At 63.6% G+C, this 114,155-nt stretch carries 100 protein-coding genes and 2 pseudogenes (2 of these 102 only partly in view); 55 read left to right on the plus strand and 47 right to left on the minus strand.

The window, feature by feature from the left end:
- Positions 1–42: the 3' portion of a sensor histidine kinase KdpD gene (locus AD664_RS11240; RefSeq protein WP_053146582.1), read on the plus strand. 2,610 nt of this gene lie to the left of the window's left edge; only the last 42 of its 2,652 coding nucleotides appear in the window; its start codon lies beyond the left edge, outside the window; its stop codon occupies positions 40–42.
- Between the two features lie 54 nt (positions 43–96).
- On the plus strand, positions 97–795 hold the full coding sequence (locus AD664_RS11245) for a response regulator (protein WP_047737555.1): 699 nt from the start codon (positions 97–99) through the stop codon (positions 793–795).
- A 43-nt stretch (positions 796–838) separates the two neighbouring features.
- Here AD664_RS11245 and AD664_RS11250 read toward each other — a convergent pair whose 3' ends face one another.
- Complete coding sequence (locus tag AD664_RS11250) at positions 839–1,876, minus strand: patatin-like phospholipase family protein (protein ID WP_053146584.1); 1,038 nt, start codon at positions 1,874–1,876, stop codon at positions 839–841.
- A gap of 206 nt (positions 1,877–2,082) precedes the next feature.
- Here AD664_RS11250 and AD664_RS11255 point away from each other — a divergent pair, with 206 nt between their 5' ends.
- The 3 genes from AD664_RS11255 to AD664_RS11265 all read left to right on the plus strand — a co-directional run bounded on the left by AD664_RS11255 (position 2,083) and on the right by AD664_RS11265 (position 4,178).
- Entirely contained in the window at positions 2,083–2,373 is a 291-nt protein-coding gene (locus tag AD664_RS11255) for a hypothetical protein (protein ID WP_042728340.1), read from the plus strand.
- A 126-nt stretch (positions 2,374–2,499) separates the two neighbouring features.
- Entirely contained in the window at positions 2,500–3,261 is a 762-nt protein-coding gene (locus AD664_RS11260) for a CHAD domain-containing protein (protein WP_053146586.1), read from the plus strand.
- Positions 3,262–3,380: 119 nt separating this feature from the next.
- Positions 3,381–4,178, plus strand: a complete 798-nt coding sequence (locus tag AD664_RS11265) for an acyl-CoA thioesterase II (RefSeq protein ID WP_042728335.1) — start codon at positions 3,381–3,383, stop codon at positions 4,176–4,178.
- Between the two features lie 18 nt (positions 4,179–4,196).
- Here AD664_RS11265 and AD664_RS11270 read toward each other — a convergent pair.
- The 3 genes and pseudogenes from AD664_RS11270 to AD664_RS11280 form a co-directional block, all read right to left on the minus strand.
- A pseudogene (locus AD664_RS11270) lies at positions 4,197–4,409 on the minus strand (terminase); the annotation flags it as partial.
- 284 nt (positions 4,410–4,693) lie between these two features.
- Positions 4,694–6,175: a methyl-accepting chemotaxis protein gene (locus tag AD664_RS11275; protein ID WP_053146588.1), complete on the minus strand. Its 1,482-nt coding sequence runs from the start codon at positions 6,173–6,175 to the stop codon at positions 4,694–4,696.
- A 207-nt stretch (positions 6,176–6,382) separates the two neighbouring features.
- On the minus strand, positions 6,383–7,192 hold the full coding sequence (locus AD664_RS11280; protein WP_053146590.1) for a TatD family hydrolase: 810 nt from the start codon (positions 7,190–7,192) through the stop codon (positions 6,383–6,385).
- Positions 7,193–7,423: 231 nt separating this feature from the next.
- Between AD664_RS11280 and AD664_RS11285 the strand changes: the two genes are divergently transcribed.
- The 3 genes from AD664_RS11285 to AD664_RS11295 all read left to right on the plus strand — a co-directional run bounded on the left by AD664_RS11285 (position 7,424) and on the right by AD664_RS11295 (position 9,992).
- Positions 7,424–8,845, plus strand: a complete 1,422-nt coding sequence (locus tag AD664_RS11285) for a transglycosylase SLT domain-containing protein (RefSeq protein WP_053146592.1) — start codon at positions 7,424–7,426, stop codon at positions 8,843–8,845.
- A gap of 99 nt (positions 8,846–8,944) precedes the next feature.
- Complete coding sequence (locus AD664_RS11290; protein WP_042728331.1) at positions 8,945–9,379, plus strand: DoxX family protein; 435 nt, start codon at positions 8,945–8,947, stop codon at positions 9,377–9,379.
- A 304-nt stretch (positions 9,380–9,683) separates the two neighbouring features.
- A complete protein-coding gene (locus tag AD664_RS11295) occupies positions 9,684–9,992 on the plus strand; it encodes a hypothetical protein (protein ID WP_024618163.1) in 309 nt (102 codons plus the stop codon).
- 12 nt (positions 9,993–10,004) lie between these two features.
- Here AD664_RS11295 and greB read toward each other — a convergent pair whose 3' ends face one another.
- From greB to AD664_RS11310, 3 genes are read right to left on the minus strand one after another with little or no spacing between them, the layout of a single operon-like run.
- Complete coding sequence (gene greB / locus AD664_RS11300; RefSeq protein ID WP_053146594.1) at positions 10,005–10,502, minus strand: transcription elongation factor GreB; 498 nt, start codon at positions 10,500–10,502, stop codon at positions 10,005–10,007.
- A 34-nt stretch (positions 10,503–10,536) separates the two neighbouring features.
- Complete coding sequence (locus AD664_RS11305; protein WP_053146596.1) at positions 10,537–13,041, minus strand: ABC transporter permease; 2,505 nt, start codon at positions 13,039–13,041, stop codon at positions 10,537–10,539.
- Entirely contained in the window at positions 13,041–13,724 is a 684-nt protein-coding gene (locus AD664_RS11310) for an ABC transporter ATP-binding protein (protein WP_042728328.1), read from the minus strand. The genes AD664_RS11305 and AD664_RS11310 overlap by 1 nt, the downstream gene beginning before the upstream one ends.
- A 10-nt stretch (positions 13,725–13,734) precedes the next feature.
- Between AD664_RS11310 and AD664_RS11315 the strand changes: the two genes are divergently transcribed.
- From AD664_RS11315 to AD664_RS11325, 3 genes are all read left to right on the plus strand, one after another.
- Positions 13,735–14,340, plus strand: a complete 606-nt coding sequence (locus AD664_RS11315) for an arylesterase (protein ID WP_042728327.1) — start codon at positions 13,735–13,737, stop codon at positions 14,338–14,340.
- 56 nt (positions 14,341–14,396) lie between these two features.
- Positions 14,397–14,690: a hypothetical protein gene (locus AD664_RS11320; protein ID WP_042728326.1), complete on the plus strand. Its 294-nt coding sequence runs from the start codon at positions 14,397–14,399 to the stop codon at positions 14,688–14,690.
- Between the two features lie 134 nt (positions 14,691–14,824).
- Positions 14,825–15,796, plus strand: coding sequence for a L,D-transpeptidase family protein (locus AD664_RS11325; protein ID WP_042728325.1), 972 nt, complete (start codon positions 14,825–14,827; stop codon positions 15,794–15,796).
- Positions 15,797–15,923: 127 nt separating this feature from the next.
- Here the strand turns inward: AD664_RS11325 and oprI are convergent, their stop codons facing one another.
- Positions 15,924–16,175 carry an outer membrane lipoprotei OprI gene (oprI, locus tag AD664_RS11330; RefSeq protein WP_025113130.1) on the minus strand — a complete coding sequence of 84 codons (252 nt, stop codon included), beginning with the start codon at positions 16,173–16,175 and terminating at the stop codon, positions 15,924–15,926.
- Between the two features lie 635 nt (positions 16,176–16,810).
- Between oprI and AD664_RS11335 the strand changes: the two genes are divergently transcribed.
- The gene (locus AD664_RS11335) at positions 16,811–17,092 is read left to right on the plus strand and encodes a GNAT family N-acetyltransferase (RefSeq protein ID WP_042728324.1); all 282 of its coding nucleotides are present in this window, start codon (positions 16,811–16,813) and stop codon (positions 17,090–17,092) included.
- Between the two features lie 88 nt (positions 17,093–17,180).
- Here the strand turns inward: AD664_RS11335 and AD664_RS11340 are convergent, their stop codons facing one another.
- Positions 17,181–18,257, minus strand: a complete 1,077-nt coding sequence (locus AD664_RS11340; protein ID WP_047737531.1) for a 3-deoxy-7-phosphoheptulonate synthase — start codon at positions 18,255–18,257, stop codon at positions 17,181–17,183.
- Positions 18,258–18,480: 223 nt separating this feature from the next.
- Here AD664_RS11340 and AD664_RS11345 point away from each other — a divergent pair, with 223 nt between their 5' ends.
- From AD664_RS11345 to cysB, 4 genes are all read left to right on the plus strand, one after another.
- Positions 18,481–19,434 carry a putative 2-dehydropantoate 2-reductase gene (locus tag AD664_RS11345; RefSeq protein WP_053146598.1) on the plus strand — a complete coding sequence of 318 codons (954 nt, stop codon included), beginning with the start codon at positions 18,481–18,483 and terminating at the stop codon, positions 19,432–19,434.
- An 18-nt stretch (positions 19,435–19,452) separates the two neighbouring features.
- Positions 19,453–20,358, plus strand: a complete 906-nt coding sequence (locus tag AD664_RS11350; RefSeq protein WP_053147059.1) for a 5'-nucleotidase — start codon at positions 19,453–19,455, stop codon at positions 20,356–20,358.
- Between the two features lie 96 nt (positions 20,359–20,454).
- Positions 20,455–20,955: a universal stress protein gene (locus AD664_RS11355; protein ID WP_042728320.1), complete on the plus strand. Its 501-nt coding sequence runs from the start codon at positions 20,455–20,457 to the stop codon at positions 20,953–20,955.
- Between the two features lie 110 nt (positions 20,956–21,065).
- Positions 21,066–22,040 carry an HTH-type transcriptional regulator CysB gene (gene cysB / locus AD664_RS11360; RefSeq protein ID WP_003183769.1) on the plus strand — a complete coding sequence of 325 codons (975 nt, stop codon included), beginning with the start codon at positions 21,066–21,068 and terminating at the stop codon, positions 22,038–22,040.
- A gap of 9 nt (positions 22,041–22,049) precedes the next feature.
- Here cysB and AD664_RS11365 read toward each other — a convergent pair whose 3' ends face one another.
- Both AD664_RS11365 and AD664_RS11370 read right to left on the minus strand, forming a co-directional pair.
- Positions 22,050–22,532: a GreA/GreB family elongation factor gene (locus tag AD664_RS11365; RefSeq protein ID WP_053146601.1), complete on the minus strand. Its 483-nt coding sequence runs from the start codon at positions 22,530–22,532 to the stop codon at positions 22,050–22,052.
- A 2-nt stretch (positions 22,533–22,534) separates the two neighbouring features.
- Positions 22,535–22,921 carry a hypothetical protein gene (locus AD664_RS11370; protein WP_042728318.1) on the minus strand — a complete coding sequence of 129 codons (387 nt, stop codon included), beginning with the start codon at positions 22,919–22,921 and terminating at the stop codon, positions 22,535–22,537.
- A gap of 121 nt (positions 22,922–23,042) precedes the next feature.
- Between AD664_RS11370 and earP the strand changes: the two genes are divergently transcribed.
- Both earP and AD664_RS11380 read left to right on the plus strand, forming a co-directional pair.
- Positions 23,043–24,176 carry an elongation factor P maturation arginine rhamnosyltransferase EarP gene (gene earP / locus AD664_RS11375; RefSeq protein WP_053146603.1) on the plus strand — a complete coding sequence of 378 codons (1,134 nt, stop codon included), beginning with the start codon at positions 23,043–23,045 and terminating at the stop codon, positions 24,174–24,176.
- A 48-nt stretch (positions 24,177–24,224) separates the two neighbouring features.
- A complete protein-coding gene (locus AD664_RS11380; protein WP_003226785.1) occupies positions 24,225–24,794 on the plus strand; it encodes an elongation factor P in 570 nt (189 codons plus the stop codon).
- Positions 24,795–24,915: 121 nt separating this feature from the next.
- On the opposite strand, the gene AD664_RS11385 is transcribed toward AD664_RS11380, so the two are convergent.
- The 3 genes from AD664_RS11385 to AD664_RS11395 all read right to left on the minus strand — a co-directional run bounded on the left by AD664_RS11385 (position 24,916) and on the right by AD664_RS11395 (position 27,192).
- The gene (locus AD664_RS11385) at positions 24,916–25,929 is read right to left on the minus strand and encodes an alpha/beta hydrolase (protein WP_042728316.1); all 1,014 of its coding nucleotides are present in this window, start codon (positions 25,927–25,929) and stop codon (positions 24,916–24,918) included.
- Positions 25,930–25,965: 36 nt separating this feature from the next.
- Positions 25,966–26,385 (minus strand): organic hydroperoxide resistance protein, encoded by a 420-nt coding sequence (locus AD664_RS11390; protein ID WP_053146608.1) that lies wholly within the window; start codon positions 26,383–26,385, stop codon positions 25,966–25,968.
- A gap of 345 nt (positions 26,386–26,730) precedes the next feature.
- Positions 26,731–27,192, minus strand: a complete 462-nt coding sequence (locus AD664_RS11395; RefSeq protein ID WP_042728314.1) for a MarR family winged helix-turn-helix transcriptional regulator — start codon at positions 27,190–27,192, stop codon at positions 26,731–26,733.
- A gap of 145 nt (positions 27,193–27,337) precedes the next feature.
- Between AD664_RS11395 and AD664_RS11400 the strand changes: the two genes are divergently transcribed.
- A complete protein-coding gene (locus AD664_RS11400; RefSeq protein WP_042728313.1) occupies positions 27,338–28,087 on the plus strand; it encodes a sulfite exporter TauE/SafE family protein in 750 nt (249 codons plus the stop codon).
- On the opposite strand, the gene AD664_RS11405 is transcribed toward AD664_RS11400, so the two are convergent.
- Entirely contained in the window at positions 28,077–28,931 is an 855-nt protein-coding gene (locus AD664_RS11405) for a LysR substrate-binding domain-containing protein (protein WP_172679721.1), read from the minus strand. The two genes, AD664_RS11400 and AD664_RS11405, sit on opposite strands and share 11 nt — an antisense overlap.
- Positions 28,932–29,028: 97 nt before the next feature.
- Between AD664_RS11405 and AD664_RS11410 the strand changes: the two genes are divergently transcribed.
- Both AD664_RS11410 and AD664_RS11415 read left to right on the plus strand, forming a co-directional pair.
- The gene (locus AD664_RS11410; RefSeq protein ID WP_042728311.1) at positions 29,029–29,247 is read left to right on the plus strand and encodes a DUF1127 domain-containing protein; all 219 of its coding nucleotides are present in this window, start codon (positions 29,029–29,031) and stop codon (positions 29,245–29,247) included.
- A 64-nt stretch (positions 29,248–29,311) separates the two neighbouring features.
- Positions 29,312–30,589 (plus strand): winged helix-turn-helix domain-containing protein, encoded by a 1,278-nt coding sequence (locus AD664_RS11415; protein WP_053146610.1) that lies wholly within the window; start codon positions 29,312–29,314, stop codon positions 30,587–30,589.
- 84 nt (positions 30,590–30,673) lie between these two features.
- Here the strand turns inward: AD664_RS11415 and AD664_RS11420 are convergent, their stop codons facing one another.
- Positions 30,674–32,020, minus strand: coding sequence for a class II 3-deoxy-7-phosphoheptulonate synthase (locus AD664_RS11420; RefSeq protein WP_053146611.1), 1,347 nt, complete (start codon positions 32,018–32,020; stop codon positions 30,674–30,676).
- 128 nt (positions 32,021–32,148) lie between these two features.
- Here AD664_RS11420 and AD664_RS11425 point away from each other — a divergent pair, with 128 nt between their 5' ends.
- Both AD664_RS11425 and AD664_RS11430 read left to right on the plus strand, forming a co-directional pair.
- Positions 32,149–32,904, plus strand: a complete 756-nt coding sequence (locus tag AD664_RS11425) for a spermidine synthase (RefSeq protein ID WP_053146612.1) — start codon at positions 32,149–32,151, stop codon at positions 32,902–32,904.
- Positions 32,905–33,197: 293 nt separating this feature from the next.
- Positions 33,198–34,905, plus strand: a pseudogene (locus tag AD664_RS11430) (DEAD/DEAH box helicase).
- A gap of 181 nt (positions 34,906–35,086) precedes the next feature.
- Here the strand turns inward: AD664_RS11430 and AD664_RS11435 are convergent.
- A complete protein-coding gene (locus AD664_RS11435; protein WP_053146618.1) occupies positions 35,087–35,854 on the minus strand; it encodes a class III extradiol ring-cleavage dioxygenase in 768 nt (255 codons plus the stop codon).
- 98 nt (positions 35,855–35,952) lie between these two features.
- On the opposite strand from AD664_RS11435, the gene AD664_RS11440 reads away from it, so the two are divergent.
- Positions 35,953–36,606 (plus strand): thiopurine S-methyltransferase, encoded by a 654-nt coding sequence (locus AD664_RS11440; RefSeq protein ID WP_053146620.1) that lies wholly within the window; start codon positions 35,953–35,955, stop codon positions 36,604–36,606.
- A 98-nt stretch (positions 36,607–36,704) separates the two neighbouring features.
- Here AD664_RS11440 and htpX read toward each other — a convergent pair whose 3' ends face one another.
- Positions 36,705–37,592 (minus strand): protease HtpX, encoded by an 888-nt coding sequence (htpX, locus tag AD664_RS11445; RefSeq protein WP_042730445.1) that lies wholly within the window; start codon positions 37,590–37,592, stop codon positions 36,705–36,707.
- A gap of 301 nt (positions 37,593–37,893) precedes the next feature.
- On the minus strand, positions 37,894–39,105 hold the full coding sequence (locus tag AD664_RS11450; RefSeq protein ID WP_047737504.1) for a pyridoxal phosphate-dependent aminotransferase: 1,212 nt from the start codon (positions 39,103–39,105) through the stop codon (positions 37,894–37,896).
- 220 nt (positions 39,106–39,325) lie between these two features.
- On the opposite strand from AD664_RS11450, the gene msrB reads away from it, so the two are divergent.
- The 3 genes from msrB to AD664_RS11465 all read left to right on the plus strand — a co-directional run bounded on the left by msrB (position 39,326) and on the right by AD664_RS11465 (position 40,907).
- Entirely contained in the window at positions 39,326–39,718 is a 393-nt protein-coding gene (msrB, locus tag AD664_RS11455; protein ID WP_053146622.1) for a peptide-methionine (R)-S-oxide reductase MsrB, read from the plus strand.
- A gap of 245 nt (positions 39,719–39,963) precedes the next feature.
- Complete coding sequence (locus tag AD664_RS11460; protein ID WP_042730442.1) at positions 39,964–40,449, plus strand: glutathione peroxidase; 486 nt, start codon at positions 39,964–39,966, stop codon at positions 40,447–40,449.
- The gene (locus AD664_RS11465) at positions 40,446–40,907 is read left to right on the plus strand and encodes a MarR family winged helix-turn-helix transcriptional regulator (protein ID WP_042730441.1); all 462 of its coding nucleotides are present in this window, start codon (positions 40,446–40,448) and stop codon (positions 40,905–40,907) included. The genes AD664_RS11460 and AD664_RS11465 overlap by 4 nt, the downstream gene beginning before the upstream one ends.
- Here the strand turns inward: AD664_RS11465 and AD664_RS11470 are convergent.
- On the minus strand, positions 40,891–43,212 hold the full coding sequence (locus AD664_RS11470; protein WP_053146624.1) for a response regulator: 2,322 nt from the start codon (positions 43,210–43,212) through the stop codon (positions 40,891–40,893). The two genes, AD664_RS11465 and AD664_RS11470, sit on opposite strands and share 17 nt — an antisense overlap.
- A gap of 163 nt (positions 43,213–43,375) precedes the next feature.
- Here AD664_RS11470 and AD664_RS11475 point away from each other — a divergent pair, with 163 nt between their 5' ends.
- Together AD664_RS11475 and AD664_RS11480 are read left to right on the plus strand one after the other, a co-directional pair.
- On the plus strand, positions 43,376–44,266 hold the full coding sequence (locus AD664_RS11475; protein ID WP_042730439.1) for an ATP-binding protein: 891 nt from the start codon (positions 43,376–43,378) through the stop codon (positions 44,264–44,266).
- On the plus strand, positions 44,263–44,745 hold the full coding sequence (locus AD664_RS11480; protein ID WP_053146626.1) for a GAF domain-containing protein: 483 nt from the start codon (positions 44,263–44,265) through the stop codon (positions 44,743–44,745). The genes AD664_RS11475 and AD664_RS11480 overlap by 4 nt, the downstream gene beginning before the upstream one ends.
- Before the next feature lie 109 nt (positions 44,746–44,854).
- Here AD664_RS11480 and AD664_RS11485 read toward each other — a convergent pair whose 3' ends face one another.
- The 7 genes from AD664_RS11485 to AD664_RS11515 form a co-directional block, all read right to left on the minus strand.
- Positions 44,855–47,806, minus strand: a complete 2,952-nt coding sequence (locus AD664_RS11485; RefSeq protein ID WP_053146628.1) for an HD domain-containing phosphohydrolase — start codon at positions 47,804–47,806, stop codon at positions 44,855–44,857.
- A 115-nt stretch (positions 47,807–47,921) separates the two neighbouring features.
- Entirely contained in the window at positions 47,922–51,539 is a 3,618-nt protein-coding gene (locus AD664_RS11490; protein WP_053146630.1) for a transporter substrate-binding domain-containing protein, read from the minus strand.
- Between the two features lie 10 nt (positions 51,540–51,549).
- Entirely contained in the window at positions 51,550–52,176 is a 627-nt protein-coding gene (locus AD664_RS11495; RefSeq protein ID WP_042730435.1) for a response regulator transcription factor, read from the minus strand.
- Positions 52,177–52,600: 424 nt separating this feature from the next.
- Positions 52,601–53,929, minus strand: coding sequence for a deoxyguanosinetriphosphate triphosphohydrolase (locus AD664_RS11500; protein ID WP_047737490.1), 1,329 nt, complete (start codon positions 53,927–53,929; stop codon positions 52,601–52,603).
- A 101-nt stretch (positions 53,930–54,030) separates the two neighbouring features.
- Entirely contained in the window at positions 54,031–54,366 is a 336-nt protein-coding gene (locus tag AD664_RS11505) for a hypothetical protein (protein ID WP_042731699.1), read from the minus strand.
- A complete protein-coding gene (locus AD664_RS11510) occupies positions 54,363–54,755 on the minus strand; it encodes a phage holin family protein (RefSeq protein WP_157061562.1) in 393 nt (130 codons plus the stop codon). Before AD664_RS11510 ends, AD664_RS11505 begins: the two co-directional genes overlap by 4 nt.
- A complete protein-coding gene (locus AD664_RS11515; RefSeq protein ID WP_042731698.1) occupies positions 54,755–55,069 on the minus strand; it encodes a YqjD family protein in 315 nt (104 codons plus the stop codon). The genes AD664_RS11510 and AD664_RS11515 overlap by 1 nt, the downstream gene beginning before the upstream one ends.
- Positions 55,070–55,408: 339 nt before the next feature.
- Between AD664_RS11515 and AD664_RS11520 the strand changes: the two genes are divergently transcribed.
- Positions 55,409–56,617: an ammonium transporter gene (locus AD664_RS11520; protein ID WP_053146632.1), complete on the plus strand. Its 1,209-nt coding sequence runs from the start codon at positions 55,409–55,411 to the stop codon at positions 56,615–56,617.
- An 8-nt stretch (positions 56,618–56,625) separates the two neighbouring features.
- On the opposite strand, the gene AD664_RS11525 is transcribed toward AD664_RS11520, so the two are convergent.
- On the minus strand, positions 56,626–58,338 hold the full coding sequence (locus AD664_RS11525; RefSeq protein ID WP_053146634.1) for a monovalent cation:proton antiporter-2 (CPA2) family protein: 1,713 nt from the start codon (positions 58,336–58,338) through the stop codon (positions 56,626–56,628).
- A 189-nt stretch (positions 58,339–58,527) separates the two neighbouring features.
- Here AD664_RS11525 and AD664_RS11530 point away from each other — a divergent pair, with 189 nt between their 5' ends.
- The 3 genes from AD664_RS11530 (at position 58,528) to AD664_RS11540 (ending at position 60,138) form a co-directional block, all read left to right on the plus strand.
- Entirely contained in the window at positions 58,528–58,806 is a 279-nt protein-coding gene (locus AD664_RS11530) for a glutaredoxin family protein (protein ID WP_053146636.1), read from the plus strand.
- A gap of 51 nt (positions 58,807–58,857) precedes the next feature.
- Positions 58,858–59,178 (plus strand): hypothetical protein, encoded by a 321-nt coding sequence (locus AD664_RS11535; RefSeq protein WP_042731694.1) that lies wholly within the window; start codon positions 58,858–58,860, stop codon positions 59,176–59,178.
- A gap of 72 nt (positions 59,179–59,250) precedes the next feature.
- A complete protein-coding gene (locus AD664_RS11540; protein ID WP_053146638.1) occupies positions 59,251–60,138 on the plus strand; it encodes a pseudouridine synthase in 888 nt (295 codons plus the stop codon).
- 185 nt (positions 60,139–60,323) lie between these two features.
- On the opposite strand, the gene AD664_RS11545 is transcribed toward AD664_RS11540, so the two are convergent.
- On the minus strand, positions 60,324–60,545 hold the full coding sequence (locus tag AD664_RS11545) for a YgdI/YgdR family lipoprotein (RefSeq protein ID WP_003183689.1): 222 nt from the start codon (positions 60,543–60,545) through the stop codon (positions 60,324–60,326).
- A gap of 75 nt (positions 60,546–60,620) precedes the next feature.
- Positions 60,621–61,220, minus strand: coding sequence for a molybdenum cofactor guanylyltransferase MobA (mobA, locus tag AD664_RS11550; protein ID WP_053146639.1), 600 nt, complete (start codon positions 61,218–61,220; stop codon positions 60,621–60,623).
- A gap of 78 nt (positions 61,221–61,298) precedes the next feature.
- Between mobA and moaB the strand changes: the two genes are divergently transcribed.
- The gene (moaB, locus tag AD664_RS11555; protein ID WP_042731691.1) at positions 61,299–61,838 is read left to right on the plus strand and encodes a molybdenum cofactor biosynthesis protein B; all 540 of its coding nucleotides are present in this window, start codon (positions 61,299–61,301) and stop codon (positions 61,836–61,838) included.
- Entirely contained in the window at positions 61,822–63,048 is a 1,227-nt protein-coding gene (gene glp, locus AD664_RS11560) for a gephyrin-like molybdotransferase Glp (protein ID WP_053146640.1), read from the plus strand. Before moaB ends, glp begins: the two co-directional genes overlap by 17 nt.
- Positions 63,049–63,105: 57 nt before the next feature.
- Here the strand turns inward: glp and AD664_RS27865 are convergent, their stop codons facing one another.
- Positions 63,106–63,414: a hypothetical protein gene (locus tag AD664_RS27865; protein ID WP_256207096.1), complete on the minus strand. Its 309-nt coding sequence runs from the start codon at positions 63,412–63,414 to the stop codon at positions 63,106–63,108.
- Between the two features lie 349 nt (positions 63,415–63,763).
- Between AD664_RS27865 and yegS the strand changes: the two genes are divergently transcribed.
- Positions 63,764–64,681 carry a lipid kinase YegS gene (gene yegS, locus AD664_RS11570; protein WP_053146643.1) on the plus strand — a complete coding sequence of 306 codons (918 nt, stop codon included), beginning with the start codon at positions 63,764–63,766 and terminating at the stop codon, positions 64,679–64,681.
- On the opposite strand, the gene AD664_RS11575 is transcribed toward yegS, so the two are convergent.
- The 3 genes from AD664_RS11575 to AD664_RS11585 all read right to left on the minus strand — a co-directional run bounded on the left by AD664_RS11575 (position 64,665) and on the right by AD664_RS11585 (position 66,881).
- The gene (locus tag AD664_RS11575; protein WP_053146645.1) at positions 64,665–65,324 is read right to left on the minus strand and encodes a response regulator transcription factor; all 660 of its coding nucleotides are present in this window, start codon (positions 65,322–65,324) and stop codon (positions 64,665–64,667) included. The genes yegS and AD664_RS11575 overlap by 17 nt on opposite strands.
- The gene (locus AD664_RS11580) at positions 65,321–66,214 is read right to left on the minus strand and encodes a sensor histidine kinase (RefSeq protein WP_053146647.1); all 894 of its coding nucleotides are present in this window, start codon (positions 66,212–66,214) and stop codon (positions 65,321–65,323) included. Before AD664_RS11580 ends, AD664_RS11575 begins: the two co-directional genes overlap by 4 nt.
- Positions 66,215–66,410: 196 nt before the next feature.
- Positions 66,411–66,881 carry a hypothetical protein gene (locus tag AD664_RS11585; protein ID WP_042730757.1) on the minus strand — a complete coding sequence of 157 codons (471 nt, stop codon included), beginning with the start codon at positions 66,879–66,881 and terminating at the stop codon, positions 66,411–66,413.
- Positions 66,882–67,360: 479 nt separating this feature from the next.
- Between AD664_RS11585 and AD664_RS11590 the strand changes: the two genes are divergently transcribed.
- Positions 67,361–68,284 (plus strand): chemotaxis protein CheV, encoded by a 924-nt coding sequence (locus AD664_RS11590; protein ID WP_042730758.1) that lies wholly within the window; start codon positions 67,361–67,363, stop codon positions 68,282–68,284.
- A gap of 72 nt (positions 68,285–68,356) precedes the next feature.
- A complete protein-coding gene (locus AD664_RS11595) occupies positions 68,357–69,166 on the plus strand; it encodes an MOSC domain-containing protein (RefSeq protein ID WP_053146650.1) in 810 nt (269 codons plus the stop codon).
- Between the two features lie 82 nt (positions 69,167–69,248).
- On the opposite strand, the gene AD664_RS11600 is transcribed toward AD664_RS11595, so the two are convergent.
- The 6 genes from AD664_RS11600 to AD664_RS11625 form a co-directional block, all read right to left on the minus strand.
- Positions 69,249–69,533 carry a pyrimidine/purine nucleoside phosphorylase gene (locus tag AD664_RS11600; protein ID WP_042730760.1) on the minus strand — a complete coding sequence of 95 codons (285 nt, stop codon included), beginning with the start codon at positions 69,531–69,533 and terminating at the stop codon, positions 69,249–69,251.
- Between the two features lie 93 nt (positions 69,534–69,626).
- Positions 69,627–70,169, minus strand: a complete 543-nt coding sequence (locus AD664_RS11605; RefSeq protein WP_053146652.1) for an exonuclease domain-containing protein — start codon at positions 70,167–70,169, stop codon at positions 69,627–69,629.
- 62 nt (positions 70,170–70,231) lie between these two features.
- On the minus strand, positions 70,232–72,205 hold the full coding sequence (locus tag AD664_RS11610) for an acetyl/propionyl/methylcrotonyl-CoA carboxylase subunit alpha (RefSeq protein WP_053146654.1): 1,974 nt from the start codon (positions 72,203–72,205) through the stop codon (positions 70,232–70,234).
- A 40-nt stretch (positions 72,206–72,245) separates the two neighbouring features.
- Positions 72,246–73,403 (minus strand): citronellyl-CoA dehydrogenase, encoded by a 1,158-nt coding sequence (gene atuD / locus AD664_RS11615; protein ID WP_053146657.1) that lies wholly within the window; start codon positions 73,401–73,403, stop codon positions 72,246–72,248.
- Between the two features lie 36 nt (positions 73,404–73,439).
- Positions 73,440–75,056: an acyl-CoA carboxylase subunit beta gene (locus AD664_RS11620; protein ID WP_053146659.1), complete on the minus strand. Its 1,617-nt coding sequence runs from the start codon at positions 75,054–75,056 to the stop codon at positions 73,440–73,442.
- 29 nt (positions 75,057–75,085) lie between these two features.
- Positions 75,086–76,876 carry an acyclic terpene utilization AtuA family protein gene (locus tag AD664_RS11625; protein WP_053146662.1) on the minus strand — a complete coding sequence of 597 codons (1,791 nt, stop codon included), beginning with the start codon at positions 76,874–76,876 and terminating at the stop codon, positions 75,086–75,088.
- A 177-nt stretch (positions 76,877–77,053) separates the two neighbouring features.
- Here AD664_RS11625 and AD664_RS11630 point away from each other — a divergent pair, with 177 nt between their 5' ends.
- The 3 genes from AD664_RS11630 to AD664_RS11640 all read left to right on the plus strand — a co-directional run bounded on the left by AD664_RS11630 (position 77,054) and on the right by AD664_RS11640 (position 79,655).
- Positions 77,054–77,680, plus strand: coding sequence for a TetR/AcrR family transcriptional regulator (locus AD664_RS11630; protein ID WP_053146664.1), 627 nt, complete (start codon positions 77,054–77,056; stop codon positions 77,678–77,680).
- A 114-nt stretch (positions 77,681–77,794) separates the two neighbouring features.
- Positions 77,795–78,571, plus strand: coding sequence for an ABC transporter substrate-binding protein (locus AD664_RS11635; RefSeq protein WP_053147063.1), 777 nt, complete (start codon positions 77,795–77,797; stop codon positions 78,569–78,571).
- 70 nt (positions 78,572–78,641) lie between these two features.
- On the plus strand, positions 78,642–79,655 hold the full coding sequence (locus AD664_RS11640) for a GNAT family N-acetyltransferase (RefSeq protein WP_053146666.1): 1,014 nt from the start codon (positions 78,642–78,644) through the stop codon (positions 79,653–79,655).
- 70 nt (positions 79,656–79,725) lie between these two features.
- Here the strand turns inward: AD664_RS11640 and AD664_RS11645 are convergent, their stop codons facing one another.
- Complete coding sequence (locus AD664_RS11645; protein ID WP_042730202.1) at positions 79,726–80,274, minus strand: RNA polymerase factor sigma-70; 549 nt, start codon at positions 80,272–80,274, stop codon at positions 79,726–79,728.
- A 293-nt stretch (positions 80,275–80,567) separates the two neighbouring features.
- Here AD664_RS11645 and AD664_RS11650 point away from each other — a divergent pair, with 293 nt between their 5' ends.
- Both AD664_RS11650 and AD664_RS11655 read left to right on the plus strand, forming a co-directional pair.
- Positions 80,568–93,554: a non-ribosomal peptide synthetase gene (locus tag AD664_RS11650; RefSeq protein ID WP_053146667.1), complete on the plus strand. Its 12,987-nt coding sequence runs from the start codon at positions 80,568–80,570 to the stop codon at positions 93,552–93,554.
- Between the two features lie 193 nt (positions 93,555–93,747).
- The gene (locus AD664_RS11655) at positions 93,748–94,554 is read left to right on the plus strand and encodes an alpha/beta fold hydrolase (protein ID WP_053146669.1); all 807 of its coding nucleotides are present in this window, start codon (positions 93,748–93,750) and stop codon (positions 94,552–94,554) included.
- A gap of 431 nt (positions 94,555–94,985) precedes the next feature.
- Here AD664_RS11655 and dsbG read toward each other — a convergent pair whose 3' ends face one another.
- From dsbG to dsbD, 3 genes are read right to left on the minus strand one after another with little or no spacing between them, the layout of a single operon-like run.
- Positions 94,986–95,753, minus strand: a complete 768-nt coding sequence (dsbG, locus tag AD664_RS11660) for a thiol:disulfide interchange protein DsbG (protein ID WP_053146671.1) — start codon at positions 95,751–95,753, stop codon at positions 94,986–94,988.
- Positions 95,729–96,598 (minus strand): TlpA disulfide reductase family protein, encoded by an 870-nt coding sequence (locus AD664_RS11665; RefSeq protein WP_053146672.1) that lies wholly within the window; start codon positions 96,596–96,598, stop codon positions 95,729–95,731. Before AD664_RS11665 ends, dsbG begins: the two co-directional genes overlap by 25 nt.
- Positions 96,598–98,328: a protein-disulfide reductase DsbD gene (dsbD, locus tag AD664_RS11670; RefSeq protein ID WP_053146674.1), complete on the minus strand. Its 1,731-nt coding sequence runs from the start codon at positions 98,326–98,328 to the stop codon at positions 96,598–96,600. The genes AD664_RS11665 and dsbD overlap by 1 nt, the downstream gene beginning before the upstream one ends.
- 178 nt (positions 98,329–98,506) lie before the next feature.
- Between dsbD and AD664_RS11675 the strand changes: the two genes are divergently transcribed.
- The 4 genes from AD664_RS11675 (at position 98,507) to AD664_RS11690 (ending at position 102,345) form a co-directional block, all read left to right on the plus strand.
- Complete coding sequence (locus tag AD664_RS11675) at positions 98,507–99,187, plus strand: response regulator (RefSeq protein WP_042731910.1); 681 nt, start codon at positions 98,507–98,509, stop codon at positions 99,185–99,187.
- Positions 99,184–100,515, plus strand: a complete 1,332-nt coding sequence (locus AD664_RS11680; protein ID WP_053146676.1) for a sensor histidine kinase — start codon at positions 99,184–99,186, stop codon at positions 100,513–100,515. The genes AD664_RS11675 and AD664_RS11680 overlap by 4 nt, the downstream gene beginning before the upstream one ends.
- 105 nt (positions 100,516–100,620) lie before the next feature.
- Positions 100,621–102,033 (plus strand): aspartate aminotransferase family protein, encoded by a 1,413-nt coding sequence (locus AD664_RS11685; RefSeq protein WP_053146678.1) that lies wholly within the window; start codon positions 100,621–100,623, stop codon positions 102,031–102,033.
- Positions 102,034–102,117: 84 nt separating this feature from the next.
- On the plus strand, positions 102,118–102,345 hold the full coding sequence (locus AD664_RS11690) for an MbtH family protein (protein WP_053146680.1): 228 nt from the start codon (positions 102,118–102,120) through the stop codon (positions 102,343–102,345).
- Positions 102,346–102,532: 187 nt separating this feature from the next.
- On the opposite strand, the gene AD664_RS11695 is transcribed toward AD664_RS11690, so the two are convergent.
- Positions 102,533–103,351 (minus strand): pyruvate, water dikinase regulatory protein, encoded by an 819-nt coding sequence (locus tag AD664_RS11695; protein ID WP_042732259.1) that lies wholly within the window; start codon positions 103,349–103,351, stop codon positions 102,533–102,535.
- A 179-nt stretch (positions 103,352–103,530) separates the two neighbouring features.
- Here AD664_RS11695 and ppsA point away from each other — a divergent pair, with 179 nt between their 5' ends.
- From ppsA to AD664_RS11735, 8 genes are all read left to right on the plus strand, one after another.
- Positions 103,531–105,906 (plus strand): phosphoenolpyruvate synthase, encoded by a 2,376-nt coding sequence (gene ppsA / locus AD664_RS11700; RefSeq protein WP_042732261.1) that lies wholly within the window; start codon positions 103,531–103,533, stop codon positions 105,904–105,906.
- Between the two features lie 157 nt (positions 105,907–106,063).
- Entirely contained in the window at positions 106,064–107,053 is a 990-nt protein-coding gene (locus AD664_RS11705) for an alpha/beta fold hydrolase (protein ID WP_042732262.1), read from the plus strand.
- A 126-nt stretch (positions 107,054–107,179) separates the two neighbouring features.
- The gene (gene rraA, locus AD664_RS11710; RefSeq protein ID WP_042732263.1) at positions 107,180–107,671 is read left to right on the plus strand and encodes a ribonuclease E activity regulator RraA; all 492 of its coding nucleotides are present in this window, start codon (positions 107,180–107,182) and stop codon (positions 107,669–107,671) included.
- Between the two features lie 25 nt (positions 107,672–107,696).
- A complete protein-coding gene (locus AD664_RS11715) occupies positions 107,697–108,692 on the plus strand; it encodes a zinc transporter ZntB (RefSeq protein WP_047737449.1) in 996 nt (331 codons plus the stop codon).
- Between the two features lie 63 nt (positions 108,693–108,755).
- Positions 108,756–109,001: a hypothetical protein gene (locus AD664_RS11720; RefSeq protein WP_047737446.1), complete on the plus strand. Its 246-nt coding sequence runs from the start codon at positions 108,756–108,758 to the stop codon at positions 108,999–109,001.
- 2 nt (positions 109,002–109,003) lie between these two features.
- Positions 109,004–109,828: a mechanosensitive ion channel domain-containing protein gene (locus AD664_RS11725; RefSeq protein WP_003183617.1), complete on the plus strand. Its 825-nt coding sequence runs from the start codon at positions 109,004–109,006 to the stop codon at positions 109,826–109,828.
- A 91-nt stretch (positions 109,829–109,919) separates the two neighbouring features.
- The gene (sigX, locus tag AD664_RS11730) at positions 109,920–110,510 is read left to right on the plus strand and encodes an RNA polymerase sigma factor SigX (protein WP_042729583.1); all 591 of its coding nucleotides are present in this window, start codon (positions 109,920–109,922) and stop codon (positions 110,508–110,510) included.
- Positions 110,511–110,617: 107 nt separating this feature from the next.
- Positions 110,618–111,652, plus strand: coding sequence for an OmpA family protein (locus tag AD664_RS11735; protein ID WP_042729584.1), 1,035 nt, complete (start codon positions 110,618–110,620; stop codon positions 111,650–111,652).
- 440 nt (positions 111,653–112,092) lie between these two features.
- Here the strand turns inward: AD664_RS11735 and cobA are convergent, their stop codons facing one another.
- Complete coding sequence (gene cobA, locus AD664_RS11740; protein WP_053146682.1) at positions 112,093–112,848, minus strand: uroporphyrinogen-III C-methyltransferase; 756 nt, start codon at positions 112,846–112,848, stop codon at positions 112,093–112,095.
- A 10-nt stretch (positions 112,849–112,858) separates the two neighbouring features.
- Positions 112,859–114,155 carry the 3' portion of a nitrate reductase gene (locus AD664_RS11745; protein ID WP_053146684.1) on the minus strand. It continues 1,430 nt past the right edge of the window, so 1,297 of the gene's 2,727 nt are visible here — the last part of the coding sequence; its start codon lies off the right edge, out of view; it ends in the stop codon at positions 112,859–112,861.

Genomic DNA, 114,155 nt, shown 5'->3' on the forward strand with positions numbered 1-114,155 from the left:
CTGCCGTTGCAGACGCAACCGGGCCTGGACGATGAAGCCTGAGCGGGCCTGCGATATGCTTGCCGCTTGCTACCCACCCAGCGTTGAACGAGCCCCATGAACCAGACCGCGACCCTCTTGGTCATCGATGACGAACCGCAGATCCGCAAGTTCTTGCGTATCAGCCTGGCCTCCCAAGGCTACAAGGTGCTGGAGGCCGGCACCGGTGCGCAAGGGCTTGCCCAGGCGGCGCTGAACAAGCCCGATTTGCTGGTGCTCGACCTGGGGTTGCCGGACATGGACGGCCAGCAGGTGCTGCGCGAGTTGCGCCAATGGTCGACAGTGCCGGTAATGGTGCTCTCGGTGCGGGCCAGCGAAGCGCAGAAGGTCGAAGCGCTGGACAACGGCGCCAATGATTACGTGACCAAGCCGTTCGGGATCCAGGAATTCCTCGCCCGCATTCGCGCCCTGTTGCGCCAGGCCCCGGCTGGTGCGCCTGAGGAAGCGGCGCTGCGATTCGGCCCGCTGACGGTGGACCTGGCCTATCGGCGGGTGTTACTGGATGGCGCCGAGGTGGCCCTGACTCGCAAGGAATATGCGGTGCTGGCGCAGTTGGCGCGGCACCCGGGGCGGGTCATCACCCAGCAGCAACTGCTCAAGGACATCTGGGGGCCGACCCATGTCGAAGACAGCCATTACCTGCGGATCGTGGTCGGTCACCTGCGCCAGAAACTGGCCGACGACCCGACCCGGCCTCGTTTCATCGCGACCGAGGCGGGAGTGGGGTATCGGTTGTTGGGCGAGGGTGGGCCTTAACCCATCGGGCTTCAGTCAAACGCCGTTGTGGCGATGATCATGTCTATTTCTGCTCATTCTCATACCGATCCAGCGTGTCGCTGGCAATCTCCCGTCCCAGCGCGATCAGTTCCGGGGCCTTGTAGAACTCGAAGAAACGGCACACCCGCTTCGGCACGTTGATCAGTACATCCGGCGGATAACCGGCAATCTTGTACTGGGCCAATGACGTCTGCATCACCTCGAAACTCTGGTTGATCAAGTCCAGCAACGAGGCCGGGCCGACGTTGTCGATGATGAACGAACCCGTGGCGGATTTCGGCGCGCCTTCGGCCTCGGGTGCCGCGGCCGGTTGCTGGCCTTCGGGTTCAGCCGATTCCAGCCAGGGATTGATCTCGGCCGCCTCGGCCTTCAGCGCCTCCTGTTCCAGCAGCAACAGTTGCTCGGCCTGTTTGCGGCGAAACGGCAGGCGCGAACCCAGCGAGCTGACGAGGGTGTCGAAGCGTCGCCGGAACGCGGCGGGGCGCTGGATGACCGGGAGCTTGTACTGCTTCTGGTTGGTGGCGTTGAGGTTGACCGCGATGATCAGGTCGCAATGGCTCGACACCACCGGCACGATCGGCAGCGGGTTGAGCAGGCCGCCGTCCACCAGCATGCGGTTGCCTTGCATCACCGGGGTGAACAGGCTGGGGATGGCCGCCGAGGCGCGCATGGCCTGATGCAGGCAGCCTTCCTGGAACCAGATTTCCTGCTGGTTGGTCAGGTCGGTGGCAACGGCGGTGTAGGGAATGCGCAGGTTTTCGATGTTGAGTTCGCCGACGATCTTGCGGATCTGGCCGAAGACTTTCTCGCCGCGAATCGCCCCCAGGCGAAAGCTCACGTCCACCAGCCGCAAGACATCCAGGTAGTCGAGGCTTTCAATCCAGTGGCGGTAGTCCTTGAGCTTGCCGGCGGCATAGATCCCGCCGACCACCGCGCCCATCGAACAACCGGCGATACAGGCAATGTCGTAGCCACGTCGTTCGATTTCTTCGATCACCCCGATATGGGCATAGCCCCGGGCGCCGCCCGATCCCAGTACCAATGCGACACGTTTTGTCATGACCCGGCCTCTTGTCGAACAGGCTTCAACAATGCACTGATCAGCGGCTTGGCTCAATCGTTGTGGCGCAGGCGTCGTTTTTTGACACGCCGCCGTGGCATTTGCGTATGCTCGCCCACGCTGGAATATACGCGGCTGGCGTTGGCACTTTTTGCTGGCGAAACCGTCTTACCTGCACGACTGTTTACCTGACTCGAGGTGTAATGATGAAAGCCCGGATCTGCCTTCCCCTGGTAGCTTCCCTGATGGTTCTGGCCCTGACCGGTTGCGCGGCCAAGACCGCCTACCGTGACAGCTGCGGTACCCAGCTCGATGCCGCCTGGCATGAACTGGACCTGGCCAAGGCCGAAGGCTTTGCCGGCACCGTCAGCTACTCCAAGGCCCTGTCGCTGTTGACCGGCGCCAAGACCCAGCAGCAATTCGAAGCGTTCGAAGGTTGCTCCAAAAAAGCCGAGAAGGCGCGCTTCTACATTCGTGAGTCTCGCGCTGGCCGTTGAGCCCCGCGAATCCATTACAGGACGTTAAAAGCAGCGACAAGCCGTTGGTTGCAGGCTACAAGTGAAGGGCGCACCGTGTTCTTCACTTGTAGCCCGCAGCGCTAAGCTGCTTACGGAGTAGTGTCCATGATCGATCGGCTGGTGGCCCGGATACTGGGCCTGGAAGTCCGCCTGCTGGCCTGTCAGGCCCGCCTCAATGCCCATACCGACAGCGAAGCGCTGCATGACCTGCGGACCACCGTCCGCCGCCTGCGCAGCCTGCTTCGTCCACTGCGTGGCTTGCCTGGGGTCGAACAACTGGAAACCGCCGCTTCGGCGGTCGGCACCCTGACCACGCCGTTGCGCGACCGGGAAGTCCTGGCGGCCTACCTCGAACAACATGGCCAGGTCGAGGCGGCGCGACGCCGCCGGGCGCTGATGGCCGACGCCTACCCCAGCGTGGCTGGCAGCCCGGAGCTGGGCCAGTTGCTGATGATCCTCGATGCCTTTCCTCGCTTCATTCGCGCTGCCCAGCGCGAGGGGCTGCTCAAGGGCTTGCGCAAGCGCATCGAAAAGCGCCTGGACAAACAATGGAAAAAACTCGGTGAAGCCTTGCGCGACCCTGCCCATGACCGTCACCGGTTGCGCCTGCTGATCAAGCGCGTGCGCTACGCCCTCGAAGCCTACCCTGAACTCGACCGCCTGCCCGAGGCGGCCATGCCACGGCTCAAGTCCGCCCAGGGCGCGCTGGGTGACTGGCACGACTGCTGGCAATGGCTGGCCAGGGCCGAGGAAGAGGCCGACCTGCGAGCCTGCGTGCCCACCTGGCAACGCACGATGGAAAAGGCCGAGGCCAAGTCCGACAAGGTCCTCGATAAGCTCATTGCGAGCTGCTTCGAAAAATCCTGAGTTTCCTTCTGTGGGAGCGACGGCTTATCTGCCAGTCTCTTTGGCCGGAATGAGCGCTGTGCCGCTTGCCGGGGCTGGTTAAGATCCCTTCCTCTTCTTCCCATGCTTTCGAGGTCGTCATGCGCTTTTCCGATTTGATCGATGCGGTGCGCCGTCAACCAGAGGCCGTCACGATCGCGCCTGAATGGGGCCAGGGGCGCGCCACGTTTGGCGGGTTGGTGGCGGCGTTGCAGTATGAGGCGATGCGTGCCCGGGTGCCGGCGGATCGCCCGGTGCGTTCACTGGCGATCACGTTTGTCGGCCCGGTCGAGCCGGATGTGCCGGTCAGCTTTGAAGTCGATGTACTGCGCGAAGGCAAGGCGGTTAGCCAGGTGCTGGGGCGCGCCGTGCAGAACGGCCAGGTGGTGACGGTGGTGCAGGGCAGTTTTGGTGCCTCGCGTTCTTCCGTGGTGGCGGTTCAGGCCGACCCGGCGCCGGAGTTCAAGAGCGTGGAACAGTGCCAGGAACTGCCTTACGTCAAGGGCGCTACCCCTGAATTCATGCGTCACCTGGCCATGTGCTGGAGCGTCGGTGGCTTGCCGTTCACGGGCAACACATCCCGCAGCATGGGTGGTTGGGTGCGTCTGCGCGGTGACGTGAAAGAAGAACCGTTGAACGAGAGCCACATCCTGGCGCTGGTGGATGCCTGGCCACCGGCATTGCTGCCTCATCTCAAGCAGATGGCCCCGGGCAGCACGCTGACCTGGACCATCGAGTTTGTCCAGCCGTTGCTGGAGTTGACGACCCTGGACTGGTGCAAGTACCTGGCCGAGATCGACCATGCCCAGGATGGCTACGGCCATGTCGCCGCCAAATTCTGGAGCGCCGATGGCCGCTTGATCGCCCTGAGCCGGCAGACGGTGACGATTTTCGCTTGAGGCGATCGATCACGGATGGTGGCGCTGCAACCCCAGTGCGGCGACCACGCCGATGGTGCCGATGGCGATGTCCGCCGCGCTGGCACTGAAGACCCCGGACACGAGCAGTAGGAACGCGATGATGAACAGCGGCACCGCCATCAGCTGCAGCACCTGGTGGGTCGGTTGGCGGTCAGGGGCGGGCCAGGTGCGCCATTGCCAGGCGGGTAAGTGCGGGTGACGTTTGCCCATGATGCATGTCCTTGAGTTCACGAAATCGAGTAACCCAAGAATAGGCCCGGCCGGGTGAAGCGGCGAATCGCGCTTGGCTATCGATGTGATAGGCGCTATCGCTTGTGTGGGCAGCGCTCTGGTTTAAAGGCCAGAACGGTTCCTGTGGCGAGGGAGCTCGCTCCCGCGGGTCCGCGAAGCGGGCCCAACGTGAGGGCCGGATTGTCTGGCCGGCAGTGCAGGGGGCGCTGCGCACCCCAGCGGGAGCAAGCTCCCTCGCCACAGAAGCTCGAACGGGCTGTGGCCTAAAGCTTCAACTGCCCGATCGCCTTGTTCAACTCGCCCGCCAGGGTCGCCAGCTCATGGCTGGTGGTGGCCGAGTCGACGGTCTGGCGCACGGTGTTTTCGGTAACGTCACGAATGCTCACCACCGCCCGGTTCATGTCCTCGGCAACCTGGCTCTGTTGTTCGGCCGCGACGGCGATCTGGGTGTTGCTCTCGCGCATCTGGGCCACGGCGGCGGTGATCTGCGCCAACGCATCGCCCGCCTCGCGGGCCTGTTGCACGCAGTCGTCGGCCTTGTACGAGCTCTCCTGCATGAAGTCCACGGCGTCTCGTGTGCCGGCCTGCAGGGCCACGATCATGGTGGTGATTTCGTCCGTGGAAATCTGCACCCGCTTGGCCAGGTTACGGACCTCGTCGGCGACCACGGCAAAGCCCCGTCCCATTTCTCCGGCCCGTGCCGCCTCGATGGCAGCGTTCAACGCCAGCAGGTTGGTCTGTTCGGCAATGCTGTGGATCACACTGACCACGCCGCTGATCTTCTGGCTGTCTTCGGCCAGGCGCTGGATCATCTCGGCGGTCTGTTGCACCCCCGAGGACAGCCCGGTGATCGACTGCTGCACGCGGCTCACCACGTCATGACCGTTGCCGGCCAGGGTGTCGGCGGTCTTCGACAGGTCACGGGTGGCGCTGGCGTGCTGGGCGATGTGGTAGACCGTGGCAGACATCTCGTTGATCGCCGTGGCGGCCTGGTCGGTCTCGCTCTGCTGGCCGAGCATGCCGTGGCGCACGTCGGTCATGCTCGACGCCAGGCGTGCCGCGCCGGTGTCCAACTGCCGAGCCGTGCTGGCGACGGTGTCCACGACCCGTTGATAACCGGCCTGCATGGCATTGAACGCGGCCGCCATCTGGCCCACTTCATCCTTGCAGGCCAAGGGGACGCGGGCGGACAGGTCACCGGTTTTTTCCACGTGCAGCATGACGTCCTTCAGCGTGTTGAGCTGGCTGAGCAGGAAGCGGATCAACAGTTGCGAGGCCCCCAGCATTGCCAGCATCAGCACGAATACCGCCACGGCGTATTGGCTGAAGCGTTCGCCAAACACCTGGCCCAGGCTGACGCCATGGGCCAGGACGGCCAGTTGTTGGCCGTCGCCGCGCCGGATCACTTCGGCGCCCAGCAGCGGGTCATCGCCCAACAGCGGGCTGGCATCCAGTTCGACCCAGCCGTTGGCTTGCGTCAGCGCCGGCAGCGGCTGTTCATGGAACACCGGCACCTGGTCGCGCTGGAGCGCCAGGACGGTGTCGAGCTTGGGCAGCGCCTGTCCGGCCGGCCAGTCGCCCAACAGGTACGCCTGGGCCTGGGCATTGGCCTGGGCCGCATGATTGCGCGCCTGCTGTTCAAGGTGCACTGCGTAGAGCACCAGCAGCAGGGTGGTGACAAAGGCGACCGCGTTGACCGCCCAGAATTTGTACTTCAGTGAGATATTGCTAAGCCAGGCACCCATGGAAGGTCTTCTCTGATAGCGGAAACAGTTTTGGCAAGGTGCCATTATTGTGCCGCTCCCCCAGGGCTGGGAGGTTGATGTGGGTCAACAGACACCCCGAAACCCTCTGTGGGAGCGGGCTTGCTCGCGAAGACTGTGGGTCATTCACAGCAGGATGAACGGGTCTAGTGCATTCGCGAGCAAGCCCGCTCCCACACAGAGGTGTGTTTAAACCGATAGGACGGGCAATCCAAAAAACGCCCGTGCGCACGCAGTGGTATGGGCCGCCAGGTCTTCCGGGGTTTCGCCGCGATGCAACCCTACTTCGCGCAACACTTCGGTCAGATAGGCCGGTTCGTTCCGGCCGTTTTTCGGCTTGGGCCGCAGCGTGCGCGGCAACAGGTATGGCGCGTCGCTTTCGAGCATCAGGCGGCCGCGAGGGATGTCGCGCACCAACGGATGCAGGTGCGTGCCCCGGCGTTCATCACAGATCCAGCCGGTGATACCGATGTGCAGGTCTAGGTCGAGGTAGTTGAACAGGGCCTTTTTTTCACCGGTGAAGCAGTGCACGACGGCGGCCGGCAACCGGTCGCGAAAATCCCGCAGGATGTCCAGCAGCCGCTGGTTGGCGTCACGCTCGTGGAGAAACACCGGCAATTGCAGTTGGACCGCCAGGGCCAGGTGCTCTTGCAGCACCTTCTCCTGCTGCGGCCTGGGGGAAAAGTCGCGGTTGAAATCCAGCCCGCATTCACCCACCGCCCGCACGCGGTCGTGGCTCAATAGGTCCTTGAGGTGCCTGGCGCTGTCGGCGGTCCAGTCGCTGGCGCTGTGGGGGTGAATGCCGGCAGTGGCGAACAGGCGCTCGCCGGGCTCATCCAGGCGCCCGCACAGTGCCAGGGCCTGTTCGCTGCCCTCGATGCTGGTGCCGGTCAAAACCAGTTGACAGACCCCCGATTCATAGGCGCGGTCGAGCACTGCCTGATGTTTATCGGCAAAACTGGGGTTGGTCAGGTTGACGCCGATATCGATGAGTTGCATGGTGCTACCTCGGCCCAAAGGCCGGAAAGCATATCAGAGCTGTAGATTTATAAGAAAAGCCAAGAACTACAACGAGTTGTGGCTGTCTGTTGAGGCCGCGAGACAGGTCGGGTTGGTATAAACGCTATCACTGTGCCAGTCTTTCGCACTTTTCAGCGCCCCAAGCGCTCTGTTTCTGTCGTCCCCGGCCTCGTTTTCGAGGCGGCCGGCAGTGTTCCTTCCGGAGAGTGGATGACACGTCCCCAGGCGTTGCTACTGCTGTGTTGCTCGCTGCTCTTGCCGATCCCGGCGGACGCGCGGCTGCCTGGGCCGGTGCAGGTCGTGGCGCCGGGCACCGTGCGCGACCTGGCGCAAATCCGCAGCAGCCGGGTGCTGAAGGTGCTGGTCAACCAGAGTCGCAACAGCTCCGGCGAAGTCCAGGGCCAGCCCATCGGTGTCGAATACCACCGGTTACGCGCCTTTGAGCAGTACCTCAACGGTCACGCCCGGGACGGCCAGGAAATCACCCTCAAGATCATCCCCAAGGCCAAGGACCAGTTGCTCGGTGCGTTGCAGCGTGGCGAGGGCGATCTCGTGGCCCCCGGCGAACTGCTCGAGCCCTTGGCCAGCCACGCGGTCAGCGCCAGCGATCCGATCCGCAGCGACGTGCCGTTGCTGCTGGTGGGCATCAAGGGCGAGAAGCGCTACAACCGCGTGGAACAACTTTCCGGCAAGACCCTGGCCCTGCCCAACGGCAGTGCGGCGGGGGATGCGGTAAGCCAGATCAACCAGAAACTGGCCCTGCTCAAGTTGCCGCCGGTGAAGATCGAATGGGTCGACCCGACCCTGGCGGTGGAAGATGTGCTGGAGATGGTCCAGGGCGGGATTTTCCACCTGACCATCGTCGAGCAACCCATTGCCGAACGCTGGGGCAAGATTCTTCCCAAGTTGCGCTTCGACCGCCAGGTGCTGATCGGCGAGCCCGGCGATGAATACTGGTTCGTGCGTCGTGATGCCGCCATGCTCCGGGCTAGCATCGACCGGTTCCTGGCGACCTACAAAGTGCCGGACAACCAGGACGCAGCGTTCCTGCGCATCTACCGGCGGCTGTACCAGGTTCACTATCCGCTGGCCCGCGCCGATCGCCAGCGCCTGGAGAAGCTGCGTCCGGTGTTGCAAAAACATGCCGAGGCCCAGGGCATGGACTGGCTCAACCTGGCGGCCCTGGCCTTCAAGGAGTCAGCCCTGCAACCCAGCGCTCGCGGTAGCGGTGGCCCCACCGGGCTGATGCAGATCACCCCGTCGGCAGCCCAACGGGTGGGGGTGGACAACATCCAGAACCTCGACGCCAACGTGCAGGCGGGCGCCAAGTACCTGGCCATGATTCGCCGCAAGTTTTTCGCCAGCCCCAAGCTCAATGAGCGCGAGCGCATGGCATTCGTCCTGGCCGCCTACAACATGGGGCCAGAGCGCGTCCAGGGCATGCGCGCCGAAGCCCGGCGACGGGGGTTGAATCCCAATCAATGGTTCTTCCAGGTCGAGCGCATTGCCATGGAGCAGGTGGGAATGGGCGCCGTCAGCTACGTTAATAGCGTGAACAAATACTATTTGGCTTTTGATCGGGAGCGAGAGTCTCTAGAACCGACCGGGCAGAAGGTCGCTTCACGGAAATGATCAGTTAAATTGATTGGTGTGTCGCAATTTTTGCGCTTTTAGCACAAGTTTTTTTGATTAATATGGCGTCCAACCACCACACATCTAGGGATGAACCCCATGAGCTCGCTGATCAACAAAGTAATGTCCACCCGTGCCGGCTACGGTCTGACTGTCCTGCGCATTGCCGTCGGCATCATCTTCGCCGCGCACGGTTCGCAGAAGCTCTTCGGCCTGTTTGGCGGCTACGGCCTGGCGGGCACGGCGCAATGGATGGAAAGCATTGGCCTGACCCCCGGCTACCTGATGGCGACGTTGGCGGGCGGTACCGAATTTTTCGCCGGGCTGGCACTGATCATCGGCCTGTTGACTCGTCCGGCGGCACTGGGCCTGGCCTTCCTGTCGCTGGTAGCGATTTTCTCGGTGCACATTGGTAACGGTTTGTTCATGGCCAACAACGGCTATGAATTTGCCCTGGCGTTGTTGGCGGGCAGTGTTGCCATCCTGGTCGAGGGCGCCGGCAAACTGTCGGTGGATCGAGCCATCGCCGGCTGATGCTCAACTGAAAACAAAAGGCGCTTTCCTTGTTCGAGGAAAGCGCCTTTTTCTTTGCGGCTGACAGCCGCCATGGTCGTGCCGCTCCCACAGGGGGTGACCCTGTCGCCGTTCTTGACACCGCCCGGTCAGCTTCTCTAGGATGCCGCTCATGCGCCGATTTAAACAGCTACTTGCGGGGCGCCAGGTGACTCATCCAGTTGCCGACAGAAGCCGGGTTACGCGGCTTTGAAGTACCGCTAAAGCGCTGGTTCGGTGTTGCCTCTCACCTGCCATGCAGACTTTTGAGGCAGAGACACGACACATGAATGCACCCAGCCCCCTTGTACGTCTTGCGCCCATCACGGCGAACCTAGTGCAACGCAACCCGAAAATCCTCCTGGGTGGCACCCACCAGCCCACGTTGCTGCGCTACCTTGACGGCTGGCCGCGACGTAACCACGGGCCGGCCGCTTTCCTGATCCAGTTTGTCGAAGACGGTGAATCACTGGCGCGTTTCGCCAATGACAGTTTCGACCTGGCCGTTATCCAATCACCCAGCGCGGCGGACGCCCCCGAGATGATCCGGCAACTGACCCGCGTCGCGCGGCAGGGGCTGATCACCCGCCGTTGAGGTGTCCGGCCCTTACGGATAGGTGATGTCGACGATATAGACCATTTTTTCGCCGGTCGGTGTCTGGACCTTGACTTCAGCATCCAGGGCCTTGCCAATCAAGGCCCTGGCCAGTGGCGAATCGATGCTGATCAGGTTCTGTTTCAGATCCAGTTCGTCCGGGCCGACGATGCGATAGCGCGACGCCTTGCCGTCCTCGTCTTCGACGGTAACCCAGGCGCCGAAATACACCTTGTTGGGATCGCTGGGCCTTTCACTGACCACTTTCAGCGCTTCAAGGCGCTTGGTGAGAAAGCGCACGCGACTGTCGATTTCCCGCAGCATTTTCTTGCCGTAGGTGTACTCGGCATTTTCCGAGCGATCACCCTGGGCCGCCGCCTCGCTGACCGCCTGGGTCACCTGGGGGCGGCGCACATGCCACAGCTCATGGAACTCCGCACGCATCCGCGCTTCCCCCTCGGGGGTGATCAGCGCGGTGCCGGCGGTGCGGGGTGGGCGATAACGGCTCATGGCAACTTCTTGTAATGGCGAAGCCGGAAGTCTATCAACCCTCGCGCAGCACTGTCAGCGGGCTGGCATTGAGCGCTCGTCGGGTGCCGAACACCCCGGCGCCGCCGATCAACAAGGCACCCACCAACGGCAATAACAGCAGCCACGGATGCGGATGCCATGGCAGGTCGAACGCGTAGCGGTAGAGCACCAGGCTCACCAGCTCCGAGCCCAGGGCTGCGAGCAAGCCGCTGACCGCACCCAGCAGGCCGAATTCGATGCGTCGGGCCTTGACCAGCAATGGCCGTTCGGCCCCCAGGGCCCGCAACAGCGCACCCTGGCGAATCCGTTCATCGAGGGTCGCCTGCAGGCCGGAGAACAGCACGGCCATGCCTGCTGCCAGGACGAACAGCAGCACATATTCCACGGCCAGGGTGACCTGGGCCAGGATGCTGCGCAGTTGTTCGAGCAACGCCTCGACTTGCAGGATCGTCACCGCCGGGAAGGCCCGGGACAGGTCGACGATCTGCTGGTCGTGGCCCGCCGCCAGATAAAAGCTGGTGAGGTAGGTGGCCGGCAGGTCCTTCAGCGTACCGGGCTGGAAGATCATGAAGAAGTTGGGCTGGAAGTTGTCCCAGTTGATTTCCCGCAGGCTGGTGACCTTCGCTTCGCGGTTGACGCCGCCCACACTGAAGACCAGGCGATCACCGAGCTTGATCTTGAGGTTGTCGGCGACTTTGCCTTCCACCGAAACACCCGGGATATCGTCTGGCGGCTGTTGCGGCCACCAGGTGCCGGCCGTGACGACGTTGCCCGCCGGCAGGTCCGCGGCCCAGGTCAGGCTCAGGTCGCGCTGCAGGGCCCGGTCACCGGCGGAGTCCTTGGTGACGAACTCGCTGGCCGGCTCGCCATTGATGCTGATCAGGCGCCCCGGCACCACGGGGTAGAGTGGCGCCGATTGTGCCGACAGGGCCATCAGCTTGTCGGTGAAGGCCTGCTTGTCGTCGGGCAGGATGTTCAGGGCGAAATAATTGGGCGCGTTCTTCGGTAACTGGTTTTGCCAGGTGTCCAACAGCTCGCCGCGCAACAGCGCAATCAGCGCCATGGACAACAGAATCAAGCCGAATGCCAGGGCCTGGCCGGCCGCCGCCAGGGGATGGCGCAGCAGTTGGCCGAGGCCGAGCCGCCAGGGCAGGGCGGCGCGGGCCAGCAGGCGGCGCAGGCTCTGGAGCAGCAATAGCAACAGCCCACCGAGTACCAGCGCCGCGACGACACCGCCACCGAGCAGGGCGAACGTGAGGACCAGGTCCAGGCTCAGGCGCCACATGATCAGGCCCAGGGCGCCCAATGCGGCGCCATAGACCACCCAGGTGCTGGACGGGATCGGCAGCATGTCCCGGCGCAGCACGCGCAGCGGCGGCACCCGGCCCAGCGCGGCCAACGGTGGCAGGGCAAACCCCGCCAGGGCCACCAGGCCGGTGCCGATCCCGGCGATTGCCGGCAGCACGCCCCCTGGCGGAACCGCCGTGGGCAAGAGGTCATGCAGCAGCGCGAACAGGCCCAATTGGGCGATCCAGCCAAGTAGGGCGCCGCTGATGCTGGCCAAGAGGCCGAGCACGGCCAGTTGCAGGCTGAACAGCACCATGGTTTCCCGGCGTGACAAACCCAGGCAGCGAAGCAGGGCGCTGGCATCGAAACGGCGGGTGGCAAAACGGTTGGCCGACAGCGCGACCGCGACGCCGGATAACAGCACCGCCACCAGGCTGGCCATGTTCAGGTAGCGCTCGGCCTTGCCCAGGGCTCCACCGATCTGCCGGTTGCCGTCGCGGGCATCCTGCAGGCGCTGGTTGGGCTCAAGGCCTGGCTTGACCAGGTCGCGATAGGTTTGCAGCGCCGGCGCCGGGCCGCGCCACAGGTCGCGATAGCTGACGCGGCTGCCGGGCTGCACCACGCCGGTGGCGTCCAGGTCCTTGAGGTTGATCATGACCCGCGGCGTGAGGCTGTAGAAATTCCCGGCGCGATCGGGTTCATAGGTCAGGACCCGGCTCAGGCGCAGGGTCTTGTTGCCGATGTCGATGCTGTCGCCGATCTTCAGGTCCAGGGCCGTCAGCAGCCGGGACTCGACCCAGGCTTCGCCCGGGTTCGGACGCCCGCCGGTTTCTTCCGGCGCGAACGGTGCGGCGGCGCTTTTCAGCTCGCCGCGCAATGGGTAGAGGTCATCGGCAGCCTTGACGCTGGACAACTGGATGCCATTGTCGGTGGCGACGACGCTGGAAAACTCCACCACCCGGGCGTGTTCCAGGCCCAGTTCGGTGCCGCTGCGGATCTGTTCCGCGCGGGCCGGCGAGCTGCCTTCGAGCAGCAGGTCGGCGCCGAGGAATTCGGTGGCACGCAACATCATCGCGCCGTTGAGGCGGGCACCGAAGTAGCCGATGGCGGTACTCGCCGCCACCGCCACCAGCAGGGCGAAGAACAACACCCGCAACTCGCCGGCGCGGGCGTCGCGCAGCAATTGACGAACAGCAAGACTGAACAGGCGCAACAGCGGCAAGCGTGCCATCAAGGCTCCAGGGGCGCGACCATCTGGCCGGCTTCAAGTCGGATCAGGCGCCGGCAGCGATGGGCCAGGCGTTCATCGTGGGTGACCAGCACCAGGGTCGTGCCGCGTTCCTTGTTCAGTTCGAACAGCAGGTCGCTGATGCGCTCGCCGGTGTGGCTGTCGAGGTTGCCGGTGGGTTCGTCGGCAAACAGCACATCGGGCTCGGCGGCAAAGGCGCGGGCAATCGCCACACGTTGCTGCTCGCCGCCGGAGAGCTGGCGGGGCGAGTGGGTCAGGCGCTGGCCCAGGCCGACCCTTTGCAGCAGTTCGGCTGCGCGTTCGCGGGCGTCCTTGCGCCCGTCCAGCTCCAGCGGCAGCATGACGTTTTCGAGGGCGTTGAGGCTGTCGAGCAACTGGAACGACTGGAAGACGAAGCCCACGTGCTCGGCGCGGATCCGCGCCCTCTGGTCTTCATCAAGGGCACTCAGGGCCTGGCCGGCGAGCGTGACCTCGCCGCTGCTGGGCAGGTCGAGGCCGGCCAGCAGGCCCAGCAGGGTGGATTTGCCGGAGCCGGACGCGCCGACGATCGCCAGGCTGTCGCCTTTGTTCAGTTCCAGGCTGAGTTCGTGCAGGATGGTCAGTTCACCTTCCGCGCTGGAGACCACTTTGCTAAGGTCCGTCGCGGTGAGAATGCTTGAGCCCATGGAGAATCCGATGCGTGTGTGGTTTTTGAGTGCCGGCCTGGCCTTGATGTGCATGGTCCAGAACGCAGCGGCGGGTACAGTCCTGATCGTTGGCGATAGTATCAGCGCGGCTTTCGGCCTGGATACCCGGCAGGGCTGGGTGTCGTTGCTCGAACAACGGCTCAAGGCCGAGGGTTTTGACGACAAAGTGGTCAATGCGTCGATCAGTGGCGACACCAGCGCGGGAGGCCAGGCGCGGCTGCCGGCGCTGCTTGCAGCCCATAAACCGGACCTGGTGGTCCTGGAGCTGGGGGGCAACGATGGCTTGCGCGGACAACCGCCAACACAATTGCAACAAAACCTTGCGGCGATGATCGACAGCGCCCGTGCCAGCGGTGCCAAGGTCCTGCTGCTGGGCATGCAACTGCCGCCCAACTATGGGCGGCGGTACACCGATGCGTTTGCCCAGGTCTACAGCACCCTGGCCGAGGAGAAGAAAGTGCCCCTCGTGCCGTTTTTCCTCAAGGACGTCGGCGGTGTTCCGGGGATGATGCAGGGCGACGGATTGCACCCGTCCGTCGCCGCCCAGGGCAAGTTGCTGGAAAATGTCTGGCCGACGCTGAAACCGCTGCTTTGACGCTTTTCTAGAGGCGGGCTTTCGGCTAATGTGGCGCCCCCGATTTGGAGCCCCCGATGCCGCGTCCCGCCTGGTCCTTGTTTGCCTACCAACTGATCGAGCCTGACGAGCAGCTGGACCTGTTCGCCTGCCAGGAAGTGCGGGTGCATCTGGTGACTCGGCAGTTGGAACTTGGCGGCTCCGCCGACCGTACGCTCTGCGGCAGTCTGTTGCCGGCCCAGCCGCGCTGGTCGAGTGTCGATCGGCGGATCTTCCAGGACCATCGCCTGTGTTCCTTGTGCCGGGCGATCCTCGAATCCCAGAAGCGCGGCACCTCGCCGATCTGGCCGGAGCTGCGGTTCGAGCTGTAATGCCTGTGGGAGTCTGTGCAGCCCTCGATCTGCTGCACATCGGACGCCTTGATGCCGCCCTCCCCGAAGTAACAGGCTGCGGTGTACAATCGGCGCTTTCATACCCTCTGTTCGATCTGCGAAGGATTTCCCGGATGTTGCCGCGCTTGCCTGCCGTCGCCCGCTGCCTGTCTCTAGCCGCCCTGTGTATGGCCGGCCCCGTTGCAGCACTGGAGCTGCCTTTGCCACCGCCGGGTGAAGACATCATCGGCCAGGTGCAAGTCATCAAGGCCAAGTACGAAGACACCTTCGCCGACCTGGGCACCACCTATGACCTGGGCTACACCGAGATGGTCGCGGCCAACCCGGGCGTCGACCCCTGGTTGCCGGGCGCGGGCACCGAGATCGTGCTGCCGACCCGCTTCATCCTGCCGCCGGGGCCGCGCGAGGGGATCGTGATCAACCTGGCCGAGTACCGCCTCTACTACTTCCCCAAGGGCCGGAACGTGGTCTACACCTTCCCGCTGGGGATCGGCCGTGAAGGCTGGGGCTCGCCGATCGCCCACACCAGCATCATTGCCAAGACGCCTAACCCGACATGGACCCCGCCAGCCTCGATCAAGGCCGAGCACGCCGCCGATGGCGACCCGCTGCCGAATGTGGTGCCGGCCGGCCCGGATAACCCGCTGGGGCCTTTCAAGTTCACCCTGGGCACCCCGGGCTACCTGATCCATGGTTCGAACAAGAAATTCGGCATCGGCATGCGTACCAGCCACGGTTGCTTCCGGATGTTCAACAACAACGTCCTGGAAATGGCCGGCATGGTGCCGGTGGGCACGTCGGTGCGGATCATCAACGACCCCTACAAACTGGGCTTGAGCGGCGGCAAGGTCTACCTCGAAGCCCACACGCCGCTGGATGACAACGGCAACCCGTCGGTGGTGGACAAGCACACGGCGGTGATCAACGCGATGCTCAAGCGCGAAGACATCACCAGCAACCTGCGCATGAACTGGGATGTGGTGCGGGACGTGGTGGCGGCCGAAGATGGCCTGCCGGTGGAGATCGCCGTGCCGAGCACGTCGGCCCCGATGGTCTCGAGTGCACCGATCGACCTGCAGCAGTAATAACGCTCCAAGGCAACCCGCCGACGTCTCGCGAGGTCGGCGGGTTTTTTATTGCCCGGAAAAAACACCGGGCAATAAAAAAGCCGACCCATGAATGGGTCGGCTCGATAACAATCCCGAAGGACTATTACTTGCGGCTAGCTTTGTCCAGCATGCGCAGAGCACGCTCGTTAGCTTCGTCAGCAGTCTGTTGTGCTTTTTGAGCAGCAGCCAGAGCTTCATCAGCTTTACGGTAAGCTTCGTCTGCACGAGCTTGGGCGCGAGCGGCTGCGTCTTCGGTAGCAGTCAGACGTGCTTCGGTTTCTTTCGATGCGCTGCTGCAACCGGTAGCCAGAACTGCGGCCAGGGCCAAAGCAGAGAATTTCAGAACGTTGTTCATCGTGTTCCCCTTCAAGGACTTTCTATTAGTGACTGTCTCCCCAGACTGAGGAGTTAGCCGGCGTACATACTACCCATTACTTGTAGTAAGTAAACTGACGTAACGCAAGAAGCAAAAAAATTGTAGGCGGTGATTCTTTTTCGAGCAACTTTTCTATGCGCTGTTGAACAAGCACCAGCGCCAAGCCCCAGACTGGAGTGCCTAGATGAAGAAAAGTTCCGCGCCGGGATCAACTCCCCAAAGGCCCGCTAACGTCGTTGTTGATTGATTCGCCTAGACTTTTGTACATTTTTTGCGCAATGTCCCAGGCATCTTTATTGGGTCTTGGCGGTGACTTTAACTACCGGCGCTCGTCTCAAGACTCAACAACTGGCGATGTTCAGCTATTGCACCGCGACACCGACTTCAGCACGGCGATGGCGCCCGGTCGATAAAACCGACGAGGTTACCCCTTCGATGACAGGTGTGTCTTGAGCATTTGCGTCATTGGTGCCTACTATTCACGACGTGCTCGGGTTTGAGCGGATCGGTTTTGGCGCTCGGTGACCAGGAAGGCACGGGGTGGCGTAGATGTTCCTTCGCCGGAAAAACATCGGTAAGGTAGGGGTCAGCATTCAGACCCGCGAGGAGTAGTGATGAGCGAGGCGTTGTCCATCCACCATGACCAGGCTGGTCATCAATTCGAGACCACCGTGGACGGTCATCGTGCCTATCTGACCTATATGGACCTGGGCAAGCAGACCCTGGACATCTATCGCACCTTCGTGCCCAACGCCCTGCGCGGCCGGGGCATTGCGGCGGCGTTGACCGAAAAGGCGCTGCAGTACGCCGAAGAGATGGGCTACACGGTGATCCCGTCCTGCTCCTACGTGGAGCGCTACATGGAGCGTCACCAGCGGCACGCGGCGAAGCTTTGACCGAAGACGGATTCCCCAATGAAAAATGCCGGGCTGAAAAGCCCGGCATTTTTTTTGCCTCGATCTTCCTGGCAGGGAAGACGCTCGATCAGCCGCGCTGACGCTTGGGCAGCACGTCCTTGAGTTTGGCGTGCATGCTGCGCAGGGTGTTCTCGGTCGCGCTCCAGTCGATGCAGGCATCGGTGATGGAGACGCCGTACTGCAAGTCGGCGAGGTCTTTCGGGATCGCCTGGCAACCCCAGTTCAGATGGCTTTCGACCATCAGGCCGATGATCGACTGGTTGCCTTCCAGGATCTGGTTGGCCACGTTCTCCATCACCAGCGGTTGCAAGGCCGGGTCTTTGTTGGAGTTGGCGTGGCTGCAGTCGACCATGATGTTCGGCTTGATCTTCGCCTTGTTCAGCGCCTGTTCACACAGCGCGACACTGACCGAGTCGTAGTTCGGCTTGCCGTTGCCACCGCGCAGCACGACGTGACCGTAGGCGTTGCCCTTGGTGGTGACGATCGATACGCCGCCTTCCTGGTTGATGCCCAGGAAGCGGTGAGGGCTGGAAACCGATTGCAAGGCGTTGATGGCCACGGTCAGGCCACCGTCGGTGCCGTTCTTGAAGCCCACCGCCGAGGACAGGCCGGAGGCCATCTCGCGGTGAGTCTGGGATTCGGTGGTGCGCGCACCGATGGCCGACCAGCTGATCAGGTCCTGCAGGTATTGCGGCGAGATCGGGTCCAGCGCTTCGGTGGCGGTGGGCAGGCCCATTTCAGCCAGGTCCAGCAACAATTGACGACCGATGTGCAGGCCGTCCTGGATCTTGAACGAGTCGTCCAGGTACGGGTCGTTGATCAGGCCTTTCCAGCCGACGGTGGTACGCGGCTTCTCGAAATACACCCGCATCACCAGGTACAGGGTATCGGACACTTCCGCCGCCAGGACCTTCAGGCGCTCGGCGTATTCGTGGGCGGCCTTGATGTCATGGATCGAGCAGGGCCCGATGACCACGAACAGGCGATGGTCGCTGCCGTCGAGGATATTACGGATGACTTCCCGGCCCTTGGTCACGGTGCGCAGGGCAGCGTCGCTCAGGGGGATATCGCGCTTGAGCTGGTCAGGCGTGATGAGGGTTTCGTTGGAGGCGACGTTAAGGTCATTGATCGGTAAATCAGCCATCGTGTTACTCGTCAGGTCACGGGTGCCGGCCGCCAGCGATCCCCGCGCGGCGGTGCACAGCGGATTTAAGCGCGTCGGGGAGCCGAACCTTATCGCGTTACGAGGGGGCTCGACAATGGGCAGGGGCCGGTTTGAAGGGGATTTATCCCCGGTGGGATAAGTCCCCGAGTCCCGGGGGGCTGTGCAATGATGTGCAGGGCCGTTTACCAGAGGAGTCGCAAAGATGCAGGCAGGGGTTAAACCGCGGATCGGCATGATCGGCACCGGGGCGATTGGCGGGTTCTATGGCGTGATGCTGGCGCGTGCCGGTTTCGACGTGCACTTCTTGCTGCGCAGTGAGTTCAATGCGGTGGCCGAAGGTGGGTTGCGGGTCGACAGTGCGGTTCATGGCGCATTGGCCCTCAACCCGGTCCAGGCCTACCGCTCGGCGGCCGAGATGCCGCCCTGCGACTGGCTGCTGGTGGGTGCCAAGACCACCAGCAACGCCGAGTTGGCCCCGGTCATCCGCCAGGCGGCTGCGCCCGGGGCAAAGGTCCTGCTATTGCAGAACGGCCTGGATGTCGAGGAGGCGCTGCGCCCCTTGCTGCCCGACTCGCTGCACCTGTTGGGCGGGCTCTGCCTGATCTGTGTTCATCGGGCCGGTCCCGGTGTCATCACTCACCAGGCGCTGGGCGCGGTCAACATCGGTTACCACAGCGGCCCGTGCGGCGATCAGGCTGAACGCATGCTGATTGTCGAAGAGGCCGCGACGCTGTTTCGCCATGCCGGCATCGATGCCCAGGCCATGGCCGACCTGCAACAGGCCCGTTGGCAGAAATTGGTGTGGAACGTGCCCTACAACGGTCTTTCGGTGTTGCTGGGGGCCAGCACCACGCCGTTGATGGCCGATGCCGCCAGTCGCGAGCTGATCCAGGCATTGATGCGCGAAGTGGTGCAGGGGGCCCAGGCCTGCGGCCATCACATCGCACCGGGCTACGCCGACTACCTGTTCACGATGACCGAGAAGATGCCCGACTACTGGCCGAGCATGCACCACGATCATCTGCACAAACGCGCGCTGGAATTGGAGGCGATCTACGCCCGGCCGTTGGCGGCGGCGAAAGCGGCGGGGTGTGCGCTGCCGAAAATCGAAGCCTTGTACCAGGCGTTGGCGTTCATGGATCGGCATAACCGCTGATCGCGGATGGGGGGCGACATGGCAAACAACATTGACGACAAGCTGGTGCTGGCGATTTCATCGCGGGCGTTGTTCGACCTCAGCGAAAGCCACAAAGTGTACCTGTCCAGTGGCGTCGAGGCCTACCGGCAATACCAGATCGAGCACGAAGACGAAGTCCTGGCGCGGGGAGACGCGTTCGCCCTGGTGGAGAAACTGCTGAGCCTCAATGCGCACCTGGGGCGTGCCCGGGTCGAAGTGGTGCTGGTCTCGCGCAACAGTGCCGACACCGGCCTTCGGGTGTTCAACTCGATTGGTCATTATGGCCTGGCGATCTCGCGTGCTGCGTTCGTTGGTGGCCGCAGTCCTTATCCCTACCTGAAGGCGTTCGGTTGCGATCTGTTCTTGTCCACCCATGCCGAAGACGTGCGCAGTGCCCTTGACGCCGGGTTCGCCGCGGCGACCATTCTCTCCGGCGGTGCCAGCCGCGCCGCCAGCGAGGAATTGCGCATCGCGTTCGACGGCGACGCGGTGCTGTTCTCCGATGAGTCGGAGCGCGTCTATCAGACCGGTGGCCTCGAAGCGTTCCAGGCCAGCGAACGGCAGGCGGCCCGCGAGCCATTGCGAGGCGGACCGTTCAAGGGCTTCCTGGCCGCGCTCAATGCCCTGCAACGCGAGTTTCCCGAGGACGCTTGCCCGATTCGCACGGCGCTGGTGACGGCCCGTTCGGCACCGGCTCACGAGCGGGTCATCCGTACCTTGCGTGAGTGGGATATTCGCCTGGACGAGTCGCTGTTCCTTGGCGGCCTGACCAAGTCGGCATTCCTCGAAGCCTTCGCCGCCGACGTGTTTTTCGACGACCAGACAGGCCACTGCGAACTCGCCCGCGAGGTGGTCGCCACGGGGCACGTTCCCCATGGCATCAGTAACGAGGTGAAGCCCTGACGACCGGTTGCCCAGGACGCCAAGCCGCACGTCGTGCTGGCGAAGGCGCTGCTAAGCTCAATCCATCTCCGCCATTCTGGCACGCGAGGAGGTCACATGATCCGTTCGATGCTGTACGCCACAGACCTGGGGCTCTACGCCCCTTATGTGATGCAGCATGCCTTGGCGTTGGCACGGACGTTTAAAGCCGAGTTGTATGTGGTGCATGCGGTAGAGCCGATGGGGTTGTTCGCCGAATCGGTGTTGCAAAGCTATCTCGACGAGCAGGCGCTGAACGAATTTCATCGCCAAGGTCTGAATACGGTGATGGCCAACATTGAGCAACGGGTGCTCGACAGTTTTCGCGAGGAGTTGGGCGAAGGGCAGCAGGACTTGCAACTGATCAAGTCGGTCAGGGTTTTCCAGGGTGATCCTTCCCAGGTCATCCTCGAGCAGGCTGCGAAGCTCTCGGTCGATTTGCTGATCGTCGGCAGTCATTGCCAGGGGGCCAATGGAGAAAGCCCCCTGGGCAGGACTGCCGCCCGGGTATTGCAGTTGTCCCGGGTGCCGGTCTACCTCGTGCCGCTGGTGCAGCGTCGACGCCAGGGAGAGGCTTGAGGCTAAATGATGGCTTTTTATAAAAAGTTCTAGATTTATTGCCAAAACCTTTCATATAGTTATATACCGTCGCTGATGCCCGTGGCGTCCAACTGCTTTGAGGGATACATATGAAGCTTCAACAACTGCGCTACATCTGGGAAGTGGCGCACCACGACCTCAACGTTTCCGCTACTGCCCAGAGCCTGTACACGTCACAACCCGGCATCAGCAAGCAGATCCGCCTGTTGGAAGACGAACTGGGCGTCGAAGTCTTCGCCCGCAGCGGCAAGCACCTGACCCGCGTAACCCCGGCGGGTGAGCGCATCATCACCACGGCCGGCGAGATCCTGCGCAAGGTCGAAAGCATCAAGCAGATCGCCCAGGAGTTCTCCAACGAGAAAAAGGGCACCCTGTCGATCGCCACCACCCACACCCAGGCCCGTTATGCACTGCCGCCGGTGATCAGCAATTTCATCAAGCAATACCCGGACGTGGCGCTGCACATGCACCAGGGCTCGCCGATGCAGATCGCCGAAATGGCCGCCGACGGCACCGTGGATTTCGCCATCGCCACCGAGGCCCTGGAGCTGTTCGGCGACCTGGTGATGATGCCGTGCTACCGCTGGAACCGCTGTGTGGTCGTGCCCCAGGGCCATCCCCTGACCAAGTTGCCGAAGCTGACCCTCGAAGCCCTGGCCGAGTACCCGATCGTGACCTACGTCTTCGGTTTCACCGGTCGTTCGAAGCTCGACGAAGCCTTCAGCCATCGCGGCCTGACCCCCAAGGTGGTGTTCACCGCCGCCGACGCCGACGTGATCAAGACCTACGTGCGCCTCGGCCTGGGCGTGGGCATCGTGGCCAAGATGGCGGTCGACACCAAGCTCGACAATGACCTGGTGGTGCTGGATGCCAGCGAGTTGTTCGAGTCCAGCGTGACCAAGATCGGTTTCCGTCGCGGTACTTTCCTGCGTGGCTTCATGTGCGATTTCATCGAGAAGTTCGCACCGCACCTGACCCGTGAAGTCATGGCCAAGGCCATCCAGTGCCACAACAAGCAGGAACTCGAAGAGCTGTTCGACGGTGTCGAACTGCCCGTGCATTAAGCCAGGTTTCTAGATCGCCTCGGTGACAGCGAACTGTTGCCGGGCGCCCGCCACGACAATCTCCACTTCATCCCCTTCGAACTTGCCCAGTAGGCCCCGGCCCAGCGGCGAGCGAGGGGTGATGACCGTGATCGGCTGGCCCACCAGCGAGACTTTCAACCCTGCCGCATCCGGCCCCAGGAACAGCCACTGCTGGCGGCCGTCTTCATCCTCCAGCCCGATCAACGTACCGACCTCGATCCCGCGCTGCTCGCTGTAGGGCCTGGGCGAAAGGTTCTGGCAAAGGGTGAGGGCCTGGCGGATTTCCTCCACGCGCCTGGCCTGGCCGGCGGCGAGGTAGGCGGCCTCAAGGCCGAGGGTGTCGTATTTGTTCTCGGCGATGTTTTCTTCGTGGGTCGCGGTTTCATACGCGGTCAGGGCCGCGCGTTCGGCGATGTCGAGATCGATCCTGAGCTTGTCCAGGATCAGTTGGTGGACGGTCTGTTTGTTCATGCTCACTCGCAGAATTGCAGCACGTTGGCGCGGCTTTTTTCGCTGGGCGCGTTCTGGTCCTGTTGCAACCAGAACTGGCACTTGGGGTTGGACAGGTTGCGGGGGTTGTTGCGGACCTGGTCCAGCGCTTGCCGCTGCTCGTTGCGTTGCAGGTTCTGCTGGTATTGCTCGAACATTGGCGTGGGCGGTGGCGGGGCCGGTTGCGCCGCCGGTGGTTGCGCCAGTTGATGCACGGCAGCGGCGACCGGCGCCAGGGTTTCACCCAGGAACAATCGCGACATGAGCCAGCCCGTCAGGACAATGGCAAGGAACCCCAGCCACAGGCCAAGGGCAATACTGACGGTCAGTTTCAAGGCTGAAAGACGTGGGGCGGGCGGGTAATCAGACATGGCTGCTTCCTGGCAGGGGCATGGGCAGGCAATGATTGTCGCATGAAGATTAATCGCCGTCGGCTCTTCTGCATGCCTGGTTTATTCGGGACAATCAGGCCTTTGCCACAGAGAGTCGGGAATGACCGTGCGCTGGGATATTTTTTGCACCGTCGTCGATAACTTTGGCGACATTGGCGTCACGTGGCGCCTGGCTCGGCAACTGGTGGCCGAGCATCGATGCGTGGTGCGGCTGTGGGTCGACGACCTGCGGGCGTTCGAGCGGCTGTGCCCGGAGGTCGACACCACATTGTCCGAGCAATGGCAGCAGGGTGTGGAGGTGCGCCACTGGCCGCAGCAATGGCCGACCACCGAAGCCGCCGACGTGGTGATTGCCGCGTTCGCCTGCCAACTGCCAAGTGCCTACATGGACGCGATGGCCGAGCGCCCGACACCGCCGTTGTGGATGAACCTCGACTACCTGAGTGCCGAAGACTGGGTAATCGGTTGCCACGGCTTGCCGTCAGTCAAGTACCACCACGTGCAGAAGTATTTCTTTTTCCCGGGCTTTGCACAGGGCACCGGAGGCTTGTTGCGCGAAGCGGGCCTGCTGGAGCGCCGTCGGCAATTTCAGCAGGATGCCCAGGCGCAGACGCTTTTCCTACAGGGGCTGGGCGTCGAGCGGTCGCCCGATGCGTGCCTGATCTCGCTGTTCGCCTATGAAAACACCGGGCTCGCCAGTTGGTTCGACGCCATGGCCGCCGGTACCCAGGCGTTTCACGTGCTGGTGCCCGAAGGGCGGGTGCTGGGGGATGTCCAGCGCTGGCTCGGGGTCGATGGCCTGGCCGTGGGTGCGGTGCATCGACGCGGCGCCCTGACGGTGCAGGTGCTGCCGTTCATCCGCCAGGACGAATACGATCAACTGTTGTGGTGCTGCGATTTCAATGCCGTGCGTGGCGAAGACTCCTTCGTCCGTGCCCAATGGGCTGGCCGGCCACTGCTCTGGCATATCTACCAGCAGGAAGAAGACGTCCACCTGGAAAAGCTCGAGGCGTTCCTCAGGCTGTACACCCAGGGTCTTTCGGAGGCGGCGCAAAAAGCGATCAGCGGTCTTTGGCGGGCCTGGAATGCCGGCCAGGACATGGCCGAACACTGGCGATCGACCCGCCAACAGCAGCAGGAACTGGCCGAACATGCCCAGGCGTGGTGTCTGGAACAGGCCTCGCGACCCGATCTTGCCGCGGCGCTGGTGAAGTTTTATGGAAATTGGATATGATACGCGGCCTAGATTTTTGTAAATCCCATCCAAATTCGGATATTCGCAATGAAAACTGGTAAAGAACTCAAACCCGGTACCGTGATTCGTATCGACAACGATCCTTGGCTGGTTCAGAAAGCTGAATTCACCAAGTCGGGTCGTAACAGCGCGATCATGAAGACCAAGCTGAAGAACCTGCTGACCGGTTACAAGACCGAAACCGTTTACGGTGCGGACGACAAACTGGACGACGTGATCCTCGACCGCAAGGAAGCGACCCTGTCCTTCATCAGCGGCGACACCTACACGTTCATGGACACCACTGACTACACCATGTACGAGCTGAACGCCGAAGACATCGAAAGCGTTCTGCCATTCGTGGAAGAAGGCATGACCGACGTCTGCGAAGCCGTGTTCTTCGAAGAGCGCCTGGTGTCTGTAGAGCTGCCGACCACCATCGTGCGTCAGGTTGACTACACCGAAGGTTCCGCTCGCGGCGACACTTCCGGCAAGGTCATGAAGCCTGCCAAACTGAAGAACGGTACCGAACTGTCGGTGGCCGACTTCATCGAAATCGGTGACATGATCGAGATCGATACCCGCGAAGGCGGTTCCTACAAAGGCCGCGCCAAATAAGCGAAGCCTTTGCATGAAAAAAGCCCGACCATCGAGTCGGGCTTTTTTATTTCAGGACTACGCAGCAAATCGCCCGTGGCGAGGGAGCAAGCTCCCTCGCCACAAGAGTTTCGGCGTGCAGTCACTTCAAATGCTGTTTCAACTCTTGCGACACTTGCAACATCGCCGAGCGCACCGCTGGCACTTGGCTGACCACGTTGAGCAAACCGTAGTCGTGGATCATGCCGTTGTAGCGCACGGCCGTGACCGGCACTCCGGCGGCGTCCAGTTTGCGCGCATAGGCTTCACCTTCATCACGCAAGACATCGGCCTCGGCGGTCTGGACCAGCGCTGGCGGCAGGCCCTTGAGCTGCGCGGTACTGGCCCGCAACGGCGAGGCATAGATCTCGCTGCGTTGCCCAGCGTCGGTGGTGTAGTTATCCCAGAACCATTTCATCATGTTCTTGCTGAGGAAATGCCCTTCGGCGAACTGGTTGTAGGACGCGGTCTCGAAGCTGGCATCGGTCACTGGCCACAGCAGCGCCTGGAAGCGGATCGCCGGGGTGCCCTTGTCCTTGGCCATCAGGGCCACGACGGCCGCCATGTTGCCACCCACGCTGTTGCCGACCACCGCCAGGCGCTTGCCGTCGACATTGATCTGCTTGCCGTGTTCGGCCACCCATTTCGTCGCGGCGTAGGCCTGGTTGATCGCCACCGGGTAATGCGCCTCGGGTGAAGGCGTGTAGTTGACGAACACCGCGACAGCACCCGAACCCGCCACCAGGTCTCGAACCAGCCGCTCGTGGGTCGGGAAATCGCCCAGTACCCAGCCGCCGCCGTGGAAGAACATGAACACGGGCAACTCACCCTTGACCCCGGCCGGACGAACGATGGTCAGGCTGATCGACTGGCCATCGGCCTGGATGGTTTTCTCACTGACATCAGCCTTGGGCAAGGTCAGCTTGACCCCGGCCTGGGCGCCTACCAGCACGGCGCGAGCGTCCTTGGGCGACAGTTGTTCCAGTGGCTTGCCGGTGCCGGCGTTCAGCGCATCGAGAAATGCCTGGGTGTTGTGTTCCACGATGCCGTTGGCGAAAGCGCTGCTGACGCTGAGGGCGAGGAGGGTACCGGTCAAGGCTTTGCTGAGCGTGTTCATGTGAGAGTCCTTAGGTTCGAATTCGGGAGTGGTGGGTTAAACCGTGACGTGCAGGCGCACATCGACATTGCCGCGGGTGGCGTTGGAGTACGGGCAGACCTGGTGGGCCGCGTCGACCAGCGCATGGGCATCGGCTTGATCAAGGCCCGGCAGGCTGATGTGCAGGTCGATGTCGAGGCCGAAACCGCCGGGGATCTGGCCGATGCCGACATGGGCGGTGATCGAGGCGTCGTCCGGGATCTTGCGCTTGCCCTGGCTGGCGACGAATTTCAGCGCGCCGATGAAGCAGGCCGAGTAGCCGGCGGCGAACAGTTGCTCAGGGTTGGTTGCCGCACCGCCGGCACCGCCGAGTTCCTTGGGGGTGGCGAGCTTGACGTCGAGGATGTTGTCGCTGGAGATCGCGCGGCCGTCACGGCCGCCGGTGGAGGTTGCGATGGCGGTATAGAGCGTTTGCATGGTGAAATCCTCATTTTCTGGTTGATGACTTGCGCTAAATGTTTGTGCGCTAAGTAGGTGTGAAGAGAATGTATAGCGCTAATGTTTTGTGCGCAAGATAAATTTTCGAAAAAGTTTTGGTGAACGGCCTTTCATCAGGCTGAAACTATTGAGTTAGAGCTGTTGAAGGGGGTGAAATTTTTTTGGTGGGGGAGGGTTTTGGTGGCGGGGCTGGCGCTTTCGCGAGCAGGGGGCGGCTGGACGTACGCCTATCCAAGATCCAGGGTGGGAGCGAGCCTGCTCGCGAAACGGTGCGTCAACTATTGAAGTGCTGAATTGGCTCGCTCCACCGGGACGTTCTGATGGCTATAGGGTGTCTTGCAGGTGGCTGCGCAATGCCTGGAGCTCGAGTTGCAGTTTTTTCAACTGCTCCATGGTCTGGCCGCTGGCGGCGAGGATGCATTGGGGGATGCCGAGGGCTTTTTCGCGCAGGGCACGGCCTTGCTCGGTGAGTTCGACGATCACCACCCGCTCATCTTCGCGGCTGCGGGTGCGGCTCAACAGGCCTTCGGCTTCCAGGCGCTTGAGCAGTGGGGTAAGGGAGCCGGGATCGGTGAGCAGGCGGGTGCTGATTTCACCGACAGTCAGGCCATCTTTTTCCCACAGCACCATCATTGCCAGGTATTGCGGATACGTCAGGCCCAGTGCCTGGAGCAGCGGTTTGTAGACCTTGGTCATCATCAAGGAGGTGGAATGCAGGGCGAAGCAGACCTGGTTGTCGAGCAACAGGGCTTCGCAAGCTTCGGGGGTGTCGCGCTGGGTGGTCATGGCAGAACCTTCAAACAGAGATGAGCTGAATCTAGCGGGCGAATCTTTAATGCGCCAGATAATTCTGACGATCTGATCAGATGTTGCGTTCCCTCGCTGGCGGCGACTGCGTAGGATAAGCGCCTTGGTGAAAGGGGAGTCGTCTGTGATCGAGTTTGTGGTGTTTCTGTTGTTCGGTGCCGCGCTGGGCACTTTGGGGGGATTGTTTGGCATCGGTGGCGGGCTGATTGCAATTCCGGTGCTGGGCGTATGGTTCGGGCTTGACCAGCAACTGGCCCAAGGCACGGCGTTGGTCATGGTGGTACCCAATGTCATGCTCGCGCTGTGGCGTTATCACCAGCGCAATCGTATCGAACTGCGCCATGTCCTGCCGTTGGCGTCCATGGGCTTCTGTTTTGCCTGGCTCGGATCGATCTGGGCCGTCGGTATCGATGCCCAGAGCATGCGGATCGGTTTCGTGGCGTTCCTGGTGGCGCTGACGCTCTACAACCTTGCCCGCATGTTCACCGCGACGGCACCGCCTTCGGCCCAGATGCGTCATGGCTGGCCATGGCTCGGTGTATTGGGGGCGGCGTCCGGTGCCATGGGCGGGTTGTTCGGTGTGGGCGGGGCGGTCGTTGCAACGCCGATCCTGACCAGCCTGTTCGGCACCACCCAGGTCGTTGCCCAAGGATTGTCCCTGGCACTGGCCTTGCCCAGCACCGGCGTGACCCTCGCCACGTATGCCTTCCATCACGAGGTGGACTGGAGCATAGGCCTGCCGCTGGCCGTCGGTGGCCTGTTGAGCATCAGTTGGGGCGTGAAGGTGGCCCATGCCTTGCCGGAGCGGCTGCTGCGCGGGCTGTTCTGCGGTTTCCTGGTGCTATGCGCGGTGCTGCTCGCCCTTAAAGTTTGAAGCCTTCGACAATGTGTTCGGCCAGGCACTCGGTGATCGGCGACGGATTGTGCAGGTTGCGGATCAGCATGATGCTGGCCTCGGGCAATTCCGGCAGGTCTTCGGCCTCGCCCAGCACGCGCATGTCCGGGGTCAGCAGGCTTTCCAACTGGGCGGTGATGGCCAGGCCCGCGCCCACCACTGCCATGAGCGCCGACAGGCTCGAACTGTTGTACGCCACGCGATACTCGCGGCCCATGGCATCCAGTGCGTTGCAGGCCCATTGCCGGCAGAAGCAATCGCTGTTGAACATCGCCAGTGGCAACGGCGTTTGTTCGTGAACGTTGAAGCATGCGGCTTCGGCCCAGACAAAACGTTCCTTGCGCAGCAGCTGGCCGATTTCGTCCCCCGGTTTGCGGGTGACGATGGACAGGTCCAGGTCCTGGCGAAGCAACAATTGCTTGGACGACTCGCAGTGCACCTCGATCTCTATCAGGGGATAGAACTGGGCAAAGCGCTGCAGGATCCCCGGTAGGAACCGCATCACGTAGTCGTCCGGCGTGCCAATGCGCACCGTGCCGACCATGTGCGGTTCACGCAGGGTATTGAACACCTCGCTATGCAGCTTGAGGATCCGCCGGGCGTAGCCGAGCAGCACCTGGCCTTCGGCGGTGAGCTTGACCTGGCGCCCGTCACGCTCGAACAGCCGCCGCTGCAGCACATCCTCTTCCAATCGCTTCATCTGCATGCTGACGGCCGATTGGGTGCGATTGACCAATTCGCCGGCGCGGGTGAAACCGCCCTGGTCGGCGATGGCGACGAAGGTGCGCAGCACTTCCGTATCGATGCTCGGGTAACTCGACAATTGATCAATCTCCGAGATGTATTGCATAAAAAACATTCGTTGGATTGATCTTAGCGTTGGCGCGAGACTTGAGCCATCCCCAACGGAGGACATCACGATGAAAGGTCAAAAAGGATATCTACTGGTAGACAAACTCTCCCATGGCTTCTCGCTCAGCGCGCTGATGCACAAGTTTAGCCGCTGGTACGAATTGCACCACGAACGTGAACTGCTGGCCGGCATGAGCGACGAGGCACTCAAGGACATTGGCGTCAGCCGTGCCGACGTGGAACGGGAAGTGGTCCGGCCATTCTGGGATGACCCGATGCACAAATGAGCCATCCTTCCCTACACAAACCCCTTATTGGTGAGGTAGGTTGCGAGCAGACAAGGAGATCTCCATGCCCGCGACGCTGTCCTTTACCCTCAAACAGGCCCGGCGTCTGGCGTTGGCCGCCCAAGGATTCGATGGGCGGTCGCCGCCAGCTTCGGTGCAACCCTCGCGCCTCAATCGCCTGATCGAACGCCTCGGCGTCCTGCAGATCGACTCGGTCAATGCGCTGGTGCGCTCGCACTACCTCCCGCTGTTTTCCCGTCTCGGTACCTACAACCCCGATTTACTCGACCAGGCGGCCTGGAGCCAGGGCCGACGCCGGACGCTGTTCGAGTATTGGGGGCATGAAGCGTCGTTGTTGCCGATGGCGTTGTATCCGCTGATGCGTTGGCGCATGCAGCGTGCCGCCCGTGGCGAGGGGATCTACCAGCAGTTGGCGCGTTTCGGGCAGGAGCGCCAGGATGTGATCCGTCGGGTGCTGGCGTCGGTTCAGGCGCAGGGCGCCGTGGGCGCGGGCAGCTTGTCCACGCGCCAGGAAAAGGCCGGGCCCTGGTGGGACTGGAGCGAGGAGAAGCATGCCCTGGAATGGTTGTTCGCCGCAGGCGAAGTGACGGTGGCGGGGCGGCGAGGCTTCGAGCGGCTCTACGATTTGCCGGAACGGGTGTTGCCCGCCGAAATTCTGCAACAGGCGCCGCCGGACGAGGCCCAGGCCCAACGGGTGCTGCTGATGCACGCCGCCGAAGCCTTGGGCGTGGGCACCGAGAAGGACCTGCGTGACTATTTTCGCCTCGATCCGGCTGACAGTCGCGCACGTCTGGTTGAGCTGGAGGAGGCCGGTGAATTGCTGCGCTGCGAGGTCCAGGGCTGGAAGCAACCGGCCTGGTGCCGTCCCGCAGTGAAAATCCCACGCAAAGTGGCAGCCAGCGCCTTGCTGTCGCCGTTCGATTCGCTGGTCTGGGAACGCAGCCGCACCGAGCGGCTGTTCGACTTCCGCTATCGCCTGGAGATTTACACGCCAGTCCACAAACGAGTGTATGGCTACTACGTCCTGCCATTCCTGCACAACGAGCGCATCGCCGCTCGGGTCGATTTGCGGGCGGAACGGGCCCAGGGGCGGCTGGCGGTGCATGCCGTGTATGAACAGGAGCAGGGGCTGGACGAAGAGGGTGTACACGCGCTGGCGCTGAATCTGCGGCGCATGGCTGATTGGTTGGGCTTGGAGCGGGTGCAGCTTAATTGCCGGCGCGAGGGTGGGGTTCGGCTGGCAGGGACGTTGGCTGGTATCGGCAGTGACTCAACGGGCCTCTTCGCGAGCAAGCCCGCTCCCACAGTTGATCTTCAGTGACACACAACTTGTGATCGACTCGATCCCTGTGGGAGCGGGCTTGCTCGCGAAGGCATTTATTCAGGCGCTACAAAAGCACCTGACTCACCGCTTGACCTGCTTCAACGTCTCGGCAATCAGGAACGCCAGCTCCAACGACTGATCGGCATTCATCCGTGGGTCGCAATGGGTGTGGTAGCGGTCCGACAGCCCATCTTCGGTGATCGGTCGTGCGCCGCCGATGCATTCGGTGACGTTCTGCCCGGTCATCTCGATGTGGATGCCGCCGGCATAGGTGCCTTCGGCCTCGTGGGCCTGGAAGAACTGTTTCACTTCGCCAAGGATCTGCGCGAAGTCCCGGGTCTTGTAGCCGCTGCTGGCCTTGATGGTGTTGCCGTGCATGGGGTCGGAGCTCCACAGCACTTGCCTGCCTTCGCGCTGCACGGCACGCAACAGCGGCGGCAGGTGATCGCCGACCTTGTTGGCGCCCATCCGGGCGATCAGGTTCAGGCGGCCCGGGTCGTTGTCCGGGTTGAGCACGTCGATCAGGCGGATCAGGTCGTCAGGGTCCATGCTCGGCCCCACCTTGACCCCGATCGGGTTGTTCACCCCGCGCAGGAATTCGACGTGGGCGCCGTCCAACTGGCGGGTCCGGTCGCCGATCCAGAGCATGTGCGCCGAGCAGTCGTAGTAGTCGTTGGTCAGGCTGTCGCGCCGCACGAAGGCTTCTTCGTAATTGAGCAGCAGTGCCTCGTGGGCGGTAAAGAAGCTGGTTTCGCGCAGTTGCGGCGAGCTGTCCATGCCGCAGGCGCGCATGAAGGCCAGGGTCTCGTCGATGCGGTCGGCCAGGTGGCTGTACTTTTCCGCCAGGGCCGAATTGGCGATGAAATCCAGGTTCCACTTGTGCACCTGGTGCAGGTCGGCGAAACCGCCCTGGGCGAAGGCGCGGAGCAGGTTCAGGGTGGCCGTGGACTGGTGGTAGGACTGCAGCAGTCGCTCCGGGTCCGGTACGCGGCTTTTTTCGTCGAAGCCGATGCCGTTGACGATGTCGCCCCGGTACGCTGGCAGCGTGACACCGTCGATGGTTTCATCGTTGGCCGAACGCGGCTTGGCGAACTGTCCGGCCATGCGTCCGACCTTGACCACCGGGCAGCCGGCGGCAAAGGTCATGACGATCGCCATTTGCAGCAGGACCTTGAAGGTGTCGCGGATCTTTGCCGCCGAGAACTCGGCAAAGCTCTCGGCGCAATCGCCACCTTGCAGCAAAAACGCCCGGCCCTGGGTCACCTCGGCGAACTGACGGCGCAACTCCCGCGCTTCACCGGCAAACACCAGCGGCGGATAACTGGCCAGGGTCTGCTCCACCCGCGACAGGTGCGCGGCGTCGGGGTAACGGGGTTGTTGCTGGATCGGCAGGGCGCGCCAGCTGTCAGGGCTCCAGGGTTGGCTCATCATGATCTCTAAGGTGGTTTACGCTCGGACGGCCATGTTAGCAGCAAATTAGTGCGTGACCTGTTTGCGTGGCTTCGCGGACAATCACAGCTTTGCCATCGCCCGTGCGGCAGCCATCAGGAGATGAAATGACAGAGGAACGCGTCGAGCATCTGCTCGCCGAGGTGCACGACGAGTTCGGCATGATCCGGGTCTTCGAAGTGGCCGATTACCGGTTTCTGGAGTTCGGCGATGCCATCGAGCAAAGCTGCGTGTTCACGGCCGACCCCAGTTGGCTCGAATACGATTACACCCGCGCCATGCTGATCGGGGCGTTGTGCCATGAGCAACCGGACAGTGCCTTGTTCCTCGGGCTGGGGGCCGGGACGCTGACCCAGGCCTGCCTCAAGTTCCTGCCGCTGGAGGACGTCGAGGCCATCGAGCTGCGTCCCGACGTGCCCCGCCTGGCGATTGAATACCTGGGCCTGGATGACGATCCGCGCCTGTACATCCGCATCGGCGACGCCTTGGAGTTGTTGGAGACCGCCGAGCCGGCGGACCTGATTTTCGTCGACCTTTATACCGACGTCGGCCCTGGCGTCGGGCACCTGGCCTGGGGCTTCCTGGAAAACTGCCAGAAACGCCTCAACCCGGGCGGCTGGCTGGTGATCAACCAATGGGCCACCGACGATGGCAAGCCCTTGGGCGCGGCGTTGTTGCGCGGCTTGTACCACCGGCACTACTGGGAACTGCCGGTGAAGGAGGGCAACGTGATCCTGATCGTCCCGGCGGACCTGGACCAGGCACTGGACATGCAAGGCCTGGTGGCCCGCGCCGAAGGGCTGGCGCCGCGCCTGGGCTATTCGTTGCTGCCGCTTATCAAGGCGATTCGGCCGGCGACTTGAAACGCGGCGGCTCCTGTGGCGAGGGGATGAATCTCCTTGCCACATTACTGAGATGAAGCGTTTCAGCTGGATTAAAAAAAGCTCCCTTTTCGGGCGAATTCCGGTATAGTGCGCGCCGGCCTTTAGCCGGGCCGCGTCAAGGTAGCGCAATTTCGAAGGCAACTTCGGTTGCATGTCCGCACAACGGACATACCCACGACGTTCTTTTTCATTCATTCGTTTTCGCAAATCCCCGCCGACAAAGCTGCCAGGGCGACTCTTGAGTCTCAACACGGCATGCGCAGCTTTGGAGCATGGGTCTTTGCGGATGCACTTAGAGGCAGACCCATGACCCAGGAAATCGGCGGCTTCGCCGCTCTTGAACTTCATCCCAATATTGTCGCTGCAGTAGTCGCTACCGGCTATGAAGAGCCTTCGGCCATTCAGCAGCAGTCGATCCCGATCATCCTCGCCGGTCACGATATGATTGGCCAGGCGCAAACCGGCACGGGTAAGACCGCCGCGTTCGCCCTGCCGATCCTGCACCGCATTGATCCGTCCAAGCGCGAGCCGCAAGCTCTGATCCTGGCCCCAACCCGTGAGTTGGCGCTGCAAGTTGCAACCGCTTTCGAAACCTACGCCAAGCAAATGCCAGGCGTGACTGTTGTGGCTGTCTACGGCGGCGCGCCGATGGGCCCACAACTGAAAGCAATCCGTAATGGCGCACAAATCGTTGTTGCCACCCCTGGCCGTCTGTGCGACCACCTGCGTCGTGACGAGAAAGTCCTCGCCACCGTGAACCACCTGGTTCTCGACGAAGCGGACGAAATGCTCAAGCTGGGCTTCATGGACGACCTGGAAGTCATCTTCAAGGCCATGCCGGAAACCCGTCAGACCGTCCTGTTCTCGGCCACCTTGCCGCAGTCGATCCGTGCGATCGCCGAGCGTCACTTGAAAGACCCGAAGCACGTCAAGATCCAGAGCAAGACCCAGACCGTCACCGCGATCGAGCAGGCTCACCTGCTGGTTCACGCTGACCAGAAGACCTCTGCCGTGCTGAGCCTGCTGGAAGTCGAGGATTTCGACGCCCTGATCATGTTCGTGCGCACCAAGCAAGCGACCCTGGACCTGGCCAGCGCCCTGGAAGCCAAAGGCTACAAGGCTGCCGCGTTGAACGGTGACATTGCCCAGAACCAGCGTGAGCGCGTCATCGACTCCCTCAAGGATGGCCGCCTGGACATCGTCGTGGCGACCGACGTGGCTGCCCGTGGCCTGGACGTTCCGCGCATCACCCACGTGTTCAACGTGGACATGCCGTACGATCCGGAATCCTACGTCCACCGTATCGGCCGTACCGGCCGTGCCGGTCGCGAAGGTCGTGCACTGCTGCTGGTCACCCCGCGTGAGCGCCGCATGCTGCAAGTGATCGAGCGTGTGACCGGCCAGAAAGTGGCCGAGGTTCGCCTGCCGGACGCCCAGGCTGTGCTCGATGCGCGCATCAAGAAGCTGACCAACAGTCTGTCGCCGCTGGTGGCCGAAGCCGAATCGACCCACGGTGATCTGCTCGATCGCCTGACTGCCGACATCGGTTGCACCCCACGTGCCCTGGCTGCTGCCCTGCTGCGCAAGGCCACCAATGGTCAGGCGCTGAACCTGGCGGCCATCGAGAAGGAACGTCCACTGGTGCCGAACAGCGCACCGCGTGGCGACCGTCCTGAGCGCAGTGGCGATCGTCCGGATCGTGGTGACCGTGAGCGTCGTGCACCGATCCCGCTGGCCGAAGGCCGCGCTCGTTGCCGTACCGCCCTGGGCGCCCGTGACGGCATCGCGGCCAAGAACCTGCTGGGTGCCATCCTCAACGAAGGTGGCCTGGCGCGTGAGGCCATCGGTCGCATCCAGGTGCGTGACAGCTTCAGCCTGGTTGAACTGCCGGAAGATGGCCTGGAAAAACTGCTGACCAAGCTCAAGGACACCCGCGTGGCCGGCAAGCAACTCAAGCTGCGTCGCTATCGCGAAGATTGATCGGCCCCAGGGCTGATTGAGCGAAAAAAATCCCCGACTGGTTCGGGGATTTTTTTTGCCTGTTGCCGGGGTAGCGGCGTTCAAGGGCGTTGAGGCCTTCGCGAGCCGGCTCGCCTCCACCGCTGACACATACCCCTGTGGGAGCGAGCTTGCTCGCGAAGGGGGCGACTTGGTCTACCGGTCAGTCAAACCTGTAGATATCCATCCCCAGCGTCCCCATCTCGAACCCTTGGTGGGCAACGCTGAACACGCCTCCCGCCCCTCGGGCGAAATACAGCGGCAACAGGTGTTCATCGCTGGGGTGACTGCGCACGGCATGAGGTGCCTGGCGACGGTAGTCATGCAGCGCGGGCTCGTCGTCGGCTGCCAGTTTCTCGACCATCCAGTCGCGAAAGGCCTGGGCCCAGGGTTCGACGCTTTCAGGGCCAGCGTTCCAGTCCAGGTCGCGCAGGTTATGGGTGATGCTGCCGGAACCGATCAGCAGCACGCCTTGCTGGCGCAGGCTTGCCAACGCCTGGCCGACCCGGGTCTGCAACGCGGGGCCCTGGCGGCTGGGCAGAGACACTTGTACCACCGGGATGTCGGCCTCGGGGTACATCAAGGACAGCGGCACCCAGACGCCATGGTCGGAGGGCCGCTGGGTGTCGAGGCGTGCCGGCAGGTGCGCGGCGTTGAGCAGCTCTGCGACCTGGGCCGCCAACGCCGGGTCGCCTGCTGCCGGGTATTGCACCTGGTACAACGCTGGAGGAAAGCCGCCGAAGTCATGCCAGGTGCGAGGCTGCGGGTTCGCATTGACCAACAGTTCCTCGCTCTCCCAATGGGCGGACACCAGGACGATGGCCTTGGGCCTGGGCAATTGCGCGGCCAGGCGAGCCAATGCCGGGCCGCTGTCGCCGGGCTCCAGCGCGAGCATCGGTGAGCCATGGGAGATAAACAGGCTGGGCAGCATGAGCGAACTCCTGAGCGTTAAGATGCCGTCATCTTCCGTCAGGACTATGATCGGAATCTAAGTTTTAGCCCGTTTTGATCGAATTTCTGGAGGGAAACATGGAGCCCGAGTTTTGGCACAAGCGTTGGTCATCGAACCAGATCGGCTTTCACTCGCCGCAGGTGAACCCCTATCTGCAACGTTTCTGGCCGCAACTGGGGGTGGCTCAGGGCAGTCGGGTGCTGGTGCCGTTGTGCGGTAAGACCCTGGATCTGATCTGGCTCGCCCAGCAAGGGTATTCGGTGCTGGGGGTGGAGTTGTCGGAAAAGGCCGCGACTGATTTTTTCCTTGAGCATCAGCTTGAGCCGAGCGTGAGCGAGGAGGGCGCATTCAAGGTCTTTCGTGCCGCCGATATCGAGATTCGCTGCGGTGATTTCTTCGCCCTGGAGCCAGGCGATGTGGCTGACTGTTCGGCGTTGTACGATCGCGCGGCGTTGATCGCCTTGCCTGTGCCGATGCGAGAACAGTATGCGGCTCACCTGCAGAGCATGTTGCCCCGCAGCGTTGGCCTGTTGATTACCCTCGATTACAACCAGGATGAAATGCCTGGCCCACCGTTCTCAGTGGACGATGACGAGGTGCAGCGGTTGCTGGGAGGCGCCTGGCAGTTGGAGGTCTTGCAGGTGGAGGATGTGCTGGGGGAGAGTTGGAAGTTTTTGCAGGCGGGTGTAACGAGGCTGGACGAGCGGGTGTATCGGATTTCCAGTCGTTGAAGCGCGGGTGAGCGCCCCAAAAGGACGCTCCGCATTCAGCCTTGGGACACATAGAGTCCCAGGCTGCGTTCCCACGCAGCGCGTGGGAACGATCATGCTCAGCCGCGACGGCGCAGGGCTTCGATCCGCTCTTCCAGAGGCGGGTGGCTCATGAACATGCGCGCCAGGCCCTGCTTGATGCCACCGTTGATGCCAAAGGCGTTCAGGGTGTCGGGCATGTGTACCGGCAAGCCTTGTTCGGCTCGCAGGCGTTGCAGGGCGCCGATCATGGCACCGGTGCCGGCCAGGCGTGCACCGGCGTCGTCGGCGCGGAACTCGCGCTTGCGCGAGAACCACATGACAATGGCGCTGGCGAGGATACCCAGGACCAGCTCGGCAAAGATGGTCGCGATGTAGTAGGCCATGCCCTGGCCTTCTTCGTTCTTGAAGATCACCTTGTCGACGAAATTACCGATGATCCGGGCAAAGAACATCACGAAGGTGTTCACCACGCCCTGGATCAACGCCAGGGTCACCATGTCGCCGTTGGCGACGTGGCCGATCTCGTGGGCCAGCACGGCCCTGACTTCGTCGGGTGTAAACCGCTCGAGCAAACCCTGGCTGACGGCGACCAGGGCGTCGTTCTTGTTCCAGCCAGTGGCGAAGGCGTTGGCCTCGTAGGCGGGGAAGATCCCGACCTCGGGCATCTTGATACCGGCTTCGCGGGACAGCTGCTCGACGGTCTGCAGCAGCCATTGTTCATGGCGAGTGCGCGGCTGAGTGATGATCTGGGTGCCCGTGCTCATCTTCGCCATCCACTTGGAGATGAACAGCGAGAACAGGGAACCGGCGAAACCGAACACCGCACAGAAGATCAGCAGCTGATTGAGGTTGAGGTCAACCCCATTGGCCGCCATGAACCCGTTGAAGCCGAAAAGGCTCAGGGTGATGCTGGCAATCAGCACGACCGCCAGGTTAGTGGCCAAGAACAGCAGGATGCGCATCATGGTGGTGGAATTCTCCTCATGCTTAAGATGTAGCGTCATGCGGGGTATATAAGGTGCTGCCGCAGGCGATTCAACTGAGCGACTATTTCAAACTGTGTCCTACAGGCGTCCTAAATGATTGAAAGACTTTTCTGAAAGTGACGAGGGAAAAAAAATGGGGCGCCAGCCCCCGTGAACGTTGAACGGGAGTGCGCGCCGGCCATCCAGCCTTGAGTGTAGAAGGCCAGCCGGCGTCATCGGAACGGATATGTTGCTGAATCAGACAGCGTGCGAGGCAAGGAGGCCTCGCACGCTGTCTGGCTTATTGACGGTAGGACTTGAGGAAGTTGCCGATCCGGCCGATGGCCTGGTCGAGGTCATCGACCCGCGGCAGGGTCACGACACGGAAGTGATCCGGCCACGGCCAGTTGAAGGCCGTGCCCTGGACCACCAGCAGCTTTTCCGACAGCAGCAGGTCGAGGACGAACTTTTCGTCGTTGTGGATCGGGCAGACTTTCGGGTCGATCCGTGGGAAGGCATACAGCGCGCCCATCGGCTTGACGCAACTGACGCCGGGAATGTCGTTGAGCAGCTCCCAGGTACGATTGCGCTGTTCCAGCAAGCGGCCCGGGGGCAATACCAGGTCGTTGATGCTCTGGTAGCCCCCCAGTGCCGTCTGGATTGCGTGCTGGCTCGGCACGTTGGCGCACAGGCGCATGTTGGCCAGCATGTCGATGCCTTCGATGTAGCTCTGGGCGTGATGCTTGGGCCCGGAGATGGCGATCCAGCCGGAACGGAAGCCGGCGACCCGGTACGACTTGGACAGGCCGTTGAAGGTCAGGCACAGCAGGTCCGGTGCCAGGGACGCGGTGCAAACGTGCACGGCATCGTCGTAGAGGATCTTGTCGTAGATTTCATCGGAGAACACCACCAGGTTGTGCTGGCGGGCCAGCTCCAGCATGCCCAGCAGCACTTCCCTGGAATACACGGCGCCGGTCGGGTTGTTCGGGTTGATGATCACCAGGGCCTTGGTGTTCGGTGTGATCTTGGCCTTGATGTCCGAAAGGTCGGGGAACCAGTTGGCCTGCTCGTCGCAGAGGTAATGCACCGGGTTGCCTCCGGAGAGGCTCACGGCGGCGGTCCACAGCGGGTAGTCCGGCGCCGGCACCAGCACTTCGTCGCCGTTGTTGAGCAGCGCCTGCATCGACATGACGATCAGCTCGGAGACGCCGTTGCCCAGGTAGATGTCTTCGATGCCGACACCTTCGACCTGCTTCTGCTGGTAGTACTGCATCACGGCCTTGCGGGCGCTGAACAGGCCTTTGGAATCGCTGTAGCCCTGGGCGGTCGGCAGGTTGCGGATGACGTCCTGAAGGATTTCATCGGGCGCTTCGAAACCAAAGGGCGCCGGGTTGCCGATGTTCAGCTTGAGGATGCGATGGCCTTCCTCTTCCAGGCGCTTGGCGTGCTTGAGCACCGGGCCGCGAATGTCGTAGCAGACGTTGGCGAGCTTGTTCGATTTGCTGACCTGCATGGCGATGTGTTCCTGAAAATGAACGATCCAGGCGGTGAGTGAACTACCGTACTGGGGATCCTGCGCCTGTGCCCAGGCCTGACGCGGTATGGGCGTCACAATCCGTTTGAATGCGCATGGCGTGACTGCCAGACTGGCGTCTGACGAGGCGCAATCATACGTGCCGCCCGATCCGCGGAAAAGCGTCGGATCGGGCTTTTTCAATTGCCGAGGTAGGACGATGGAAAAGTTGGAGAAAACCCTTGAAGAATGGCGTGCCATGCTCGACCCGGAGCAGTACAACGTCTGCCGCCTGAAAGGCACCGAGCGGCCGTTCTCCGGTCGATACAACACCACCAAGACCGACGGCGTGTACCACTGCATCTGCTGCAACGAACCGTTGTTCGATTCGCAGACCAAGTTCGATTCCGGCTGTGGCTGGCCGAGCTTCTATGCGCCGATAGAGGGGAGCGCGGTGGTGGAAGTGCGGGATATCAGCCACGGCATGATCCGCACCGAGGTCGTCTGTGCCAAATGCGACGCACACCTGGGCCATGTCTTTCCCGACGGGCCGCCGCCCACGGGCCTGCGCTATTGCATCAACTCGGTGTGCCTGGATCTCGTTCCCCGTTAGGCGACGCCTCGGATAGGCCCTGGCGCGGCTGTCACCCGTGGTGAGGGAGCTTGCTCCCGCTGGGTGGCGCAGCCACCCCAATTGCCGACGCTCGGTTCAGCAGGATTCGTACCCGCCGGGCTGTTGCGACGGCTGCGCCGCCGAGCGGGAGCAAGCTCCCTCGCCACAGAGATTATGTTTTAAATTGCACACAATTGAATTGCTCGCTATCTTGCACGCCAGTCCCATTCCTTTGGAGCCTTGCCATGAGCGACAACCTGCTGAGCATCCCGTGCACCACCCTCCAGGGTGAGCAAAAGACCCTGGCCGACTTCGCCGGCAAGGCCGTGCTGGTCGTCAACACCGCCAGCCAGTGCGGATTCACCCCACAGTACAAAGGGCTCGAGGCCCTGTGGCAGACCTACAAGGACCAGGGTCTGGTGGTGCTGGGCTTTCCCTGCAACCAGTTCGGCAAGCAGGAACCGGGTAACGAGGCGGCGATCAGCGAGTTTTGCGAGCTGAACTTCGGGGTGAGTTTCCCGCTGTTCAAGAAAATCGAGGTCAACGGGGCCAACGCCCATCCGTTGTTTGTCCAGCTCAAGCAACGGGCCCCCGGCGTACTGGGGTCCAAGGGCATCAAGTGGAATTTCACCAAGTTCCTGATCGGCAAGGATGGCCAGGTGGTGAAGCGCTTCGCCCCGACCACCAAGCCACAGGACCTGACTGGCGAGATCGAAGCACTGCTCAAATGAACCCGTTGCCAGCCGATGCGCTGAAGCTCGACAGCCAGTTGTGCTTCAAGCTGTACGCCGCTTCGCGGGCGGTGATCCGTGGCTATAAGCCGATGCTCGATCAGCTCGGCCTGACGTACCCGCAATACCTGGTGATGCTGGTGCTGTGGGAATGGCAGGAAACGGCGCCGGAACAACCCACCGTCAAGGCCCTGGGCGAGCGCTTGTCGCTGGATTCCGGTACGTTGACGCCGCTGCTCAAGCGCCTGGAGCAACTGGCGCTGGTCCAGCGCCAGCGTTCGCCCCGGGACGAGCGTGAGGTGCACCTGAGCCTGACGCAGTCGGGGCGGGCCTTGCGTGAGCAGGTCGGGCCGCTCAAGGCCCGCCTGTTATGCGACAGCGGGATTGACCTGGACCGCCTCGGGGAACTGCGCGACGGTCTCGATCATTTATTGGGGCAGATCAGAGCGCTGACGTAGTGGGCACCCAATGGTCCAGGATCGCCGCCAGTTCTTCGCGGCGGAACGGCTTGGACAGGTAGTCGTTCATGCCCGCCGCGCGGCAGCGCTCGCGTTCCTCGGGCATGGCGTTGGCCGTCAGCGCGACAATCGGCAACTGTGACCAGCGACCGCTGCGCCGGATCTGCCGGCTGGCCTCGTAGCCATCCATCACCGGCATGTTGCAGTCCATCAGCACCAGGTCGAACACATGCTGTTCGAGCTGGTCCAGGGCTTCGACACCGTGGGCGGCAATGGTGACTTCGCAGCCCAGTTTGCCCAGCATGCCCTTGGCCACCAACTGGTTGACCGGATTGTCCTCCACCAGCAACACCCGGCCACGCCTGGAGGGCGCCGCGGTTTCGATCTGGGCATCGTTGATAGTGGTTTCTTCGCTTTGCAGGGCCCGGCGCAGAATCTGGTACAGCGCATGACGCGCCAACGGCCGGGCCTGTTGCAACAGCGGGGCGAGGGCCGCGGCCTGTTCGCTGGGCATGAAGCTGCCGTAGGCGGTCACCAGCAGGATCGGGGCGTCGAAGGTCGGCCGCAGGTTGAACAGGCATTCCGGGCAGTCGGTGATCAGCACGTCGGGCTCGAGCCCCAGCAGCCCGTCATCCACGGAGCGCCGTAGATAGTCCAGGCCCCAGCCGGGCAACAGCATGCCCAGCAACTCGGCCAGCCCGCTGTTGCTGTCGGTGATGGCAACGACCTTGCCGCGCAGCGGTTCGGCCGACGGCGCCGGGGTGTGGCAGGGCAGGGGCAGGTCGGCGCAGAACTGGCTGCCGAAGCCGGCCTCGGAGCTGATTGTCAACCGGCCCTGCATGGCTTCGCAGAGGTTGTAGGTCAGTGCCAGGCCCAGCCCGGTGCCACCGAACTGGCGGGTGGTCCCGGCGCCGGCCTGGGTGAACGGCTGCAGGATCCTGGCTTGAGCTTCCTGGGGGATGCCGATGCCGGTGTCGCAGACTTCGATCCGCACGCCACCTTCGTGTTGGCTCAAGCGCACATCGACCCGGCCGAAGCGGGTAAATTTCAGCGCGTTGGACAGCAGGTTGCTGACGATCTGGCGTACCCGCGTCGGGTCGCCCAGGACCAGGGCTGGAAACTGCGGGTCGATCAGGCAGGCCAGCTCGACGCTGGGGGCGGCATTCTGCGACAGCAGGTTGGCGGTGTCTTCGACCAGCGAGCCAAGGTCGAACGGGATGCGCTCGAGTTCCAACTGACCGGCGTCGAATTTCGACAGGTCGAGGATGTCGTTGAGCAGTTCCACCAGGACCTTGCCCGAGTCGTGGGCAATCGACAGCTGTTGCTGTTGTTCGGCCGTCAGCGGGCCGTCGAGAGACAGGGCGATCATCCCCAGCAGGCCGTTGAGCGGCGTGCGAATCTCGTGGCTCATGTTGGCGAGGAAGGCAGAGCGGGCCTCGGCCATGTCCAGCGCGGTACGCCGGGCCACTTCCAGCTCTTCGTTGGACTGGCTGAGGCGGGCGTTGATGGCCTTGAGTTCGGCAGTGCGCGCCGAGACGATGTTTTCCAGTTGCGCCAGGTATTCGGTGAGACGGTTTTCGGCGGTACGCCGCTGCTGGATTTCGGTGGAGATGTTTTCGAACTGTTGGTTGGCCACCGACACCAGCACGCCGATTTCGTCGTATTGGTGGCCGGCGGGGCATTCCAGGCGGCTCTGTTCGCTGCTGCCCGGGTCGCGACTGCTCAGCTCGCGGATGACCCGTACCAGGGGCTTGGTCAGCATCACGTAGAACAGCGCCAGCAGCAGGCCGGTCAGGATCAGGCTGCGGGCAAACCCGTTGAGCAGGGTGACTTCGGCCCGGCGCAGGAAGCGGCTGCCGAATGAGTAGGTGTCGACATCCAGGCGCAGCACGCCGAGGGACTCGCCAGGCAGATGGTCCAGGTAGAGGCGGTCCTCGAACTGGCGCTGGGCGCCAAACAGGAAGTCGCTGATGAAGCGATAGCTGCTTTGCAGTTCGGGCCGCTTGACGCTGGCCAGCACCGTCTTGTTGTTGTCCACCAGTTCGGCGCCGATGATGGCCGGTGAACGCAACAGGCCCTGGGACAGCTCCTGGGCCAGCTCCGCGTCGATGTTGTAGGCGATGCGCGAGGCCGGGTTGTGGCTGATTTCCAAAAGCGACAGGATTTCACGGTTGATCGAGGCGTCTTCGCTGGCATAATCGATGCCGATCTGCATCAGGCTCAACAAGGTGCCCAGCACGAAGCCCACCAGGACGGTCAGGCGGGCCTGTTTGTAGGACAGCCGCTGGGTGAATCTGATGTCCATTGAGTGATGAACCACTTACGTTTCCCTTCGCCGCTCAAGCATAGCTGATCATCGCTGAATTCCGGCGTGGCCGGCTTGTGTTATTTGGGGTAGACCCGCCATTGGGTAAGGCGTTTCGTCGCTGCAGCGCCATCATTACCGTGAACCAGTCCGAGGAAAAGACGTGGACTCTCGATTGAATGCTTTTCTTGAACGCGCCGATGCGGTGCTGGCCCGGATCGAGCCGTTGTTGCCTGCGCCGCGCCCTGCCATCGATTGGACCCAGACCCTGGCCGCCCGCTGGCAACGGGATGGGCGCAGCGGTTTCCTGCTGCCGCTTCAGGTCAGCCTCGACATGCGCCTGTCGGACTTGATCGGCGTGGATCGCCAGGTCGAGCAACTGGGGCGCAACACCCGCCAGTTCATCGACGGCATGCCCGCCAACCACGCGCTGCTCTGGGGCTCGCGGGGCACCGGCAAATCGTCGCTGGTGCGTGCGCTGTTGGCCGAACATGCCCAGCACGGCTTGCGGTTGATCGAGATCGAGCGTGACCACCTGGCCGACCTGCCACGGGTGGTCGAGCAGGTGGCGAAACTGCCGCAGCGTTTCGTGCTGTTCTGCGATGACCTGTCGTTCGAGTCCGGCGAAGGCGATTACCGCGTGCTCAAAAGCGTCCTGGACGGCTCCCTCGAACAGGCACCGGATAACGTGCTGTTGTACGCCACCTCCAACCGCCGTCACCTGGTGCCGGAAAAGGAGAGCGACAACGAGAACTGGAAGCGAGTCGATGGCGAGTTGCACCCCAGCGAAGCCGTCGAGGACAAGATCGCGTTGTCCGACCGCTTCGGCCTGTGGTTGTCGTTCTATCCGTTTACCCAGGAGCACTTTCTCGACGTGGTGGAACACTGGATCGGTGAGCTGGCGGCCAAGGCCGGGTTGACCTGGCAGCGCGACGAGGCGCTGGACGTGCAGGCGGTGCGCTGGGCCACCGGCCGCGGCAACCGCAACGGACGTTGCGCCTACCAGTTCGCCCGTTATTGGGTAGGCCTCAAACTCTTGGAGCACAAGGCATGATTGATTTGAAAAGCACCGGCCAGGGCCTCGACGGCTATGGGCTGTTATCGGCACAGCTGCAATCCCTGTTGGCCGATGAGCGTGATTTCATCGCCAACGCGGCGCAGTTTTCGGCGTTCCTGTTCAGCCAGCTGGAGGACCTGAACTGGGCCGGTTTCTACCTCAATCGCAACGACGAGTTGATCCTGGGACCGTTCCAGGGCCAGATCGCCTGCGTGCGGATTCCCTTCGGTCGGGGCGTGTGCGGTGCGGCGGCGGCGACCCGACAGACCCAGCGGGTTGAAGATGTCCACCAGTTCCCCGGGCACATCGCCTGCGACAGCGCGTCGAACAGCGAGCTGGTGGTGCCGCTGGTCAAGGACGGCCGCCTGATTGGCGTGCTCGACCTGGACAGCCCGAAACTGGCGCGTTTTACCGAGCACGATCAGGCCGGCATCGAAGCGTTGGCGGCGATTTTCCTGCGCCTGACCGAGTGCTGAACGAGGCCAGCCGGCTGGAGCAAGGCTGGCCCGCCATCGCGCGGGCGCTGTCGGGTGCATGACCTTGCGGTGGGCCGGCAGGTTTGCTCCGCACGGGGTGCGGTGCGATTCAACATGGTCGCAATCCCGCTCGGGCCAGCAGGGCGTCGCGGTCGATCTCATCGATCTGCTGCGGGTCGAGAAACTGCTCGGCGTAGCGGGCGTAGATCTGTTCTTCGATGAACAAGCCGAACAACTGCGGATCGATATGGGCGTCGCGGCACATGGTGGCCATGATGCCCAGGGCTTCGCTCAGTTTCTTGGCCTTCTTGTAGGGCCGGTCGGCTGCCGTCAGCGCTTCGAAAATATCGGCGATTGCCATCATGCGGGCCGGCAGGCTCATTTCCTCGCGCTTGAGTCCCTTGGGGTAACCGCTGCCGTCCATCTTCTCGTGATGGCCGCCGGCGATTTCCGCCACGTTGTCCAGGTGGCTGGGGAAGGGCAGTTGGCTGAGCATCAGGATCGTCTGCACCATGTGGTGGTTGATGACGTAGCGTTCCTCACGGGTCAGCGTGCCGCGGGTGATGCTCAGGTTGTAGAGTTCGCCGCGGTTGTACTTCCAGCGCGGCACGTCGAGCTTGAAACCCCACGGGTTGTCCGCCGGGATCAGTTCGGCTTCGTGACGCTCGAACAGGTGCTCGGGCTTGTCCGCCAACAACGCTTCGGTGACGGGCAACGTCGGCCGGGGCGTGCGCGCCTGGCGGCGGTTTTCTTCCCAGGACACCCCCAGGCGGTCATCGAGCGTGCGCTGCCATGGGCGTTGGGCGATGTCTTGCAGGCGCTGCAGGTCGGCGTCGGCCATGGCTTCGGAGCCCAGGTTGCAGCGGGCGACGAAGGCAAAGTCGTCATCGAGGCTGGCCAGTGTCGCATCGCGCTGCTGCGCCAGTGAGGCCGGGTCGCCACCCGCCGCCATCGCCTGCCAGTAGTCGACCCAGGCGTCTCGCTTGAGCACTTCGAAGCGCGTGCGAATCTCGTGGATCCGGTCGTTCAGGGTTTCCAGCTTGGTGGCCTTGTCGACGACGTACTCGGGGGTGGTGACCTTGCCGCAATCGTGCAGCCAGGCGGCGATGTGCAGCGCTTCCCATTCATCTTCCGTCGGCTGGTACGCCTCGAACGCCGACGCCTGGCTCGCCGCCGCGGCCTCGGCGATCATCAGGGTCAGCACCGGCACCCGCTGGCAATGGCCACCCGTGTAGGGGCTCTTGGCGTCGATCGCGCCGGCCAGCAACTGGATGAACGAATCCAGCAATTGCTTCTGCCGGGCTTGCAGGCGCTGGCCTTCGATGCTGACGGTGGCGGCCCCGGACACTGCCTGGAGAAACGCGATGCGATCCGGCTGCAGCTTTTCCAGGTCGCCTTCGGTGCCGCTGTCGTTGATCAGCAACACCAGGACGCCGACGGTTTCCTGGTGGCGATTGCGCAAGCGGATGCCGATCAGGTGGGCCCGGGGAGCGTCCATCGCCCGTAGCACGCCTTGCAGATCGGCTGCCTGTTCGAAGCCCAGGGAGGTCACCAGATTGTCCGAGACGGCCAGTTGCTGGAGCCATTGCGGGCTGCGCTCGGCCTGCAACTCGTAACTGTTTAGCTTGAACGCTGCCAGGTCCCGGGGGACACCTTCGATCACCAGCCCATACGGCTTGACCCGATTGTCATCGTTTTCGCGCAGGTAGATCAGCCCGGCCTGGGCCTGGCCGATGGCCACGGTCTCGAACAACACCCGCTCCAGCAGCGGCGCGAAGCGGGTCTCGGCGCGCAGGCTGGCGGTGATCTTGAAGAAGCTGGCCAGGGTCTCCTTCATGCGCGCCATCGACACGCTCAACTGGTCGACTTCCAGCACCGGCGAGCGCCGCGAGACCGGGTAGTTGAAGTCGAAGCTGCGAATGGCATCGGCCTCTTGCACCAACGCACGCAGCGGCTTGACCAGGATCCTCGACGTCAGCCAGCCCAGCGGCAGGCACAACAGCAGGGTGGCCAGGGTGATCAGCGCGCCTTGCCAACGTATGCGATAGGCCTCGTCGAGCAGTTCGTCCTCGGGCACCAGCAGCGCCAGTTCCAGGCCTTGCGGTCCGCCTTCCTGCATGTGGCTGTGCGATACGATCCAGCGCCGTCCGGCGGCCTCCAGGCGCGATGTGCCCGTGCTGTCGTCGAGGGTGGCGGCGATGGCCGGGTTGAGGTCGCGGGCCTTGATCAGGCGCGCGGATTGAGCGTCCGCCACCAGTCGGCTGCTGTCGGGATAGGCCACCGCGTTACCCTTGGGGTCGAGCAGGACGATCTCGGTGCCGGCGGTGACCTTGTGCTTGGCCAGGGTCTGGGACAGGGCCGCGAGCGTCAGGTCGGCGCCGATCACTGCCTGCTCGCCACTGCGCCGGGCCAGGGTGGTGCCGATGGTGTGGGTGGAGAAAAACAGATAGGGCTCGGTGGTGATCTGCTCGGCGGTGCCTACGGCGCTGCGAAACCAGCTTCGATTGCGCGGATCGAACGTCTCTTCAGCGATGTCCCGGTGATCGATGAGCGTCAGGTGTTCGTCGTAGAACAGCGACTGGGCGCGAACCGAACCGTCGGACGTCGCTCGCTCCACGGTCCAGACCTGGTAGGCCGCGTTGGCCGGGGCGCCCACCGCGGTTTTCAGGGCCGCGCTGCGCAACGGCCGGACCATCAGGAAATCACCCAGGGCATCACCCAGGTACAACGACGCCAGGTTCGGGTTGTCCCGCAGCGCCTGGCTGAAGGGCCCGAGCAAGGCCAGGCGTTGCTCCATCCGGGGTGAGCGCGTGGCCGGGTAATCGGCCAGCAGGCCCAGCAGGTGGCGGATCGGTTCGTAGGTGTCGTACAGATCCAGGCGCACGTCCTGCTCGATCCGGTTGAACAGTTTTTCACTGCTGGAGAGGATGATTTGCGTGGTCTGCCGATAGTTGAAAATGCCCAGCACCACGCCGGTCAGCAGCAGAAGCAGGGTGAACATCACGCTGATATGGACGTGCAGGGGGAACCGGCGTTTTTCCGTACGCGGTGCGTTGGGCATTGCAGTCACTCCAAGTGTAAGGGGCGTTCTCAAAGGGTGTTTCCGCGTGGAGGGGACGCTGATCGAGAACACCCCTGGTACGCACTGCTCAGGCAACAGCATAGTAAATGCTGGGTTATCGTGCCTTGGCGAGTGCTGTTTGGAGGGCTACCCCGACGTCGATCATGGCCTGGTCGAGGGCTTCGACGCATTCGCGAATCCGCTGCGGTGCCGAGGCGGGCTGACAGGCCTGTTCCAGTGCCTCGCAACGCTGGATCAACGACGTCGCCTGCATGATCCGGGCGACCCCCTTGATCTTGTGTGCCGTCTCGCTCAAGGCCTGGCGCTCGCCGCCCCGGGCCACGTCGAGCAGTTCCTGGCGATCCAGGCGATTGCTGTTGAGCATCTCGCTCAGCAGGCGGTGAGTGGACGAGGGATCGCCGCCGGTCAGCGCTTGCAGGCCTTGCAGGCTGAAAACCCGGGCCTGCCGGCTGGGTTTGACGGCCTTGATCCACTGGCTCAGGGCGCTCAGGCTGATGGGCTTGAACAGACAGTCGTCCATTCCCGCGTCCTGGCACCGTTGTTTTTCCTCCGGCTGTGCGTTGGCGGTGAACCCCAGGATGGTGCAGGGAGGGCGTTGCTGCTCGGACTCCTCGCGGCGAATCGAACGCGCCAGTTCATAGCCGCTCATGATGGGCATGTTGCAGTCGGCGATGACCAGGTCGAAATGCCCTTGCTGCCAGACCTCGAACCCATGGGCGCCATCATGGGCAACCTGATAGGGGTAGCCGAGGTACTCCAGTTGCTGTGACATCAGCAGGCGGTTGGCCGGGTGATCGTCCACCACCAGGACGTTCAGCACACCTGCCGCCGTTTCGATGACCGGCTCGGCGGCCACACCGGCTGGCGCCGCTGGCAAGACGTTCAGCCGCAGCCGGACCTGGACCTGAGTGCCAAGGCCGGGCTGGCTGTTCATGTGCAGGTTGCCACCCATCATCTGGCACAGGTTGCGACTGATCACCAGCCCCAGTCCGGCGCCCTTGCGCGCCATCCGGCCACTGTTGTCGACCTGGGCAAAGGGTTCGAAGAGGCGCTTGAGGTCCGCCGGGCCGATGCCGATGCCGCTGTCGTTGACCTCCAGGTGCAAGTGCAGGACGTCGTCCCGGTCGGTGGGTGACAACCGGACCTTGACCAGCACCCGACCCTGTTCAGTGAACTTGAGGGCGTTGCTGATCAGGTTCGAGAGCACCTGTTTGAAGCGCAACGGGTCGATCGACACGTCCGGGTTGCCTTCGGCGGCGTCGAACTGCAGCGACAACGCCAGGTTTTTCTGCCTCGCCACGCCTTCGAATACCCGGATCACCGATTGCAGCATGGCCCGCAGGTTGACGCGCTCGGGCGCCAGGCTCAGGTGGCCCGATTCGATCCGGGCGATGTCCAGGATGTCGCCGATCAGCTCCAGCATGCCGGCGGCCGATTCGTACGCCACGGCGATGGTCGAACGGTCCACATGGCCCTTGTCGGTCTGTTTCAGGGCCAGTTCGAGCATGCCGATCACCGCGTTCATGGGCGTGCGGATCTCATGGCTCATGGTCGCCAGGAAGGTGCTCTTGGCGCGGTTCGCGTCTTCGGCCTGCTTCTTGGACGCGCGCAGCTCTTCGAAAAGCTGGCGTCGCTCACTGATGTCGATCCACCCGCCGATGATGCCCTGCACCTGCGCGGCCGAGTTCCGGTAGGGGAGGATCCAGTGATAGATGGTCAGTTCCCTGTCTCCGATGTGCAGGGGACGATCGACGATCAGCGGGGTGCCTTCGGCCATCACCCGTTGATAGTCGGCCTGGTACTCCTGCGCCTCGAAGGCGTTGCTCATGGCCCCCGGCATCACGTTCTTGCCGATGACGTCTTCGCGCCTGGCGTCGAACGTTTGCAGGTAACTGTCGTTGCAGCTTTGCAGGCAGCCGTTGCGGTCCCTCACGTAGATCGGGTGCGGCGTGCCGTTGAGCAGTGCGTGCATGAATTCCAACTGGTCGTTGAGGGCGAGCTCGGCCCGTTGGCGCTGCCGGATCTGGCGCTGCATGTAGGCGTTCCAGGCCAGTGACAGCAGCAACAGCAGGCCGACGCCTGCGACGATCTGGAAGAACAGGCGGTTATAGGTGCGCCAGGTATGTTGCGACGCCGAGACGTAGCCGCGCCAACGGTTGTTGATCACCCCCAGTTGATCGGGGTCGATGCTGGTCAGGGCCTTGTCGAGGATGGAATTGAGTTCGGTGGCATTTTTGGCGCTGGCGAGGGCGAACAGGGCCGGCTGGGTGCCGACGGTGCTGTTGATCTGCAATGTGTCGCGCCAGGAGTGGGACGAGATGAAGTAGTTAGCCATGACCAACGAGCTGACCCCGCCGTCGACCTGGCCCTGGGCGAGCATCTCCATGGCCCCCAGGGTGCCGTCTGCCTCGACGATCCTGATGTCCGCAAAGTGCTGGCGCAGCCATTCGATCAGTGGGTTGCCCTTGGCGATGGCCAGGCTCCGACTGCCGAACTGATCGAGCGTGGCCGGGGTGCCGGACTGTTTACGGGTCAGAAGGACGAACGAACTGTCGAGGTAGGGCCGGCTGAATTTCAATTTCTGCTGCCGTTCGCGGCTGGGCAGGAATGCGGCGATCAGGTCGGCCTGGTCTTCCTGGATCGCGGCGATCATCTCGCTGTCGCTCTGGCGACGCTGGATATCCAGGCGCAGGCCGGTGCGCAGGCGGATCAACTCCAGCAGGTCGGCGCTGATCCCACGCAAGGCGCCGTCCGAATCGAAGAAGGTGAAGGGCGCGGAATGTTCATTCACCACCACCCGCACCACCGGATGCGCCGCCAGCCAGCGTTGTTCGCGGTCGGTCAGTTGGATCCGGTGATCGGCGAGGTACATGTCGCTGCCGGCACTCCAGCGCTTGGCGATGCTGGTGTGTTCGGCGAGGGGAATCTGGTTCAGCGTGGCATTGATGATCTCCAACAGGCGAGTGTCGCTGCGGCGCACCGCGAACCCGAAGCCAAAGGCTTCATGCTTGCCGAAGCTGGCCATGCGGATGTTGCTCAGGTAGCCCTTGCTGATCATGTAATGGGTGGACAGGGTGTCGCCGAGGAAGACGTCGGCCTGGCCAAAGGCAACGGCGTTGATCGCGTTCTGATAGGAGGGGTAGGTGGTCAGTTGGGCCTTGGGGTACAGGTGCTCGATTTCCTCCAGGGGCAGGTAGTGATAGACCATGCTCAGGCGCAGGCCTTCGAGACCTTCGGCCAGGGAACGGCTTTCATTGGCGCGAGTGACGAGCACCGGCTGATCCACGGCATAAGGCGTCGACAGCAGGATGTCGGGCTGGCGGGCTTCAAAGCCATTGGCGGTGCCCAGCAGGTCGATCTGCCCCGCCTTGAGTGCTGCCAGGGCGGCGTCACGGGATTCGAAACGCAGGACCTTCATGGGCAGGCCGGTTGCCTGGGCGAGGAGGCCGGCATAGTCGGCGGTCATGCCTTCGTAGTCGTGCCCGCTGGTGGAAAGGTCGAAAGGGGGATAGTCGGGTGCGGACGTGCCCAGGACCCATTCACGCCGACCCTGGAGCCAGGCCTTCTGGGCGTCGTCGAGCTGGATCGACGCAGCCGCCGTCGAGCGGCCCAGCAGCGTCAGGTGCTCGGGCATGGCCGGCGCCGCCGCGAGGACGCTTGCATATAACCCTGCGCTCACTAGCAGCAGGCATTCCTTTATGCGTCTGAGCATCCTGTTCTTCTCACACAAGTGCGTTGCGTTTCGCCATTTCGATCAGTTCTACGAGGGACTTGACCTTGAGTTTCTGCATCAGTCTTTTTTTGTAGGTGCTGACGGTTTTATTGCTCAGAAACATGCCCTTGGCGATTTCCTTGTTAGTGCGGCCCTGGGCAAAAAGTTGCAGGACCATCAACTCCCTGTCGTTGACGCTCTTGAAAAGATCCAGCTCTATACTGCGCGGATCATCCGGGCGTATCGGGTTCAATGCCTGGCTCGGAAAGTAGTTGTAGCCAGACAGCACGGCCTTGATGGCACTGACCAGTTCGCTGAGGTCTTCCTGCTTGCACACATAGCCGGAAGCGCCCGATTGCATGCAGCGGATGCCGAACAGGGTCGGCGACTGGGCCGTGAGCACCAGTGTCTTGAGGGGCGTGGTCATGGCGTTGAAGCGCGAGAGGATTTCCAGCCCGTCGAGTTTGGGAATGCTGATGTCCAGGATCACCAGGTCCGGCATGCATTCGCGCACCATTTGCATCGCATCGACGCCGTTGTCAGTTTCCCCCACGACCTTATAGCCCTCATGCTCCAGGAGCATGCGAACGGCGAGGCGGATGACCGGATGATCGTCGACAATGAAAACGGAGTTCATGAATAAAATACCCTGCGAGCTTAATAAAGCGCGCACCTTAGCCCAGTTACAGCCAGGGTCGTACGAAGAGACGGGCACCCAACTTCAATTTCAGAAGTTTCCTACAAAAAAAGAGGCAAGATATTACGATGTAATCGGTTTTTTAGTAGGCGGATGAAACAGGGCGAAGAATTAAAGGATTTTTTGTGAAGAGGTGCTTCTTTTCGCGGGATGTTTAACAAGTGGCGTGCAGGGTTTATTGAATGGTGCTGAGGGGTTTTCCGTGTTTTCTCCTGTGAAACTTGCATGAATCCGTTGTGAGGGCGGGCTTGCTCGCGAAGGCGCAGGTCATTCGATACCGTCGCAATTCGACCTACCGCTTTCGCGAGCAAGCCCGCTCCCACAGGGTTGTGCCAGGCCCATCAAACCGTTGTTCCCACACCTTTTATTGACGCGTGCGGCCTGTCATCTCCTGGGCCATGTCGCTGGCGTAGCTGTCCGTCATCCCGGCGATGAAGTCGATCATGCGCAGGAATGCCGCGTGCAGTGGGCCATTCGGGTCGGGGGCGTTGTTGCCCAGCAGGTCGAGGATGCGGCGGTTCTTGAAGGAAGGCGTGCGGCCGCCATGCTGTTCGAGTGCGGCGCCGCAGAACCCGTTGAGCAGGATCTCCAACGTGGTGTACGCGCCGATCTCATGCAGGGTCTTGCGCTTGTCCTGGAAAATTTTCTTGCGGGCCATGTCCTTGGCATTCAGCACGCAGCGCTTGGCCGGGCCGTGCATGTGCTCCACCAGGTCCCCCGGCAACGTGCCGGCCAGCAACGCCTCCTGCTGTTCGACGAATGCCCGCGCGGCGGCGTTGGTCAGATGCTCGATGGCCTTGCCCCGCAGGATCGCCAGTTTGCGCCGCCGGGAATCCTGCGGGCCCAACTGGCGGTAGGTGTCCGGAAGGTCGTCCCCCACCAGGTCCAGGAGCAGCGATTCCACCTGTGGGTATTCCAGCAGATCCATTTCCACGCCGTCTTCCAGGTCGATCAACGCGTAGCAGATGTCATCGGCGGCCTCCATCAGGTACACCAGCGGATGCCGGGCCCAGCGCTGGTCCTCGATCTGCGGCAGGCCGAGCTTGTTGGCGATCTGCTCCAGCAGCGGCAGTTCACTCTGGTAACAGCCGAACTTGTGCTTCTTGTAGCCCAGGGAGTCGGCGTGGCGAGCGGTCCAGGGGTACTTCAGATAGGTGCCGAGGGTGGCGTAGGTCAACCGCGTACCACCGTCGAACTGATGGTATTCAAGCTGGGTGAGCACGCGAAAGCCCTGGGCATTGCCTTCGAAGTTCAGGAAGTCGCCGCGCTCGGCTTCGCTCATGGCATCCAGCCAACCTCGCCCGGCGGCCTGCTGGAACCAATAGCGGATGGCATCTTCGCCCGAGTGGCCGAACGGTGGGTTACCGATGTCGTGGGCCAGGCAGGCCGATTGTACGACCATGCCCAGGTCGCTCGGCTCACACCAGTCGGGCAGGGCGCTGCGGATGGTTTCGCCCACGCGCATGCCCAGGGAACGTCCCACGCAACTGACTTCCAGCGAGTGGGTCAGGCGCGTGTGGATGTGGTCGTTGCTGGACACCGGATGCACCTGGGTCTTGCGTCCCAGGCGGCGGAAGGCGCCGGAAAAGATGATCCGGTCGTGGTCCTTGTGGAAGGGGCTGCGGCCCAGCTCTTGCGGGCTGTGAAGGGGTTTTCCGAGGCGTTCGCGTGTCAGCAGGGTGTGCCAATCCAAGGCCGGTTGCTCCGTTTGATGGGGGGGCGATGCCCTAGCTTCCCGGTTCACGAGGCTCGGTGCAAGGGCAAGTCATTCCACCCACCCTTGCCACCGTTGCCTCACGGCTTGCGCGCGCTCTTGGCCAATTTGATCAACGGCAGCAGCGTCGTGGCCAGCCGGACCAAACCGGTGAGGCCGCCGGTACGCCCGGCGCGGGTGCGCCTGCCGGTGAAAAAGCCGAGCAGCGATACCGCCGCCACGCCCCACAATGGCGCGTGCTTGATGCCGAAGCCTTCGTGCCAGCTCTGCGACAGGCCGCGTACCCGTCGCAGGGGGAGCAGCAGCTGGCGTGTTTCCTGGCGGATCTCCTGGCGATGCATCTCCATGCGCAGGCGCACCAGCGCCTTGCGCATTTCCTGGCGGGTCTGGGCTTGAGGGATATCAGGCAGGCTCATGGCAGCAGGCGCTCCCGATCGTTGGCCAATTCTTCGAGGGTGGCATGGAAGGGCGACGATTCGTCATAGATCGCTGCTCGCAACCGAAGGCCACAGAACAGCGCCGCCAACAGGTAGAACAGGCACAGGCCGATGATGCCCGCCAGGCGATAGGTGTCCCACACCAGGATCAGCACCAGGGCCGAGAGCCCTACCAGCAGGAGCAAGGCGAACACCAGGGCAAGGCCTGCGAACAACAGCAGGCTGACGGTGCGCGCTTTCTGTTCCTGCAATTCGATGCCGAACAATTCGACATGGCTGTGCAGCAAACCCAGGAAGGCTGCGCCCAGGCGACGTGCCGTGGGGGCGGTGCCCGCTTCGGGCGAGCCGGATTCGTCGAGGCCGATCATCAGCGTCTGGTCGCCAGCAAGCCGATCAGAAAGCCCACGCCTGCCGCGATGCCGACGGATTGCCAAGGGTTGGCTTGGACATATTCCTCGGTGGCGTCCACGGCCGCCTGGCCACGTTCGCGCATGGAATCTTCGGTCAGCTTGAGCGTTTCACGGGCGCGCAAAAGCGTTTCCTGGATCTGGCTGCGCAGCACGTCCGCCTGGTCACCCGCCAGCGTTGCGGTGTGGTCCAGCAAGCGTTCCGTGTCGTTGACCAGCGTCTGAAAATCTTCCTTCAGGATTTCTTGAGCAGTCTGTGCCTGGGTTCTGGCCATGGGGTGAATCTCCGTAAGTGACGTCTGAAGCGTTCGAGTATGAGCCTTGCCGGAAGGTTCAGTGAAAGTGACTGGTACAACTTTTGCTCAGGCTTTTGCCATGTACTGGTGCGTCTGCCCGCGCTGGTGCGCTGAAGCTGGGCGCGAGCCCGAAAACCTTAACCCAAATAATCAAAACCCGCGAAGCGCCTTGAAGCGGGACTGCGTTTCAGTCGTTTCGATGCACCAAAGCGGTTCGCCTGGCTGGCCAAAGCCGGCGACGCGTTTCAACTTGGTGCGTTGTCGGCGCGAGCGAACCGGTTTGGTGCTTTTCTCCACTTTTTCAGGTCTGCCATCACCATGGAAAATATGCAAAGTGCCGTGGACAGTCTGGTCCACAGCTCCAACACACTGTTCATCCTGCTGGGTGCGGTCATGGTCCTGGCCATGCATGCCGGTTTTGCGTTCCTGGAAGTGGGGACGGTCCGGCAAAAGAACCAGGTCAATGCGCTGTCGAAGATCCTCAGCGACTTCGCTGTCTCGACCCTGGCCTATTTCTTCATCGGCTATTGGATTTCCTACGGCGTGACTTTCATGCAACCGGCGGCGGTGCTCAGCAACGACCATGGCTACAGCCTGGTGAAGTTCTTTTTCCTGCTGACGTTCGCCGCCGCCATTCCTGCGATCATTTCCGGCGGTATTGCCGAACGTGCCCGGTTCGCTCCGCAGTTGTGCGCCACGGTGCTGATCGTGGCGTTCGTCTACCCGTTCTTCGAAGGCCTGGTCTGGAACGGCAACTTTGGTGTGCAGGCCTGGCTGCAAGCTCGCTTCGGTGCCGGTTTCCACGACTTTGCCGGTTCCGTGGTGGTGCATGCCATGGGCGGCTGGCTGGCACTGGCCGCGGTACTCCTGCTCGGGCCGCGCAATGGCCGCTACCGGGACGGTCGACTGGTGGCGTTCGCGCCGTCGAGCATTCCCTTCCTGGCCCTGGGGTCGTGGATCCTGATTGTCGGCTGGTTCGGCTTCAACGTGATGAGTGCCCAGACCCTGCCGGGGGTGAGCGGGTTGGTGGCGGTCAACTCGTTGATGGCGATGGTCGGCGGTACCGTGGCGGCATTGCTCGTGGGGCGCAATGACCCCGGCTTCCTGCATAACGGCCCGCTCGCCGGCCTGGTGGCGGTCTGCGCCGGTTCCGACCTGATGCACCCGGTAGGCGCGCTGGTCACCGGCGCCATCGCCGGTGCGTTGTTTGTCTGGTGCTTCACCGCCGCCCAAGGCAAATGGAAGATCGATGACGTGCTCGGGGTCTGGCCACTGCATGGGCTGTGTGGTGTCTGGGGCGGCATCGCTTGCGGCATCTTTGGCCAAGGCGCGTTCGGCGGCCTGGGCGGCGTCAGCCTGGCCAGCCAACTGATCGGCACGGCGCTGGGCGTCGGCATTGCCCTGGCCGGTGGGTTTGCGGTGTATGGCGTCATCAAGGGGCTGCTGGGCCTGCGCCTGACCCAGGAAGAAGAGTATTACGGCGCCGATCTGTCGATTCACAAGATCGGCGCCATCAGCCAGGACTGACCGATGCACTAGGGCGCCTTGTCCTGGTCGCCCGGGTAGAAACCGTGCAGCAGGCGATAGCGGTCGTGCCGAACCTGGTCCACGTGATGGCGGACCTGCTGCTCGGGCAGGCCGAGCATGATCAGGGCATGGGAGGCCAGCATCAGGCTCGACTCGAGCAGCTCCGGGACCACTTCGCTGGCCCCGGCCGCTTGCAGCTCAGCCAACTGGCTGTCGTCGCGGGTGCGGACCAGGATCGGCACCTGCGGGTTGACCCGCCGTGCCTCCTTGAGCACGGTGATGGCGATGTCGGTCTTGTCCACGGCAATCACCAGCAACCTCGCACGATTCAAACCGACCGCTCCCAGCAGGTCGCCTCGGCGCGAATCGCCGTAATGCACGCAGTGTTCGCCGACGCTGGCTTCCTGAATGATCACCGGGTCGTCATCCAGGGCGACGAACGCCAGGCCTTCGCGCCGCAGGAACCGGCCGATGGACTGGCCGACGCGGCCGTAACCACAAATGACCACATGCCCTGACAGCCCGGCGTTGAGCGCGCTGATCTGCTCCAGTTGTGCCTCTTCGTTGGGTTTGCGGTGCAGGCGGGCGGCGATGTGGGGGGCGGCACGCAGCAACAGCGGGGTCAGCAGCATCGAGCAGAACGTCGCGGCCAGCAGCAGGCCACTGATGTCGGCGGGCATCAGGCGGTTCTGCTGCATGAGCGCCATCAGGGCAAAACAGAATTCGCCACCCTGGGCCAGGGCCAGGCCACTGCGCCAGGCGGTTTCACCGTCGCTGCCGCGCCACTTCACCAGGGCAGCGACCACGCAGCCCTTGATGAGCATCAGGCCGAGCGTCAGCCCGAGGATCAACAGCCCGTCGTCGACGAACAATTGCAGGTCGATCAGCATGCCAATGCTGACAAAGAACAGCCCCAGCAGGATGTCGCGGAAGGGACGGATGTCGGCCTCGATCTGATGCCGGTAGTGGCTTTCACCCAGCAACATGCCCGCCAGGAATGCCCCCAGGGCGGGGGACAGGCCAAGCAGGTGGGTCAGCCATGCCGTCAGCAGCACGATCACCAGGGCCAGCAGCACGAACAGTTCCGCGGACCGCGAGGCAGCCACTTCATGGAACAATCGGGGCAGCAGCAGGCGGCTGGCCAGCAACAAGCCAGCGAACAGCACCAGGGTCTTGCCGAGGGTCAGTGGCAGCGCCCAATACCACGGGTGCTCGCTGCTGCCGGCGAATACCGGCACCAGGGTCAACAGCAGCACGGCGATGACGTCCTGGAACAACAACACCCCGATGGCGTTCTGGCCATGGCTGCTGAAGATTTCCCCCAGGCTGGTCAGTTCCTTGCTGACAATGGCGGTGGACGACAAGGCCAGCCCCGCCCCGAGCAACAGGGCCGCGGCCAGGGGCGCGCCAGAGAAGGCCAGCAGCCCGGCGAGGGCCGCCCCCGCGGCGAGTACTTGCAGGCTGCCGAGGCCGAACACCACCCGACGCAGCTCGAGCATTTTCGACAGGGAAAACTCCAACCCCAACGAGAACAGCAGGAACACCACCCCGAGTTCGGCCAGGTCGGGCAGTTCTTCGCTGTCGTTCACCCAGTCCAGCGCGGTCGGCCCCACGGCCAGCCCGACGCAGAGATAGCCCAGCACGGGCGGCAGTCGCAGGCGCCGGAACAAGGCGATGACCACCAGGGATGAGGCAAGAATGATCAGCAGATTGGCAAACAAGGGGCACTCCGTTTCAAGACGACAACTGACAGCGTAGCGGGGGAAAGGCACCCAGCCTCGCCGCAAAAGCCTCAATCTTCAGTGATTTGCATCAGCGTTTTACCGAAACACCCTGAGGCGAGGCAGCGGCTCGACGGTTTCCCGGTGCGGGCCTAGAATGACCGTCTATCTTTTTTGGGTCTACCTGCCATGTCTCCTGAATGCCAGCTGCTCGGCACCCTGGGTTGTCACTTGTGTGAAGTTGCCGAGGGTGTGTTGATGCCTTTCGTCGAGCATGGATTGCTGGTGGAACTGGTGGACATCGCCGAGAGCGAGGCGCTGACCGAGACCTATGGACTGCGGATCCCGGTCCTGCGGCGAACCGATACCGGCGCGGAGCTGGACTGGCCTTTCGACGATCCCGACCGGGTGGCCGCGTTCCTGCTTGAACCGTTCGCACCTTCCATTCACTCGCGGTCATTGGCGTAAGCTGCAGTCTTCGGTTACTGTATGTCCATACAGCTATCTGGAGTGCGTCCCTTGGTCAATGTCGAACAACTGAAAAGCAGCGTAAACAGGATGTCCGCGGACGTTGTGCGCGAGGCGGTCCTGGAACTGCGCCTGGATGGCTTGGTCACCGAAGGCAAGACACCTTTCAATAAATTGCATTTCAACACCTGTTTCGCAGAGATCGAGGCGTTGTTCCAGCGTGCCGGCTATCACAAGCAACTGGATGTAGTGGGTTACCAGGGCTTGCTGTACGCATTGTACGACCCTGGTCGCTGGGAGGCGGTGGAGGTGTTGCGCTGGTTGAAGGAGTTCACCGAGGCGGCAGCCAAACCGGCGTCGGTCCCGGCCTGAAGCAATCATTGCTGGGCGGGCTTGCGCGACTGGCGGATAATACCGCCCTGCGAAAAGGCTCAAGAGTTTTCCATGGTTTCCTCATTTTCCGCTGCACACCATCAGGCCAGCACGTTGTACCTGCCCCCGGGCTCCTGGCCGACGGTGCTGGAGTGCCTGTGCGAACATTTCAAGGCCATCAGCCGCGAGCAATGGCTGGACCGGATCGCTCGCGGGCGGGTGCTGGATGGGGAGGGCAACGCGATCCGTGCCGACCTGCCGTACCGTGAGGGCCTGCGCATCCACTATTTCCGTGAAGTGCCCGACGAGAAGCCGATCCCGGTGGTGGAGTCGATCCTGTACGCCGACGAACACCTGGTGGTGGCGGACAAACCACATTTCCTGCCGGTCACGCCGGCGGGCGAATATGTCGAGCAAACCTTGTTGCGGCGGCTGATCCGACGCCTGGACAATCCCCACCTGGTGCCGTTGCACCGAATCGATCGACACACTGCCGGCCTGGTGCTGTTTTCCGCCAACCCCGACAGTCGTTCGGCGTATCAAGCGTTGTTCCCCACCCGGCAGATCGAAAAGCACTACCAGGCCATTGCCCCGGCGCTGCCTGGGTTGAGCTTTCCCCGCGTGCATAAAAGCCGAATGATCGATGGCGAGCCGTTCTTTCGGATGTGTGAGGGGCCGGGCGAGCCGAATACTGAAACGGCCATCGAAGTCCTGGAGCGAAACGGCGAGCTGTGGCGCTATGGCCTGTCTCCGGTCACGGGCAAGAAGCACCAGTTGCGGGTGCACATGAATGCCCTTGGGGCGGGTATCTGCAACGATCCCTTCTACCCCGACGTGCTGCGGGATGTGGAGGACGATTACGCCAACCCGCTCAAGCTGCTGGCGCAGGGACTGCGTTTTAACGACCCGGTGAGTGGTCAGGAGCGGGTGTTCGAGAGCCGTATTACGTTGCAGTGGTGAGCTGAGGCGGGGCTCTGGTCACTGGTTAAGTGGCCCTGATCGAAACTTTTCCATTCACCACAGCTGCTTTCTCTAGAACGGACCCATAAAAAAAACGGCGCTTGCCTTTGAAAAAGGGCAGGCGCCGGTTTTTTTTGGTCAACAGCAATGCGCCGCTATTTCACAGCAGACGCCAGCGTCGAAGATTACAGATCCTTGACGGTACGAACCTGATCCTTGTTCACGCGGGTTTGCTTGCCATCCAGTTGCTCGAATTCATAGAAGCCGCTTTCTTCGTCGTACTTGGGTGTGTCGACGGCCTGGATTTCGCGACCGTCATTCAAGGTGATCACTGTTGGCGAGGCGCAACCGGCGAGGGTGGCGAGGCCCAGAGCAAGCATGAAAGTGGCGAGGGTCCGTTGAGTCATGGTGTTTCTCCGAAATGGATTCTTCAAGTTACTAACCCTCAGACGTATACAACGCGCGCAAGTTCCTGGCTAGTGTCAATCTGACACGCCTTTGTAACGGGTCAGTAATTCCGGCGTGTTCAGGTTGGCCAGCCGCGGGTCGTCGGCGGGGCATTGCAAGGCAACGGCGTGCAGCGTGCGCATGATCCGGCCGGGGCTGCGTTCGCCGTCGTGCCAGGCCTTCTCGAATGTGTCGGCCAATGTCAGTGGGATGACGCACAGCAGCGGTTCCCAATGCTCGCCGTGCCGCACCATCAGCGGTTTGTCTGGGTGCTGGCTGGCCGCCCGGCGCATGCTGTCGAGCAGGCTGGCATCGATTTGCGGCACATCACACGGCAGCACCAGCAACTGTGCGTGTCGGGCCACCTTGAGGCCGGCGCGGATGCCTGCCAGCGGGCCGGGAAAGTCACCCTCGTCGTCATGCACCAGTTGGTCGGCGTACACCGCGTAGCGTGCCGGATTTCGGTTGCATGAAATGATCAGGTCGTCGCTTATCGCGCGGGTCTGGCGATGGAGATGGGCAATCAATGGCTCGCCTCGCCACTCCAGCAGGCCCTTGTCCTGGCCGCCCATGCGTTGGCCGCGTCCGCCTGCCAGCAGTAGGATCGAGCAGGGGGGCAGGGGCGTCTTGGTCATGTTGTGTCTCCGCACGGGCGAATAAATGAAGCGCTGTGATATAACACCGGCCTGTTTCCCCTACAACTGGACGAGCCTATGAAAGCCAAGGCTGATGTACCTTTCGTGCCGCTCAATATCGCGGTGCTGACAGTCAGTGATACCCGTACCCTGGAAACCGATACCTCCGGGCAGGTATTCGTCGATCGGCTCATGGCGGCCGGCCACAACCTGGCGGCGCGGGTCCTGCTCAAAGATGATTTGTACAAGATCCGCGCGCAAGTCGCGACCTGGATCGCCGAGGACGTGGTGCAGGTGGTGCTGATCACCGGCGGCACCGGGTTCACGGGGCGCGACAGCACTCCTGAAGCGGTCACGTGCCTGCTGGACAAGCAGGTCGATGGTTTTGGCGAGTTGTTCCGGCAGATCTCGGTGGCGGACATCGGCACCTCCACCGTCCAGTCGCGGGCCCTGGCCGGCCTGGCCAATGGCACGCTGGTGTGCTGCCTGCCGGGTTCCACCAACGCGGTGCGTACCGGTTGGGATGGGATCCTGGCCGAACAATTGGATGCACGGCACCGACCCTGTAATTTCGTGCCTCATCTGAAACAGGCGGCGCCGTGTGAATCCCGTGGGTAAACCGGGCAAGGCCGGGGCCTTGATGGCTGTCGAAGTGGCGTTGCAGCGCTTGCTCGACATGGCGGCAGCCGCGCCGATCGTCGAGCGCGAAACATTGCCGTTGGCTGCGGCACAGGGAAGGGTGCTCGCGCAGGACCTGGTGTCGACCCTTGATTTGCCGCCCTGGCCCAACAGCGCCATGGACGGCTATGCCTTGCGGCTGGCGGACTGCAACGGCGAGCCGTTGGTGGTCAGCCAGCGGGTTTTTGCCGGGCAGGCCCCGGCGCCGCTGGCGGCTGGAACCTGTGCACGAATCTTCACCGGCGCGCCTGTTCCTGCTGGCGCGGATTGCGTCGAGATGCAGGAAAATGCCGTGGTCGAGGCTGACGAGCGAGTTCGCTTCACCGAGCCCATGGTCATTGGCCAGAACATCCGCCCTCAGGGGCAGGAAACCACCGTCGGTGAGCAGGTTCTTGCGGCGGGTACGCGCCTGGGGCCGGTGGAGCTGGGGTTGGCGGCATCCCAGGGGTGCGCATCGCTGGAGGTGGTGCGCAAGGTCCGTGTGGCTGTCCTGTCAACCGGCGACGAATTGGTCGAGCCGGGCCAGGCATTGGGGCCGGGGCAGATCTACAACAGTAACCGCGTGCTGCTGTGTGGCTGGTTGCGAGGCCTGGGTTGTGAGGTGGTCGACGCGGGTATCCTGCCCGACGACTTGCCGACCACCCGTGAATGCCTGGCGCAGTTGTCGGATGTCGACCTGATCCTGTCCACCGGTGGCGTCTCGGTGGGAGAGGCGGACTTCCTGGGTATCGCCTTGCGCGAGGACGGTGAGCTGGCGCTTTGGAAGCTTGCCATCAAGCCTGGGAAACCGCTCACGTTCGGGCATTACCGTGGCGTGCCGGTGATTGGCCTGCCCGGGAACCCGGCTTCGACCCTGGTGACGTTCGCACTGTTGGCGCGGCCCTACCTGCTCAGGCGCCAGGGTGTCGAGTCGGTGATGCCGCTCAAGTTCAAGGTGCCGGCCGGTTTCACCTGGCCGAAGGCGGGCAGCCGACGGGAATACTTGCGAGGCCGAATGGAGAATGGTCGCGCGATCATCTATCGCAACCAGAGCTCCGGTGTCCTGCGCAGCGCGGCTTGGGCCGAAGGGCTGGTCGAGGTGCTGGAAGGACAGACCCTTGTCGAAGGCGACGAAGTGGGTTTCATCCCTCTAAGCGAAGTCCTGGGCTAGCGCCATGCAGCGTCGTGGGGGCCGGGGCGGATACCCGGGCCCTCGCTTGCATGGCCATTATCCCGTGAGCAGTGCCACCAGTTGGTCGAAGCGACTGTTGGCCAGCCAACCCAACAGGCCGAGGACCACCGCCGCCGCGCCAGCCGAGTAGGCCAGCCGGTGGCGGATCACCCTGACGTCGGTGCGAATCTCATCCATGTCTTTGCGGATGTACTTGAGGTGGGTTTCCAGTTCAACGACGCGCGGTTCCAAATCAACTCCTCCAGCGGGATGACTGCAATGCTTGCAATCGTTTTGAGGGTCGGCCCGTCCGCTCCCAAAAGACGCGAGCTGTGGGGGCGACAGCTTGTATTCACGGCTATGCATGGGACGGTTCATCCCCTTGGCAATTACGTTCAGAACCCTTGATCCGGCCTCGGCGGGCCGTGACGTATCTATTCATGGTCTGGCACTTCCTTGTGTGGTGATGAGCGTTTTGCCGGTCTGGCAAAACAGAATGCCAAGTTGTCTCAATAGCGCTGGAGGGTCAATTGAGCTGATTCGCCAGGTCTTGTAAGAAAACTCTTCGAATGCACAAGTATCGGTCGGCCCCTCCCTGCGCACCGGGTTCGCTTGGGCAGGTATTTGCGATTTTTTCAATAAATTGAACCAGGCCGGGCTTTTTCGGCGCGATGAGTGGTCCCATTTGCTGAACCTTCCAATGACGGAGACGACGATGAGCAAGGGCAAGGCGCTGTTGATTTTGCATGGCAAGCAAGCGCTCAACGAAGAGGTTCGCGCGGCCGTGATGCTCAAGCGCGAGCAAGGGTGGGACCTGGCGGTGAGGTTGACCTGGGAGGCCGGGGACGCCCGACGATGCGTCGAGGAAGCCCTGGCGGCGGGCTACACGCAGTTGATTGCCGGCGGCGGTGATGGAACCTTGCGCGATATCGCCGAGGCGATGGCCCTCAACCCCGGCGATGCCAGCCTGGTGCTGATGCCACTGGGCACTGCCAATGACTTTGCCCGCGCCGCCGGTGTGCCGCTGGAACCGGAACAGGCCCTGGACTTACTGGACGCGGCTGCCCAGCCCGTTGACCTGGGCGAGGTGGGCGGACGGATGTTCCTGAACATGGCCACGGGCGGCTTCGGCAGCCAGGTTACCGCCAACACGTCCGAAGACCTCAAGAAGGTTCTCGGAGGCGCCGCCTACCTGTTCACCGGCCTGTCGCGATTCAGTGAGCTGAGCGCCGCCTATGGCGAGCTGCAGGGGCCTGATTTCCATTGGGCGGGGGATCTGTTGGCGCTGGGCATCGGCAACGGCCGGCAAGCGGGGGGAGGGCATGTGCTGTGCCCCGAGGCGTTGGCGGACGACGGGCTGCTGGACATCAGCATCTTGCCGGCGCCCCAGGAGGTGGTCGGCACGTTGAAGGACTTGCTGGCGGGCGGGCTGGGCATCGACAACATGTTCGTGCGCGCCCGCTTGCCCTGGGTGGAAATCAAGGTCGCCCAAGGCCTGGACATGAACCTGGACGGTGAACCATTGCAGGTCGACACGCTGCGTTTCACGGTGCGCCCGAAGGCGCTGCGCGTGCACCTGCCGAGCGATTCGCCGCTGCTGGGAGGCTCGACGGCGCTCAATCGTCCAGACTGATGATCTGCTCGCGTACCGCGAACAACACCAGGCCGGCGACGTCATGGATCTGCAGGCGCTTCATGATCTGCGCCCGGTGGGTTTCCACGGTCTTGATGCTCAGGCTCAGGCCGTTGGCGATTTCCCGGGTGGACTTGCCGCGCACGATCAGGCGCAGTATTTCCAGCTGGCGCGCGGTCAGGTTATGGGTCTGGGCAGGTTCGGGCTGACGTTTCTGGACGCGGGTCAGCGCCTGGTTGATCACGGTATGGGCGATGGCCGGGCTCAGGTAGCGCTCGTTCTTGCGCAGTGCCTCCAAGGCATGTTTCAGCTCATTGACGGTGGTGTCCTTGAGTAGGTAGCCGTGGGCGCCGCATTCCAGCGCCTGCATGATCAGCGCCGGATCCGTGTGCATGGACAGGATCAGTACCCTGCTGTGGGGGCGCACCCGCTTGAGTTGCTGCAGGGCTTGCAGGCCGCCGGTGTCCTTCATGGAGATGTCCAGCAACACGATGTCGGGCTCGAGCCGTTCCACCAGCTCTACCAACTGCTTGCCGTCGCTGGCTTCGCCGATGACCGCGTAGCCTGGGATATCCATGACCAGGGCTCGTACGCCGGCCCTGATCAGGGAGTGGTCATCGACCAGAAGCAAATTACAGATCAATGGAGAACCTTATTCTTGCTGGCCCGTTCCAGGGCGCGGGGCGCCCAGGGGAAGCGTGCTTCGATGTGAGTGCCTTTGCCGGCCTCGCTGGTGACCTCGAGCGTGCCGCCCAGTTGCTCGACCCGCTCCGACATGCCGGCCATGCCGCGCTGGCCTTCGCGGCCAGGGTTGGTGGCCGGGGCGAACCCCTGGCCATCGTCGCTGATCAGCAGGGTGAGGCCATCCGGTAGGCGTTGCAGGCGCACCAGCAGGTTGGTCGCGCGGGAGTGGCGCAGGATGTTGGTGACCGCTTCCTGGGTGATCCGGAACACGGCGACCGACATTTCTTCGGGAATGCCGGTCATGCGCTGTTGGCAATCGAGGCTCCATTTCACTGGCGCATTGGCCAGCGTCTTGAGCAGATGCGCCCGCAGGCTGGCTTCCAGTCCCAGGCTGGCCAACTGCCTGGGGTTGAGGATCGCTGACACGTCGCGGACCTTGTCGAGGGTCTCGCTGAGGGTGTCGCAGAGGATGGCGCACTGGCCCTGCAACTCTTCCGGCATCCGCTGCTTGAGCCATTCGCTTTGCAGTTTCGCGGCGGTCAGCAGTTGGCCGATGTCGTCGTGCAATTCGCGGCTGAGTCGATGGCGTTCGTTTTCCTGGACTTCAAGCAAGCGGTCGGCCAGTTCCTGGGGCTGCAGCTTGATGGATTTGCGCGACAGTCGATGGCCGATCCAGACACAGGCCACGGCCACCAGGTTCAGCACCACCACGCTCAGCGGCAATGTATGGGCGAACAGGTAGGTCAGCAGGCAGCCCACGGCCGAGCAGACGCACAACAACAATGTGAAGCGGCGGGCATTTTCTCGGGAGGGAGGCCAGGTGATGAATGACTTGAGGCTGGCGTACATAGCGGATGGAGCCAATGATGTTCGCTGCGGGCTGGCCGGTCAGCGCATCTGACAGGCCGGGTTGGGTAAACGTTTCAGGTCGAGGGCCGCTTCGGTTGGCGGCCATGACGGCGCGGTCGTGAAGCGACTGACGCGAGAGATACTACCACTTCGCGCAACGTTGGTCGCGCTCGGCATCGCGCCGTCGGCATCGAAGTCAGGCTTGTTTCTGGGCGTAATGCACCAAGGCCAGTGGGCGCGAGGCAGCCAGCGCCTCGCAGGGGCTCTGGCCAACCTGGAAGGCAAAGGCTTCGATCAGCGAGGTCTGTTCGCTGCGATCCAGGCCCAGCGTGCCGGTGGTGTGATCGACCAGTTCCAGTTGCCAGGCCATCAGGGTGAAGCAGTCCTTCAAGGCGCACAGGGCCTGGTCATGCAGTTCCATGTGATTCTGCGCATGGCTGAGCAGGCCATGGATGTGCAGCGAGAATTCCGAAAGGGCTTCCAGGGCGAGGGCATTGGCCTTGCCTGCCAGTTTCAGCAAGGTACTGAGCATGCAGTCGATCGCATCCCTGTCATTGCTGATCAATTGCAAATGGCTCAGGCACTCTTCCGACTTGGCCAACAGCGTCTCGGCCTCGACCAGGAGTTCGGGCAGGCGCTCATTCCAGTTCCTGCGATCATTCGGCATGCTTATCTCCACAACATCATGTCAGGCGAAAGAAAACCGTGTACAGCGAACGGCTGGATCTCAAGGTCGACGACGGACACGCGCGCGGCATGAGGTCCGGGCCGATCAACGGCGACGAACCCGCAAACGATTGCACGGGTGGGCTCGGCTACAAGGCCGGAATCCGATGTCCTGGGGTCGCGCACAGAAGCCTGACTCCGTTCAGCAATGAGAATGGCGTCACATTAATGGCTATTGGATAGCGGGAATATCAGGTTGGACCTGATTGTGCCTAGGGGAATCCCTTAGGCAGCGGAACCTAATGCGCAAACCGAGGTCGCGCAGCGGGGAAAATAGCGGATGAAAATGCTGCGCCAGTAAAGCATGATGTTAATGTGACATCAATGCCCCGCGCTTGTATTTTATCAGGGGTCAAGATCCGGCGGACCCAGCCGATATCCCTTTCATTGGATTCATCCGAACAAGCCCAGGAGTCATCGATGGCCGGCATTCTCGACACAGTAGATCAACGAACCCAACTGGTGGGTGAGAATCGCCTGGAAATTCTCATGTTTCGCCTGGCGGGCCGGCAACTGTTCGCCATTAACGTGTTCAAGGTCCAGGAAGTGTTGCAACTGCCGAAGCTGACGCTGATGCCCCAGCGCCATCCCTTCGTCTGTGGCGTGGTCAATCTGCGGGGCCAGACGCTGCCGGTGATCGACCTGTCCCAGGCCATCGGTATGCGGCCGCTGGTGCCGGGTGCCAACAGCACCATCATCGTTACCGAGTACAACCGTTCGGTCCAGGCGTTCCTGGTGGGCGGCGTCGACCGCATCGTCAACATGAACTGGGAAGCGATCCTGCCACCTCCGGGCAGCGCGGGACGCGAGCACTACCTGACGGCCATCAGCAAGGTGGACGATCAGTTGGTGGAAATCATCGACGTGGAAAAGGTCCTGGCCGAAATCGTGCCGTACAACGCCAAGGTCTCCCGGGACAAACTCGAAGACCCGGTGCTGGAGCGTGCCCGTGGCCGCGAAGTGCTGCTGGTGGACGACTCCAATGTAGCGCTGTCGCAGTTGCGCGACACCCTGGGCCAGTTGGGGGTGAAGATGCACATCGCCAGCGATGGCTTGAAAGCCCTGAACATGCTCAAGGCCTGGGCCGATACTGGCGAGGTGATGACCGACAAGTTGCTGATGATCTTCACCGACGCCGAAATGCCGGAAATGGACGGCTACCGCCTGACCACCGAGATCCGCAACGACCCGCGGCTGCGCGGGCTCTACGTGGTGCTGCACACTTCGCTGTCCGGCAGCTTCAACGACTCGATGGTCAAGAAGGTGGGTTGCGACAATTTCCTCTCCAAATTCCAGCCGGACAAACTGGTGGATGTGGTGCGCCAACGCCTGTCGCTCGACTGAGGTCGCTGGGTGGTTTGCTTCAACGGTCGGCTCGTATAAGGTGGCACCTTTTCGCCCCCAGGGAAGTTGACCATGTTGCGGCTGAGCGCGCTGTACCGTTATCCGTTGAAGTCCGGCAAGGGCCAGCCCCTGCAAGGGATTGGCCTGGACAAGCTCGGGCTGGACGGTGACCGGCGCTGGATGCTGGTGGATGAAGGCACGGGACGTTTCCTGACCCAGCGGGCCGTGGCGAAGATGAGCCAGCTCTCGGCCTTGTGGAATGAGGCGGGCGGGCTGACGCTCAGCGCACCGGGCCATGGCACCCTCGACGTGGCGCTGCCGTCCACGGTCGAGGCGTCACTGCGCGGGGTGATCATCTGGCGTGACACCTTGCGGGTTCCGGACGCCGGTGACGAGGCAGCGGCCTGGGTCAGCGCGTTCATCGGCAACCCTACCCGGTTGGTGCATGTGCCAGTGGAACTGGCGCGCACCACTGCCGCCGGTTACGGCAAGGATGACGACAAGGTCGCCTTTGCCGACGGTTTTCCGCTGCTGCTCATCGGCCAGGCCTCATTGCAGGACCTGTCGAATCGGGTCGGGCGTCCATTGGAAATGCTGCGCTTTCGTCCCAACCTGGTGGTCGAGGGCAGCGAGGCGTTTGCCGAGGATGGCTGGAAGCGCATTCGTATCGGCGACGTGGAGTTCCGGCTGGTCAAGCCATGTTCGCGTTGCATCATGACCACGGTCGATCCGCAAACCGGTGATCGCGACCCCAACCGCGAACCTTTCACGACCTTGCAGAAGTACCGTTCGACCCCTGACGGCGCGATGTTTGGCCAGAACCTGGTCAATGACGGCAATGGCCGGCTGGAAGTCGGCATGCCGGTTGAGGTGCTTGAGTAAGTATTGCGCTTGAAAAAATGCCCGTGTCATTGGACACGGGCATTTTTGTTTCTCATACCGACACGCTGTGGCTGCTTGACGGTCAGCCGCGGTATTCACACAGGTAAGCGGTGTCGACGGCCACTTTGAGCTGGAACTTGCTGTCGGCCGGTACGTTGAACTGGCTGCCCGCCGCGAAGGTTTCCCAGTCACTGCTGCCTGGCAGTTTTACGGTCAGGGCGCCGGAAACGACGTGCATGATTTCCCGCTGGGCCGTGCCGAATTCGTATTCGCCCGGTGCCATGACGCCGATGGTCGCAGGGCCTTCGGCAGTGCCAAAAGCGATCGACTTGACGGTGCCGTCGAAGTACTCGTTGACTTTAAACATGGGCGATTCCTCGAAAAAGGGGCTGAAAAAGGCCGGCCAGTATGCACAAGGCGTCGGTGTTCGTCATCTGCCGAGCGGGTTCGGGCCCGCCCCTCAACCCGGCAGCACCAACGGTAACAGCCGCGCGGTGTTACGGGCATCTTCCAGCGCCCGGTGCTGTTGACCGCAGAATTGCAGGCCCGCCAGTTGCAACGCGGCGTTGAGGCCCAGGGGGCGTTCCAGGCGACGGGCCTTGGCGAAGCGCTGCTTGAGGTTCATGTGCGGCAACTGGCCCAGCATGCTGTGCAGGTGTTGGTGCTGCCACTCCTGGAGCAATTGCTTGCGGTCGTAGTCGCCCCAGCTGACCCAGCCTTCGAGGTTCGAATGATACGGCGCCAACCAGCGTTCGAACGCCGGCCAGACCTCGGTCAGCGGCGCGGCGCCGTCGATGTTGGCCTGGGTGATGTGGGTCAGTTCGCGACAGAAGGACGTGAGCAGCGGACGTCTCAAGGGGCGCACGAAGCGCTGGAAATGATCGACCTCGCGCCCGTCACGATTCACCAGCGTGGCGCCGATTTCGATAATTTCCATTTCGGTTACCGGCCAGCCACCTTCATCGGTGGTGGCCTCCAGATCAATCACCAGCCAGTGAGGCATCGCAAGGTTCCCGGTATCGGCGTGCTGATGGCTTTGAGCGTAGTCAAACCCGGCGCATCCGCCTAGTGCGCTGTCTCGACTCGCAACAAAACCTGCTGCTGCCTGACCTGTTCGCCGGGCGCGACCTGCAATTGCCTGACCACTCCGTCGAAGCCCGCCTTGAGGGGGTGCTCCATTTTCATCGCTTCCAGCACCAACAACAGTTGGCCCTGGCGAACCCGCGTGCCTTCGCTGACCAGCACCTCGATAATCGCGCCGTCCATGGGCGCCTTGAGCAGGCCGTCGCCAGGGACGCTGGCGGTGGGCGTGACGGGGGCGCGGGTCCGGTCTTGCAGCGGCAGGCCACCGGGGCGGGTGAACAGCCACAGATCGTTGCCATCGAGGCGCCAGCGATGGCGTTGGCGAAGGCCATCGAGCATCAGCACGGCGCCAGACTGGTCGACCTCCAGCCATTTCAGTTCGACCGAGCGTTCGGCGCCGTGGATGCTCAGCGTCCCGTCGGGCCTGGCCAGCAGGTCCAGGGTCCAGTCGCGCTCGCCCATGCCGATCCGATAACGCAGCGCCGAGCCGGCGTTGTTGCGCCAGCCGCCCAGGTCGGCGGCATGCCGGGCGCGGGCGCACTGATAGAACAGGGCCGTGGCGATGGCGAGTTGTTCGGCGGATGGCGTCGACGTCTGGAAGGCGACATGCCGGGTAAAGTGCTGTTCGATGAAACCGGTGCCGATGTCGCCGTCGATGAAGCGCGGATGCGCCAGCAACGCCGCCAGCAACCGCTGGTTGCTCTGCACGCCCAGCAGTACGCAATCTTCCACTGCCCGCAGCAATCGGCGCCGGGCTTGCTCGCGGGTGGTGCCGTGGGCAATCAGTTTGCCCAGCATCGAGTCGTAGAACGGCGTGATGGCCTGGCCTTCCAGCAAGCCATGGTCGATTCGCACGCCCTCGCCCGTGGAAGGCTCCCAGCCGATCAAGCGGCCGGTCTGTGGCAGGAAATCCGCCGCGGGGTCTTCGGCGTACAGGCGCACCTCCATGGCATGCCCGTCCAGGCGTACCTGGTCCTGGCGCAGCGGCAGGGGCAGGCCGGCGGCGATGTCCAGTTGCCAGGCCACCAGATCCTGGCCGGTGATCAGTTCGGTGACCGGGTGTTCGACTTGCAGGCGTGTGTTCATCTCCAGAAAGTAGAACCGACCGTCCGCGGCCAAGAGGAATTCCACGGTCCCGGCGCCGACGTAGTCCACCGCACGGCCCGCCATGAGCGCCGCATTGCCCATGGCCTGGCGCAGTTCGGCGGTCATGACCGGGCAGGGCGCCTCTTCGATGATTTTCTGGTGGCGCCGCTGGATCGAGCAGTCCCGCTCGCCGAGGTGGATCAGTTGACCGTGGTGGTCGCCGAAAATCTGGATTTCCACATGGCGCGGGTCGAGCAGTGCCTGTTCGAGGATCAGTTCAGCGTCGCCGAACCCGTGCAGCGCCTCGGCGCGAGCGATGCGCAGTTGTTCAGGCAGGTCCTCGGCCCGCTGCACCAGGCGCATGCCCCGGCCACCGCCACCGGCGCTGGCCTTGATCATCAGCGGGTAGCCGATGCGCGCGGCTTCCCGGCACAGGCTGTCGTCGTCCTGGGCTTCACCTTCATAGCCCGCTATGCAAGGCACGCCGGCGGCGAGCATGGCGATTTTCGAGCGGCGCTTGCTGCCCATCCGTTCGATGGCCTCGGGACTGGGACCGATGAACACGATACCGGCTGCAGCGCAGGCCCTGGCGAACCCGGCGTTTTCGGCGAGGAAGCCGTAGCCGGGGTGGATCGCATCGGCGCCGGTGCGCCGGGCCGCCTCGAGGATCGCCGTCGGATCCAGGTACGACTGCTGGACCGAGGCCGGGCCGATCAGCACGGCCTCATCGGCCATGCGCACATGTCGCGCATCGGCGTCGGCTTCGCTGAACACCGCGACCGTGCGATAACCCTGGGCCTGGGCGGTGCGCTGGATCCGGCAGGCGATTTCGCCGCGGTTGGCGATGAGCAGTTTGCTGAAGACGGGCATGGGTTCTGTCCTGGGTTCTGCGGTGTCTGGTGGGCCGCTTTCAGTGCTGCTTGCCCGGCAACGTCCCCATGAGCTTGCAGAGGATGCCCAGCATGATCTCGTCGGCTCCGGCGCCGATGGACACCAGCCGTACGTCGCGATAAGCCCGGGCGACCGGGTTGTCCCACATGAAGCCCATGCCGCCCCAGTATTGCAGGCAGCTGTCGGTGACTTCCCGGGCCAGGCGTCCGGCCTTGAGCTTGGCCATGGACGCCAGCCGGGTCACGTCCTGGCTGTTGATGTATTGCTCGGTGGCCTGGTAGACCAGCGCCCGCAGGCATTCGACCTCGCAGGCCAGTTCCGCCAGGCGAAAGTGGATCACCTGGTTGTCGATCAGGGCGCTGCCGAAGGTCTTGCGCTCCCGGCAGTACTCGATCGTGCTGTCGATGCAACGCTCCAGGCCCTTGAGCATGTTTGCCGCGCCGAACAGCCGTTCTTCCTGGAACTGCAGCATCTGCATCATGAACCCGGCGCCTTCCTGGCCGATCCGATTGCGTTGCGGCACGCGTACGTCATCGAAGAACACCTGGGCGGTTTGCGAGCTGCGCATGCCGAGTTTGTCCAGGGGCGCGCCGAGGCTGATACCGGGGCTGCGCATGGGCACCATGATCAGGGATTTGTTGTGGTGGGGCTTGTCGTCGGAGGTATTGGCGAGCAGGCACATGAAGTCGGCGCTCGGGGCGTTGGTGATCCACATCTTGCTGCCGTTGATGAGGTAGTCGTCGCCGTCCTTGCGGGCCGTGGTCTTGAGCCCGGCCACATCGGAACCGGCGCCGATCTCGGAAACGCCGATGCAGCCCACCTGCTCGCCACGGATGGCCGGGCGCAGGAACTCTTCACGCAGCGCATCGGAGCCAAAACGCGCCAGCGCTGGCGTGCACATGTCGGTCTGTACGCCAATGGACATCGGGACGCCGCCGCAATGAATCGTCCCGAACGCTTCGGCCGCGACGATCGAATAGCTGTAGTCCAGGCCCATGCCGCCGAACTGTTCGGGCTTGGAGATGCCCAGCAAACCCAGGTCGCCGGCCTTGCGCAAGACTTCGTGGATGGGGAACTGCCCGGCTTGCTCCCATTCGTCGACGTAGGGGTTGATGTCGCGCTCGACGAACTGGCAAACGCTACGCCGCAGTGCTTCGTGTTCCTGGCTGAAGATCATTTTTTTGTTCTCCGTGGTCGCAAGTCCATCACCGGGTCAGAAACGGGCCACGCCAAAACTGTTGGCGTGCAGCGTTCGCCGTTCGGCTTCGTGGCAGATGTCCAGCAGGTAGCCCAGCAGCGTGCGGGTGTCGCGCGGGTCGATGAGCCCGTCGTCCCACAGGTGGGCGCTGCCGTAGAGGGCGCTGGACTGGCTGTCGAGTTTTTGCGCGGTGGTCTGTTCGAGCAGGTCCAGCATCTTCGGGTCGGGGCTCACGCCCTGCCTGATCTGCGTGGCCTCGGTGACGATTCGCAGCACCTTGCCGGCCTGGGCGCCGCCCATCACGGCCGTGCGGCTGTTGGGCCAGGCGAAGATGAAGCGCGGATCCAGCCCGCGACCGCACATGGCGTAGTTGCCGGCGCCGTAGGAACCGCCCACCACGACCGTCAGCTTGGCCACCCGGGCATTGGCCACGGCCTGGATCATCTTGGCGCCATGCTTGATCACACCTTGTCGTTCCGATTCGGTGCCGACCATGAAGCCGGTGGTGTTGTGCAGGAACAGCAACGGCGTGCGGCTCTGGTCGCACAACTGGATGAACTGCGCGGCCTTGCTGGCGCCCTTGGCGGTGATCGGACCGTTGTTGCCGATCACGCCGCAGGCATGGCCGCGGATGTGCAGATGACCGCAAACGGTTTGCGGGTCGAATGCTTGCTTGAACGCCAGGAACGCCGAGCCGTCGGCGATGCGGGCGATGATTTCCGCCACGTCGTAGGGCTTCTTCGGGTCGTCGGGCACCAGCCCCAGCAGGTCGCCGGCGGGGTACAACGGCTCGGCCCAGGTCCGTTCGGGCGAGGGTGCCAGTTGCGCGTTCCAGGGCAGCAAGCTGAGGATCTCCCGGGCCAGGCGTATGCCGTCGGCATCGTCCTGCGCCAGGTATTCGGCGGTGCCCGCCACTTGCGCATGCATCTGCGCACCGCCGAGTTCCTCTTCGCTGGCGACTTCGCCCGTGGCGGCCTTGAGCAGCGGCGGCCCGGCCAGGAACAACCGCGCCTTGTCGCGCACCACCACCACGTAGTCCGACAGCCCTGGCTGATAGGCCCCGCCAGCGGTGGCCGAACCATGGACCACGGTGATCTGCGGCAGGCCCATGGCCGACATCCGTGCCTGATTGGCAAAGCAGCGCGCGCCTTCGACGAAGATCTGCGCGGCATAGTTGAGGTTGGCGCCGCCGCTTTCGGCCAGGGTGACGACCGGCAGTTTGTTTTCCATGGCGATCTGTTGCAGGCGCAGGGTTTTCTGCAAGCCGCTGGGGGAAATGGTCCCGCCCTTGATCGCGCTGTTGTTGACCACCACCAGCACCCGCACGCCGGACACATGGCCGATCCCGGCGATCAAGCCACCGCCGGCCTGGCTGCCATCCTTGTCATCATGGCGCTTGTAGCCGGCCAGGCTCGCCAGTTCGAGAAACGGCGCGCCGGGGTCCAGCAGCAGGTTCAGGCGCTGGCGCGGCAACAATTGGCCGCGCTGGTCGAAGGTGTCCTGGGCCTGGGCGGCTTTTTCCAGCACGGCCTGTTCGATCGCGCGCAGTTGCTCGACGCCCGCCAGCATGGCCGCGTGGTGGCGGGCGAAGTCGGTGCTGTGAGGGTCAAGCAGCGTTTCGATGACCGGCATGGACCGTTCTCCTTTTCGATGCGAACGCGCTAGTCGAGTTGATCGGCGATGCTTTGCGGCACCGGTATCTGGATATCGAGCAACTGCTGGGCCAGCGCCTTGCCCTGGGGGTCGCCGCGCAGGCTGGCGGCGCCACCGCCGCCCAGGGCGTTTTCCAGCAGGAAATTCAGGCTATGGGTGCCCGGCAGGTACCAGCGTTCGACGCGGCCCAGCAACGGGTCAAGGACGTGACTCATCCAGTCGACCACCACTTCCGGCGTCAGGGCCTCGGCGATCCACGGCAGGTATTCGGGCGCACGCGCGATCACGCCGATATTGACGTGGTTACCCTTGTCGCCGGAGCGCGCCACCGCCAGCTTGACCAGCGGCACGCTGGCATCGGCCCGGCCCTGGGGTTTGGGCACGTCTGCGGCGAGCGGCAGGTCGCCGGTTTGCAGGGTGTCGAGAGGGGGCAGGGGGCACGGGTGGCGCTGCCCCTGGCATTCAATCGCGAGCGTGCAGTGGGCTTTGTCGATCAGGAACGAAAACAGGCGGATCAACGGCGACACCGTCGGCCTGCCACCCACCATGCCGGTCAGTCCGGGCGCCATGCCGGTGGCGGCCTGGGCGATTTCCCGGGAAAACAGCACCAGCGCTTGCCTGTCCGGGTGCCGAACCGCCAGTTTGAGCACCACTTCACGGGTGTCCTGGCGCCGACGATGCTGACCGTAGGTGGCTTCGCTGCCCAACAACTCGACGCTCACCTCGCGGTAGGGCGCCCAGCCGCGCTGGCTGAACATCTGCGAGGTCCTGGCGATAATTGCCTGGCCAACCCGTTCAGCCTTTGCCACCGCATCGATGCCGGCGATCAGGCAGGTGGCGGTGCAGCGGTAGCCGTCCAGCCCGGTGGCGCAGACCTTGTACTGATCGCTGGGCGGCAGGCCCCGGGCGCCGTGGACGCGCACGGCATGCTTGCCTTGCTGGATCAACCGGACCTGGCTGAAGTCGCAGATCACGTCGGGCAGCAGGTAGCCTTGCGGGTCGCCGATCTCGTACAGCAATTGTTCGCCGACCGTCAGTGGCGTGACCAGCCCGCCGGTGCCGGGCGCCTTGGTGACGATGAACTGGCCGTCGGCGCTGACGTCGACGATGGGAAAACCGATGTGCTCGTAGTCCGGCACCTCCCGCCAGTCGGTGAAGTTGCCGCCGGTGCATTGCGCCCCGCATTCGATGAGGTGGCCCGCCAGCGCAGCCTGGGCCAGTTTGTCGTAGTCGTCCCAGGCCCAGCCGAACTCATGCACGAGGGGGGCACTGACCACCGCGCTGTCCACCACTCGCCCGGTGATCACGATGTCGGCGCCCAGGCGCAAGGCTTCGACGATACCCGGCGCGCCGAGGTAGGCGTTGCTGGACACGCACGCGGCTGGCGGGGGCTCGCCGCTGAACATCTCGCGCAGGCCCTGGCCGGCGAGCCGATCCCATTGCCCTTGCAAGTCATCGCCCAGCAGCACGGCGATCTTCAACGGCACGCCCGCCTGGTCACACGCCGCTTGCAGCGCCGCGGCGCAGGCCTGGGGATTGACCCCGCCGGCGTTGCTGATCACGCGGATCCGTTCGTCGTGCAAGCGCGGGAGCAGTGGCGTGAGCACCTCGATGAAGTCCGTGGCATAGCCGCCCTGGGGATCCTTCAGGCGCGCCCCGGCCAGGATCGACATCGTGACTTCCGCCAGGTAGTCGAACACCAAGTAGTCCAGCGCGCCTCCTTCGACCAGTTGCGCGGCGGCGCTGCAGGTATCGCCCCAGAAGGCGCTGGCGCAACCGATGCGGATCGTTCCTGGCATGAGATTCCCTCCGGCGAGCGTGGTCCGAGACTACCAAGCAAGCGCTTGGTCTGCAAACGGCTGCGGGTTTTCCACCCGAGCGCTTGCTTGGTGGCCTGGGTCGGCTTAAATTGCCCGCGCAGCCCTGTTGATTGGGACACGGCCGCGCATGGATCGATCGACTGTAGGAGAGAATGGGTGGACGAGCAAAAAGCCCTGCACGTGATGCACGAGTTGGTCGACAACGGGCAGCTGACCGACCCGCAGAGCGCGCGTGGCAAACTGCTCCAGAGCGCTGCCCATCTGTTTCGCAACAAGGGCTTCGAACGCACCACCGTGCGCGACCTGGCGAGCGCCGTGGGCATTCAGTCGGGCAGTATCTTTCACCACTTCAAGAGCAAGGACGAGATCCTGCGGGCGGTGATGGAAGAAACCGTGCGCTACAACACGGCGTTGATGCGGGCCGCGCTGGCCGAGGCGAGTGGCGTGCGCGAACGGGTACTGGCGCTGATCCGCTGCGAATTGCAGTCGATCATGGGCGGCACCGGCGAGGCGATGGCCGTGTTGGTCTACGAATGGCGCTCGCTGTCCCAGGACGGGCAACGGCAGGTGCTGGCCCTGCGCGACATTTATGAAGACTTGTGGCTCGAGGTTCTGGGCCAGGCCAAGGCGGCGGGGTATATTCGCGGAGACGTGTTCATTACCCGACGTTTCCTCACCGGCGCATTGTCCTGGACCACCACCTGGTTTCGCGCCGAAGGCAACTTGAGTCTCGATGAGCTGGCCGAGCAAGCCCTGATCCTGGTGCTTGAAGAAAAACAATAATCAAGCGGTGCTTTAAATCGCCATAGGGCTGGCTAAGCGGCTGAAACCGCCTAGCTTGAGTGTATTGACGAGTACTTTTGGGGAGTGGGGATCTTGACGTTTTCGCCGATGGGGATGACTTCCCGTGTGCTGCTGGCTGCCCTGGCCGCTTTCCTGGCGTTGCCGGCCTCGGCGGCGCAATTGGTCCGGATCGGTGCGGCGCATTTTCCTCCTTACACCGTTCGCCCCGAGAACGGTGCCGACACGGGCCTGCTGCCGCAGATGGTGGAGGCCTTGAATCAATCGCAGGCAACCTATCAGTTCGTCCTGGTGCCGACCTCCATACCTCGCCGTTTCAACGACTTCAAGCAGGGCCGGGTCGACATGGCGATTTTCGAGAACCCCGATTGGGGTTGGCAGGACGTGCCGCATACGGCGGTCGACATGGGCCTGGAAGACGCCGAAGTCTTCGTCGCCCAGCACCAGCCGGACCGCCAGCAGAATTATTTCGCCGACCTGAGGGGCAAGCGCCTGGCACTGTTCAGCGGTTACCACTACGCCTTTGCCGAATTCAACGCCGACCCCAAGTTCCTCGCCGGCCAGTACAACGCCACCCTGACGTACTCCCACGACAGCAACCTGCTGATGGTCTTGCGCGGGCGCGCCGACATCGCCTTGGTGACTCGCTCGTACCTCAACGATTATGTGTTGCGCAATCCTGAGGTCGGCCCGCAGTTGCTGGTGTCCGAACGTATCGACCAGGTCTACCACCATTACGCCCTGATCCGGCCCCAGGCGCCCATTAGCAGCGAGGCGTTCGCGCAACTGTTGCAGACGCTGCGGGACAACGGCCAGCTATTGAAGATCTTCAAGCCGTACCAGATCGAGCTGGTGCCCACGCACGCCCACTGACCGGGCCCTAAATTTCCCGGCGCGGCTCACGTCCCTCGTTGACTACCGACGACTACGCGAGCCCCTTTCCATGTCCAACCTCAACCAGCCCATGGCGCTGCCCCTGCCGGGCGGACGCCGTCTCGGCGCCGATGAAACCGAACGCCACCTGAGCCTGATGCTTGAAGGCGCGCCGCTGATCCGGTTGCGCCTGGAGCGCGGGCCCGAGTTGCATGTCCATTTGCAGGAGATCCACGACCGCCCCGTGGGCCCGGCGCTCTGGGCGGCCTGCTACTGGTTGTTTGCCCGTGACCCGGACTGTCGGCGCCTGGTCTGGCACCTTCAGGAGCACCCCGGCGAAGCCTTGCTCAGTGGCCTGCTGACCAGCGCCGGGCGCCCTGGCGAATACGTCTGCGAGCGCACGATGTTCTGGCAGTTGCCGCAACCCTGGCTGGGGGAGTCGTTCAATGGCAGTTACCCGCAGCAGATGATCATCACCGATGGCCGGCGTCATCCGCGCCGGCCGGTCAAGCCGCGTGGCGAGGTGTACCGGCGCTTCGACGCGCGGCTGGGCGCCTGGGTGTCATTGCGCACCCTGGAGATCGAGCAAGACCTGGAGCGTTTCAACCGCTGGCAGAACAGCCCGCGGGTGGCGAGCTTCTGGCAGGAGGAGGGCACCCTGGCGCAGCATCGCGAGTACCTGGACACGCTGGCGGACGATCCCCGGGTGCTGACCCTGATCGGCTGTTTCGATGACCAGCCGTTTGCCTACTTCGAGGCCTACTGGGCCAAGGAAGACCGTATTGCGCCGTTCTATGAGGCCGGGCATTACGATCGCGGCATCCACATGCTGGTGGGCGAGGAACAGCACCGCGGGCCGCACAAGGTGGCGAGCTGGTTGTCGGCGCTGGTGCATTACCTGTTCCTCGACGACCCGCGCACCCAGCGCGTGGTGGCCGAACCCCGGGCTGACAACGCGCGGATGATCGGGCACCTGCACAACCAGTGTTTCCACTGTGAAAAGGAATTCGACTTCCCCCACAAGCGCGCGGCGCTGATGATCCTGGGGCGGGAGCGGTTTTTTGATCGATGCTCGCTGATGTAAGGCATGGCGTGCGGCGGACACCTGTGCAAGCGAGTCCGCCCGCGAAGGGGCCATTCGACGGGCCCGGCGCTTATCGCCGGGCGAAGGTGTCCCCGCGCACCCCGGACACCTTGCGGCAGTGCACCAGGGCGTCGCGGATCATGAAGTTCACCAGGGTCGGCGAGACGCCCAGTTCCTTGGCGATGTCTTTCTGTGGCACGCCGTGCAGGCGGTACATCTCGAAGGCATAGCGGGTTCGGCTGGGCAGTTCGGTGAGCGCATCGGCGATGTGCTCCAGGGTGGAAAAGTTGATGTGGGAGGTTTCCGGCGACGCACCTTGGATCACCACGTTCAAGCCTTCCTCTTCCGGCCCCGCGTATTTCTGCTCCAGCGCCTGCTTGCGGTAGTGGTCGATCGCCAGGTTGCGCACGATCTGGAACAGGTAGCTGAGCTGGGCCTTGAACGACGAGGTGATCTGCGGCGCCGATTGCAGTCGGAAAAACGCATCCTGCACCACATCTTCGGCGCGGGACCGGCACCCGGTGATACGCGCGGCAATCTTGACCAGGATCAAGCGGTTATCGACGAACGCCTGAAGTAACGGTGACTCACACCTGCTTGTGGATACTTGTTCCGTCATGGAATTCACCTTGCTGCAAAAAGTTAGCAGGACGAACGATCTTTCCGACCCGTCCTACGCATCGAGCGCCAAATTAGGCTTAATGATAATTATTGTCAATTGAGAAAAAGAATTATTGCAGCGTGTAAGTCCAGCACCTGAAGCGCGACCCATTGCCGCAGCCGGGCCTCGCCCCTGGCAGGTCTGGCGCACGCGACCGACCGACTAATTCTTTGCCCGTGGCATCCGTTCCCTTGGTTGGATGGAAGAACACCCGATACCACTTGCAAGCCGAATTTCAGGCAGGAAACCTCATGACCGACGCGTTCGAACTCCCCAGCACCCTGGCCCATGCCCTTCAGCGCCGCGCCGCGTTGACGCCGGACCGGGTGGCCTTGCGCTTCCTTGCCGATACCCCGGAGCAGGGTGTGGTGTTGAGTTACCGCGACCTGGACGTGCGTGCCCGCACCATCGCCGCCGCGCTGCAGGCCGAAGCAGCGTTCGGCGAACGTGCGGTGCTGTTGTTCCCCAGCGGCCCGGATTACGTCGCGGCGTTCTTTGGTTGCCTGTACGCCGGCGTGATCGCGGTGCCGGCCTATCCACCGGAGTCCGCGCGCCGTCATCACCAGGAACGCCTGCTGTCGATCATCGCCGACGCCGAGCCGCGCCTGTTGCTCACCAGCAGCGATTTGCGCGAGCCCTTGCAAGCCCTCGAATCGGCGCCGCCGGTGCTGTGCGTCGATACATTGCAGCCCGGGCTCGCCGAGCAATGGCTGCCACCCACGTTGCAGGACGATGACATCGCCTTCCTGCAATACACCTCCGGCTCCACCGCCTTGCCCAAGGGCGTGCAGGTCAGCCACGGCAACCTGGTGGCCAACGAACTGTTGATCCGCCAGGGCTTCGGCATCGACCTGAACCCCGATGACGTCATCGTCAGTTGGCTGCCGCTGTACCACGACATGGGCCTGATTGGTGGGCTGTTGCAGCCGATTTTCAGCGGTGTGCCGTGCGTACTGATGTCGCCTGGCTACTTCCTCGCCCGGCCCCTGCGCTGGCTCGAAGCGATCAGCGAGTACGGCGGCACCATCAGCGGCGGCCCGGACTTCGCCTACCGGCTGTGCAGCGAGCGGGTCAGTGAGGCGGCCCTGGAGCGTCTCGACCTGAGCGGTTGGCGCGTGGCCTATTCGGGGTCCGAGCCGATTCGCCTCGACACACTGCAACGCTTCGCTGAAAAGTTCGCCCCGTGCGGTTTCACCGAGGCCAGTTTCCTGGCCTCCTATGGTTTGGCGGAAGCCACCCTGTTCGTGGCCGGCACGCCGCGTCGCCAAGGCATTCCTTCATTGCGGGTGGATGACGCGGCACTGGCGCACAACCGTGTCGAGCCGGGGCAGGGCAGTGCGGTGATGAGTTGCGGTGTCAGCCAGCCGGGCCATGCCGTGCTGATCGTCGAACCCAGCACGTTACAGGTGCGCGAAGACAACCAGGTCGGCGAAGTCTGGGCCGCCGGACCCAGCATCGCCCACGGCTACTGGCGCAATCGCGAAGCCAGCGCCAAGACGTTCGTCCAGCACGCCGGTCGCACCTGGCTGCGCACCGGCGACCTGGGGTTCCTGCGCGGCGGCGAGCTGTTCATCACCGGCCGCCTGAAGGACTTGCTGATCGTGCGTGGGCACAACCTGTATCCCCAGGACATCGAGCAAGCCGTCGAGCGCGAGGTCGAGGCGGTGCGCAAGGGCCGGGTGGCAGCGTTCGCGGTCGATGACAACGGTGAGGAAGGCATTGGCATTGCCGTGGAAATCAGCCGCAGCGTGCAGAAACTCCTGGCGCCCGACACCTTGATCAAGACCATTCGCCAAGCCGTGGCAGAGGCCTGCCAGCAAGCCCCGAGCGTGGTGGCGCTGCTCAACCCCGGCGCCTTGCCCAAGACGTCCAGCGGCAAGTTGCAGCGCTCGGCCTGCCGTGCCCAATTGGCGGACGGCAGCCTCGACAGCTATGCGCGGTTTCCGTCGCAGGCCACGGAGGCGGTCGCCGAGGCCGGGCCGGCAACGCCCCTGCAAACACTGATTGGCCAGCTCTGGTGCGAGCAGTTGCAGGTCGAACAGGTCCAGGCCGACGATCATTTCTTCCTGCTGGGCGGCAACTCCATCGCCGCGACCCAGGTGATTGCACGGTTGGGTGAAACCCTGGGGCTGGTGCTGAACCTGCGGTTGCTGTTCGAGGCCCCGACCCTGGCCGCCTTCACCGCCGCGGTGGCCAGCCTGCCCTCGGCCAATGGTCGGGCCCAGGACCCCATCGGCACCTTGGCGCGGCACCAGGCGCTGCCGCAGTCCCTGGCCCAGAACCGTTTGTGGATCACCTGGCAGCTCGATCCCGCGAGCGGCGCCTACAACATTCCTGGCGCCCTGCACCTGCGCGGTGAGCTGGATGAAGGGGCCGTGCGCGGCAGCTTCCAGCACCTGATCGAGCGCCACGAATCGTTGCGCACGCGGTTCCTGGAGCGTGACGGCGTTGCCCTGCAACAGATTGATCCGGCGGTTGAGTTCAACGTGCCGTTATTCGACCTGCGCGACCTGCCGAGGGAAGCGCGCGACGCCCGCGCACGCCAGATCCGAGAGGAGCAAGCCAGTGCCCCGTTCGACTTGGAAAAGGGCCCGTTGCTGCGGGTCCGCCTGGTGCGTCTGGATGACGAGGACCACCACCTGCTGGTGACGCTGCACCACATCATCGCCGACGGCTGGTCGATGAACATCCTGGTCGATGAGTTCTCGCGGCTATACGCCGCGGCCTGCCAGGGGCAGGACGCCGCGTTGGCGCCGCTGCCGTTGCAGTACGCCGACTACGGCAACTGGCAGCGCCAGTGGCTCGCCGAGGGCGAGGCCGAACGCCAATTGACCTACTGGCGGCAGCAACTGGGCGATGAACACCCGACTCTTGCGTTGAGCACGGATCATCCCCGCCGCGCCCACTCTCGGCGCAGTGCCGCGCGGCATGGCTTGCGCCTGGAAAAGGGCTTGAGCGATGCAGTGCGGCAAACGGCCCTGGCCCACGACGCGACGCCATTCATGTTGTTGCTGGCGGTTTTCCAGGTCCTGCTGCAGCGTTACACCGGCCAGGCCGATATCCGCATCGGCGTGCCCAATGCCAACCGGCCACGCCTGGAAACCCAGGGCCTGATCGGCTTCTTCATCAACACCCAGGTGCTGCGCGCACAGGTGGATTCGCGGCAGCCGTTCGCCGCGTTGCTGGGCCAGGCGCGGGAGGCCACCCTGGGCGCCCAGGCCCACCAGGACCTGCCGTTCGAGCAATTGCTGGAAGCGTTTCCCCAGGCTCGGGAGCAGGGCCTGTTCCAGGTGATGTTCAACCATCAGCAACGCGACCTGGGCGCCTTGCGTCGCCTGCCGGGGCTGCTGGCCGATGAGTTGCCGTGGCACAGTCGCGAAGCCAAGTTCGACCTGCAATTGCACAGCGAAGAGGATCGCCACGGCCGGCTGACCCTGTCGTTCGACTACGCCGACGAACTGTTCGAGGCCTCGACCATCGCTCGCCTGGCCGAGCATTACGGCAACCTGTTGCGCGCGGTCTGTGCCGATGCGCAACAAGCCATCGGCGAGCTGCCGTTGCTCGGCGCCGATGAATACGCCCAGCAACGGCAGTGGGGGGCGGCGCCGTGCGCGCCGGCCAGCCAGTGGTTGCCGGAGCTGTTGAACGAACAGGCCCGGCGCACGCCGCGGCACACGGTGCTACTGTGGGACGGCGGTCGCCTGGACTACGCCGAGCTGCACACCCAGGCCAATCGACTGGCGCACTACCTGCGCGACAAAGGCGTTGGCCCGGATGTCTGCGTGGCGATTGCCGCCGAGCGCTCGCCGCAGTTGCTCATCGGCGTGCTGGCGATCATCAAGGCCGGCGGTGCCTACGTGCCGTTGGATGCCGATTACCCGGCCGAGCGCCTGGCTTACATGCTGGCGGACAGCGGTGTCGAACTGCTGCTGACCCAGAGCGCCTTGCTCGATCGTTTGCCCGCCTGCGCGGGCGTCAGCGTCATCGCCCTGGACGCCCTGCACCTGGAGCAATGGCCGAGCAACCCACCGGGCCTGCACCTGCATGGCGATCACCTGGCCTACGTGATCTACACCTCCGGCTCCACCGGCCAGCCCAAGGGCGTGGGCAACACTCATGCCGCCCTGGCGGAGCGCCTGCAATGGATGCAGGCCACCTATGGGCTGGATGAAACCGATGTGCTGATGCAAAAAGCGCCGATCAGCTTCGACGTGTCGGTGTGGGAATGCTTCTGGCCGCTGGTCACTGGCAGCCAATTGGTGCTTGCCGGCCCGGGGGAACACCGCGACCCGCACCGCATCGCCCAGCTGGTGCAACAGTTTGGCGTGACCACGCTGCACTTCGTGCCGCCGCTGCTCAGCCTGTTCATCGACGAACCGTTGAGCGCCCGCTGCACCAGCCTGCGTCGCGTCTTTTGCGGTGGCGAAGCCTTGTCGGCCGAGCTGCGCAACCGGGCGCTGGCGTACCTGCCGGCTGCGCAATTGCACAACCGCTACGGCCCGACCGAAACAGCCATCAACGTCACCCACTGGCACTGCACCGAGGCCGATGGCGAGCGCTCGCCGATCGGCCGGCCGCTGGGCAACGTGCTGTGCCGCATCCTCGATGACGAACTCAATCCCGTGCCGGCCGGTGTGCCGGGCGAATTGTGCATCGGTGGCCTGGGACTGGCCCGGGGTTACCTTGCCCGCCCCGGCCTGAGCGCCGAGCGCTTTGTCGCCGACCCGCAGGGCGCGGCGGGCACACGGTTGTACCGCACCGGCGACCGGGCGCGCTGGAACGCCGAGGGCGTGATCGAGTACCTGGGCCGCCTCGACCAACAGGTCAAGCTACGGGGCTTTCGCGTCGAGCCCCAGGAAGTCGAAGCGCGGCTGTTGGCCCAGGCCGGTGTCGCCCAGGCTGCGGTGCTGGTGCGGGACACCTCGGCGGGCCCGCAACTGATCGGCTACTACACCGCCCCCGATGTCGCCGAAGACCAGGATGCCATCCACGCCCGGCTCAAGGCCGCGCTGGCCGCCGAGTTGCCGGACTACATGGTGCCGGCCCAACTGCTGCGCCTGGACGCCATGCCCCTGGGCCCGAGCGGCAAGCTCGACCGGCGCGCCTTGCCCGAGCCGCACTGGCAGGTGCGCGAACACGTCGAGCCGACCAGCGCCCTCGAACAGCAGATCGCCGGGATCTGGCGTGACGTCCTGGGGCTTGCACGGATTGGCCTGCGGGATGATTTCTTTGCCTTGGGCGGCCATTCGCTGCTGGCGACCCAGATCATCTCCCGCACCCGCCAGGCCTGCGACGTCGAGCTGCCGTTGCGGGCCCTGTTCGAGGCCAGCGAGTTGGGCGCCTTCGCCGAGCAGGTGCGCTTGATCCAGGCCAGCGGCCAGACCAACCGCCAGCCACCCATCGAGCAGGTCGACCGCAGCCAACCGGTGCCGCTGTCCTATTCCCAGCAACGCATGTGGTTCCTCTGGCAGATGGAACCGGACAGCCCGGCCTACAACGTCGGCGGCATGGCGCGCCTGCGCGGGGTGCTCGACGTCGGGCGCTTCGAGGCGGCGTTGCAGGCGTTGATCCTGCGCCACGAAACCTTGCGCACCACCTTCCCGAGCATCGACGGGGTTGCCCGGCAACAGGTGCACGCCGAGACAGGCCTGCGCATGGACTGGAAGGACTTCTCGACCCTGGCCGCCGACGTCCGTGAGCAACGCGTGCAGCAGCTGGCGGACAGCGAGGCCCACCGGCCCTTCGACCTGGAAACCGGGCCGCTGCTGCGCGCCTGCCTGGTCAAGACCGGCGAGCGTGAACATTACCTGGTGCTGACCCTGCACCACATCGTCACCGAAGGCTGGGCGATGGACATTTTCGCCCGCGAATTGAGCGCGTTGTACGAAGCGTTTGTCGATGACCGCGAGTCTCCCCTGGAGCCCTTGCCGGTGCAGTACCTGGACTACAGCGTCTGGCAGCGCCAATGGCTGGAGTCCGGCGAGCGGCAACGCCAACTGGACTATTGGACCGCGCAACTGGGCGACGAGCACCCGCTGCTGGAGTTGCCCGGCGATCGTCCGCGCCCGCCGGTGCAGAGCCATCGCGGCGAGCTGTTCCGTTTCGACCTCAGCGACGACCTGGCGGCGCGGGTGCGTGCCTTCAACGCCGAGCAGGGCCTGACCCTGTTCATGACCATGACCGCCGCCCTCGCGGTGCTGCTCTACCGCTACAGCGGCCAGACCGACTTGCGCATCGGCGCGCCGGTGGCCAACCGCATCCGCCCGGAAAGCGAAGGGCTGATCGGCGCATTCCTCAACACCCAGGTGCTGCGCTGCCGACTCGACGGGCAGATGACCGTGGGCGAGTTGTTCGAGCAGGTGCGGCACACGGTGATCGAAGGCCAGTCTCACCAGGACTTGCCGTTCGATCACTTGGTCGAAGCCCTGCAACCGCCACGCAGCGCCGCCTACAACCCGCTGTTCCAGGTGATGTGCAACGTGCAGCGCTGGGAGTTCCAGCAGCGCCGCACGTTGGCCGGGATGAGCGTCGAATACCTGGCCAACGACGCCCGGGCCACCAAGTTCGACCTCAACCTGGAGGTCACCGACCTCGATCATCGCCTGGGTTGCTGCCTGACCTACAGCACCGACCTGTTCGACGAGCCGCGCATCGCCCGCATGGCCGGGCACTGGCGCAATCTGCTGGAGGCGCTGCTGGCCGACCCGGCCCGGTGCCTGGGTGAACTGCCGCTGCTGGCCGCCGAGGAACAGCAACAGTTGCTCGACAGCCTCGGGGCCGAACCCGGTGAGCATCGTCTGGACCAGTGCCTCCACGGGTTGTTCGACAAACAGGTCCAGGCCCGTCCCGATGCGCCGGCCCTGACCTTCGCCGGGCAGACCCTGAGCTACGGCGAGCTGGATCGCCGCGCCAATCGCCTGGCCTGGGTGCTACGCGAGCGCGGCGTCGGGCCGCAGGTGCGGGTGGGCCTGGCGCTGGAGCGTTCGCTGGAGATGGTCATCGGCCTGTTGGCGATCCTCAAGGCGGGCGGCGCCTACGTGCCGCTGGATCCGGAGTATCCGCTGGACCGCTTGCACTACATGATCGAGGACAGCGGCGTCGGCTTGCTGCTCAGTGACCGGGCCCTGTTCCAGGCCCTCGGTCCGTTGCCCGAAGGCGTGGCGTGCTGGTGCCTGGAAGACGACAGCCCGGCGCTGGCGCAATACCCGGACCAGGCGCCGCCGTCGAACACCTTGCCGCAGCACCCGGCCTACCTGATCTACACCTCCGGTTCCACCGGCCAGCCCAAGGGCGTGGTGGTGTCCCACGGGGAAATCGCCATGCACTGCCAGGCCGTGATCCAACGCTTCGGCATGCGCCCGGACGATTGCGAGCTGCATTTCTATTCGATCAACTTCGACGCCGCCACCGAGCGCCTGCTGGTGCCGCTGCTCAGCGGTGCCCAAGTGGTGTTGCGGGCCCAGGGGCAGTGGGACGCCGAGGGCATCTGCGGGTTGATTCGCGCGTATCGGGTCAACGTCCTGGGCTTCACCCCCAGCTATGGCAGCCAGTTGGCGCAATGGCTGGCGAGCCACGGGCAAACCTTGCCGGTGCGCATGTGCATCACCGGTGGCGAAGCGCTGACGGGGGAGCACCTGCAACGGATCCGGGCGGCGTTCAGCCCGAGTCTGTTCTTCAACGCCTACGGCCCGACCGAAACCGTGGTGATGCCGTTGGCGAGCCTGGCGCCGGAGCGATTGGAGGAGGGCGTTGCGAGCGTGCCGATCGGCAGCGTGGTCGGCGCGCGGGTGGCCTACATCCTCGACGCGCACCTGGCGCTGGTGCCCCAGGGTGCCACCGGCGAGTTGTATGTGGGCGGTGCGGGGCTGGCCCAGGGGTATCACCAGCGTCCGGGCTTGACCGCCGAGCGCTTCGTCGCCGACCCGTTCGCCACCGATGGCGGGCGCCTGTACCGCACCGGCGACCTGGTGCGCCAGTGCGCCGATGGCCAGGTGGAATACCTCGGGCGGATCGACCACCAGGTGAAAGTCCGGGGGTTCCGCATCGAACTGGGGGAAATCGAAACCCGCCTGCTGGAACACCCGGCGATTCGCGAAGCGGTGGTGCTCGCCCTTGACCTGCCAGGAGGCAAGCAACTGGCGGCGTACCTGGTGAGCGATGTCGCCGGACAGGACGCCGGGCAACAGGCGGCATTGCGCGAAGCCTTGCGCGGCCAGCTCAAGGCACAATTGCCGGACTACATGGTGCCCACACACTTGATCCTGCTGGCGAGCATGCCGCTGACCGCCAACGGCAAGCTCGACCGCCGCGCTTTGCCGGCGCCGGACCCGGAGCTCAACCGCCAGCACTATGTGGCGCCGGCCAGTGCCCTGGAGCAGACCCTGGCGACGATCTGGGGCGAGGTGCTGAACGTCGCGCAGGTCGGCCTCAACGACAACTTCTTCGAACTGGGCGGCGATTCGATCCTGTCCATCCAGGTCGTCAGTCGTGCCCGGCAGCAGGGCATTCATTTCACGCCCCGGGACTTGTTCCAGCATCAGACCGTGCAGACCCTGGCGGCCGTGGCCAGCCATGTCGAGCAGGTGCGCGCCGAGCAGGGCCTGGTGAGCGGTGAGTCGGCGCTGACGCCGATCCAGCATTGGTTCTTCGAAACGCCGATGCCGAACCGTCATCACTGGAACCAGGCGCTGTTGCTGGAACCGACCAGCGCCCTCGATCCGCAGTGCCTGGAGCAGGCGCTGCGCAGCGTAGTGGAACAGCACGATGCCTTGCGCCTGGGCTTCGACGCCACCGCCGGACGCTGGCGCGCCGCACACCAGCCGCTGGCCGAGGCGCGGTGGCTGGAGTCTGTCGAGGTCACGTCCCTGGAAGCCTGCGAGAGCTTGTTCGCCGAAACGCAACGCAGCCTGGAACTGCCCACCGGGCCGTTGCTGCGCGCGCTGTTGGCGCAGTCGCCGGAGGGCCGGCAACGGCTGTTGATCGTCATCCATCACCTGGTGGTGGACGGTGTGTCGTGGCGGGTGCTGATGGACGATCTGCAAACCGCCTACCGTCAGGTGGCCGCCGGCCAGGCGCCGCAACTGCCGGCCAAAACCAGCCCGTTTCGTGACTGGGCGGCGCGCCTGCAGGCCTACGCCGGCAGCGAATCCCTGCGCGAAGAATTGGACGGCTGGCGAGACCGCTTGAGTGGCCCGGCGCAGGCGCTGCCGTGCGCGCACCCTGACGGCGGTCGCCAGGAGCGTCACGCGCAAACCGTCAGCGTGCACCTGGACCGCGAGCTGACCCGGCAACTGCTGCAACAGGCGCCGAGTGCCTACCGCACCCAGGTCAATGACCTGTTGCTCACGGCGTTGAGCCGGGTGCTGTGCCGCTGGAGCGGCCATGAGTCGGTGCTGGTCCAGCTCGAAGGGCACGGCCGCGAAGCGCTGTTCGATGACCTCGACCTGACCCGCACGGTGGGCTGGTTCACCAACGTCTACCCGCTGCGCCTGCGCCCCGAGGTCAACGACCTGGGGGCCTCGATCAAGGCCATCAAGGAACAGCTGCGCGCCGTGCCCCACAAAGGTCTCGGCCATGGCGTGCTGCGCTACCTGGCAGACGAGGCCTCGCGCGAGGCCATGGCCGTCTTGCCGCAAGCGTCGATCACCTTCAACTACCTGGGCCAGCTCGACCAGACCCTGGGCCACGACGCACTGTTCCGGGCGCTGGACGCACCCCTGGGGGCGATCCACGACGCCGACGCGCCGCTGCCCAACGAACTGAGCGTCGACAGCCAGGTCAGCGGTGGCGAGTTGGTGGTGCGCTGGACCTACAGCCGAGAACGCCACGACGAACACGCGATCGCGCACCTGGCCGAGGCTTACCTCAATGAGCTGCGGCAACTGATCGCCCATTGCCTCTCGGATGAAGCGGGCGGCCTGACGCCCTCGGATTTCCCCCTGGCGAAACTGACCCAGGGCCAGCTCGACAGCCTGCCGGTTCCCGCCGCGCAGATCGAGGACGTCTACCCACTGACGCCGATGCAGGAAGGCATGTTGCTGCACACCTTGTTGGAACCGGGCACCGGCCTGTACTACATGCAGGACCGTTACCGCATCAACAGCGAACTCGACCCGCAGCGTTTTGCCCAGGCCTGGCAAGCGGTCATCGCCCGGCACGAAGCCCTGCGCGCCTCGTTCTGCTGGAACGTGGGCGAAGACATGCTGCAAATCATCCACAAGCCCGGTCGCACGCCGGTGGATTACCTCGACTGGAGCGAGGTGCCGCCAGACCAGCAGGAAGCCAGGCTGCAAACCCTGCTCAAGGACGAGCGCGAGGCCGGTTTCGATCTGTTGAACCAGGCACCGTTCCACTTGCGCCTGATCCGGGTCGGCGCGGCGCGCTATTGGTTCATGATGAGCAACCACCACATCCTCATCGATGCCTGGTGCCGTTCGCTGCTGATGGACGATTTCTTCGAGCTCTACACGGCCCTCGGTGAGGGCCGCGAACCCCGGCTGGCCGTGCCGCCGCGCTACCGCGACTACATCGGTTGGTTGCAGCACCAGAGCCTGGCCGAGGCCCGGCAGTGGTGGCAGCGCAACCTGCAAGGCTTCGAGCGGACCACGCCGATCCCCGCCGACCGGCCGTTCCTGCGCGAACACGCCGGTGACAGCGGCGGCATGATCGTCGGCGACTGCTACACCCGCCTCGATGCCCGGGACGGTGCGCGCCTGCGCGAACTGGCCCAGGCCCATCAACTGACGGTCAACACCTTTGCCCAGGCCGCGTGGGCCCTGGTGCTGCGGCGTGTGAGCGGCGACCGCGACGTGCTGTTCGGCGTCACCGTGGCCGGGCGTCCGGTGGAACTGCCGCAGATGCAGCGCACCGTGGGCCTGTTCATCAACAGCGTCGCCTTGCGGGTGCAGATGCCCGAGGACCATCAGCGGCGCAGTGTGCGCCAGTGGCTCGACGGCCTGCTGGACAGCAACATGCAGTTGCGCGAATACGAATACCTGCCGTTGGTGAGCATCCAGGAGGCCAGCGAGCTGCCCAAGGGCCAGCCGCTGTTCGACAGTCTGTTCGTGTTCGAGAACGCGCCGGTGGAGGTCTCGGTACTGGACCGCGCCCGGAGCCTCAATGCCACTTCGGACTCGGGCCGCACCCACACCAACTTCCCGCTGACGGCGGTCTGCTATCCGGGGGATGACCTGGGGCTGCACCTTTCCTACGACCAGCGCTACTTCAACGAACCCACCGTCCAGGGCTTGCTGGCGGAGTTCAAGCGCCTGTTGCTGGCCTTGATGGACGGGTTCCATGGGGACATGGCCGAGCTGCCGTTGATCGGCGCCCAGGAACGGGACTTGCTGGTGCATGGCTGCAACCGGAGCGAGCGGGTCTACCCGCTGGAGCACAGCTACGTCGAACTGTTCGAAGCCCAGGTCGCGAGCCATCCGCAGCGCATCGCCGTCAGTTGCCTGGACGTGACGCACACCTATGCGCAACTGAACGCCCGCAGCAATCGCCTCGGCCATGCGCTGGTGGCCGCCGGCGTCGGTTTCGACCAGCCGGTGGCGTTGCTGGCCGAGCGGGACGCGGACCTGTTGGGCATGATCATCGGCAGCTTCAAGGCCGGCGCCGGCTACCTGCCCCTGGACCCGGGCCTGCCGAGCCAGCGCCTGGAGCGGATCATCGAGCTGAGCCGCACGCCGTTGCTGGTGTGCAGCCAGGCCTGCCGCGCCCAGGCGTTGGCCCTGCTGGACGCGTTCGCCTGTTCCGGGCGGCCGAAGCTATTGGTGTGGGAAGAGGTGCAGGCCAGCGCTGCGTCGGTGCAAAACCCTGGCATCTACAGCGGGCCGCAACACCTGGCCTACGTCATCTACACCTCCGGCTCCACCGGATTGCCCAAGGGCGTGATGGTGGAACAACGGGGCATGCTCAACAACCAGCTCAGCAAGGTGCCGTACCTGGCGTTGAGCGAAGCCGACGTGATCGCCCAGACGGCGTCCCAGAGCTTCGACATTTCGGTGTGGCAGTTCCTCGCCGGGCCGCTGTTCGGCGCGCGGGTGGACATCGTGCCCAACGCCATCGCCCATGACCCGCAAGGCTTGCTGCAACACGTGCAGCACCAGGGCATCACAGTGCTGGAAAGCGTGCCGTCGCTGATCCAGGGCATGCTCGCCCAGGACCGCATCGGCCTGGATGGCCTGCGCTGGATGCTGCCCACCGGCGAGGCGATGCCGCCGGAGCTGGCCCACCAATGGCTGTCGCGCTACCCGGCCATCGGGTTGGTGAACGCCTACGGTCCGGCGGAGTGCTCCGATGACGTGGCGTTCTTCCGCGTGGACCTGGCCTCGACCCGTGGCACCTACCTGCCGATCGGCACGCCCACCGACAACAACCGCTTGTACCTGCTCGACGGCGCGCTGGACCTGGTGCCGTTGGGCGCCGTCGGCGAGTTGTGCGTGGCCGGCACCGGGGTGGGGCGCGGGTATGTCAGCGATCCTTTGCGCACCGCGCCGGTGTTCGTGCCGAATCCGTTCGGGGCGCCGGGAGAGCGGCTGTACCGCACCGGCGACCTGGCCCGGCGGCGCCCTGACGGGGTGTTGGAGTACGTCGGGCGCATCGACCATCAGGTGAAAGTGCGCGGCTACCGCATCGAACTGGGGGAAATCGAGGCGCGCCTGCACGAACAACCCGAGCTGCGCGATGCGGCGGTGGGTGTGCAGGAAGGCGTCCATGGCAAGCATTTGGTGGGTTACCTGGTGGCCGCCGATACGGCGCTGAGCCCCAGTGAACGCCTGGAGCGTATCCAGCAGCGGCTGCGGGCCGAACTGCCGGAGTACATGGTGCCGCTGCACTGGCTCTGGCTCGAGCGCTTGCCACTCAACGCCAACGGCAAGCTCGACCGCAAGGCCTTGCCGGCCCTGGAGATCGGCCAGTTGCAAAGCCAGGACTACCAGGCGCCCGGCAATGAACTGGAGCAGACTCTGGCGGATATCTGGGCCGAGGTGCTGAAGGTCGAGAGGGTGGGGGTACGCGACAACTTCTTCGAGTTGGGCGGGCATTCGCTGCTGGCGACGCAAATCGCTTCACGGGTGCAAAAGGCCCTGCAACGCGAGGTGCCGCTGCGGGCGATGTTCGAATGCAGCACGGTGCAAGCGCTGGCCCGTTACATCGAGGGGCTGGCGGCCAGTGAAATCACCGGGGAGAAGGTGGATCGGCTGAATGACTTGATGGCCGAGCTGGAGGGGCTGTAGGGCGGCGGTGGCGGTGAGGGCCTCTTCGCGAGCAAGCCCGCTCCCCCTCCAGGCTCGTGAACACTGGGCCCCTGTGGGAGCAGGCTTGCTCGCGAAGGCGGTCGTGCGTGATGCGCCGCAACCCGAGGTTGACGCCTCGCTTTGCACGGCCCAGTCTCTCCAGGCCTTTTTCATTCACACAAGGAGGTCACCGATGCCTTTTGCGACCGTTGACGGACAACCGCTTCATTACCTGGATCAGGGCCATGGCCCGGTGGTGCTGCTGGGCAGCAGCTATTTGTGGGACCACACCATGTGGGCGCCGCAGATCGAGGCGTTGTCCCGGCATTACCGGGTCATCGCCCTGGACCTGTGGGGCCACGGCCAATCCGGGCAATTGCCCGAAGGCATGACCTCGCTGGACGACCTGGCTCGCCAGGCATTGGCCTTGATGGATCACTTGCAGGTCGACGGCTTCGACCTGGTGGGGCTGTCGGTGGGCGGGATGTGGGGCGCGCGGCTGGCGCTGGCGGCGCCGACGCGGGTCAAGTCCCTGGTACTGATGGACACCTACGTGGGCGTCGAGCCGGAGCCGACCCGCCAGTACTACTTCTCGCTGTTCGACAAGATCGAAGCCAGCGGCAGCATTCCCGAACCGCTGTTGGACATCGTCGTGCCGATCTTCTTCCGCCCTGGCATCGATCCGCAGTCCTCCTTGTACCAGCAGTTTCGTGCGACCCTGGCGGCGCTGCCGACCGAGCGCCTGCGCGACAGCATCGTGCCGCTGGGCCGGATCATTTTTGGCCGGGACGACATCCTCCCGCGCCTGACTGAACTGGACGCCGGGCGCACGTTGGTGATGTGCGGCGACCAGGACAAGCCGCGCCCGCCGTCCGAAGCGCTGGAGATGGCCGAGCGGATCGGCTGCCCCCACGTGCTGATCCCGGAAGCGGGGCATATCTCCAACCTGGAAAACCCGGAGTTCGTGACGCAGGTATTGTTGGAGTTCCTGCGCCGCTGACCTTGGCTTTCGCGAGCAAGCTCGCTCCCACCATTAATGGGGGATGTTCACACAATCTGCGCCTGGCGAAGATCCCCTGTGGGAGCGGGCTTGCCCGCGAAGGGGCCCGCCCGGCCAGCATCACCGGCACAGACAGACCGCTATCGCGAGCAAGCTCGCTCCCACCATTAATGGGGGGTGTTCACACAATCTGCGCCTGGCGAAGATCCCCTGTGGGAGCGGGCTTGCCCGCGAAGGGGCCCGCCCGGCCAGCATCACCGGCACAGACAGACCGCTATCGCGAGCAAGCCCGCTCCCACCATTAATGGGGGGTGTTCACACAATCTGCGCCTGGCGAAGATCCCCTGTGGGAGCGGGCTTGCCCGCGAAGGGGCCCGCCCGGCCAGCATCACCGGCACAGACAGACCGCTATAGCGAGCCGCCGGCCGACATCACTTCGGCCCGAGGATCTTCACCAGTTTGTCTGGCGAAGGCGCGCCTTGCTGTTGTTGCAGTTCGCCTTTGTCGTCGAGGTAGAAAATCGCCGGGGTCGCGGTCAGTTCCAGTTCGTCCATCAACTGCTGGTTGGCGTCCATTTTCGCCTGGATGGCCGGCGGGATCTCCTTGAGGGGCTTGAGGGCGCTGCCCTTGCCGGCCTTCTCGTGGGTCTCCAGGGCTTTCTCAGGGTCCTTGGCCGCCAGCAATGCCGCGGCTTTGCCAGGGCTGTCCTCACGGATGATCCCCACCATGATGTGGCGCAGTTGCACCTTGCCGGCCTTGACCCAGGGCCGCGCCTGTTCCCAGAACATGTTGCAGTACGGGCAGTTCGGGTCGCTGAACAGGTACACCGTGCGCGGCGCGTCCGGGTTACCGTCGGCGATCCAATGGCTAGCGGCCATCTTCGCCCACATGGCCTTGGCCATCGGCGCATACACCAGCTTTTGCAGCGGTTCCACGCTCAGGTCCTTGCCGTCGGCGTCATACAGGTTGCCCAGCAGCACGTGCTGGCCGTCCGGCGTCAGGTACAGCGCCATGCCTCGGTTCTGGTATTGCGCCGCGTAACCGCGCAAGCCGTCCGGAGCGTCGAAGGTGCCGATGATCTTCGCGCCCTTGGCTTCGATCTTCTTGATCGCCGCGGGCAGCTCTTCGGCCTGCAGCAGCGGCGCTTGCAGCAACGCGGCCGAAAAGCCCAGGGTCAGCAGGTGGCGGAGGCGGGGCATGGCGATTTCCTTGTGACAGGGTGGGGCGGCACGGGCGAACCCGGCGCTTCAAAGTTTTCCAGGGCGCGGGCCAGGCTCGCTTCCGACAGCTCGCCCAGGTGGCTGCCCAGCAGGCGACCGTCGGCGCTGTAGAACAGCGTCGTCGGCAGGGCCATGGAGCCCACGGCCTGGCCGAGGCGACCGCTGCCGTCGAACAGCACGTTGTCCAGGCTCAAGCCCTGGGTGGCGAGGTAGGTGCTCACGCTCTGCATGCTTTCGGCCTGGTTGACGAACAGGAACGTCAGGTCCGGACGCCGCTGCTGGGCTTCTTCCAGCACCGGCATTTCACGCCGGCAGGGCGGGCACCAGGTGGCCCAGAGGTTGATCACCAGGGGGCCGCCCTGATAATCGCCGAGCTTGACGGTCTGCCCGTCGGCGTTGCGCAGGTCGATGTCCGGCAGCCGCGTGCCCTGTTCGTAGATCGTCAGCGACAGGGACGCCACCAGCCAGAACAGCAAGCCACTGCCAACGCCGAAACCCAACGGCCGGCGCAGGGCCGGGCGCCGCCGGGCCCACAGTAATGCGCCGATCAACACCGTGACGACCCCCGGCCCGGCCAGGAAACCGCCGTCGCGCAGGTCGACGATTTGCCAGGCATCGTCCTGGTAATGGTTCCAGTAGGCGACGACAAAGCCGACCCGCGCGGCCAGCAGGCCGAGCAAAAACAGCACGAACAGCACCGACTCGGGGTTCTCGCCACCGCGCTTGGCGACCCGCCAGCCCACGAAGGTCGCCAGCGCCAAGGCGCTGATCAGCAGCAGGTGGTTAAGGGCGATGGCAAAAGTGCCGAGGGTGAGCGTGAGCATCAGCGGGCATCCCGGGTGACGTTCCAGCGTTCCAGGAAGGCCTTGGCATCGACTTCCCCGGTGATCCGCTGGCTGCGGCGTTCCTCACCGTCGGCGCCGATCCACAACAGGCTCGGCGGCCCTGGCACCTGGTAGCGGCCCAGCAACGCGCGGCTGGCGGCGTCGTCAGTGGTGACGTCCAGGCGCAGCAGGCGCACGCCGTTCAAGGCGTCCTGCACGTCGGCGCGGCCGAACACCTGTTTTTCCATGATCTTGCAGGACACGCACCAGTCGGCGTAGTAGTCCAGCAGCACCCATTGGCCCTGGGCCTTGGCCTCGTCCAACTGCCGTTGCAGGGCGGCTGGCTCACTGACCGTGACGAAGGCGTCATGGGCCTTGGCGACCGAGCCGCCCGGCGCGGTGGCGGTGTAGACCTTGAGCGGCTGGAAGAACTCATCGCTGCCGCCCGCCGCACCGACCACCAGGACGCTGCCCCACAGGCCGAACAGCAGCGAGGCGCTGCCGCAGGCATACGCGGCGCGGCCAAAACCTTCGGTCTGGCGCCAGGCACTGTACGCGGCGATCAACAACAGCGCGCCCCACAGCCCGATCCACAGCGAGCCATCGATCACCGGGCGAATCATCAACAGGGCCGTGCCCAGGAACAGGAAGCCGAACAAGCCCTTGAGCAGGTTCATCCAGGCACCGGGCTTGGGCAGGAAGCGATTGCCCACGGTCACCAGCAGCAACAGCGGCAGGCCAATGCCCAGGCCCATGGCAAACAGGATCAGCCCACCGTGCAGCGCATTGCCGCCCTGGGCGATGTACAACAGCGCGCCGGCCAGCGGGGCGGTCATGCACGGCCCCACCAACAGGCCGGACAGTGCGCCGAGGATGCCGGCGCCCACCAGGCTGCCACCGCGGCGCTGGCGCCCGGCGTTCTCCAGGCGGTCGCGCAGGGCGGCCGGCAACTGCAACTCGAAGAAACCGAACATCGGCAGCGCCAGCAGCACGAAGATCGCCGCGAACGTGCCCAGCAGCCACGGTTGCTGCAGCAACGCCTGGAGGTTGGCGCCCAGCAACGCGGCCAATACGCCCATGGCGGCGTACACCAGGGCCATGCTGATCACGTAGCTGCCGGCCAGCGCGAGGCCGCGCCGTGGACCGGCGCCGCTGCCCACCACCAGGCCCGCCAGAATCGGCAGCATCGGCAGGGAGCACGGGGTGAACGCCAGCAACAGTCCCAGGCCGAAGAACACCAGCAGGCTCCAGCCCAGTGCCCGTTGTTGCAGGCCGCTGGCCAGGGCCTGGTCCGGCGCCTGGTTGCCGGCGGCTGCCGGTGCGGCACCGCCCAGATCGACGATTTGCGTCTGGGGTGGGTAGCACAGGCCCGCGTCGGCGCAGCCCTGGAAGCCGACCTTGACCTTGCCGGTGGCACCGGCCGGGATCTTCAGTTCCAAGGCCTGGCGATAGACCTGCTGGTCGCCGAAGAACTCGTCGCTGTGGGCTTCACCCTCCGGCAGCCTGGGTTTCTGCGCCTCGGCCAGGCCGTCGAACTTGAGCCGTTGCTGGTACAGGTAGTAGCCATCGGCGATCTGCCAGAACAGCTGCGTTTCACCGGAATCCAGGCGTTCGGAGGTGAACACGAAGGCCTTTTCCACCGGCAGGAAATCGGGTTTGGTCTCGAAGGGATTGGCGGCCTGGGCCAGGCCCGAAATCAGCAACAGCCACAACAAAAACAATCGACGCATGGATAAAGCCTTAGAACGAAGCAAGTGGAATGCACAATGGCGGTCGGCGATTAACCGTCGATTAACCCGGCGGCAACCGGGTCTCGGCCGCAATGATCGCCCAAATCAGGCGGACTCGTCGCATAATGTCGGCTTAATCGGCCGGCGGCCTAATGTACCTTTTTCCACGGGGCTTACCATGCACGTACTGGTCTGCGAAGACGATGAGTTGATCGCCAGCGGCATCGTCGCCGGCCTTACGGCCCAGGGCCTGACCGTCGAGCATGTCGCCACGGCGTCGGCGGCGCGGGCGATGGTCGGCGTGGCCGAGTTCGACGTCATGGTGCTGGACCTGGGGCTGCCCGACGAGGACGGCTTGAAACTGCTCAAGCAACTGCGCCAGCAGGGCCTGGAGATCCCGGTGTTGATCCTCACCGCGCGGGACTCGGTGACCGACCGGGTCGACGGCTTGCAGGCCGGCGCCGATGACTACCTGCTCAAGCCTTTCGACCTGCGCGAACTCGCGGCGCGCCTGCACACGCTGTTGCGGCGCGTGGCGGGGCGCAGCGTCAACCTGATCGAACACGGCCGGCTGACGTACGACCCCAGCAGCCGGGAAACCTTGCTGGACGGCCAGCCGGTGGACTTGTCCCGGCGCGAGCAGTCGTTGTTGCAGGCCCTGCTGCACAGTCGCGGCCGGGTGCTGTCCACCGAGCAACTCAAGGACAGCGTCTACGGTTTCAACGACGAACTGGAAAGCAACGCCCTCAACGTCCATATCCATCACCTGCGGCGCAAACTGGGCAACGGGATCGTCGAGACCGTGCGCGGGTTGGGTTATCGCCTGGGGCCTGCCGACGGCGGAGAGTCTTCCAAGTGATGAGCCTGCGATTGCGCCTGAGCCTGACCCTCGGCGCGGCCTTCGCCCTGATCTGGGCCCTGGCGGCGGCGTGGATGCTCAGCGACCTGCGCAACCAGATGATGTTTTCCCTCGACCAGCGCCTGGTGGCGTCGGCGCGGATGGTCGCCGGCCTGCTGGAGCAGTTGCCACCGTTGCCCAGCAAGGGCGACGGCACGCACTTCAGCGCCGAGCAGTTGAGCATCCCCGGGGGCATGGCCTGCCAGGTCAGTTCCTTGCGTGGGGAAATCCTGGCGCGCAGCCATGGCACCCCGGAGCAGGCCCTGGAAGCGCAGAAGATGGGTTTCCATGACCAGATGATCGACGGCGCGCCCTGGCGCAGCTTCACCCTGGCCCGAGGTGACGTGCGTATCACCACCGCCGACCGCCAGATCGAGCGCGAGGCCCTGAACATGTCGATCCTCCTGGCGGCCTCGGTGCCGGTGGGCGTGGCGCTGCTCGGCTGCCTGTGCCTGTTGTGGCTGGGCATCGGCCAGGGCCTGGCGCCGCTCAATCGCATGCGCGACGCGCTGATGCGGCGCAACGCCGATTCCCTGGAGCCGCTGCAGATCCATCCGCTGCCCAGCGAACTGCGGCCGCTGCTGGAGACCCAGAATCAGTTGTTCCAGCGCATCGGCAAGACCCTCGAGCGCGAGCGGCGGCTGACTGGCGATGCCGCCCACGAACTGCGCAGCCCGCTGACGGCCATCAAGACCCACCTGCAAGTCGCGCGCATGACCGATGGCGTTGCTCGCGACCAGTCGCTGGCCCGGGCCGAGGAGGGCGCCGACCGCTTGCATCGCACCCTGGAGCAGTTGCTGCTGTTGGCGCGGGTGGAAGGCAGCCTGTCGTTCGACGATGGCGTGCAGTGCAATGCCGAGCAGGTCGCGCGGCTGGCGATCCAGGACGCAGCCAGCCATGATTCCCGGCGGATCAAGCTGCAACTGGCCCCTGGGTTGTCCGAAGCGCCGGTGCAGATGCCGGCGGTGCTCTCCATCGCCGCCGTGCGCAACCTGCTGGATAACGCCTTGCGCCATACCCCCGGCGATACCGAGGTGCAGTTGAACCTGGAAATGGTCGGCCAGCGGGTTCGCTTCCAGGTGCGCGACCATGGGCCGGGCATCGCCGCCGACGACATCCAGCACCTGACCCAACGCTTCTGGCGCAACGGCCAGAGCACGGGCTGCGGGTTGGGCCTGGCGATTGTCCAGGCCATCGTCCAGCGTTGCGGCTGCGGCCTGCATTTCGACAGCCGGACGGACGGGTTGCGAGTCGAGTTGACGGTGCCGGTGCAGTCGTTGCCGGGCTGATCCCGTTATCAGGGACGAGCTTTTTCTCCACGGGCTAAATCCCGGCCTCGCTGGTGCGTTTCCACATCAGGAAACCTGCACATGTGTGTACAGCGAGGTCGAGAGATGCCAGTCGCCAACAGCCTTATCGAAGCACCACCGGCCCGGCTCAACCCGGAGCCGGCCGAGACGCTCTATCAATTCAATGAGTCGCCGCTGCTGGCCCGCCAGAACCGCCAGGAGTCCAATGCCCGCAGTTATCCCCGGCGCCTGCCCCTGGCCCTCAAGCGTGCCCGCGGCTTGCATGTCGAAGACGTCGAGGGGCGTACGTTCATCGATTGCCTGGCCGGCGCCGGCACGCTGGCGCTGGGGCACAACCACCCGGTGGTGATCGAGGCGATCCAGCAGGTGCTGGCGGATGAATTGCCCCTGCACACCCTGGACCTGACCACGCCGGTCAAGGACCGCTTCGTCCAGGACCTGTTCGGCCTGCTGCCGGCGGCGCTGGCGGCCGAGGCGAAGATCCAGTTCTGCGGCCCCACCGGCACTGACGCGGTGGAGGCCGCCCTCAAACTGGTGCGCACCGCCACCGGACGCAGCACCGTGCTGTCGTTCCAGGGCGGTTACCACGGCATGAGCCAGGGCGCGTTGAGCCTGATGGGCAGCCTGGGGCCGAAGCGCCCCCTGGGTGCCTTGCTCAGCAATGGCGTGCAGTTCATGCCGTTTCCCTACGATTACCGTTGCCCGTTCGGGCTGGGCGGTGCGCAAGGCGTAAAGGCCAACCTGCATTACTTGCACAACCTGCTGAACGACCCCGAGGCCGGGGTGCAATTGCCGGCGGCGGTGATCGTCGAAGTGGTGCAAGGCGAGGGCGGGGTCATACCGGCCGACCTCGACTGGCTGCGCGGCTTGCGGCGGATCACCGAGCAGGCCGGCGTGGCGCTGATCGTCGATGAAATCCAGAGCGGCTTCGGTCGGACCGGCAAGATGTTCGCGTTCGAGCATGCCGGGATCATCCCGGACGTGGTGGTGCTGTCCAAGGCCATCGGCGGCAGCCTGCCGCTGGCGGTGGTGGTCTACCGCGACTGGCTCGACACCTGGTTGCCGGGCGCCCACGCCGGGACGTTCCGGGGTAACCAAATGGCGATGGCCGCCGGCTCGGCGGTCATGCGTTATCTGGTGGAGCATGACCTGCCGTCCCACGCGGCCGCCATGGGCGAGCGCCTGAGCGAGCACTTGCGCATTCTGCAGCGCGACTTTGCGCAATTGGGTGATATCCGCGGTCGTGGCTTGATGCTCGGCGTCGAGCTGGTGGACCCCCACGGCACGCCGGACGCCCAGGGCCATCCGCCGGTGGATGGCCGCCTGGCGCCACGGGTGCAGCGCGAGTGCCTCAAGCGCGGGCTGATCCTGGAGCTGGGCGGACGCCAGGGCGGCGTGGTGCGATTCCTGCCACCGCTGATCGTCACCGCGGCCGACATCGACCGGATCGCCGACATTTTCGGGCGCGCCTTGAGCGCGGCCGTCAGCGACGCCTAATTTTCATCCGGCCCCAAACGTTCCTTTCATACCCTGGCTGCGCATGCGCCGCAGTGAACCTCGAGCAAAGATGGAGAGACACCCATGACTTCAGTATTCGACCGCGAGGACATCGTCTTTCAGGTCGTGGTCAACCACGAAGAGCAGTATTCGATCTGGCCGGACTACAAGGCCGTTCCCGAAGGCTGGCGTACCGTCGGCAAGAGCGGCTTCAAGAAGGAATGCCTGGCCTACATCGAAGAAGTCTGGACCGACATGCGCCCGTTGAGCCTGCGCAAGAAAATGGAAGAACAGGCGGCTGTGGTTCATTGAGGTAGAACCTGTGGGAGCTGCTTTCCACAGGAGGAAAGCAGGGGAATACAAATCCTGCAGTCATACCAGAACCCATGTGGGAGCGAGCTTGCTCGCGATAGCGGAGTGTCAGGCAACATTCATGCGGCTGACACACCGCTATCGCGAGCAAGCTCGCTCCCACAGGTTTTGGTTCCAGGCCTCTACATCACTTGAACCGCCGCTCCACCCCTTTCTCCACCAGGATCTTCGCCGATATCTCTTCCACGGAAAAATGCGTGGAATTGATATGCGGAATATTTTCCCGCCGGAACAGATTTTCCACTTCGCGCACCTCGAACTCGCACTGGGCATAGCTCGAATAGCGGCTGTTGGGCTTGCGCTCGTTGCGGATCGCGGTGAGGCGGTCCGGGTCGATGGTCAGGCCGAACAGCTTGTGCTGGTGGGCGCGCAGGGCGCTGGGCAGTTGCAGGCGCTCCATGTCCTCTTCGGTCAGCGGGTAGTTGGCCGCGCGGATGCCGAACTGCATCGCCATGTACAGGCACGTCGGCGTCTTACCACAACGCGACACGCCCACTAGGATCAGGTCGGCCTTGTCGTAATAATGCGTGCGGGCGCCGTCATCGTTGTCCAGCGCGAAGTTGACCGCCTCGATCCGCTCCATGTAGTTGGAGTTGTGCCCGATGGAATGGGACTTGCCGACCGAGTAGGAGGAGTGTTCGCTCAGTTCCTGCTCCAGGGGCGCCAGGAAGGTCGAAAAGATGTCGATCATGAAACCATTGGACGTTGCGAGAATCTCACGGATGTCCTGATTGACGATGGTGTCGAAGATGATCGGGCGGAAACCGTCGGTTTCGGCGGCTTTATTGATTTGCTGTACCATGGCCCGCGCTTTGTCGACGCTGTCGATGTACGGACGTGTCAGCTTGGTGAAGGTAATGTTTTCGAATTGCGCCAACAGGCTTTGACCTAAGGTTTCGGCCGTGATGCCGGTGCCGTCGGAGATAAAGAAAGCAGATCGTTTCATTTGCGCCTTGGGCCCTAGTGAGCTAGTGACGATTCTTGGATATGATAGGCGCGATTTGTCGGCCGCCAGTGGCCCGCATTCTCACTTATTTTCCAGGTCCAGGCCATATCGCCGGCAATCGCTCCCCTGGAGCCGCCGGTGCCTTGAGCTTTTCCAACACAGTTAGTGGAGAGATCACCTTGGTAGAGTACGTAGTTTCCCTCGATAAGCTCGGCGTCCATGATGTGGAGCATGTGGGGGGCAAGAACGCATCCCTGGGCGAGATGATCAGTAACCTCGCCGGTGCCGGCGTATCGGTGCCAGGTGGCTTCGCCACGACCGCTCAGGCTTATCGTGATTTCCTGGAACTGAGCGGCCTGAACAAGCAGATCCACGATGCGCTCGATGCCCTGGACGTCGATGACGTCAATGCCCTGGCCAAGACCGGCGCCCAGATCCGCCAGTGGATCATGGAAGCCGAGTTCCCCGAGCAACTGAACAGCGAGATCCGCACCGCTTTCGCCAAGCTGTCCGAAGGCAATCCCGACATCGCGGTCGCCGTACGTTCCTCGGCCACCGCCGAAGACCTGCCGGACGCGTCCTTTGCCGGCCAGCAGGAAACCTTCCTGAACATCCGTGGCGTGGAAAACGTCATCCGCGCCGCCAAGGAAGTCTTCGCTTCCCTCTTCAACGACCGTGCCATTTCCTACCGCGTGCACCAGGGCTTCGACCACAAGCTGGTCGCCCTGTCCGCGGGTGTGCAGCGCATGGTCCGTTCCGAAACCGGCACCGCCGGCGTGATGTTCACCCTCGACACCGAGTCGGGCTTCCGTGACGTGGTGTTCATCACCGGCGCCTACGGCCTGGGTGAAACCGTCGTACAAGGCGCGGTCAACCCGGACGAGTTCTACGTCCACAAAGGCACGCTGACTGCCGGCCGCCCGGCCATCCTGCGCCGCAACCTGGGCAGCAAGGCCATCAAGATGATCTACGGTGACGAGGCCAAGGCCGGTCGTTCGGTCAAGACCGTCGACGTGGACAAGGCCGAGCGCGCGCGTTTCTGCCTGACCGACGCCGAAGTCAGCGAGCTGGCCAAGCAGGCGATGATCATCGAGAAGCACTACAAGTGCCCGATGGACATCGAATGGGCCAAGGACGGTGACGACGGCAAGCTGTACATCGTGCAGGCCCGGCCGGAAACCGTGAAGAGCCGCACCCAGGCCAACGTCATGGAGCGCTACCTGCTCAAGGAAACCGGCACCGTGCTGGTGGAAGGCCGTGCCATCGGCCAGCGCATCGGCGCCGGCAAGGTGCGGATCATCAATGACGTCTCGGAAATGGACAAGGTCCAGGCCGGCGACGTGCTGGTGTCCGACATGACCGACCCGGACTGGGAACCGGTGATGAAGCGCGCCAGCGCCATCGTCACCAACCGCGGCGGGCGCACCTGCCACGCGGCGATCATCGCCCGTGAGCTGGGGATCCCGGCCGTGGTCGGTTGCGGTAACGCGACCCAACTGCTCAAGGACGGCCAGGGCGTCACCGTCTCCTGCGCCGAGGGCGATACCGGCTACATCTTCGAAGGTGAGCTGGGCTTCGACATCAAGAAGAACTCCGTGGACGCCATGCCGGAGCTGCCGTTCAAGATCATGATGAACGTCGGCAACCCGGACCGCGCCTTCGACTTCGCGCAGTTGCCGAACGCCGGCGTGGGCCTGGCCCGCCTGGAGTTCATCATCAACCGCATGATCGGCGTGCACCCCAAGGCGCTGCTGAACTACGACGGCCTGCCCCCTGAAATCAAGGACAGCGTCGACAAGCGCATCGCCGGCTACGACGATCCGGTCGGTTTCTACGTCGAGAAACTGGTAGAAGGCATCAGCACCCTGGCAGCGGCGTTCTACCCGAAAAAGGTCATCGTGCGCCTGTCGGACTTCAAGTCCAACGAATACGCGAACCTGATCGGCGGCAAGCTCTACGAGCCGGAAGAAGAAAACCCGATGCTGGGCTTCCGCGGCGCTTCGCGCTACATCAGCGAATCGTTCCGTGATTGCTTCGAGCTCGAGTGCCGCGCCCTCAAGCGTGTGCGCAACGAGATGGGCCTGACCAACGTCGAGATCATGGTGCCGTTCGTGCGTACCCTCGGTGAAGCGAGCCAGGTGGTCGACCTGCTGGCCGAGAACGGCCTGGCCCGTGGCGACAACGGCCTGCGCGTGATCATGATGTGCGAACTGCCGTCCAACGCCATCCTGGCGGAAGAATTCCTCGAGTTCTTCGACGGTTTCTCCATCGGCTCCAACGACCTGACCCAGTTGACCCTGGGCCTGGACCGCGACTCGGGGATCATTGCGCACCTGTTCGACGAGCGGAACCCGGCGGTCAAGAAGCTGCTGGCCAATGCCATCGCCGCCTGCAACAAGGCCGGCAAGTACATCGGCATCTGCGGCCAGGGCCCTTCGGACCACCCGGACCTGGCCAAGTGGCTGATGGAACAGGGCATCGAAAGCGTTTCGTTGAACCCCGACTCCGTGCTGGAAACCTGGTTCTTCCTGGCCGAGGGGCAGGGCGCGGTCTGATTGAGTGAAGGGGCCTCACCGGTGATTTAAGCCGGGTAACCTTTGTGGGAGCGAGCTTGCTCGCGATAGCGGAGTGTCAGCCAAGATTATTTTGCTGATCCACCGCCATCGCGAGCAAGCTCGCTCCCACAGTTGTCTTTTTTTGTGCAAGAGCATTATGCAAAGCAGCAGCAACCTTTTTCCTGTCGCCCTGATCAGCGCCGAGCGACGCGGTGATCTGAGCGAAGACGTCTATCGCCTCAAGCCCGGTAACAGCCCGGACTACAGCGTCGAACTGGCCGTCACCCGCCTGGGCATGGCCGACGCCGGCCAGACCCGCGGCGTTCCCGTGATCCTGTTGCACGGCAGCTTCTCCAACCGCCGCTTCTGGTATTCCCCCAAGGGTCTCGGCTTGGGGGCGTACCTGACGCGCCTGGGTTTCGATGTCTGGATTCCGGAGATGCGCGGCCATGGGCTGTCCCAGCGCAACCAGGACTACCGCAACAACCGTGTAGCCGATTACGCCCGCTACGACCTGCCCGCCATCGGTGCTTTCGTGCGCGAGCAAAGTGGGCAAGTGCCGCACTGGATCGGCCACTCCCTGGGCGGCATCACCCTGGCGGCGGCGCTAGGCGGCCATTACCTGGGCGAGCCGGCCGTGGCGTCGGCGGCGTTTTTCGGCACCCAGGTCAGCCGCACCTACTGGCCGCTGAAGATCCCGCCGGTGGAATGGAGCGGGCGTTTCATTCTCAAGCGCTTTGCTCAACTGTCCGGCTCACGGCTCAAGCGTGGTCCGGAGGACGAGCCCATCGGCCTGGCCCTGGAAAGCATGCGCTGGTATGGCCTGTTCGGGCGCTTCGGCGATGCCGAGAAGAACTGGTGGGCCGGTTTGGCCGATGTCCAGGTGCCGGTGCTGGCAGTGAGTGCCGCGGGCGATCACCAGGACCCGACCTGGGCCTGCCGCAAGCTCTTCGAACAGATCGGCTCCGAGCACAAGCAATTTGTCTGCCTGGGCCGGGCACAGGGGTTCAGTGAAGATTTCGGGCATGTCGAGATGCTGGTCAGCAAGGCCGCGCACACGGATGTCTGGCCGTTGGTGGCGCGCTGGCTGGAAAACCCCTGTGCGCCGTTGATGGCAGAACAACCCAGTCTGGCCGAGGCGGTTTGAGGCGAAGGCCCTGACAAGAGCATTTCGCTCTGGTCGGCTTGCGGCTAAGATATGACGCTTGAAGCGGTTTCGGTCACAAACGGTTGCTCATTCAGTCTGACGTTCCAGCCTTACAGGAGTTGTTCGATGAACCATTACCTCACGCCCGACCTGTGCGATGCCTACCCGGACCTGGTTCAGGTGCTGGAGCCGATGTTCAGCAATTTCGGCGGCCGCGATTCCTTCGGCGGCGAAATCGTGACCATCAAGTGCTTCGAAGACAACTCGCTGGTCAAGGAGCAAGTCGAGCAACCGGGCGCCGGCAAGGTGCTGGTGGTGGACGGTGGCGGCTCTCTGCGTCGGGCCTTGCTGGGTGACATGCTGGCGGAAAAAGCCGCGAAGAGTGGCTGGGAAGGGCTGGTGATCTACGGGTGCATCCGCGACGTCGACGTCATCGCCCAGACCGACCTCGGCGTCCAGGCCCTGGCCAGTCATCCGATGAAAACCGACAAGCGCGGCATCGGCGACCTCAACGTAGCGGTGACCTTTGCCGGCGTGACGTTCCGTCCGGGCGAGTATGTGTACGCGGACAACAACGGCGTGATCGTCTCGCCAAGCCCGTTGAAAATGCCTGAATGAAGCGCTACAGCCATAAGGGATGAGGATGTTCGAGGAAGAAAACGCGCAATGGGGGCTGGTGCATGCCCTGGTGTTGGACGGTAAGGGCGGCGCGCGTTCCATTGCCCGGACCGACCTCGACGAATTGCAGTTGCAGGCCCACGAAAGCCTGTGGCTGCACTGGGATCGCAGTCATCCGCAAACCCACACCTGGTTGCGCAAATCCAGCGGCCTGAGCGAATTCAACTGCGACCTGCTGCTGGAAGAGAACACCCGTCCGCGCCTGCTGCCTCTGCCTAACGCCGAGCTGCTGCTGTTCCTGCGGGGGATCAACCTGAACCCGGGGGCCGAGCCGGAAGACATGGTCTCGGTGCGGATCTTCGCCGCTGCCCAGCGGGTGATCTCCCTGCGTTTGCGACCGCTGCGGGCCACCGATGAGCTGTTGGCGCAACTGGCCGAGGGCAAGGGACCGAAGACCGCCTCGGAACTCATCCTTTATATGGCCCAGTACCTCACCAACAAGGTGCAGGACCTGGTCACCTGTCTCTCGGAAATCGTCGATGGCGAGGAAGAAAAACTCGATACCGACGAACGGTACACCCCCGAGCACGACGCCATTTTGCACATCCGTCGAAGGGCGGCCGGGTTGAAGCGATTCCTGGCGCCGCAGCGGGACATTTTCGCCCAGATGACCCGGCTGAAGCTGCCGTGGTTCGTCGAAGACGATGGCGATTACTGGAACGAATTGAACAACAGCCTGACCCGTTACCTCGAGGAGCTGGAATTGACTCGCGAGCGCGTGGGGCTTGTGCTGGAGGCCGAAGACCGGCGCCTGTCGGTGCGCATGAACCGCACCATGTACCGCTTCGGCATCATCACCGGGATTTTCCTGCCGATGAGTTTCCTGACCGGCCTGTTGGGCATCAACGTGGGCGGTATCCCGTTCTCGGCGAGCCCCTACGGTTTCCTGGTCGCGTGCTTGCTGATGGTCTGTGTGGCGCTGGGGCAGTGGTGGCTGTTCCGGCGTCTGCGCTGGGTGTGATGAGGCTTCATGTGACCCGACGAAATCTGATCGCGTCTTCCACAGACATCACGAGAGGTGCGTATGCACGATCCGTTTGAACAGTCTTTGCGCGACATGCTCAAGGCTTCGCCGTCCAGCCGGGACGACGACGCATGCCTGGGACGTGTACTGAAAACCGCCAACCGCCAGGTCGGCGCCAGTGATCTGTTCAGCCTGCTGGGCCGTTGGCTGCCCGCGCTGATGATCGCCTTGAACAACGGGTCGGCCCATGTCGCGCCGGTTTCCCGCCGTAAACCTGTTACTCGCACCGCTGATAAGGCTGATTGAATATGGAACTTGATCTCTGGACCCAGAGCCTCGTCACGGCAATGACCGCGTTGTGGACCAAGGTGGCCAACTTCATCCCGAACCTCTTCGGCGCCCTGGTGGTGCTGTTGCTCGGTTTCGTCGTGGCCAAATTGCTGGACACGCTGCTCTCCAAACTGCTCGCCAAACTGGGCCTCGATCGCCTGATGGGCGGCACCGGCCTGACCAAGTTGCTGTCGCGAGGCGGCATCCAGGTGCCCATTTCGACCCTGGTCGGCAAGATCGTCTATTGGTTCGTATTGCTCATTTTCCTGGTTTCGGCGGCTGAATCCCTTGGACTTGAGCGAGTTTCAGCTACGCTGGACATGCTTGCGCTGTATTTGCCGAAAGTATTCGGCGCCGCGCTGGTGCTGCTGGTGGGTGTCCTGTTGGCCCAACTGGCCAACGGGCTGGTGCGTGGCGCCGCCGAAGGCGTGGGGCTGGACTACGCCGCCGGCGTTGGGCGAATCGCCCAGGGCCTGGTGATCATCATCAGTATTTCGGTTGCGATCAGCCAGTTGGAGGTCAAGACAGACCTGCTCAACCACGTGATCGTGATCGTTTTGATTACCGTTGGTCTGGCCGTTGCGCTGGCCATGGGGTTGGGAAGCCGGGAAATCGCCGGTCAGATTCTCGCGGGAATCTATGTGCGTGAATTGTATGAGGTTGGGCAACAGGTGCGTGTTGGCGAGGTCGAAGGTCAGATCGAAGAGATCGGCACGGTGAAAACCACATTGCTGACCGACGAGGGCGAACTGGTGTCGCTCTCCAATCGGATCCTGCTGGAACAGCATGTGAGTAGCCGCTAACCCGGCAAACCCTGCTAATGTATGCCGCCGCAAAATGCCTGCTATTCCAGGCTGCGGCGCACATTGACCTAGACTGTCGGCCCGACCTGTTTTGAACAAACCCCAATCGCTGTCCACGCGCTACGACCCCCGTGATCTCTCCGATGAAGAGTTGGTTGCCCGCGCGCATACGGAGCTGTTCCACGTAACGCGCGCCTATGAAGAGTTGATGCGCCGCTACCAGAGGACATTATTTAACGTTTGTGCACGGTACCTGGGGAACGATCGCGATGCTGACGATGTCTGTCAGGAGGTGATGTTGAAGGTGCTGTATGGGTTGAAGAACTTCGAGGGGAAATCGAAGTTCAAGACCTGGCTCTACAGCATCACCTACAACGAATGCATCACGCAGTACCGTAAGGAACGGCGAAAGCGTCGCTTGATGGACGCTCTGAGCCTGGACCCTCTTGAAGAAGCGTCCGAGGAAAAGGCGCCCAAACCCGAGGAGAAGGGTGGACTCGATCGCTGGTTGGTCCATGTAAACCCGATTGATCGGGAAATTCTGGTGCTACGATTTGTCGCAGAGCTGGAGTTCCAGGAGATCGCAGACATAATGCACATGGGTTTGAGCGCGACAAAAATGCGTTACAAGCGCGCTCTTGACAAATTGCGTGAGAAATTTGCAGGCATTGCTGAAACTTAGTTCGGCGCAAATATCTCTTACGTGTAGGCAAGTTCTGATAGACTTGCCGCCGAGTTGTCCCCCGGTTTGCGGGACTGCTTCACAATCACCAGATGGGGATTTAACGGATGAAACTGAAAAACACCTTGGGCTTTGCCATTGGTTCTTTGATTGCTGCCACTTCGTTCGGCGCTCTGGCACAAGGCCAAGGCGCAGTTGAAATCGAAGGCTTCGCCAAGAAAGAACAATTCGACAGCGCTCGTAACTTCAAGAACAACGGCAACCTGTTCGGCGGTTCGATCGGTTACTTCCTGACCGACGACGTTGAACTGCGTCTGGCCTACGACGAAGTGCACAACGCACGTACCGACGACGGCACCAACGTCAAGGGCGCCAACACCGCTCTGGACGCCCTGTACCACTTCAACAACCCAGGCGACATGCTGCGTCCTTACGTCTCGGCCGGTTTCTCCGACCAGAGCATCGACCAGAATGGCAGCAACGGTCGTAACCGTTCTACCTTCGCCAACGTTGGTGGCGGCGCCAAGCTGTACTTCACCGAGAACTTCTACGCCCGTGCTGGCGTTGAAGCTCAATACAACATCGACCAAGGCGACACCGAGTGGGCGCCAAGCGTTGGTATCGGTGTGAACTTCGGTGGCGGCTCCAAGCCTGCTGCTGCTCCAGTTCCAGCTCCGGCTGAAGTCTGCTCCGACAGCGACAACGACGGCGTGTGCGACAACGTCGACAAGTGCCCAGACACCCCTGCCAACGTCACTGTTGACGCTGACGGCTGCCCAGCCGTTGCCGAAGTGGTACGCGTTGAGCTGGACGTCAAGTTCGACTTCGACAAGTCGGTCGTCAAGCCTAACAGCTACGGCGACATCAAGAACCTGGCTGACTTCATGAAGCAGTACCCATCCACCACCACCACTGTTGAAGGTCACACTGACTCCGTCGGTCCTGACGCTTACAACCAGAAACTGTCTGAGCGTCGTGCAAACGCCGTCAAGCAAGTTCTGACCAACCAGTACGGTGTTGAATCGTCCCGCGTTCAGTCCGTTGGCTACGGCGAATCCCGCCCAGTTGCTGACAACGCCACTGAAGCTGGTCGCGCTGTTAACCGTCGCGTAGAAGCGCAGGTTGAAGCCCAAGCTAAGTAATTAGCCCACAGCTTTGGAAGAGCCCGGCTTAGGCCGGGCTTTTCTTTGCCTGCGATTTGAGCTGGCACAAAACCTGTGGGAGCGGGCTTGCTCGCGAAAGCGGTGTATCAGCCAGCATCGATGTCGGACGGGCTGGCGCCTTCGCGGGCAAGCCCGCTCCCACAGAGGCAGGGCGGTGTGCGGTGGATTTGTGGCTGGCACAAAACCTGTGGGAGCGAGCTTGCTCGCGATAGCGGTGTATCAGCCAGCATCGATGTTGGATGGGCTGGCGCCTTCGCGGGCAAGCCCGCTCCCACAGGGGCAGGGCGGTGTGCGGTGGATTTGTGGCTGGCACAAAACCTGTGGGAGCGGGCTTGCTCGCGAAAGCGGTGTATCAGCCAGCATCGATGTCGGACGGGCTGGCGCCTTCGCGGGCAAGCCCGCTCCCACAGGAGTGGCGATTACAGGGCTGAGGCCTGGCGCCATTCGGGTTGGGCGTGTTGCTGTTCGGCAGCACCGGCCACCGCACCGATCACCAGGATCGCCGGGCTCTTGAGCTGGAACGCGTTGGCATCGGCTTCCATCGACGCCAGGTCGCTGCGGCAGTCGCGCTGATGGGGCAGGGATGCGTTTTCGATCATGGCCACGGGTGTGTGCGCCGCCAAGCCACCCGCCAGCAGTTGTTCGCGGATCTCGCTCAGCTTCGCCACGCCCATGTACACCACCAGGGTCGTGCCGCTTTGCGCCAGCGCCTGCCAGTTCAGGCTGCTGCCGTCCTGGGTGTGGGCGGTCACCAGGGTCACGCCCCGGGCGACACCGCGCAGGGTCAGCGGGATGTCACAGCGGGTGGCCCCGGCCAGGCCCGCCGTGATGCCATTGACCAACTCCACCTCGACACCTTGCGCCTGCAGCCACTGTGCTTCTTCACCGCCGCGGCCAAAGATGCACGGATCGCCGCCCTTGAGGCGCACCACGCATTTGCCCTGGCGGGCATAGCGCAGCATCAGTCGATGGATGAACGCCTGGGGGGTGGAGCGGCAGCCACCGCGCTTGCCCACGGCGATGACGCGAGCGCCGGGACAATGTTCCAGCACCGCCTCGTTGACCAGGTCGTCGATCAACACCACGTCGGCCTCGCGCAGCGCGCGCACGGCCTTGAGGGTCAGCAACTCAGGGTCGCCAGGACCTGCACCCACCAGCCAGACTTTTGCGTTCATAGTGTTTTCCTCACGAGAGAGCGGCCATCGGTTGCGCCGAGGCAACCAGCAGGCGCTTGATTTCCGGTACGCAGGAACCGCATTGCGTGCCACAGCCCAATTCCTTTTTCAGCCCCTGCAAGTCAAGGCCGCGTTCGATGCCGGCGCAGATCGCGCGCTGGCTGACGTTCAAGCAGTTGCACAGTGTCTTGCCGCCGCTACCGCCACCCACCGCCGCGCCGACATTGCCTGGCGGAGCGCTCAATGGCGCCAGCAGCCAGCGGCGCAGTTGTTCATCGGCGCGACCTTCCTGCCACAGATTCTGCAACCAGTGCCGGGCGAGGGTTTCGCCGGCCAGGCGGATGGCGGTGATGCGACCGTTCTCGATCCGCACCCGTTTGCCGATGGCACGACGCGGATCGTCGTAGGCCAGCACCGGGCCGTCGATCAGCCCCAGTTGCTCGTCGATGGCCTGCAGCAGTTCGGGATCGGGCGCTGCGGCGCTGGCTGCGCGAATCACCAGTGCCGGGCGTTCACGGCCGGTTAGGCTGAGGCTGACGTAGGCAAACGCCTCACAGAGCGGTCGAAGCGTCTCCAGATGCCGTTGAACATCGCCCTCGATCAATGTGAACAACTGCCAAGGCAGGTTCACTGGTTCCAGGCGTACGCCGCTGTGCTTGAGTTCCGGCTGTTTCGACAACGGGTCGAAGGCCGGTTGGGTCAGGCGGTTGACCCCACCCTTGAGGAACCGGTCACCCCAGTGCATGGGCAGGAACGCCTGGCCGGGACGCACGCTTTCGTCGCTGTCCACGGCCACGACCACCGCGCCGCGCCGGCTTTTCAGGCTGACCAGGTCGCCGGCCTGCAAGCGATGGCGCTGCAGTTCGTCAGGGTGCAGGCTGAGGACGGCTTCGTTCACATGACCGAACAATTGTGCGGCGGTGCCGGTGCGGCTCATGCCGTGCCACTGGTCGCGCAACCGCCCGGTGTTCAGGGTCAAGGGGTAGCGTGCGTCGCGCAGCTCCCTGGCGGCACGATACGGTTCGGCGACAAATCGCGCGCGCCCGCTGTCGGTGGGAAAGATCCCGTCTTCATACAGGCGCGCGGTGCCGCTCGTGGCGCCTTCCGGGAAGGGCCATTGCTGGGGGCCGAGTTCATCGATCAGTGCATGGCTGATGCCGGACAGATCGAGGTCGCGCCCGCAGGTCAGGTGTTTGTATTCGTCGAACACCTGGGCCGGGCTGGCAAAGTCGAACAGGCTGGGCTGGCCCGGCCGCAGGCGTTGTTCCAGGCGCTGGGCGAAGTCCACGGTAATCGCCCAGTCCGGC

It is taken from the genome of Pseudomonas sp. P97.38 (genome assembly GCF_001269745.1).
GTDB lineage: Bacteria > Pseudomonadota > Gammaproteobacteria > Pseudomonadales > Pseudomonadaceae > Aquipseudomonas > Aquipseudomonas chlororaphis_E.

Excerpts from the sequence above, each read along its gene's own strand:
- AD664_RS11245 (WP_047737555.1), top strand. The coding sequence starts at position 97 with ATGAACCAGACCGCGACCCTCTTGGTCATCGATGACGAACCGCAGATC.
- AD664_RS11250 (WP_053146584.1), bottom strand. The coding sequence starts at position 1,876 with ATGACAAAACGTGTCGCATTGGTACTGGGATCGGGCGGCGCCCGGGGC.
- AD664_RS11255 (WP_042728340.1), top strand. The coding sequence starts at position 2,083 with ATGAAAGCCCGGATCTGCCTTCCCCTGGTAGCTTCCCTGATGGTTCTG.
- AD664_RS11260 (WP_053146586.1), top strand. The coding sequence starts at position 2,500 with ATGATCGATCGGCTGGTGGCCCGGATACTGGGCCTGGAAGTCCGCCTG.
- AD664_RS11265 (WP_042728335.1), top strand. The coding sequence starts at position 3,381 with ATGCGCTTTTCCGATTTGATCGATGCGGTGCGCCGTCAACCAGAGGCC.
- AD664_RS11275 (WP_053146588.1), bottom strand. The coding sequence starts at position 6,175 with ATGGGTGCCTGGCTTAGCAATATCTCACTGAAGTACAAATTCTGGGCG.
- AD664_RS11280 (WP_053146590.1), bottom strand. The coding sequence starts at position 7,192 with ATGCAACTCATCGATATCGGCGTCAACCTGACCAACCCCAGTTTTGCC.
- AD664_RS11285 (WP_053146592.1), top strand. The coding sequence starts at position 7,424 with ATGACACGTCCCCAGGCGTTGCTACTGCTGTGTTGCTCGCTGCTCTTG.
- AD664_RS11290 (WP_042728331.1), top strand. The coding sequence starts at position 8,945 with ATGAGCTCGCTGATCAACAAAGTAATGTCCACCCGTGCCGGCTACGGT.
- AD664_RS11295 (WP_024618163.1), top strand. The coding sequence starts at position 9,684 with ATGAATGCACCCAGCCCCCTTGTACGTCTTGCGCCCATCACGGCGAAC.
- greB (WP_053146594.1), bottom strand. The coding sequence starts at position 10,502 with ATGAGCCGTTATCGCCCACCCCGCACCGCCGGCACCGCGCTGATCACC.
- AD664_RS11305 (WP_053146596.1), bottom strand. The coding sequence starts at position 13,041 with ATGGCACGCTTGCCGCTGTTGCGCCTGTTCAGTCTTGCTGTTCGTCAA.
- AD664_RS11310 (WP_042728328.1), bottom strand. The coding sequence starts at position 13,724 with ATGGGCTCAAGCATTCTCACCGCGACGGACCTTAGCAAAGTGGTCTCC.
- AD664_RS11315 (WP_042728327.1), top strand. The coding sequence starts at position 13,735 with ATGCGTGTGTGGTTTTTGAGTGCCGGCCTGGCCTTGATGTGCATGGTC.
- AD664_RS11320 (WP_042728326.1), top strand. The coding sequence starts at position 14,397 with ATGCCGCGTCCCGCCTGGTCCTTGTTTGCCTACCAACTGATCGAGCCT.
- AD664_RS11325 (WP_042728325.1), top strand. The coding sequence starts at position 14,825 with ATGTTGCCGCGCTTGCCTGCCGTCGCCCGCTGCCTGTCTCTAGCCGCC.
- oprI (WP_025113130.1), bottom strand. The coding sequence starts at position 16,175 with ATGAACAACGTTCTGAAATTCTCTGCTTTGGCCCTGGCCGCAGTTCTG.
- AD664_RS11335 (WP_042728324.1), top strand. The coding sequence starts at position 16,811 with ATGAGCGAGGCGTTGTCCATCCACCATGACCAGGCTGGTCATCAATTC.
- AD664_RS11340 (WP_047737531.1), bottom strand. The coding sequence starts at position 18,257 with ATGGCTGATTTACCGATCAATGACCTTAACGTCGCCTCCAACGAAACC.
- AD664_RS11345 (WP_053146598.1), top strand. The coding sequence starts at position 18,481 with ATGCAGGCAGGGGTTAAACCGCGGATCGGCATGATCGGCACCGGGGCG.
- AD664_RS11350 (WP_053147059.1), top strand. The coding sequence starts at position 19,453 with ATGGCAAACAACATTGACGACAAGCTGGTGCTGGCGATTTCATCGCGG.
- AD664_RS11355 (WP_042728320.1), top strand. The coding sequence starts at position 20,455 with ATGATCCGTTCGATGCTGTACGCCACAGACCTGGGGCTCTACGCCCCT.
- cysB (WP_003183769.1), top strand. The coding sequence starts at position 21,066 with ATGAAGCTTCAACAACTGCGCTACATCTGGGAAGTGGCGCACCACGAC.
- AD664_RS11365 (WP_053146601.1), bottom strand. The coding sequence starts at position 22,532 with ATGAACAAACAGACCGTCCACCAACTGATCCTGGACAAGCTCAGGATC.
- AD664_RS11370 (WP_042728318.1), bottom strand. The coding sequence starts at position 22,921 with ATGTCTGATTACCCGCCCGCCCCACGTCTTTCAGCCTTGAAACTGACC.
- earP (WP_053146603.1), top strand. The coding sequence starts at position 23,043 with ATGACCGTGCGCTGGGATATTTTTTGCACCGTCGTCGATAACTTTGGC.
- AD664_RS11380 (WP_003226785.1), top strand. The coding sequence starts at position 24,225 with ATGAAAACTGGTAAAGAACTCAAACCCGGTACCGTGATTCGTATCGAC.
- AD664_RS11385 (WP_042728316.1), bottom strand. The coding sequence starts at position 25,929 with ATGAACACGCTCAGCAAAGCCTTGACCGGTACCCTCCTCGCCCTCAGC.
- AD664_RS11390 (WP_053146608.1), bottom strand. The coding sequence starts at position 26,385 with ATGCAAACGCTCTATACCGCCATCGCAACCTCCACCGGCGGCCGTGAC.
- AD664_RS11395 (WP_042728314.1), bottom strand. The coding sequence starts at position 27,192 with ATGACCACCCAGCGCGACACCCCCGAAGCTTGCGAAGCCCTGTTGCTC.
- AD664_RS11410 (WP_042728311.1), top strand. The coding sequence starts at position 29,029 with ATGAAAGGTCAAAAAGGATATCTACTGGTAGACAAACTCTCCCATGGC.
- AD664_RS11415 (WP_053146610.1), top strand. The coding sequence starts at position 29,312 with ATGCCCGCGACGCTGTCCTTTACCCTCAAACAGGCCCGGCGTCTGGCG.
- AD664_RS11420 (WP_053146611.1), bottom strand. The coding sequence starts at position 32,020 with ATGAGCCAACCCTGGAGCCCTGACAGCTGGCGCGCCCTGCCGATCCAG.
- AD664_RS11425 (WP_053146612.1), top strand. The coding sequence starts at position 32,149 with ATGACAGAGGAACGCGTCGAGCATCTGCTCGCCGAGGTGCACGACGAG.
- AD664_RS11435 (WP_053146618.1), bottom strand. The coding sequence starts at position 35,854 with ATGCTGCCCAGCCTGTTTATCTCCCATGGCTCACCGATGCTCGCGCTG.
- AD664_RS11440 (WP_053146620.1), top strand. The coding sequence starts at position 35,953 with ATGGAGCCCGAGTTTTGGCACAAGCGTTGGTCATCGAACCAGATCGGC.
- htpX (WP_042730445.1), bottom strand. The coding sequence starts at position 37,592 with ATGATGCGCATCCTGCTGTTCTTGGCCACTAACCTGGCGGTCGTGCTG.
- AD664_RS11450 (WP_047737504.1), bottom strand. The coding sequence starts at position 39,105 with ATGCAGGTCAGCAAATCGAACAAGCTCGCCAACGTCTGCTACGACATT.
- msrB (WP_053146622.1), top strand. The coding sequence starts at position 39,326 with ATGGAAAAGTTGGAGAAAACCCTTGAAGAATGGCGTGCCATGCTCGAC.
- AD664_RS11460 (WP_042730442.1), top strand. The coding sequence starts at position 39,964 with ATGAGCGACAACCTGCTGAGCATCCCGTGCACCACCCTCCAGGGTGAG.
- AD664_RS11465 (WP_042730441.1), top strand. The coding sequence starts at position 40,446 with ATGAACCCGTTGCCAGCCGATGCGCTGAAGCTCGACAGCCAGTTGTGC.
- AD664_RS11470 (WP_053146624.1), bottom strand. The coding sequence starts at position 43,212 with ATGGACATCAGATTCACCCAGCGGCTGTCCTACAAACAGGCCCGCCTG.
- AD664_RS11480 (WP_053146626.1), top strand. The coding sequence starts at position 44,263 with ATGATTGATTTGAAAAGCACCGGCCAGGGCCTCGACGGCTATGGGCTG.
- AD664_RS11485 (WP_053146628.1), bottom strand. The coding sequence starts at position 47,806 with ATGCCCAACGCACCGCGTACGGAAAAACGCCGGTTCCCCCTGCACGTC.
- AD664_RS11490 (WP_053146630.1), bottom strand. The coding sequence starts at position 51,539 with ATGCTCAGACGCATAAAGGAATGCCTGCTGCTAGTGAGCGCAGGGTTA.
- AD664_RS11495 (WP_042730435.1), bottom strand. The coding sequence starts at position 52,176 with ATGAACTCCGTTTTCATTGTCGACGATCATCCGGTCATCCGCCTCGCC.
- AD664_RS11505 (WP_042731699.1), bottom strand. The coding sequence starts at position 54,366 with ATGAGCCTGCCTGATATCCCTCAAGCCCAGACCCGCCAGGAAATGCGC.
- AD664_RS11510 (WP_157061562.1), bottom strand. The coding sequence starts at position 54,755 with ATGATCGGCCTCGACGAATCCGGCTCGCCCGAAGCGGGCACCGCCCCC.
- AD664_RS11515 (WP_042731698.1), bottom strand. The coding sequence starts at position 55,069 with ATGGCCAGAACCCAGGCACAGACTGCTCAAGAAATCCTGAAGGAAGAT.
- AD664_RS11520 (WP_053146632.1), top strand. The coding sequence starts at position 55,409 with ATGGAAAATATGCAAAGTGCCGTGGACAGTCTGGTCCACAGCTCCAAC.
- AD664_RS11530 (WP_053146636.1), top strand. The coding sequence starts at position 58,528 with ATGTCTCCTGAATGCCAGCTGCTCGGCACCCTGGGTTGTCACTTGTGT.
- AD664_RS11540 (WP_053146638.1), top strand. The coding sequence starts at position 59,251 with ATGGTTTCCTCATTTTCCGCTGCACACCATCAGGCCAGCACGTTGTAC.
- AD664_RS11545 (WP_003183689.1), bottom strand. The coding sequence starts at position 60,545 with ATGACTCAACGGACCCTCGCCACTTTCATGCTTGCTCTGGGCCTCGCC.
- mobA (WP_053146639.1), bottom strand. The coding sequence starts at position 61,220 with ATGACCAAGACGCCCCTGCCCCCCTGCTCGATCCTACTGCTGGCAGGC.
- moaB (WP_042731691.1), top strand. The coding sequence starts at position 61,299 with ATGAAAGCCAAGGCTGATGTACCTTTCGTGCCGCTCAATATCGCGGTG.
- AD664_RS27865 (WP_256207096.1), bottom strand. The coding sequence starts at position 63,414 with ATGCATAGCCGTGAATACAAGCTGTCGCCCCCACAGCTCGCGTCTTTT.
- yegS (WP_053146643.1), top strand. The coding sequence starts at position 63,764 with ATGAGCAAGGGCAAGGCGCTGTTGATTTTGCATGGCAAGCAAGCGCTC.
- AD664_RS11580 (WP_053146647.1), bottom strand. The coding sequence starts at position 66,214 with ATGTACGCCAGCCTCAAGTCATTCATCACCTGGCCTCCCTCCCGAGAA.
- AD664_RS11585 (WP_042730757.1), bottom strand. The coding sequence starts at position 66,881 with ATGCCGAATGATCGCAGGAACTGGAATGAGCGCCTGCCCGAACTCCTG.
- AD664_RS11590 (WP_042730758.1), top strand. The coding sequence starts at position 67,361 with ATGGCCGGCATTCTCGACACAGTAGATCAACGAACCCAACTGGTGGGT.
- AD664_RS11595 (WP_053146650.1), top strand. The coding sequence starts at position 68,357 with ATGTTGCGGCTGAGCGCGCTGTACCGTTATCCGTTGAAGTCCGGCAAG.
- AD664_RS11600 (WP_042730760.1), bottom strand. The coding sequence starts at position 69,533 with ATGTTTAAAGTCAACGAGTACTTCGACGGCACCGTCAAGTCGATCGCT.
- AD664_RS11605 (WP_053146652.1), bottom strand. The coding sequence starts at position 70,169 with ATGCCTCACTGGCTGGTGATTGATCTGGAGGCCACCACCGATGAAGGT.
- AD664_RS11610 (WP_053146654.1), bottom strand. The coding sequence starts at position 72,205 with ATGCCCGTCTTCAGCAAACTGCTCATCGCCAACCGCGGCGAAATCGCC.
- atuD (WP_053146657.1), bottom strand. The coding sequence starts at position 73,403 with ATGATCTTCAGCCAGGAACACGAAGCACTGCGGCGTAGCGTTTGCCAG.
- AD664_RS11620 (WP_053146659.1), bottom strand. The coding sequence starts at position 75,056 with ATGCCGGTCATCGAAACGCTGCTTGACCCTCACAGCACCGACTTCGCC.
- AD664_RS11625 (WP_053146662.1), bottom strand. The coding sequence starts at position 76,876 with ATGCCAGGAACGATCCGCATCGGTTGCGCCAGCGCCTTCTGGGGCGAT.
- AD664_RS11635 (WP_053147063.1), top strand. The coding sequence starts at position 77,795 with ATGACTTCCCGTGTGCTGCTGGCTGCCCTGGCCGCTTTCCTGGCGTTG.
- AD664_RS11640 (WP_053146666.1), top strand. The coding sequence starts at position 78,642 with ATGTCCAACCTCAACCAGCCCATGGCGCTGCCCCTGCCGGGCGGACGC.
- AD664_RS11645 (WP_042730202.1), bottom strand. The coding sequence starts at position 80,274 with ATGACGGAACAAGTATCCACAAGCAGGTGTGAGTCACCGTTACTTCAG.
- AD664_RS11650 (WP_053146667.1), top strand. The coding sequence starts at position 80,568 with ATGACCGACGCGTTCGAACTCCCCAGCACCCTGGCCCATGCCCTTCAG.
- AD664_RS11655 (WP_053146669.1), top strand. The coding sequence starts at position 93,748 with ATGCCTTTTGCGACCGTTGACGGACAACCGCTTCATTACCTGGATCAG.
- dsbG (WP_053146671.1), bottom strand. The coding sequence starts at position 95,753 with ATGCCCCGCCTCCGCCACCTGCTGACCCTGGGCTTTTCGGCCGCGTTG.
- AD664_RS11665 (WP_053146672.1), bottom strand. The coding sequence starts at position 96,598 with ATGCTCACGCTCACCCTCGGCACTTTTGCCATCGCCCTTAACCACCTG.
- dsbD (WP_053146674.1), bottom strand. The coding sequence starts at position 98,328 with ATGCGTCGATTGTTTTTGTTGTGGCTGTTGCTGATTTCGGGCCTGGCC.
- AD664_RS11675 (WP_042731910.1), top strand. The coding sequence starts at position 98,507 with ATGCACGTACTGGTCTGCGAAGACGATGAGTTGATCGCCAGCGGCATC.
- AD664_RS11685 (WP_053146678.1), top strand. The coding sequence starts at position 100,621 with ATGCCAGTCGCCAACAGCCTTATCGAAGCACCACCGGCCCGGCTCAAC.
- AD664_RS11690 (WP_053146680.1), top strand. The coding sequence starts at position 102,118 with ATGACTTCAGTATTCGACCGCGAGGACATCGTCTTTCAGGTCGTGGTC.
- AD664_RS11695 (WP_042732259.1), bottom strand. The coding sequence starts at position 103,351 with ATGAAACGATCTGCTTTCTTTATCTCCGACGGCACCGGCATCACGGCC.
- AD664_RS11705 (WP_042732262.1), top strand. The coding sequence starts at position 106,064 with ATGCAAAGCAGCAGCAACCTTTTTCCTGTCGCCCTGATCAGCGCCGAG.
- rraA (WP_042732263.1), top strand. The coding sequence starts at position 107,180 with ATGAACCATTACCTCACGCCCGACCTGTGCGATGCCTACCCGGACCTG.
- AD664_RS11715 (WP_047737449.1), top strand. The coding sequence starts at position 107,697 with ATGTTCGAGGAAGAAAACGCGCAATGGGGGCTGGTGCATGCCCTGGTG.
- AD664_RS11720 (WP_047737446.1), top strand. The coding sequence starts at position 108,756 with ATGCACGATCCGTTTGAACAGTCTTTGCGCGACATGCTCAAGGCTTCG.
- AD664_RS11725 (WP_003183617.1), top strand. The coding sequence starts at position 109,004 with ATGGAACTTGATCTCTGGACCCAGAGCCTCGTCACGGCAATGACCGCG.
- AD664_RS11735 (WP_042729584.1), top strand. The coding sequence starts at position 110,618 with ATGAAACTGAAAAACACCTTGGGCTTTGCCATTGGTTCTTTGATTGCT.
- cobA (WP_053146682.1), bottom strand. The coding sequence starts at position 112,848 with ATGAACGCAAAAGTCTGGCTGGTGGGTGCAGGTCCTGGCGACCCTGAG.